The 107,751-nt window shown below is 40.1% G+C and carries 105 protein-coding genes and 2 tRNA genes; 54 read left to right on the top strand and 53 right to left on the bottom strand.

Going from position 1 to position 107,751, the window contains the following annotated elements:
* From DFQ04_RS04045 to DFQ04_RS04025, 5 genes are all read right to left on the bottom strand, one after another.
* A partial coding sequence (locus DFQ04_RS04045) for a GIY-YIG nuclease family protein (protein WP_166637279.1) occupies window positions 1-110 on the bottom strand: 110 nt, incomplete at its 3' end.
* Between the two features lie 107 nt (window positions 111-217).
* Window positions 218-511: a GIY-YIG nuclease family protein gene (locus tag DFQ04_RS04040; protein WP_133552927.1), complete on the bottom strand. Its 294-nt coding sequence runs from the start codon at window positions 509-511 to the stop codon at window positions 218-220.
* A 55-nt stretch (window positions 512-566) separates the two neighbouring features.
* Window positions 567-639: transfer RNA gene (locus DFQ04_RS04035), tRNA-Thr, on the bottom strand.
* 107 nt (window positions 640-746) lie between these two features.
* Window positions 747-2,789: a DUF349 domain-containing protein gene (locus tag DFQ04_RS04030; protein WP_133552925.1), complete on the bottom strand. Its 2,043-nt coding sequence runs from the start codon at window positions 2,787-2,789 to the stop codon at window positions 747-749.
* 48 nt (window positions 2,790-2,837) lie between these two features.
* Window positions 2,838-3,407, bottom strand: coding sequence for a YqgE/AlgH family protein (locus DFQ04_RS04025; RefSeq protein ID WP_133552923.1), 570 nt, complete (start codon window positions 3,405-3,407; stop codon window positions 2,838-2,840).
* 102 nt (window positions 3,408-3,509) lie between these two features.
* Here DFQ04_RS04025 and pdxH point away from each other — a divergent pair, with 102 nt between their 5' ends.
* Window positions 3,510-4,145, top strand: a complete 636-nt coding sequence (gene pdxH, locus DFQ04_RS04020; protein ID WP_133552921.1) for a pyridoxamine 5'-phosphate oxidase — start codon at window positions 3,510-3,512, stop codon at window positions 4,143-4,145.
* On the opposite strand, the gene bshB1 is transcribed toward pdxH, so the two are convergent.
* The 8 genes from bshB1 to DFQ04_RS03980 form a co-directional block, all read right to left on the bottom strand.
* Window positions 4,146-4,862, bottom strand: a complete 717-nt coding sequence (gene bshB1 / locus DFQ04_RS04015; RefSeq protein WP_133552919.1) for a bacillithiol biosynthesis deacetylase BshB1 — start codon at window positions 4,860-4,862, stop codon at window positions 4,146-4,148.
* A 6-nt stretch (window positions 4,863-4,868) separates the two neighbouring features.
* Complete coding sequence (locus DFQ04_RS04010; RefSeq protein ID WP_133552917.1) at window positions 4,869-5,906, bottom strand: M23 family metallopeptidase; 1,038 nt, start codon at window positions 5,904-5,906, stop codon at window positions 4,869-4,871.
* 7 nt (window positions 5,907-5,913) lie between these two features.
* Window positions 5,914-6,858, bottom strand: coding sequence for a thioredoxin-disulfide reductase (gene trxB, locus DFQ04_RS04005; protein ID WP_133552915.1), 945 nt, complete (start codon window positions 6,856-6,858; stop codon window positions 5,914-5,916).
* 157 nt (window positions 6,859-7,015) lie between these two features.
* Entirely contained in the window at window positions 7,016-7,879 is an 864-nt protein-coding gene (locus DFQ04_RS04000) for a sigma-70 family RNA polymerase sigma factor (protein ID WP_026951708.1), read from the bottom strand.
* Window positions 7,880-7,936: 57 nt separating this feature from the next.
* Window positions 7,937-10,084, bottom strand: a complete 2,148-nt coding sequence (pnp, locus tag DFQ04_RS03995) for a polyribonucleotide nucleotidyltransferase (RefSeq protein WP_133552913.1) — start codon at window positions 10,082-10,084, stop codon at window positions 7,937-7,939.
* 101 nt (window positions 10,085-10,185) lie between these two features.
* The gene (gene rpsO, locus DFQ04_RS03990; protein ID WP_133552911.1) at window positions 10,186-10,461 is read right to left on the bottom strand and encodes a 30S ribosomal protein S15; all 276 of its coding nucleotides are present in this window, start codon (window positions 10,459-10,461) and stop codon (window positions 10,186-10,188) included.
* A 73-nt stretch (window positions 10,462-10,534) separates the two neighbouring features.
* Window positions 10,535-12,283: an LptF/LptG family permease gene (locus DFQ04_RS03985; RefSeq protein WP_133552909.1), complete on the bottom strand. Its 1,749-nt coding sequence runs from the start codon at window positions 12,281-12,283 to the stop codon at window positions 10,535-10,537.
* Between the two features lie 71 nt (window positions 12,284-12,354).
* Window positions 12,355-12,750, bottom strand: a complete 396-nt coding sequence (locus tag DFQ04_RS03980) for an START-like domain-containing protein (RefSeq protein ID WP_133552908.1) — start codon at window positions 12,748-12,750, stop codon at window positions 12,355-12,357.
* 215 nt (window positions 12,751-12,965) lie between these two features.
* Here DFQ04_RS03980 and DFQ04_RS03975 point away from each other — a divergent pair.
* Both DFQ04_RS03975 and DFQ04_RS03970 read left to right on the top strand, forming a co-directional pair.
* Window positions 12,966-13,039, top strand: a tRNA-Met gene (locus DFQ04_RS03975).
* A gap of 69 nt (window positions 13,040-13,108) precedes the next feature.
* On the top strand, window positions 13,109-14,437 hold the full coding sequence (locus DFQ04_RS03970; protein ID WP_133552905.1) for an Nramp family divalent metal transporter: 1,329 nt from the start codon (window positions 13,109-13,111) through the stop codon (window positions 14,435-14,437).
* Window positions 14,438-14,490: 53 nt separating this feature from the next.
* Here DFQ04_RS03970 and rplT read toward each other — a convergent pair whose 3' ends face one another.
* From rplT to DFQ04_RS03945, 5 genes are all read right to left on the bottom strand, one after another.
* On the bottom strand, window positions 14,491-14,835 hold the full coding sequence (gene rplT / locus DFQ04_RS03965) for a 50S ribosomal protein L20 (RefSeq protein WP_133552903.1): 345 nt from the start codon (window positions 14,833-14,835) through the stop codon (window positions 14,491-14,493).
* Between the two features lie 106 nt (window positions 14,836-14,941).
* Window positions 14,942-15,136, bottom strand: a complete 195-nt coding sequence (rpmI, locus tag DFQ04_RS03960; protein ID WP_133552901.1) for a 50S ribosomal protein L35 — start codon at window positions 15,134-15,136, stop codon at window positions 14,942-14,944.
* Window positions 15,137-15,160: 24 nt separating this feature from the next.
* Entirely contained in the window at window positions 15,161-15,715 is a 555-nt protein-coding gene (gene infC, locus DFQ04_RS03955) for a translation initiation factor IF-3 (protein WP_133552899.1), read from the bottom strand.
* Window positions 15,716-15,798: 83 nt separating this feature from the next.
* On the bottom strand, window positions 15,799-17,751 hold the full coding sequence (thrS, locus tag DFQ04_RS03950) for a threonine--tRNA ligase (RefSeq protein ID WP_133552897.1): 1,953 nt from the start codon (window positions 17,749-17,751) through the stop codon (window positions 15,799-15,801).
* 109 nt (window positions 17,752-17,860) lie between these two features.
* Window positions 17,861-20,338: a DUF5686 and carboxypeptidase-like regulatory domain-containing protein gene (locus DFQ04_RS03945; protein WP_133552895.1), complete on the bottom strand. Its 2,478-nt coding sequence runs from the start codon at window positions 20,336-20,338 to the stop codon at window positions 17,861-17,863.
* Between the two features lie 168 nt (window positions 20,339-20,506).
* On the opposite strand from DFQ04_RS03945, the gene lhgO reads away from it, so the two are divergent.
* On the top strand, window positions 20,507-21,709 hold the full coding sequence (gene lhgO, locus DFQ04_RS03940; RefSeq protein ID WP_133554342.1) for an L-2-hydroxyglutarate oxidase: 1,203 nt from the start codon (window positions 20,507-20,509) through the stop codon (window positions 21,707-21,709).
* Here lhgO and DFQ04_RS03935 read toward each other — a convergent pair.
* From DFQ04_RS03935 to DFQ04_RS03910, 6 genes are all read right to left on the bottom strand, one after another.
* Window positions 21,704-23,233, bottom strand: coding sequence for an FMN-binding glutamate synthase family protein (locus DFQ04_RS03935; RefSeq protein ID WP_133552893.1), 1,530 nt, complete (start codon window positions 23,231-23,233; stop codon window positions 21,704-21,706). The genes lhgO and DFQ04_RS03935 overlap by 6 nt on opposite strands.
* Window positions 23,234-23,278: 45 nt before the next feature.
* On the bottom strand, window positions 23,279-24,241 hold the full coding sequence (locus DFQ04_RS03930) for a YheT family hydrolase (RefSeq protein WP_133552891.1): 963 nt from the start codon (window positions 24,239-24,241) through the stop codon (window positions 23,279-23,281).
* Window positions 24,242-24,336: 95 nt separating this feature from the next.
* A complete protein-coding gene (locus DFQ04_RS03925) occupies window positions 24,337-24,690 on the bottom strand; it encodes a hypothetical protein (protein ID WP_133552889.1) in 354 nt (117 codons plus the stop codon).
* Window positions 24,687-25,901, bottom strand: coding sequence for a BaiN/RdsA family NAD(P)/FAD-dependent oxidoreductase (locus DFQ04_RS03920; protein WP_133552887.1), 1,215 nt, complete (start codon window positions 25,899-25,901; stop codon window positions 24,687-24,689). Before DFQ04_RS03920 ends, DFQ04_RS03925 begins: the two co-directional genes overlap by 4 nt.
* 34 nt (window positions 25,902-25,935) lie before the next feature.
* Window positions 25,936-27,471, bottom strand: coding sequence for a helicase HerA-like domain-containing protein (locus tag DFQ04_RS03915; protein WP_133552886.1), 1,536 nt, complete (start codon window positions 27,469-27,471; stop codon window positions 25,936-25,938).
* An 84-nt stretch (window positions 27,472-27,555) separates the two neighbouring features.
* Window positions 27,556-27,963: a DUF4332 domain-containing protein gene (locus DFQ04_RS03910; RefSeq protein ID WP_133552884.1), complete on the bottom strand. Its 408-nt coding sequence runs from the start codon at window positions 27,961-27,963 to the stop codon at window positions 27,556-27,558.
* Window positions 27,964-28,153: 190 nt separating this feature from the next.
* On the opposite strand from DFQ04_RS03910, the gene DFQ04_RS03905 reads away from it, so the two are divergent.
* Complete coding sequence (locus DFQ04_RS03905; protein WP_243739627.1) at window positions 28,154-28,843, top strand: tetratricopeptide repeat protein; 690 nt, start codon at window positions 28,154-28,156, stop codon at window positions 28,841-28,843.
* 31 nt (window positions 28,844-28,874) lie between these two features.
* On the opposite strand, the gene DFQ04_RS03900 is transcribed toward DFQ04_RS03905, so the two are convergent.
* Complete coding sequence (locus DFQ04_RS03900) at window positions 28,875-29,477, bottom strand: tetratricopeptide repeat protein (protein ID WP_133552882.1); 603 nt, start codon at window positions 29,475-29,477, stop codon at window positions 28,875-28,877.
* A gap of 10 nt (window positions 29,478-29,487) precedes the next feature.
* Complete coding sequence (locus DFQ04_RS03895) at window positions 29,488-30,303, bottom strand: 2,3,4,5-tetrahydropyridine-2,6-dicarboxylate N-succinyltransferase (protein ID WP_133552879.1); 816 nt, start codon at window positions 30,301-30,303, stop codon at window positions 29,488-29,490.
* 23 nt (window positions 30,304-30,326) lie between these two features.
* Here DFQ04_RS03895 and DFQ04_RS03890 point away from each other — a divergent pair, with 23 nt between their 5' ends.
* The 8 genes from DFQ04_RS03890 to mnmE all read left to right on the top strand — a co-directional run bounded on the left by DFQ04_RS03890 (window position 30,327) and on the right by mnmE (window position 38,160).
* Window positions 30,327-31,451: a glycosyltransferase gene (locus tag DFQ04_RS03890; protein ID WP_133552877.1), complete on the top strand. Its 1,125-nt coding sequence runs from the start codon at window positions 30,327-30,329 to the stop codon at window positions 31,449-31,451.
* Window positions 31,452-31,772: 321 nt separating this feature from the next.
* Window positions 31,773-32,435 carry a metal-dependent transcriptional regulator gene (locus DFQ04_RS03885; RefSeq protein ID WP_133552875.1) on the top strand — a complete coding sequence of 221 codons (663 nt, stop codon included), beginning with the start codon at window positions 31,773-31,775 and terminating at the stop codon, window positions 32,433-32,435.
* Complete coding sequence (locus DFQ04_RS03880) at window positions 32,432-33,349, top strand: metal ABC transporter solute-binding protein, Zn/Mn family (protein WP_133552873.1); 918 nt, start codon at window positions 32,432-32,434, stop codon at window positions 33,347-33,349. Before DFQ04_RS03885 ends, DFQ04_RS03880 begins: the two co-directional genes overlap by 4 nt.
* Window positions 33,346-34,134, top strand: a complete 789-nt coding sequence (locus tag DFQ04_RS03875) for a metal ABC transporter ATP-binding protein (protein ID WP_133552871.1) — start codon at window positions 33,346-33,348, stop codon at window positions 34,132-34,134. Before DFQ04_RS03880 ends, DFQ04_RS03875 begins: the two co-directional genes overlap by 4 nt.
* Before the next feature lies 1 nt (window position 34,135).
* On the top strand, window positions 34,136-35,431 hold the full coding sequence (locus DFQ04_RS03870) for a metal ABC transporter permease (protein ID WP_133552869.1): 1,296 nt from the start codon (window positions 34,136-34,138) through the stop codon (window positions 35,429-35,431).
* On the top strand, window positions 35,418-36,314 hold the full coding sequence (locus DFQ04_RS03865; RefSeq protein WP_133552867.1) for a metal ABC transporter permease: 897 nt from the start codon (window positions 35,418-35,420) through the stop codon (window positions 36,312-36,314). The genes DFQ04_RS03870 and DFQ04_RS03865 overlap by 14 nt, the downstream gene beginning before the upstream one ends.
* 11 nt (window positions 36,315-36,325) lie before the next feature.
* Window positions 36,326-36,781, top strand: coding sequence for a thioredoxin family protein (locus DFQ04_RS03860; RefSeq protein WP_394345578.1), 456 nt, complete (start codon window positions 36,326-36,328; stop codon window positions 36,779-36,781).
* Window positions 36,778-38,160: a tRNA uridine-5-carboxymethylaminomethyl(34) synthesis GTPase MnmE gene (gene mnmE / locus DFQ04_RS03855; protein ID WP_133552863.1), complete on the top strand. Its 1,383-nt coding sequence runs from the start codon at window positions 36,778-36,780 to the stop codon at window positions 38,158-38,160. The genes DFQ04_RS03860 and mnmE overlap by 4 nt, the downstream gene beginning before the upstream one ends.
* A 42-nt stretch (window positions 38,161-38,202) precedes the next feature.
* On the opposite strand, the gene DFQ04_RS03850 is transcribed toward mnmE, so the two are convergent.
* Both DFQ04_RS03850 and DFQ04_RS03845 read right to left on the bottom strand, forming a co-directional pair.
* Window positions 38,203-39,801 carry an ATP-dependent DNA ligase gene (locus DFQ04_RS03850; protein WP_133552861.1) on the bottom strand — a complete coding sequence of 533 codons (1,599 nt, stop codon included), beginning with the start codon at window positions 39,799-39,801 and terminating at the stop codon, window positions 38,203-38,205.
* Window positions 39,798-40,814 carry a ligase-associated DNA damage response exonuclease gene (locus tag DFQ04_RS03845; RefSeq protein ID WP_133552859.1) on the bottom strand — a complete coding sequence of 339 codons (1,017 nt, stop codon included), beginning with the start codon at window positions 40,812-40,814 and terminating at the stop codon, window positions 39,798-39,800. The genes DFQ04_RS03850 and DFQ04_RS03845 overlap by 4 nt, the downstream gene beginning before the upstream one ends.
* A gap of 301 nt (window positions 40,815-41,115) precedes the next feature.
* Here DFQ04_RS03845 and DFQ04_RS03840 point away from each other — a divergent pair, with 301 nt between their 5' ends.
* The 8 genes from DFQ04_RS03840 (at window position 41,116) to DFQ04_RS03805 (ending at window position 48,927) form a co-directional block, all read left to right on the top strand.
* Window positions 41,116-41,733, top strand: coding sequence for an NADPH-dependent F420 reductase (locus DFQ04_RS03840; protein WP_133552857.1), 618 nt, complete (start codon window positions 41,116-41,118; stop codon window positions 41,731-41,733).
* 268 nt (window positions 41,734-42,001) lie between these two features.
* Window positions 42,002-42,661: an ROK family protein gene (locus tag DFQ04_RS03835; protein ID WP_133552855.1), complete on the top strand. Its 660-nt coding sequence runs from the start codon at window positions 42,002-42,004 to the stop codon at window positions 42,659-42,661.
* Window positions 42,662-42,734: 73 nt separating this feature from the next.
* Window positions 42,735-44,111: a glucose-6-phosphate dehydrogenase gene (gene zwf / locus DFQ04_RS03830; protein WP_133552853.1), complete on the top strand. Its 1,377-nt coding sequence runs from the start codon at window positions 42,735-42,737 to the stop codon at window positions 44,109-44,111.
* A 3-nt stretch (window positions 44,112-44,114) separates the two neighbouring features.
* A complete protein-coding gene (gene pgl, locus DFQ04_RS03825; protein WP_133552851.1) occupies window positions 44,115-44,807 on the top strand; it encodes a 6-phosphogluconolactonase in 693 nt (230 codons plus the stop codon).
* Between the two features lie 118 nt (window positions 44,808-44,925).
* Window positions 44,926-46,416, top strand: a complete 1,491-nt coding sequence (locus DFQ04_RS03820; protein WP_133552849.1) for an acyl-CoA synthetase — start codon at window positions 44,926-44,928, stop codon at window positions 46,414-46,416.
* A gap of 2 nt (window positions 46,417-46,418) precedes the next feature.
* Complete coding sequence (locus tag DFQ04_RS03815) at window positions 46,419-46,784, top strand: malonate transporter subunit MadL (RefSeq protein ID WP_243739626.1); 366 nt, start codon at window positions 46,419-46,421, stop codon at window positions 46,782-46,784.
* On the top strand, window positions 46,777-47,538 hold the full coding sequence (madM, locus tag DFQ04_RS03810) for a malonate transporter subunit MadM (RefSeq protein WP_133552845.1): 762 nt from the start codon (window positions 46,777-46,779) through the stop codon (window positions 47,536-47,538). Before DFQ04_RS03815 ends, madM begins: the two co-directional genes overlap by 8 nt.
* Window positions 47,539-47,577: 39 nt before the next feature.
* Window positions 47,578-48,927 carry a transglutaminase-like domain-containing protein gene (locus DFQ04_RS03805; RefSeq protein WP_133552843.1) on the top strand — a complete coding sequence of 450 codons (1,350 nt, stop codon included), beginning with the start codon at window positions 47,578-47,580 and terminating at the stop codon, window positions 48,925-48,927.
* Window positions 48,928-48,979: 52 nt separating this feature from the next.
* On the opposite strand, the gene DFQ04_RS03800 is transcribed toward DFQ04_RS03805, so the two are convergent.
* From DFQ04_RS03800 to DFQ04_RS03790, 3 genes are all read right to left on the bottom strand, one after another.
* A complete protein-coding gene (locus DFQ04_RS03800) occupies window positions 48,980-49,189 on the bottom strand; it encodes a hypothetical protein (protein ID WP_133552841.1) in 210 nt (69 codons plus the stop codon).
* A gap of 58 nt (window positions 49,190-49,247) precedes the next feature.
* The gene (locus tag DFQ04_RS03795) at window positions 49,248-50,456 is read right to left on the bottom strand and encodes an MFS transporter (RefSeq protein WP_133552839.1); all 1,209 of its coding nucleotides are present in this window, start codon (window positions 50,454-50,456) and stop codon (window positions 49,248-49,250) included.
* A gap of 65 nt (window positions 50,457-50,521) precedes the next feature.
* Complete coding sequence (locus DFQ04_RS03790) at window positions 50,522-51,100, bottom strand: Crp/Fnr family transcriptional regulator (RefSeq protein WP_133552837.1); 579 nt, start codon at window positions 51,098-51,100, stop codon at window positions 50,522-50,524.
* A 92-nt stretch (window positions 51,101-51,192) separates the two neighbouring features.
* Between DFQ04_RS03790 and DFQ04_RS03785 the strand changes: the two genes are divergently transcribed.
* The 12 genes from DFQ04_RS03785 to DFQ04_RS03730 all read left to right on the top strand — a co-directional run bounded on the left by DFQ04_RS03785 (window position 51,193) and on the right by DFQ04_RS03730 (window position 67,149).
* Window positions 51,193-53,673 (top strand): TonB-dependent receptor domain-containing protein, encoded by a 2,481-nt coding sequence (locus DFQ04_RS03785; RefSeq protein ID WP_243739625.1) that lies wholly within the window; start codon window positions 51,193-51,195, stop codon window positions 53,671-53,673.
* Window positions 53,674-53,677: 4 nt separating this feature from the next.
* Window positions 53,678-54,241: a helix-turn-helix domain-containing protein gene (locus DFQ04_RS03780; protein WP_133552835.1), complete on the top strand. Its 564-nt coding sequence runs from the start codon at window positions 53,678-53,680 to the stop codon at window positions 54,239-54,241.
* A gap of 71 nt (window positions 54,242-54,312) precedes the next feature.
* On the top strand, window positions 54,313-54,726 hold the full coding sequence (locus DFQ04_RS03775) for a hypothetical protein (RefSeq protein ID WP_208110499.1): 414 nt from the start codon (window positions 54,313-54,315) through the stop codon (window positions 54,724-54,726).
* A gap of 278 nt (window positions 54,727-55,004) precedes the next feature.
* Window positions 55,005-57,299 (top strand): heavy metal translocating P-type ATPase, encoded by a 2,295-nt coding sequence (locus tag DFQ04_RS03770; protein WP_133552834.1) that lies wholly within the window; start codon window positions 55,005-55,007, stop codon window positions 57,297-57,299.
* A 109-nt stretch (window positions 57,300-57,408) separates the two neighbouring features.
* Complete coding sequence (locus DFQ04_RS03765; protein WP_133552832.1) at window positions 57,409-57,618, top strand: heavy-metal-associated domain-containing protein; 210 nt, start codon at window positions 57,409-57,411, stop codon at window positions 57,616-57,618.
* Window positions 57,619-57,759: 141 nt separating this feature from the next.
* Window positions 57,760-58,173, top strand: coding sequence for an HYC_CC_PP family protein (locus DFQ04_RS03760; protein ID WP_133552830.1), 414 nt, complete (start codon window positions 57,760-57,762; stop codon window positions 58,171-58,173).
* Window positions 58,174-58,253: 80 nt separating this feature from the next.
* Complete coding sequence (locus DFQ04_RS03755) at window positions 58,254-62,099, top strand: efflux RND transporter permease subunit (RefSeq protein ID WP_133552828.1); 3,846 nt, start codon at window positions 58,254-58,256, stop codon at window positions 62,097-62,099.
* Window positions 62,089-63,570, top strand: coding sequence for a TolC family protein (locus DFQ04_RS03750; RefSeq protein ID WP_133552826.1), 1,482 nt, complete (start codon window positions 62,089-62,091; stop codon window positions 63,568-63,570). The genes DFQ04_RS03755 and DFQ04_RS03750 overlap by 11 nt, the downstream gene beginning before the upstream one ends.
* 8 nt (window positions 63,571-63,578) lie before the next feature.
* Window positions 63,579-65,348, top strand: a complete 1,770-nt coding sequence (locus DFQ04_RS03745) for an efflux RND transporter periplasmic adaptor subunit (protein WP_133552824.1) — start codon at window positions 63,579-63,581, stop codon at window positions 65,346-65,348.
* A 24-nt stretch (window positions 65,349-65,372) separates the two neighbouring features.
* Entirely contained in the window at window positions 65,373-65,948 is a 576-nt protein-coding gene (locus DFQ04_RS03740; protein WP_133552822.1) for a DUF3347 domain-containing protein, read from the top strand.
* A 58-nt stretch (window positions 65,949-66,006) separates the two neighbouring features.
* The gene (locus DFQ04_RS03735; protein ID WP_133552820.1) at window positions 66,007-66,438 is read left to right on the top strand and encodes a CHY zinc finger protein; all 432 of its coding nucleotides are present in this window, start codon (window positions 66,007-66,009) and stop codon (window positions 66,436-66,438) included.
* A gap of 21 nt (window positions 66,439-66,459) precedes the next feature.
* Window positions 66,460-67,149, top strand: coding sequence for a PepSY domain-containing protein (locus tag DFQ04_RS03730; RefSeq protein WP_133552818.1), 690 nt, complete (start codon window positions 66,460-66,462; stop codon window positions 67,147-67,149).
* On the opposite strand, the gene arfB is transcribed toward DFQ04_RS03730, so the two are convergent.
* Window positions 67,150-67,569: an alternative ribosome rescue aminoacyl-tRNA hydrolase ArfB gene (gene arfB / locus DFQ04_RS03725; protein ID WP_133552816.1), complete on the bottom strand. Its 420-nt coding sequence runs from the start codon at window positions 67,567-67,569 to the stop codon at window positions 67,150-67,152.
* A gap of 180 nt (window positions 67,570-67,749) precedes the next feature.
* On the opposite strand from arfB, the gene mnmA reads away from it, so the two are divergent.
* The 3 genes from mnmA (at window position 67,750) to DFQ04_RS03710 (ending at window position 71,335) form a co-directional block, all read left to right on the top strand.
* A complete protein-coding gene (gene mnmA / locus DFQ04_RS03720; RefSeq protein ID WP_133552814.1) occupies window positions 67,750-68,961 on the top strand; it encodes a tRNA 2-thiouridine(34) synthase MnmA in 1,212 nt (403 codons plus the stop codon).
* A gap of 152 nt (window positions 68,962-69,113) precedes the next feature.
* Window positions 69,114-69,824: a pseudouridine synthase gene (locus DFQ04_RS03715; protein ID WP_133552812.1), complete on the top strand. Its 711-nt coding sequence runs from the start codon at window positions 69,114-69,116 to the stop codon at window positions 69,822-69,824.
* Between the two features lie 50 nt (window positions 69,825-69,874).
* A complete protein-coding gene (locus DFQ04_RS03710) occupies window positions 69,875-71,335 on the top strand; it encodes a M28 family peptidase (RefSeq protein WP_133552810.1) in 1,461 nt (486 codons plus the stop codon).
* A gap of 144 nt (window positions 71,336-71,479) precedes the next feature.
* Here DFQ04_RS03710 and DFQ04_RS03705 read toward each other — a convergent pair whose 3' ends face one another.
* From DFQ04_RS03705 to DFQ04_RS03690, 4 genes are all read right to left on the bottom strand, one after another.
* On the bottom strand, window positions 71,480-72,763 hold the full coding sequence (locus DFQ04_RS03705) for a NupC/NupG family nucleoside CNT transporter (RefSeq protein ID WP_133552808.1): 1,284 nt from the start codon (window positions 72,761-72,763) through the stop codon (window positions 71,480-71,482).
* A gap of 85 nt (window positions 72,764-72,848) precedes the next feature.
* Complete coding sequence (locus DFQ04_RS03700; RefSeq protein ID WP_133552806.1) at window positions 72,849-73,448, bottom strand: bifunctional nuclease family protein; 600 nt, start codon at window positions 73,446-73,448, stop codon at window positions 72,849-72,851.
* A 5-nt stretch (window positions 73,449-73,453) separates the two neighbouring features.
* Window positions 73,454-74,422 (bottom strand): electron transfer flavoprotein subunit alpha/FixB family protein, encoded by a 969-nt coding sequence (locus DFQ04_RS03695; RefSeq protein ID WP_133552805.1) that lies wholly within the window; start codon window positions 74,420-74,422, stop codon window positions 73,454-73,456.
* A 35-nt stretch (window positions 74,423-74,457) separates the two neighbouring features.
* Entirely contained in the window at window positions 74,458-75,195 is a 738-nt protein-coding gene (locus DFQ04_RS03690; RefSeq protein WP_133552803.1) for an electron transfer flavoprotein subunit beta/FixA family protein, read from the bottom strand.
* A gap of 74 nt (window positions 75,196-75,269) precedes the next feature.
* Here DFQ04_RS03690 and DFQ04_RS03685 point away from each other — a divergent pair, with 74 nt between their 5' ends.
* Window positions 75,270-75,608 carry a tetratricopeptide repeat protein gene (locus DFQ04_RS03685; protein WP_133552801.1) on the top strand — a complete coding sequence of 113 codons (339 nt, stop codon included), beginning with the start codon at window positions 75,270-75,272 and terminating at the stop codon, window positions 75,606-75,608.
* On the opposite strand, the gene DFQ04_RS03680 is transcribed toward DFQ04_RS03685, so the two are convergent.
* On the bottom strand, window positions 75,605-76,777 hold the full coding sequence (locus tag DFQ04_RS03680) for a patatin-like phospholipase family protein (RefSeq protein ID WP_133552799.1): 1,173 nt from the start codon (window positions 76,775-76,777) through the stop codon (window positions 75,605-75,607). The genes DFQ04_RS03685 and DFQ04_RS03680 overlap by 4 nt on opposite strands.
* An 89-nt stretch (window positions 76,778-76,866) precedes the next feature.
* Between DFQ04_RS03680 and DFQ04_RS03675 the strand changes: the two genes are divergently transcribed.
* Complete coding sequence (locus tag DFQ04_RS03675) at window positions 76,867-77,358, top strand: hypothetical protein (protein WP_133552797.1); 492 nt, start codon at window positions 76,867-76,869, stop codon at window positions 77,356-77,358.
* On the opposite strand, the gene DFQ04_RS03670 is transcribed toward DFQ04_RS03675, so the two are convergent.
* From DFQ04_RS03670 to DFQ04_RS03660, 3 genes are all read right to left on the bottom strand, one after another.
* On the bottom strand, window positions 77,348-78,346 hold the full coding sequence (locus DFQ04_RS03670) for a zinc-binding dehydrogenase (protein ID WP_133552795.1): 999 nt from the start codon (window positions 78,344-78,346) through the stop codon (window positions 77,348-77,350). The genes DFQ04_RS03675 and DFQ04_RS03670 overlap by 11 nt on opposite strands.
* 4 nt (window positions 78,347-78,350) lie before the next feature.
* Window positions 78,351-79,937 (bottom strand): replicative DNA helicase, encoded by a 1,587-nt coding sequence (gene dnaB, locus DFQ04_RS03665; RefSeq protein ID WP_133552793.1) that lies wholly within the window; start codon window positions 79,935-79,937, stop codon window positions 78,351-78,353.
* A gap of 79 nt (window positions 79,938-80,016) precedes the next feature.
* Window positions 80,017-80,721: a lycopene cyclase domain-containing protein gene (locus tag DFQ04_RS03660; RefSeq protein WP_133552791.1), complete on the bottom strand. Its 705-nt coding sequence runs from the start codon at window positions 80,719-80,721 to the stop codon at window positions 80,017-80,019.
* A 133-nt stretch (window positions 80,722-80,854) separates the two neighbouring features.
* Between DFQ04_RS03660 and DFQ04_RS03655 the strand changes: the two genes are divergently transcribed.
* Window positions 80,855-82,210, top strand: coding sequence for a UDP-N-acetylmuramate--L-alanine ligase (locus DFQ04_RS03655; protein WP_133552789.1), 1,356 nt, complete (start codon window positions 80,855-80,857; stop codon window positions 82,208-82,210).
* 3 nt (window positions 82,211-82,213) lie between these two features.
* A complete protein-coding gene (locus DFQ04_RS03650) occupies window positions 82,214-83,020 on the top strand; it encodes a 3'-5' exonuclease (RefSeq protein ID WP_133552787.1) in 807 nt (268 codons plus the stop codon).
* A 62-nt stretch (window positions 83,021-83,082) separates the two neighbouring features.
* Here the strand turns inward: DFQ04_RS03650 and DFQ04_RS03645 are convergent, their stop codons facing one another.
* Window positions 83,083-83,877 carry a M48 family metallopeptidase gene (locus DFQ04_RS03645; RefSeq protein ID WP_133552785.1) on the bottom strand — a complete coding sequence of 265 codons (795 nt, stop codon included), beginning with the start codon at window positions 83,875-83,877 and terminating at the stop codon, window positions 83,083-83,085.
* Window positions 83,878-83,968: 91 nt separating this feature from the next.
* On the opposite strand from DFQ04_RS03645, the gene DFQ04_RS03640 reads away from it, so the two are divergent.
* Entirely contained in the window at window positions 83,969-84,475 is a 507-nt protein-coding gene (locus DFQ04_RS03640; RefSeq protein WP_133552783.1) for a DUF4442 domain-containing protein, read from the top strand.
* On the opposite strand, the gene DFQ04_RS03635 is transcribed toward DFQ04_RS03640, so the two are convergent.
* Together DFQ04_RS03635 and DFQ04_RS03630 are read right to left on the bottom strand one after the other, a co-directional pair.
* A complete protein-coding gene (locus DFQ04_RS03635; protein WP_133552781.1) occupies window positions 84,472-85,206 on the bottom strand; it encodes a peptidase associated/transthyretin-like domain-containing protein in 735 nt (244 codons plus the stop codon). The two genes, DFQ04_RS03640 and DFQ04_RS03635, sit on opposite strands and share 4 nt — an antisense overlap.
* A 66-nt stretch (window positions 85,207-85,272) precedes the next feature.
* The gene (locus DFQ04_RS03630; RefSeq protein WP_133552779.1) at window positions 85,273-85,941 is read right to left on the bottom strand and encodes a DUF6503 family protein; all 669 of its coding nucleotides are present in this window, start codon (window positions 85,939-85,941) and stop codon (window positions 85,273-85,275) included.
* A gap of 34 nt (window positions 85,942-85,975) precedes the next feature.
* Between DFQ04_RS03630 and DFQ04_RS03625 the strand changes: the two genes are divergently transcribed.
* Window positions 85,976-86,854 carry a glutamate--tRNA ligase family protein gene (locus tag DFQ04_RS03625; protein ID WP_133552777.1) on the top strand — a complete coding sequence of 293 codons (879 nt, stop codon included), beginning with the start codon at window positions 85,976-85,978 and terminating at the stop codon, window positions 86,852-86,854.
* A 54-nt stretch (window positions 86,855-86,908) separates the two neighbouring features.
* On the opposite strand, the gene DFQ04_RS03620 is transcribed toward DFQ04_RS03625, so the two are convergent.
* The 4 genes from DFQ04_RS03620 to DFQ04_RS03605 all read right to left on the bottom strand — a co-directional run bounded on the left by DFQ04_RS03620 (window position 86,909) and on the right by DFQ04_RS03605 (window position 90,512).
* On the bottom strand, window positions 86,909-88,390 hold the full coding sequence (locus DFQ04_RS03620; protein WP_133552775.1) for a S10 family peptidase: 1,482 nt from the start codon (window positions 88,388-88,390) through the stop codon (window positions 86,909-86,911).
* Window positions 88,391-88,477: 87 nt separating this feature from the next.
* The gene (locus DFQ04_RS03615) at window positions 88,478-89,200 is read right to left on the bottom strand and encodes a potassium channel family protein (RefSeq protein WP_133552773.1); all 723 of its coding nucleotides are present in this window, start codon (window positions 89,198-89,200) and stop codon (window positions 88,478-88,480) included.
* A 2-nt stretch (window positions 89,201-89,202) separates the two neighbouring features.
* Window positions 89,203-89,997 (bottom strand): PhzF family phenazine biosynthesis protein, encoded by a 795-nt coding sequence (locus tag DFQ04_RS03610; RefSeq protein ID WP_133552771.1) that lies wholly within the window; start codon window positions 89,995-89,997, stop codon window positions 89,203-89,205.
* Window positions 89,997-90,512 (bottom strand): DinB family protein, encoded by a 516-nt coding sequence (locus DFQ04_RS03605; RefSeq protein ID WP_133552769.1) that lies wholly within the window; start codon window positions 90,510-90,512, stop codon window positions 89,997-89,999. The genes DFQ04_RS03610 and DFQ04_RS03605 overlap by 1 nt, the downstream gene beginning before the upstream one ends.
* Window positions 90,513-90,579: 67 nt before the next feature.
* Between DFQ04_RS03605 and DFQ04_RS03600 the strand changes: the two genes are divergently transcribed.
* The 5 genes from DFQ04_RS03600 (at window position 90,580) to DFQ04_RS03580 (ending at window position 96,317) form a co-directional block, all read left to right on the top strand.
* Window positions 90,580-91,926 (top strand): M20/M25/M40 family metallo-hydrolase, encoded by a 1,347-nt coding sequence (locus tag DFQ04_RS03600; protein WP_133552767.1) that lies wholly within the window; start codon window positions 90,580-90,582, stop codon window positions 91,924-91,926.
* Between the two features lie 106 nt (window positions 91,927-92,032).
* Window positions 92,033-92,575, top strand: a complete 543-nt coding sequence (locus DFQ04_RS03595; RefSeq protein WP_133552765.1) for a ferritin — start codon at window positions 92,033-92,035, stop codon at window positions 92,573-92,575.
* A 295-nt stretch (window positions 92,576-92,870) separates the two neighbouring features.
* The gene (locus DFQ04_RS03590) at window positions 92,871-93,887 is read left to right on the top strand and encodes a hypothetical protein (RefSeq protein ID WP_133552763.1); all 1,017 of its coding nucleotides are present in this window, start codon (window positions 92,871-92,873) and stop codon (window positions 93,885-93,887) included.
* Between the two features lie 49 nt (window positions 93,888-93,936).
* Complete coding sequence (locus tag DFQ04_RS03585; RefSeq protein WP_133552761.1) at window positions 93,937-95,031, top strand: formylglycine-generating enzyme family protein; 1,095 nt, start codon at window positions 93,937-93,939, stop codon at window positions 95,029-95,031.
* 257 nt (window positions 95,032-95,288) lie between these two features.
* Window positions 95,289-96,317 (top strand): sugar phosphate isomerase/epimerase family protein, encoded by a 1,029-nt coding sequence (locus tag DFQ04_RS03580; RefSeq protein ID WP_133552759.1) that lies wholly within the window; start codon window positions 95,289-95,291, stop codon window positions 96,315-96,317.
* A gap of 52 nt (window positions 96,318-96,369) precedes the next feature.
* Here DFQ04_RS03580 and DFQ04_RS03575 read toward each other — a convergent pair whose 3' ends face one another.
* From DFQ04_RS03575 to DFQ04_RS03565, 3 genes are all read right to left on the bottom strand, one after another.
* Complete coding sequence (locus DFQ04_RS03575) at window positions 96,370-97,218, bottom strand: DUF1684 domain-containing protein (protein ID WP_133552757.1); 849 nt, start codon at window positions 97,216-97,218, stop codon at window positions 96,370-96,372.
* Window positions 97,219-97,220: 2 nt separating this feature from the next.
* A complete protein-coding gene (locus DFQ04_RS03570; protein WP_133552755.1) occupies window positions 97,221-98,378 on the bottom strand; it encodes a methionine aminotransferase in 1,158 nt (385 codons plus the stop codon).
* Between the two features lie 103 nt (window positions 98,379-98,481).
* Window positions 98,482-98,724, bottom strand: a complete 243-nt coding sequence (locus DFQ04_RS03565) for a hypothetical protein (RefSeq protein WP_133552753.1) — start codon at window positions 98,722-98,724, stop codon at window positions 98,482-98,484.
* 281 nt (window positions 98,725-99,005) lie between these two features.
* On the opposite strand from DFQ04_RS03565, the gene DFQ04_RS03560 reads away from it, so the two are divergent.
* Both DFQ04_RS03560 and DFQ04_RS03555 read left to right on the top strand, forming a co-directional pair.
* Complete coding sequence (locus tag DFQ04_RS03560; RefSeq protein WP_133554334.1) at window positions 99,006-99,512, top strand: YdeI/OmpD-associated family protein; 507 nt, start codon at window positions 99,006-99,008, stop codon at window positions 99,510-99,512.
* Window positions 99,513-99,576: 64 nt separating this feature from the next.
* A complete protein-coding gene (locus DFQ04_RS03555; RefSeq protein ID WP_133552751.1) occupies window positions 99,577-99,870 on the top strand; it encodes a hypothetical protein in 294 nt (97 codons plus the stop codon).
* Window positions 99,871-99,905: 35 nt separating this feature from the next.
* On the opposite strand, the gene DFQ04_RS03550 is transcribed toward DFQ04_RS03555, so the two are convergent.
* Window positions 99,906-100,031 carry a 30S ribosomal protein THX gene (locus tag DFQ04_RS03550; RefSeq protein WP_133552749.1) on the bottom strand — a complete coding sequence of 42 codons (126 nt, stop codon included), beginning with the start codon at window positions 100,029-100,031 and terminating at the stop codon, window positions 99,906-99,908.
* Window positions 100,032-100,102: 71 nt separating this feature from the next.
* On the opposite strand from DFQ04_RS03550, the gene pxpA reads away from it, so the two are divergent.
* Genes pxpA through DFQ04_RS03530 form a run of 4 tightly spaced genes read left to right on the top strand, consistent with a single transcriptional unit; the run spans window position 100,103 to window position 104,029 of the window.
* Window positions 100,103-100,873, top strand: a complete 771-nt coding sequence (gene pxpA, locus DFQ04_RS03545; protein ID WP_133552747.1) for a 5-oxoprolinase subunit PxpA — start codon at window positions 100,103-100,105, stop codon at window positions 100,871-100,873.
* Between the two features lie 16 nt (window positions 100,874-100,889).
* Entirely contained in the window at window positions 100,890-101,588 is a 699-nt protein-coding gene (gene pxpB, locus DFQ04_RS03540; protein WP_133552745.1) for a 5-oxoprolinase subunit PxpB, read from the top strand.
* Window positions 101,585-102,454, top strand: coding sequence for a 5-oxoprolinase subunit C family protein (locus DFQ04_RS03535; RefSeq protein ID WP_133552744.1), 870 nt, complete (start codon window positions 101,585-101,587; stop codon window positions 102,452-102,454). The genes pxpB and DFQ04_RS03535 overlap by 4 nt, the downstream gene beginning before the upstream one ends.
* Window positions 102,455-102,514: 60 nt before the next feature.
* Window positions 102,515-104,029, top strand: a complete 1,515-nt coding sequence (locus tag DFQ04_RS03530; protein WP_133552742.1) for a DUF4301 family protein — start codon at window positions 102,515-102,517, stop codon at window positions 104,027-104,029.
* A gap of 66 nt (window positions 104,030-104,095) precedes the next feature.
* Here the strand turns inward: DFQ04_RS03530 and DFQ04_RS03525 are convergent, their stop codons facing one another.
* Window positions 104,096-105,010 carry a helix-turn-helix transcriptional regulator gene (locus tag DFQ04_RS03525; RefSeq protein ID WP_133552740.1) on the bottom strand — a complete coding sequence of 305 codons (915 nt, stop codon included), beginning with the start codon at window positions 105,008-105,010 and terminating at the stop codon, window positions 104,096-104,098.
* A 250-nt stretch (window positions 105,011-105,260) separates the two neighbouring features.
* Here DFQ04_RS03525 and DFQ04_RS03520 point away from each other — a divergent pair, with 250 nt between their 5' ends.
* Window positions 105,261-106,844: a hypothetical protein gene (locus tag DFQ04_RS03520; protein WP_133552738.1), complete on the top strand. Its 1,584-nt coding sequence runs from the start codon at window positions 105,261-105,263 to the stop codon at window positions 106,842-106,844.
* Window positions 106,845-106,882: 38 nt separating this feature from the next.
* Here the strand turns inward: DFQ04_RS03520 and DFQ04_RS03515 are convergent, their stop codons facing one another.
* The gene (locus DFQ04_RS03515) at window positions 106,883-107,371 is read right to left on the bottom strand and encodes a QcrA and Rieske domain-containing protein (protein WP_133552736.1); all 489 of its coding nucleotides are present in this window, start codon (window positions 107,369-107,371) and stop codon (window positions 106,883-106,885) included.
* Window positions 107,372-107,751: the final 380 nt, after the last annotated feature.

Below are 107,751 nucleotides of genomic sequence, written 5' to 3'. Positions count from 1 at the left end.
AATGTGTTTTGATTGTGTTCCTCTAGTCTTTTTTCCAAATCGACCGTCTGGCCAACATAGAATCGATCTGTTGATTTTGAATAAAGGATATAAACAAAAAAATTAAGCATGAATAAATTTAAAAAGGAATAAAAAGAAAAACCACCCATTTCTGAGTGGTTTTTGAGCCCCTTGCCGGGATCGCCCACGATAGCTATCGGGGCAGCGACCCGTTGAATTATGAAGAATACTTTTGAATTAACTTTTGACTGATTTCAGGATATTTCTTCAAATTCTGATAGTATTTCCTTTTTCTTGTACTCTTAATGTGTGATTCTATTTTTATCGCTTGATTTCTTGAAGAGCATTCAATTGTGAAAAATATTTCCCAATCATTTACATTTTTTGTATGTGCTTTTGAGTATGTGTTTTGATTGTGTTCCTCTAGTCTTTTTTCCAAATCGACCGTCTGGCCAACATAGAATCGATCTGTTGATTTTGAATAAAGGATATAAACAAAAAAATTAAGCATGCATAAATTTAAAAAGGACTAAAAAGAAAAACCACTCATTTCTGAGTGGTTTTTGAGCCCCTTGCCGGGATCGAACCAGCGACCTACTGATTACAAGTCAGTTGCTCTACCAGCTGAGCTAAAGAGGCCTTCCTTTATTGTGCTGCAAATATAGGCTTATGGGCTTTTCACTCCAAACTCAACATCCAAGAAATTTAAAACCAATGGCTATCTCTCAGATTTTGAGATGGAAAAATTAAAATTCCCTCAAAATGGAAAGCTTCTTTTTCAGCTTTTCAATCTCTTCTTCTGCCTTTTGGATTTTGATGTCAAATTGGTCTTTGAGTTTATCGGCAGTTTTTGAGGCTGCGAAAAACTCCAAGTTGTTTTTCCAAAGTGTGATGCTGTTTTCCAGATCAGCTATCTGCTTTCTGATTCCATGCTCTTTCTTATTGAAAGTTTTAACAGCATTTGGATCATTCTGGATTTTATTCAAGTTGAGTCTAAACAAGAAATCATCCTTGTTTTCTCCACTTGGATTAAGCTTGTCAAGGTATTTTTCTACAGCCGCTTTGAATTCATTTTGGATGTCCTTGATATTCTTTCTAGGAACAAATCCGATTTCATTGAATTCAGAAACCAATGCAGTCAATTCATCTTCTGATGCTGAGGAACCCTTAGCCAATTCAATAATCTTGGCAATTACCTCCTGCTTCTTCTTAAGGTTTGCATCGAATTCAGAGTTAGCCTGTTTGTTAGAATTTCTTCTGTTTTCGAAGAAAGTATCGCAAGCAGTCTTGAATTTTTTGTACAAAGCGTCACGGAATTTCTCAGGAGTTGGACCTAATTTCTTCCATTCTTGCTGAAGTTTAATTAGCTGGTTAGCAGTGTTCTGCCAATCGGTATTTTCAACCAAAGCTTCAGCAAGGGAAATTAAATCTTCAGCTTTCTTCTGGTTGGTAGCTCTTACTTCATCCAGCTGCTTGAAGAATAAATTCTTATGGTGGAAGAATTGCTTGAAGGCACTCCAGAAAGCTTTATTTATTTCCTTTCCGGCCTCTCTTGGAACTGGACCAATCTTTTCCCAATCCTTTTGGATATCGAGGATTTCTTTGGTTTTGGCATTCCAGTCTTTAATTCTATCCGCTGAGAAATTTGCATACTCAGCAAGTTTAGCGATCAGCGCTTCTTTTTGAGTTTGATTTTCCTTGTAAACTTCTTTCTGTCCTTCATAATAGACTTTTCTTCTATCATAAATGGCATCAGAAGCTCCTTTAAATCTTTGCCAAAGCTCTTCCTGATCACTTCTCGGTACTGGTCCGACGTGCTTGAATTCCTCATGAAGCTCGTTGAGCTGCTTAATGGCTTCTTTTAAATCTTTAACCTCCTTTAGCGCTTCTACTTTTTCGCAGAGCTCTAATTTACTTTCTAGGTTCTTCTTACGATCAAGTTCCTTAAGCTCGAAATAGATGCTTCTATTGTCATAGTAGCGATCCATCAAAGCATTGAAGCTTGCCCAAAGGTTTCTATTTTGAGATGCAGGTACGGGTCCGATGGACTTCCATTCTTCCTGAATAGCCTTAATCGCATTCATGGAAAGAGTGGTTTCCTCTCCGTCAACCAAATCTCTAAGCTTATTCAAAAGCTCAGTTTTGGCTTCTAGATTCTTTTCTTTCTGCTTTTCGGCTTCTTTTCTTAGAGAGTAAAGTTGGTGCCTGAAGTCATTGAATACCTTATGGAATTCCCTTTCTTCTTCGTGCAAGTGGTATTCAAAATCCTCTTCAATTCCACCTTCAGCTTTGAATTTATTCAGGGCTTCTTCTTTATCCTTATTTTCAAGCTCTTCAAAGGCTTCTTTGATTTCGTGAGCCAGTTTGTCAATTTTTAGAACATTTCCGTGATGAATCTTATCCTTCAGCAATTTTAAAAGCTGAACCTTGGAAAGCACGGAAAGGTCAAGATCTTCTTCTTCGGACTCCTCCTCTTCAGCTAATTCTGAATCATGGGATTCAGATTCTGAATTTTCAACGGTCGATGATTCAGAAACTGCGGAAACCTCTTCAGTGGGAGCTTCTTCCTCTTTTGCAGGATTCTTTTCGGTTACTGTTGGAGTTTCTTCAATAATCTGACTTTCAACTTCAGATGAAACCTCCTGTATTTCTGCTGAATCTTCAACTGGATTTGCTTCCTCTGAAGAATCTACCTGATTTTCACTTACTTCTTTCTTACCTGTTACTTCTTCTGCAGAAGCTTGGGTCACCTTGTCATTTTCAGACAATTCGTTACTTTTCTCGGACATAAAAACGCTACAATTTCACGGCAATATGGGCAAAAGTAGGCATTTTGCCTAATTTAATCTTGGGTCTAAAGGATAATTTGCAAGGACCTTAAATTCTCCTCCCATGTTTTTTAAAAGTACTTTCCATAAATCCTCCTCCGTATTTTGAAGGGTCAGGTCATCGATATCTTCGCGGCAAACAATCCAGGTATTTTCATTCAATTCTTCTTCCAATTGCTTTGGTCCCCAACCACTATAACCAATAAAAAAGAAAACCTTTTCTGAAGGGATAATTCCCAATTTTAATTTTTCAACCAATTCTTCGTATTCCCCTCCGTACCACATATTTTTTCCAATGGAAACACTTCCATTTAACTGATTTTCATCGAAATAAATAAAGTGCAAGGTATTTTGCTCAACTGGCCCCCCTACATAGACTTCGTTATCTAAAAATGAGAGTTCTTCTACTAATTCGCCCAAATGGAGAATAGATGGCTTATTTAATATTAATCCAAAGCTCCCTTCCTCATTATTCTCACAAAGCAAAACCACTGACCTAACAAAATTCTCATCCTGCAAGAAGGGCTCGGAGATGAGCAAATTTCCGGCATTAGGATTTTTGTTTAGGTCTGAATTCATTTTTGAGTTGTTATTGTTTTCAGGAAAAATATAGCCCATAATTTTAAAAATCCAATGGGCATTATACTTTTAGATAAAATTTCTATCCAAACTAAACCAAAAATGAAGCTTTCTGACATTCGTAAGGATTACACGCTTAAGACCCTAGATATCAAGGATATAAATCCTAATCCTTTTCACCAATTCAAAATCTGGTTTGATGAGGCTGTTGATTCTGAGGTCTTGGAGGTGAATGCCATGTGCTTGTCTACCTTAGGTTTAGATGGATATCCATCAGGAAGAATTGTCCTTTTAAAGGGTGTGGATCACGGTTTCTTATTTTTCACCAACTACGAAAGTTCAAAAGGAAAAGAAATTGAGCAAAATCCAAAAGCTACCTTAACTTTTTTTTGGCCGGAATTAGAAAGACAAATCCGGATAACCGGAGATTTGGAAAAAGTAAGTTCAGAGGAATCTGATGAATATTTTCATTCCAGACCCAAAGGATCACAGATAGGAACTTGGACTTCTCCACAAAGCGAAAAAATCGAGGACAGAAGTATTCTTGAAAATAGGATAAAGGAGTTAGAGGAAAAGTTTTCTACTCAAGAGATCACCAGGCCACCTCATTGGGGAGGATATCGGCTATTACCAAAGAAGTTTGAATTTTGGCAAGGAAGACCAAGTAGACTTCATGATAGAATCTGCTTTGAGTCAAAAGAAGGTAGTAATTGGGAAATCTTCAGATTGGCCCCTTAATTATTTTAAGTCAAAAAGATCTTTGACTCCAATATATCGCTCCACAGTAAATCCTTCCCCGTATTTGGTCATGATCCTATGGCCAAAGTCTCTTGCTCTTGATTCAATAAAGGGCAAGAATTCAGGTGAGGATATAAAACTTGAAGGTTCCTGGCTTTTAGGATCGTAAAATTGAGATTTGAAAGCCATGATACTCTCTACTTTGGTATCCCAGAAATCAGTGATATCAACAATAAAATCCGGCTCGATGTAATTGTTTTGGATGTAATGGTAGACAAATTTAGGTCTCCAGGCTTGTTGAAATTCTCCATCCAGATACGTCTCAATTTTTCGGAGGCCGCTCATAAAACAGGCATTGGAAGCCAAGGAAGAACCTTTTCCATGATCTGGGTGTCGATCTCGGATAGCATTGGCCAAAACAATTTCCGGTTGGTATTTTCGGATTAATCGAATTAATTCAAGCTGATGCATTTCGTCATCTTTAAAAAATATATCCTTGAAGCCTAGATTTTCTCGGGCAGAAAGCTTGAGGATTTTGGCAGCATCGGCAGATTCTTGAAGTCGAGTTTCAGGTGTACCTCTGGTACCCATTTCTCCATAAGTTAAATCAACAATACCCACCTTATGGCCTTTTGCTACTTGTGCAGCAATTGTTCCTGAACAACCCAATTCCGCATCATCAGGATGGGCCGCAATTACCAAAATATCAAGTTTCATTTCTTTCTATTTAACTCTAAGATTTTGCCCAACTCGTAAAATAGATCTAGTACTGATTCCATTCAATCGAGTTATTTGGCTTATCGTTACTCCATATCTTCTTGCAATAGAGCCTAAGGTATCTCCTCTTTTCACCCGATGGTAGGCAGCAGCCCTAGCTTTTGCAACTTGGGAAAATAACTGTTTCGAAATTAAAATATCCTGTTTGGTTAATTCCCCTTTATCAAAGTCATAGACGTTTTCAGGATCAAAGGCCAGTCCCTTGTACCTCATTTCATAATGCAAATGCGATCCGGTACTCCTACCCGTACTCCCACCTTTACCAAGGATATCTCCAGCCTTTACCTCATCTCCTACTTCAGCGATTTGTTTGGAAAGGTGGCCGTACAAAGTTTCTAGGCCATTTTTATGCCTTACTAAGACAAAATATCCCCAGCCATATCGATCATATGCTCTGACCCTTACGATTCCATCAAATCCAGCATATACCGGATCACCGGTTTCCAGATCCAAGTCTACCCCATAATGCATTCTTCCCCACCTTGCGCCAAATTCAGAGGTCTTTTTGGATTCATCCAAGGGGAATTTCCAGTTCATTCCAAAACGTGGATCGTAAAGTCTCAATTGGAGACTGTCCTGAAAATTTCGAATATCAAGATTATAGATATCTACCTTCTTGCTATCCCAATTGGCAAAGTATTCAAAGGCAGTCACCCAAATACTATCAATCTGGACTTGCTCAGAAATTTTCACCAATTGATTGGTTGGAGCCCAAATAAATCCCAATGGATCTTCGCTAATGATAGATCTCATTCGGGAAAGGTTGACATCACCTTGGAAAAGAATGGAATCAGTCTGGGAAGTAAGTGTCCTCAGGTAGGTATCCTGATCAAATTGGCGAAGTTCAATATTCCTTCTTTCTGCAGGGACTCCAGTTTGTGTAGTATTTTTCTTGATAATCTTAGGAAAAACTTGAGCATTGGCCTCAAAGAAACCAATGCTCAAGCATAATCCTAATATGATTTTCAGGTAGTTAATTTTCATTAATCAGTCAGTGATTTTCCTGTTCGGCTAGGAAGCGTTCTGCATCCAAAGCCGCCATGCACCCTGTTCCAGCAGCAGTTACAGCCTGACGATAGACATTGTCTTGGGCATCGCCACAGGCAAAAACCCCTTCAATATTTGTCCTGGTCGAACCCGGAATGGTTTTGATATATCCGGATTGATCCATATGAATAAAATCTTTGAAGATTGCTGTGTTGGGTTGGTGTCCAATAGCAACAAAGAAGCCAGAAATTGAGATTTCTCGTTTTTCTCCGGTTTTATTATTCAAAATTCTCACTCCTTTTACTTCATCCTCACCCAAGATTTCATCAGTTTCTGTATTCCAAAGAATCTCGATTTTAGGATTATTCATCACTCGCTTTTGCATGATCTGAGAAGCGCGCATTTCGTCTCTCCTCACGATCATGTAAACCTTCGAGCAAATGTTAGCCAAGTAAGCAGCTTCTTCGCAAGCGGTATCACCTGCTCCTACAATTGCAACTTCTTGTCCTCTAAAGAAAAATCCGTCACATACAGCACATGCGGACACACCTTTTCCATTCAATCTGGTTTCGCTTTCTAATCCAAGCCACTTGGCAGAAGCCCCTGTGGATATAATTACGGTATCCGCATGAATGGTTTTCTGGTCGTCCACGGTAATTACGTGAGGTTGCGCAGAGAAATCCACTGCAGTCACCATTCCATAACGAACCTGTGTTCCAAATCTTTCTGCTTGCTTTCTGAAATCCTCCATCATCTCTGGCCCCATGATACCATCAGGATAGCCAGGATAATTTTCAACGTCAGTGGTAATGGTTAATTGGCCTCCAGGCTGTCCACCTGTATAAAGCACTGGACTCATTCCCGCTCTTGCGGCGTAAATAGCTGCAGTATACCCTGCAGGGCCAGATCCTATAATCAGAACTTTGACCCTTTCAATAGCTTCATTCATTAATAGCGCGTATTAATCGGTTAAATTTTGTCATTTATGAAATTGAAACAAAACTCGGGAAAGTTAAAATTCCCTAAGGTGAGAATTGTTACTAATTCTCAGCGGGAAAACTTAAGCGAGGTATAAATAAAAAAGGGGTTCATCACCCCTTTTATTGTTATCCCAGGTAGGGTTTCAATGTTTTGCTTCTGGATGTATGTCGAAGCCTTCGAATTGCTTTTTCTTTAATCTGGCGAACTCGTTCTCTAGTAAGATTGAATTTTTCTCCAATTTCTTCCAAGGTCATCGCATGTTCACCATTCAGTCCAAAGTAAAGGGTGATCACATCTGCTTCTCTTTGAGTAAGCGTAGATAGTGCTCTTTGAACTTCTTTTCTCAAAGAATCGGTCATCAAGCCATCATCTGGCTTTTCGTCCCCATCATTTTCCAAAACGTCCAAAAGGCTATTTTCTTCCCCTTGTACAAATGGAGCATCCATAGACACGTGACGACCAGAAATTTTCATGGTATCTACTACCTCTGAGGCAGTTACTTCCAATACTTCTGCTAATTCCTCAGGAGATGGCTCTCTTTCGAATTTCTGTTCCAATTCACTAAAGGTCTTGGAAATTTTATTCAAAGAACCTACTCTGTTCAAAGGAAGACGAACAATTCTAGACTGCTCTGCTAAAGCCTGAAGGATAGATTGTCTAATCCACCAAACCGCATAGGAAATGAATTTAAAGCCTCGAGTTTCATCAAATCGCTGAGCGGCTTTGATAAGACCTAAATTCCCTTCGTTGATCAAGTCACCAAGCGAAAGACCTTGGTTTTGATATTGTTTAGCCACAGAAACCACAAATCGTAGGTTGGCTTTAGTAAGCTTTTCAAGTGCAAGTTGGTCACCCTCTCTAATACGCTTTGCCAATACTACCTCTTCATCAGCTGTCAACAGGTCCACTTTACCAATCTCCTGGAGATACTTGTCCAAGGATTGAGATTCTCTGTTGGTAATCTGTTTGCTAATTTTTAGCTGCCTCATTCAGGGTTGATATTTTGAGAATTTGAAATTTAGTTTGATAAGATAAGCAAATGTTTCTTAAGCTTGATCTTTAGCCGCTGGTTTTTCAGGCTTTGGCAATAGAACTTTTCTTGAAAGTTTGAATTTGCCAGTCTTTTTATCAACGTCAATTAACTTGACCATGATTTCTTCGCCTGGTTCCAACACACCATCCATACTTTCAAGTCTTTCCCACTTGATTTCGGATATATGAAGTAAACCATCTTTGCCTGGCATAAATTCCACAAAAGCTCCGAAAGGCTGAATATTTTTTACTTTTCCAGTATAAACCTCTCCGATTTCTGGCTGAGCTACAATCGCTTTGATTCTTCGAATAGCAGCATCCATGTTTGCTTGATTTGCAGAGAATACGTTGATTTTACCTTGATTATCTACCTCCTCAATTACGATAGTGGTAGAAGTATCTTTCTGCATCTCTTGGATTACTTTACCTCCTGGTCCGATTACAGCACCAATAAGCTCCTTAGGAATCCACATCATGAATGATCTCGGAGTATGTGGCTTCAAGTCAGGTCTTGGAGCATCTAAAGTCTTAGAGATTTCATTCAAAATATGAAGTCTTCCTTCTTTAGCTTGATAGAGTGCTTCCTTCAATACTGAATAATCCAAACCTTCTACTTTAAGGTCCATTTGGCAAGCAGTGATTCCTTTGGAAGTTCCTGTCACCTTGAAATCCATGTCTCCTAGGTGGTCTTCATCACCCAAAATATCTGAAAGGATAGAGTATTTACCTGTTTTGGAATCAGAGATCATACCCATAGCAATACCCGTTACAGGTGCTTTGATTTGGATACCTGCATCCATCAATGCCAGAGTACCCGCACAAACGGTTGCCATTGAGGACGAACCATTTGATTCAAGGATATCAGAAACTACACGAATTGTGTATGGATTTTCATTTTCGGACGGAAGTACCTTTTTGAGAGCTCTCATTGCGAGGTTTCCATGTCCGACTTCTCTTCTACCAGGACCTCTGTTTGGTTTTACTTCACCAGTCGAGAATCCAGGGAAATTGTAATGCAAGAAGAACTTATTGTAACCAGATAGAACGGCTCCGTCTACCATTTGCTCGTCCATTTTGGTACCAAGCGTGCAAGTAGTAATTGATTGAGTCTCACCTCTGGTGAAAACTGCAGAACCGTGAGCAGAAGGAAGGTAGTCAACTACAGACCAAATTGGTCTGATTTCGTCTAGTTTTCTTCCATCCAATCTCTTCTTCTCATCCAAAGTAAGATTTCTAGCAGCTTCTTTGTGAAGTTTGTGGAAGTAAGGTCCGATAAGGCTTGCTTCAAAGCCATGATCTTCACCTAAACTTTGAACAAAAGCTTCTTTGATTTCCTTGATGATGGCAGATCTCTCGTTTTTATTTGGGATCTGACGGCTTACCGCTTCATACAATTTATCATAAAGCTCAGCTCTCATTTTGTCGTAAAGAGCCTTGTCAGATTTTTCGTGAGAATATTCTCTTTTTTGCTCCTTGCCTACCAGTTTGGTTAGCTCAAGTTGAGCTTGGCAATGCTTTTTAATTTCTTCATGGGCGAATTGAAGAGCTTCCACCATTTCATCTTCTGAAATTTCATTGGCTTCACCTTCAACCATCAAAATATAATCCATAGAGCCAGCTACAATGAACTCTAAGGATGCAGTCTCTAAAGCTTTCGGACTTGGATTTAATACCAAGTTTCCATCAATTTTAGCAACTCTTACTTCAGAGATTGGTCCGTTGAATGGAATATCAGAAACAGCAAGGGCTGCTGAAGCAGCTAATCCCGCTAAACAATCCGGCAATACCTCATCGTCGGATGACATTAAGGTAATAGCAACCTGAGTATCAGCATGATAATCATCCGGGAAAATCGGACGAATAGCTCTGTCAACTAATCTACTGATCAAAACCTCGTAATCGGAAAGTTTTCCTTCTCTCTTCAAAAATCCGCCTGGAATCTTTCCAGAGGCAGCAAATTTTTCCTGATAGTCAACGGAAAGTGGTAAAAAGTCAACTCCTTCTAAAGCATCTTTTTTTGCAACAACTGTGGCCAAAAGCATGGTCTTTCCCATCCGCACTACTACTGAACCGTCTGCCTGCTTGGCCAAAGCACCGGTTTCGATGATAATTTCTCTGCCATCTGCTAATTGGATGGACTTGGTGATTAAGTTTGGTAACATAAATGTTTGTTAGAATTAAAGCGATTAAGGTTTAAAAATATAGTCAACCTTAAAAAAGAAAAAAGTAAGGTTCTCAACAATAGAGAACCTTACCGAAAGGATTATTTTCTGATTCCGAGCTCAGCAATAATTGCTCTGTAACGCTCGATCTCTTTCTTATGGAGGTAGTCTAGCAAGCTTCTTCTCTTACCTACCAGCTTCATCAAACCTAGTCTTGAGGAGTGATCTTTCTTGTTTGACTTGAGGTGTTCGGTCAAGTGCTGGATTCTGTGAGTGAAGAGGGCAATCTGAGATTCAGGGGAACCTGTATCAGTAGCAGATTTTAACCGTCCATGATTTTTAAACAACTCTTGTTTTTTCTCTGATGTTAAATACATGTTTAGCTAAATTTAATAAAACAGTCACAAAGGTAGAGCTAAAAATTCAATAATAAAAAAGAACTCCAAATTTTCATTTTTGAAAGGCTCCTTTGACTTTTTTGAGGATTCCTGTGTAAAAGTCTGCCTCAAAAAGACGAGCATCTTTCCTTGCTTGTCTTAAGAAAAACAGCCCAAAAGGAACTAAGCATAGATTGGAGAAAAATGTACCCAACATTGGATCGGCTAATCCTTCTTTTGCCCATTTTTCCCCTGTGATGGATAACATATAGAACAATATGAAGAAGATAATGGAGATCAATACAGGTAACCCCAATCCTCCTTTTTTAATAATAGATCCCAAGGGAGCACCAATTAAAAACATTACAAAACAGGCAATTGCTTGGGTATATTTCTGATACCAAGCGATTTCATACCGTCGATATTCCCTTTCGTGTGCATCTACTTGTGAAGCTTTTACATTAAAGGTGTTTTTAAGATTTCTTGAATTATTTAGGGCCATGGTTACTGCATTGGTAATATAACCCTGCTTGTACATCAATGAATCAATTCTAGCCTTCTCTTCGTCTGTCAGAAGTGTTGTCCTTACCACTTTCGGCTTTTTCTCCCCTACTCCGGCAGTATCTACTGTAGAAATAATCTCTGGCTGCTTGGTAAATTGAACTGCTGTGTCAATTTTTCTTCTTTGAAGTTTTTGACTTAGTATGGAATCTGCTCTTTCACTTCTGACCGTTGTTTCTAAAGAAATCTTAGTAGGCTCTACTGCCTTTTGGTTCGAATCAATTGCCACTGAATCATCCGTATTTAGGTTAGATGAAATTGAATCATTCAACTCCCTTTCTCTAAGGATTTTCAATTTTCTCAGGGTATCGTCTTTTGCTTTTCTTTCAGCTATTTCAGCTGGAGGTGTTAATTTTCTATTTCGGGTAAAAAATGGATAAATGCCTTCTGCAGTCTGGTAATTCTGATATTTCAGATCATTGACCAAGGAATAAATGGAATCCAAACCATCTTTGATTTGAGCAATATTTTTAATAGCTCTATTGGTAGACCAAAGGTCTTCTGGAGTCCTATTTAGCTGAAAGGCAGAAAGGTCAAACACCATGATATTCTCAGCAAATTTTGTTCTTGAAAACTCCACCGGCGGCTCACTTATTCCTCTTGTCGATCGGGCTTCCTTATAATTTTGACCATTATAAAGGGTCAATTTCATATAGGAATCATTCATGAATGTTTCCATTCTTCCAGAATCCGCAAGGGTAACATTCAAGTTTCCCTGACCATCAGCATGGTTATAAATAATAATATCCCTTAGCCGAATATCATCCAGCTTTTCATTGACTTTGATGCTATAGTTTGGAATTCCAGCGTAGAAAACCCCTTCTTTTATATCAAGCGAAGGAGACTTTGTCCGGATATCATAAAGCAAACTGAAGGTCTTGAGATTGACTTTTGGAACGAGGTAATTATTGGATAAATAGGCTAGAATTGTCAAAACAGCTGCAAAAATTCCTATTGGGCGCAAAGCTCTTGTAAGGGAAATCCCGCTGCTTTTGATTGCTGTGAGCTCAAAGTGTTCACCTAAATTTCCAAAAGTCATCAGGCTAGAAAGCAAAACTGCCAAAGGCAAAGCCATCGGAGAAATACTGATCACGAAATACCCAATCAGCTCTGCATAGATTGCAAAGCCCAATCCTTTTCCGAAAATCTCATCAAAATACTTAAGCATGTTGACTATCAATAAAATGAAGTCAACAACCAAAAATGTAAGGATAAAGGGCCCGATAAAAGAGCCCAAAATAAGCTTATCTAATTTTTTCATTAGGCGGGAAATCCTCCGAGAAAATACGGCGAAGTTCTATTGCGGTTTCAAAGTTGGTAAATCCCTACCAATTACCCACCAATAATTTCCTTCAATTTGTTGACAAGTCCATCCCAGATAGCCTCCAATTCATCATCTTCATATTCATTGGAATAGTCTATCACCTTTAAAAATAGGGATTGGGTCAATTCATTTTCCTCCAGCTTGAATTCTATATAAGAATGATCATCACTTTCTGGATTAGAGGGATCAAAAAAATCGAATTTGACATGAACATTTGTTCTCAAAGCCGCTAAGCGGGCATAATGATCCTCATTGTCGAAATTGAAAATGTAATTTTTGTCTTCGTCAATTCGCACATTATCTGCAAACCACTCTTCCAACCCACTCGCAGTACTTAAATAATGGAACACAATCTTCTTAGAAGCATTTATTTGATAATCAGCTACAAATTTGTTTTTAACCATGACAGGATTGTTTAAAGGTGATTTTTTCACACTTTTTCTTAAGACTCAACTTGCATTTCAAAGTACAAGACCTCATATTTGCATTCCCTTTCAGAAAGGGGGCTAATTGTAAAATTCAAATGGAATTTTACCCGTTTTTTGGAGATCGATGGTGGTTTAATTTAGCCATTAATTTCAAAAATCAACGCTAAAAAGAAATTATTAACAAAAAATATGGCGAGGTAGCTCAGTTGGTTAGAGCGCAGGATTCATAACCCTGAGGTCACGGGTTCAACTCCCGTCCTCGCTACAAAGGCTTTCAGAAATGGAAGCCTTTTTTATTTAGCGGACTTTCTTTTTTGGGTATATTTCAAAACGAATGAACCCGAAATCAATCCAAAATCCTCCCAACAATTTTTTCCAAAAACTTAGGTTTTTAGGCCCCGGATTCATTCTCTCAGCATCAATTGTAGGTTCTGGTGAATTAATTGCCACTACTCTCCTTGGGGCTGAAGGAGGTTTTGTTACTTTTTGGGTAATTCTGGTAAGCTGCTTAATTAAAGTAGCAATCCAACTTGAATTTGGAAAAAATGCCATTATCACTGGAAATCCCTTGATGGCCGAATTCAATAATCTGTCTGGACCGAAATTAGGAAAAGGAAAATGGACTGTTTGGTTAACTTTTGGCTTGACCATTTTAAAAATTCTTCAATTAGGCGGAATGCTCGGCGGAGCAGCAATTGTTTTGTCACTGATTTTTCCAGTAGCAACAGTTTCATTTTGGGTAGTACTTCTAGGCATCACGCTTAGCCTACTTATTTTCAAAAACTATTATTATCTGATAGAGAAAGTCGCCACCCTGATGGTTTTTGGGTTTACCATCTTTACTATTGCTTCTTTGGTGGGTCTATTCTTTACTCCATTTAGCTTTTCGATTGATGAGGTATTGTCTGGATTGTCTTTCAACCTACCTAATGAGGTGATTTTTGTGGCTATTGGAGCATTTGGGATTACTGGTGTGGCTAGTGATGAAATTATTGCTTACACTTATTGGTGCCAGGAAAAGGGATATGCAAAATATACCGGGCCAAATGATGGTAGTGAAGAATGGAAAGTGAGAGCTAAGGCTTGGATCAAAATTATGTATCTCGATGCCTTTTTGGCCATGATTATTTACACTTTGGTCACAGCTTCCTTCTATTTATTGGGTGCGGCTGTATTACATGAACAGGAAGAAATTCCCGATGGAACAGAATTGATAAATTTTGTAGCCAATATCTATACAGAATCACTTGGTCAAGGGGCTAGACTGGGTTATTTAACAGGGGCTTTTTTTGCATTGTATTCTAGTGTGTTCGCTACACTTGCCTACTGGTCCAGATTGTTTCCAGATGTCTTTTCTCAATTTGGCTGGATACCCGCAAATAATGAATCAAATCGAAAAAGGTGGGTTAAGTTGTTGGCCTGGATCCTACCTATACTTTGGGTCATCACCTTTCTTTTTGTGGAATTGCCTGGCTTTATGATTCTTTCGGGTGGAGTAGTCGGTTCAGTATTGCTATTGGTTGTTGTTGTGGCTTCTGTGCAGTTTAGAAAAAAGAATCGAGGACTTCAGATCATGTCTGAATTTTGGTCTGAAATCATGTTTTGGCTTAGCGTAATTTCAATTTTAATGATTTCCCTTTATGGGATTTTTAAATTGTTTTAAATAAAAAAAGCCTTCCCGAAGGAAGGCTTTCGCAAAATAAGGTAGTGCCAACCTTATTTCACTCTTTCAACTACAGCTTTAAATGCTTCAGGATGGTTCATTGCAAGATCTGCCAATACCTTTCTGTTAAGTTCGATATCAGCTTTCTTCAACATACCCATCAATTGAGAATAGGACATTCCGAGCTCTCTAGCACCGGCATTGATACGCTGGATCCACAAAGCTCTGAATTCTCTTTTCTTAGCTTTTCTGTCTCTGTAAGCGTACTGAAGACCTTTCTCGTATTTGTTTTTGGCTACAGTCCAAACGTTGCTACCTCTTCCGAAGTAACCTCTAGTGGCCTTTAAAACCTTTTTTCTTCTTGCTCTTGACGCAACCGCGTTTACTGATCTAGGCATAGTTTTTTGTTTTTTGACACTTGGTGCTCCGATCGATCGGAATCTTTTTTACCAAAGCATCTGGTGAATAAATAAACCTTAATTGTTAAAGGGAATTTGTTGAAAATCAGATTTTCAACATATCTCTTACTCTACCTTCATCGGAAGTATGTACCAAACCAGCTTTGGTTAGGTTATGCTTTCTTTTAGTAGACTTTTTCGTCAGGATGTGGCTTTTGAAAGCGTGTTTCCTTTTGATTTTGCCGGTTCCTGTTAAAGTGAACCGCTTCTTCGCACTTGATTTGGTTTTTACTTTTGGCATTTTGCTGTATTTAGTTGGTTGAAATTATTTCTTATGAGGTTTCGGAGCGATAAAGATATTCATCCGCTTTCCTTCCAACTTTGGCATTTGTTCTACCACTCCATGGTCTTCAAGAGCTTGGGCAAACTTCAGAAGAAGCATTTCCCCTCTTTCCTTGAAAACAATCGAACGGCCGACAAAATGAACGTAAGCCTTTACCTTGGCTCCTTCTTTTAGGAAGTTGATTGCGTGCTTCAACTTAAAGTTGAAGTCGTGATCATCTGTATTAGGTCCGAAACGAATTTCTTTTAAAACGACTTTAGCTGCATTGGCCTTGATTTCCTTCTGCTTCTTTTTCTGCTCGTATTTAAACTTCGCGTAATCAATAATTTTACAAACAGGAGGAGTGGCGTTGGGAGAAATCTCTACCAGATCAAGCTCATTCTCTTCTGCTAGTTTGATGGCTCTGTCCAAAGAAAGAACCGCGTTCCCTCCCTCTACAAAATCACCTACTACCCGAACTTCACGGGCTCTGATCTTATGATTAACCTTATAGGGTTCTTCTTGTCTTCCTCTTTGTTGATGTGGTCTTTGGTTCAAGTTAGCTGTTGTCGTTTTAATTTGAAATTGCCTGCAAATATCGGAATTATTTCTGATTCAGAAAATCAGAATAAAATTTTACGTTATTCTTCCTTGTTCAGTGATTCTGAAATAATCCCTTGAAAATACTTAATAAAATCCTCAATTGAGAAACTCCCTAAGTCACCCTCTCCCCTTTTTCGGATGGAGATTTTTCTTTCCTCTTGCTCTTTTTCCCCTACAATAAGCATAAAAGGGACTTTTTTGACTTCAGCATCACGGATTTTTCTTCCGATTTTTTCATCACGGTTATCTATGTTTCCTGTGATACCGGCGTCTTCCAAAATACCTTTCAATTCCTCTGCATACCCGATGTATTTCTCAGAAATAGGCAAAATATTAATCTGCTCAGGAGCTAGCCAAAGTGGAAAATCACCTGCACAATGCTCAATTAGGACAGCTACAAACCTTTCCAAAGAGCCAAATGGAGCTCTGTGAATCATCACAGGTCTATGCTTTTGATTGTCTGATCCAATGTATTCCAGTTGGAATCTCTCAGGAAGCTGATAGTCAACTTGGATAGTTCCTAGTTGCCACTTTCTTCCCAAAGCATCCTTAACCATAAAATCAAGCTTAGGACCATAAAAGGCTGCTTCGCCTAATTCAGTTACTGTCTCAAGCCCTTTTTCAGCAGCAGCTTCAATAATCGCAGCCTCTGCTTTTTCCCAAGCTTCATCTGTACCTATATACTTCTGCTTATTTTCTGGATCTCTTAAGGAAATCTGAGCGGTATAATCCTGGAATCCCAAGGCTTTGAAAACATACAAAACCAAGTCGATTACCTTGATAAACTCCTCTTTTACCTGATCTGGACGGCAGAAAATATGGGCGTCATCCTGCGTAAATCCTCTCACTCGGGTCAAACCATGCAATTCCCCACTTTGTTCGTACCGATAGACGGTTCCAAATTCCGCATAACGAATTGGCAAATCCTTGTAAGATCTAGGCTTATGCTTGTAGATCTCGCAGTGATGAGGACAATTCATTGGTTTCAACAAAAACGCTTCGCCTTCATGAGGAGTGGTGATAGGTTGGAATGAATCCTTACCATATTTCTCGTAATGACCTGAAGTCTCATACAAAACCTTACTTCCAATATGAGGAGTAGTTACCTGTTGGTAGCCTGATTTGTCCTGAGCTTTTTTCATAAAGCTAATCAGACGCTCACGAAGCAAAGTTCCCTTAGGCAACCACAAAGGAAGCCCCATTCCTACTTTTTCGGAAAAGGTGAAAAGCTCCAACTCTCGACCGATTTTTCGGTGATCGCGCTTCTTCGCTTCCTCCAGTAAAGTCAAATAATCTTTTAATTCCTGAGCTTTTGGAAAGGTAACCCCATAGATACGGGTCAACATTTTTCGTTTTTCATCTCCCCTCCAATAGGCTCCGGCAATATTGGTCAGCTTAACAGCTTTGATAAATCCTGTGTTAGGAATATGTGGTCCACGACAAAGATCAGTGAAGTTTCCTTGCTCATAAAAGGTGATTGAACCATCTTCCAATCCTTCCAAAAGGTCGAGCTTATATTCATCTCCTTTTTCTTGGAAATAAGCCAAAGCATCGGCTTTTGACACTTCTTTTCGGATATACTCGCTTTTTTGTTTGGCGAGTTCGATCATCTTCTGCTCAATTTTCTCCAGCTCCTCTCCTTCCAGTTTGTGATCTCCGAAATCCACATCGTAGTAGAATCCAGTTTCAATAGGAGGACCGATACCAAATTTGGTTCCAGGGTAAAGCTCTTCCAGCGCCTCAGCCATCAAGTGGGCTGAAGAATGCCAAAAGGTATTTTTACCTTCTCCATCATTCCAGGTTAATAATTGCAAAGTAGAATCTTCCTGAATTGGACGAGTAGCGTCCCAAACTTGACCATTCACTTTGGCGGCAAGAACATTTCGGGCTAAACCCTCGCTGATACTGGCAGCAATCTGCAGTCCGGTTGTTCCTTTTTCATACTCCCTAACTGATCCATCAGGAAGGGTAATCTTAATTTGTTTTGACATTTTATTTTGTTTTTCTGCCCATACAAACAGGCATCATGTTTCGACTGCAAATATGCATAAGTGTATTCAAAGGAAAAATTTAGGGGAAAAGGAATCCAAAAAACATAGGTTATAAAATAAATTGAGCACTCACTTTCACATGAAAGGGTTTGGCTCCTGGATTATCCAAATAAGTCATTCGGTGAAAGAAATCCACTCGGAAAAACTTAAATATATTTTCTACCCCATAGCCTAATTCAAGATACGGCGTTCCCAAATCAAGTCTTCCAAATGTTTTTAGAGGATTTCCTTCCGGATCTACTGATGGTACATTGGCAATATTTTCGTCTCTCACTGATCCCCAAAGTGAATTTACATTCCCCACAAATCTCCACTTGAGTTTCTTCATCAAAGGAATGGAATTCAACAAAAAACCCTCAAAGGATTGGCGATAGCGAATGCTGAAATACTGATCAGAAGTGAATTCTGTGAAATTCATCGTATTGAAAGCCGCCGTGGTATAGAAGATGGTTTCGTTCCCGAGGTGGTTCTTCAAAATCGGATAAGGAACTTCCCCAAAGATCTTTCCAGCGTCTAATTCATATCGACCTACCCCAAACAAGCCCAAATTGATTCGGTGATAGAGGTAAAAACTCAGCTTTTGATAGTCCAAATCTCCACCAAGTCCATTAAAACCCTTGGCATAATTGACCTCAACAATAGGCCATTTCAAGGATCCTAAAGAGGCTCTCTCGTTGTCATTGATGATGATGATTTCATCCCTTCCGTAGCGGATTCCAGCTCTAAATTCAGTCGTCTCAAATGAATTTCTGTATTCTTTGGTGTCCTTTTCCAAATAGTAAAAAGGAAACAAAGGATCAAATTGACTGAAGTTCATTCCGGTTTTAAACAGAAATCCTTTGAAAAATTCCCTTTGGAAAGCTAAGCCGTGATTCCTGCTGAAATAGGGACTTCTTAAGGTCCCAAATCTACTTGCTGCTAGAAAAACGCTATTGGATTGTAAACTGGCAATTTCCAAACCGATTTGTTCGATCTCTTTTGATGAATAAACCTGGATAGTGGTCCATCTTTTTCGATCTAAAATTCGCGTTAGGCTAGCAGAATATTTCCACTCTAAATCTCTAAATCCAAATCCCGTGTAGCCTTGGATTACCCATTTCTTACTGAATTTGTAATTGGTTCGAAGACCAAATCCCAATCGAATTCCTTCGAGATTATTGTAATTGAAAAATGCTGGCCATGGCCCTACGTCAATTTTCCCTATGGGTTTATATCCTGTGGCAAAGAACTTTAGGCCCTCAGAATAAAAGCGAATGATGGGGATTTTCTTTAAAGTATCCACCATCTGCAAGATGGCTAACTCTTCTACCGACAAAGGGTCTGGCCTACTGTTTTGCCAAAAATCAGCCTCAAATTCACTGAAATCAGGTTTTAATTCTACTGCCTGATTGAAAAATGGTGTGGGTTGAGGGTCATTTACCACGATGCTATCCGTGGCTGTATAAAACTTCGCCAAAAGACCGGCAGTCTTATCTGTTACCTGAGAAATTTTCACCATTACCCTGGTCTTCGAAGGCATTAAGGGCCCTGCGGTAGTAGGTTTAAGTTCCTGTTGGATTTTTATCCTCTCTACAAAGTTCAGGTTAGCGGCTTTGGGAATGGTTAAATCGACTTGTTTTAAAGAATAGTCATCTTTTTTGATCCAAATCGTACCTGAAAAAGCCAAGTCCTGCTCCCTTCTTGGATAGACCTGCAGCTTGTAACAAAAGTCATTTTCCACATAAACCGAATCCAAAAGATCATAGTCATAATAGGTCTTCCATCCGTCTGCAATCGGGGATATAAAGTCTTTATTCAGGATGTTAAGCCAGTTTTTGTAAAAATTATATTCCTGAAATACTGATCCGGTGATCTGAGAAGTCGTTGAGCCATCCGTTATTCCAACCCCAGTAACTTTGGTCTTTTCAATGACCTCTTTTCTCAATTCAGGATTATTTCTGTAATAAAATTTTGAAACCGTCTCAGAGAAAAAAACAGGCAGGATCTTCTCTCCCTCGTCATTGGTCAATTGCTTGATGCTATCCAAAACAGAAGTAACCGATCGAACCGATTTTCTTTGTCGAAAATCCTCAGACAGGTTGTCTATATCGATTTCAATTTTGGTGTAGTTTTTTGATTCATAAGCCTGTAGGCTCCTCTTATCAAAGTCTCTTCTTCGCTCCGATGCCCTTCTAATGATCTCAAAAGCCGGATTTTCCCCTGATTCGAAGACAAATGCATCCAATTCAAAGGAACTTGGTCTTAATTGAAAATTTAGCGTTTGCTCAGGGAGATTTTCCAGCTTTTTACTTTGGGTAAAATATCCCAAATAGCTTACCACCAAGCTATCAGACAAGACTTTAGCTGATATGGAATAATACCCTTCAAAATCAGTGGTAATCCCTGTAGTGGTGTTTTTCAAAATCACATTGGCAAAGGCGATGGGATCCCCAGTTTCTGCATCCGTAACTCTTCCCTTGATTAGATATTGGGCAAATGAGGCTTGGCAAAAAAGAAAGAAAATCGCGAAAAAAGCGGATCTAAGCATTAATCTGAGGTCGGTAGGAAACTTTTGCACTCGCAAGTTAAAGTCAAAGTAAACCTTCTTGGTTCAATGTCTGCCTGAAAAATTCTTAAACCTTTTAAAATTTGTTCCAAACAAAACCGGGAAGGTTGATTCTTGGACCTTTATATTTGGACTCAAATTGAATTCTACATGGTTTACGATATTGTCATTGTTGGAGGAGGTATTGTTGGCTTAGCCACTGGTCTTAAAATTCAAAACGAAAGGCCTGATTTGAAAATCGCCATTCTGGAGAAAGAAGATCAACTAGCTAAGCACCAAACCGGAAATAACTCGGGAGTAATTCATTCTGGACTATACTACAAGCCAGGCTCCTTAAAAGCGACAAATTGTATCAATGGATATCATGAATTGGTGAAGTTTTGTGAGGAGGAAAAAATCCCCTTCGAAATCACCGGAAAGGTAGTTGTCGCGACTAGAGAAGAGCAAAAACCATTATTGAAGACTTTGCTGGATCGAGGACTCCAAAATGGCTTGACAGGAACCCGAAGTATTACTTTGGAAGAGCTGAAGGAATACGAGCCTCACTGTGCTGGTGTGGCCGCTATCCATGTTCCTCAAACGGGAATCGTGGATTATTTCCAGGTTGCATTAGCCTATGGAAGAAAAATCATTCAAAAAGGTGGTGAGATTTTCCTCAATCATAAAGTACTGGAAATTAATCTGAAGGAAGGCATTAACTACATTGAAACCTCAAAAGGAACTTTTGAATCTAAGCTGGTAATTAACTGCGCTGGCCTTTATTCTGATTTGGTAGCGCGAATGAATGATGCATCCATTACGGATGTCAAAATCATCCCTTTCCGAGGAGAGTATTATAAGCTTAAAAAAGAAAAAGAGTACCTAGTTAAGAATCTGATCTATCCTGTCCCAGATCCCAATTTCCCATTCTTAGGAGTTCATTTTACCCGAATGAAAAAGGGAGGTGTAGAAGCAGGTCCAAATGCTGTTTTGGCCTTTAGAAGAGAAGGCTACAAAAAATCTCAAATCAATCTGGGAGAATTGGCAGAAACATTAGCTTGGCCTGGGTTCCAAAAAGTGGCAGCAAAATATTGGAAAACGGGCTTTGGAGAACTCTATAGATCCTTCTCAAAAGCGGCCTTTACCAAGGCCTTGCAAGAATTAATTCCTGAAATTCAAGAGTCAGATCTAGTCGATGGAGGTGCCGGAGTGAGAGCACAAGCCTGTGATCGGACTGGGGGACTTTTGGATGATTTTGCGATCAGGGAATCGGCTTTCGCAATTAATGTTTTAAATGCCCCTTCCCCAGCTGCTACAAGTTCCCTTTCAATTGGTGGAACTGTTGCAGCCATGGCACTTAAACGCTTCTCATGATTTATGATGGAGATGGTTGATGACTGAATCCGGGAAAAAGTGATTGGCGAATTCAACCATCTCGTCTCCCCTGACTAAATCCCTTATTGAAAGTTCAGACGTATGAGAATACCCAGAAGCACCAAGTAGCTCTTTAACAGCATGGACGGTGTTCTTATGGAAATTATAAACCCGCTCAGCTTTATCAGTTATTACAAGCCCCTTTTTCAAGTGTTTATCCTGGGTTGCCACTCCGGTAGGGCAAGAATTGGTATTGCATCGTAAAGCCTGGATACAGCCTAAGCTAAACATGAATGCCCGTGCAGAATTGCACATATCAGCTCCCAAAGCCATATTTTTTACAATCGAAAAAGCGCTCAGCGCCTTTCCAGAAGCAATTAGCCTAATTCTATCCTTAATTCTGTGCTTATCTAAAGTAAGTCGGGCAAAAATCAATGCAGGTTCCAGTGGTAAGCCTACACTGTCCGAGAATTCCAAAGGAGCTGCTCCAGTGCCCCCTTCTGCCCCATCTATCGTGATAAAATCCGGATAGATCGAATGCTCCAGCATGGCTTTGCAGATATCTTCAAATTCTTCCGTTCTACCTATGCAAAGCTTAAATCCTATTGGTTTCCCGTCTGATAATTCTCTAAGTTTTTGGATAAATTGAACCAATTCTTTTGGATTTCCGAATGCCGTATGAGAAGGAGGAGAAACAATCGTAGTTCCTTCTTTAACTCCTCTGATTTCAGCTATCTCTTTAGTGTTTTTTACTCCGGGTAAAACACCTCCATGACCTGGTTTAGCCCCTTGGGAAAGCTTGATTTCTATCATTTTAACTTTCGTCAAAATGGCTTTTTCCCGGAATTTAACCTCATCAAATCCACCTGTTTCATTTCTACATCCAAAATAGCCCGTTCCTATTTGCCAGCATAAATCTCCACCTTCCATATGATATGGAGATATTCCGCCCTCTCCTGTATTGTGATAAAATTCACCTTTTAATGCCCCTCTATTCAAAGCAGAAATTGCATTTGAACTTAGAGATCCAAAACTCATGGCAGAAATATTCAGTATGGAAGCTGAGTAGGGTTGTTTACAATCAGGACCTCCCACCAATACTCGTAGATCCTCCTCAACAGGCTTTTTGGCATAAATCGAATGCCTTAGAGCTATGTAATCTTCCAAATGAATGTCTCTTTGTGTTCCAAAAGGATGGGTATCGTTGACATTCTTGGATCTCCTGTAGGCTAGAGCTCTTAGATTTCTGCTAAATGGTCTTCCGCTGGTATTGGATTCAATAAAGTATTGTTGGATTTCTGGACTAATCGATTCAAAAAGATACCTAAAGTTTCCAACCACGGGAAAATTCCTTCGGATTGCATGTTTTTTCTGGAGCACATCATATACACCCAAAAATGAAAGAAGAAACAAAATTCCCAAAATCACATACCCGAATCGGAATTCTGAAAATCCTGTAAGCCACATGAACAAAAGTGTCAAAGCAAAAAAAGCCAGTAAACTGAATAAAAACATTCTTCTCATGACGCAGGGGATTTTAACCAGACTAATTTGAATACTTTAAGCTATTCAAATTCCAGTCAAAAATTGTAATAAGCGGACTTCTGCCCAGGTAAATTCCTCTCCTTTTCTTAAAAAGCCTGTATGTCCTCCCCTTTTTGGCATCTCAAGAAAGAGATTTGACTTTTGTTCAGCTAATTTAATCGGATAGCATTCTGGACCTAATAATGGATCATTTATGGCATTTACGATCAAGGTGGGGATTTGAATCTGATGCATCCAATTGTCCGCACTGACACTTCGATAAAAATCAGCAGCATCCCTAAACCCATGAATTTTAGCCGTGAAATGAGTGTCAAATTGATCAAAATCGTTTACGCTTTCAAGGAGTACCAAATCAATCAGATCCGGAAATTGCTGAGCCTTGAGTCTCATTTTTTCCTTAAGTTTTCCAAGGAATCGCTTTTTGTAAAAACTATTGGAAGCAAATTTTAAGGTTGCGGCACTTGAAGGAAGATTGCAAGGTGTTGAATAAACCGCTGCCTTCGTAATCTGCTTGGGTAAATCCACTCCTTTTTCTCCCAGATACTTCAAGGTTTGAGCTCCTCCCATACTGATTCCAGTCAGAAAAATCTCCTCATAAAATCCATCATTCAAAGCGTGGTTAATGACTGAATCGAGGTCATAGCTTGCTCCATGGTGATATAAGATCGGTTGAAGGTTTAATTCTCCCCCGCAGGTTCGGTTATTCCATGCAAGAACATCGATTCCATTTTGATTAAAAAGTTTGGCCAAACCCATGGCATAATGTCTCATGGAATCCCCTTCCAAGCCGTGGGAAATGATCAGAAGCTGCTTTGATCCTACTTTAGACCAATCCAGATTTAAAAAATCATCATCAGGTGTATTAATTTTTTCCCGGGTATATTCCACCCCTTCTACTTTTCTAAGCAGACTGGGTATAATGGTTTCTAAATGTCCATTGAATAAATATTTGGGAGGTCCTCCGTAGCTAGAGGCAATAATTGGCATTCGTAATTGATTTTCTTAAAGGAGAATTTCTTCTGCTAAAGTAAAAAGTAACCTTAGGCTTGAAAATTAGATAGCGAAAAATACCAGTACCGCCATTAATTCATGCGGATTAGCATTTCCACCTCTTTGATAGCCTGCTCTACTTTTTGAGAAAAGTCTTCGAAATGAAGTTTAAACTCTTCCGAAAATCCTTTATTCTCCAAGATCTCTTTTCCTTTAGAAAGTGATTCTGTGAGCAGATTTAGGTCAAACATGGAGAGTGTAGGTTTGACTTTATGTCGGATTTGCTGGATTTTCACCACATCATGCTGAAGAAGTCCTTCGGTATACTTTTCCTTCAGCTCAATTAATCCATTGAAAATAGCATTGGTGAGTTCTAACCTGAACTCCTCATCTCCTTCAGCCATTTCCTTTATCCTAATAGGCAATTCAGTGTAAATTTGACTCATAGGCTTTTTTCTTTAGAAGATGTACCAGCCAGAAAGCCAGTTGACCAGGCAGCCTGAAAATTAAAGCCACCTGTAATTCCATCAATGTCCAACACCTCTCCGGCAAAATACAAATTTGAATGAAATTTACTTTCCATGGTATCTGGATTGACTTCATTCAAAGGAACTCCTCCTGCGGTGACAAACTCTTCCTTAAAAGTAGTCTTTCCATTTATTTCCAAAATATAGCAAAAAAGGTTCTGGACTAGTCTATTGATTTCTTTTTTTGACAAATTACCGAAAGGTCGATCTAAATTTATCTCCGCTCTTTCACAAAAATGTTCCCAAAGCCTAATCGGCATTGAAAAAAGAGCATGGCTTCTAACTTTTCTATTGGGATGGGCTAAAGAATAAGACTGAATCTGTTGGTAATAATCCTCCTCCTTCAGGTTTCCATTCCAATTGATGACGGCTTTTCCTTTGTATTGATGGTCAAATAACCACTTGGCTCCAAAAGCCGAAAGCTTAAGAACTGCAGGACCACTAATCCCCCAATGAGTGACTAATGCAGGTCCTCGGTAATTCAATTTTGTCCCCTCAATTCTTACCAAAGCATCAGGGACAGAAATCCCCATTAAACTTCGCAAAGTTTCACCAGGGGTATTAAAAGTAAATAAAGAAGGTATAGGCTCTACCAGACTGTGATTTAACGATTTAAAAAATGAATATCCCTCAGATTTTGGACTTCCTCCGCTGGCGATAATTACTCTGTCAGCTCTAAAAACTCCCTTTTCTGTAATCAATTCATAATAGCCTTTTGCAGGATTTATCTCTTTGATCCCTGTCGAAATATGAATCTTCACCCCTCTTTTTTGAGCTTCTGCAAGCAAGATATCAATTATGGTTTGAGAGGAATCCGAGGTTGGAAAAACTCTCCCGTCAGCTTCAATTTTGAGTTCTACCCCTCTAGATTCAAACCAAGAAAAGGTATCTGGAATTGAAAAATGTCGAAAAACCTTTTTGAGAAATTTCTCTCCTCGAGGATAGTTTTGAACCAATTTGGAAATCTCCATAGGACGATGAGTGACATTGCATCTTCCTCCTCCTGATACTTTTACCTTTGAAAGAAGCTTAGGAGATTTTTCAAATAATGAAACTTCCATTCCTTTTCCTGCTGCATGAATAGCGGCAAAAAAGCCAGCTGCTCCACCTCCAATAACTGCGATTTTCAATTAGTATATTCTATTAGATTTCAACTAATTAGATTTACCTTCTTTTACCGGAAAATGAACCCAAAATTCCTCGTGCCAATTCTCTGAACAAAGTTCTTCCCATTTGCCGTACCATGGTATTTTTACTGAGTTCTTCAATAAATGATTCTTCTTTTGGAGTTCTTTTTGAAGTTCTGGGAGCCGGTCCTGGAAGCTCTACTTTTTCCTGTTCCTTTTGAACCTTCATCATTTTCCGCTCCAGCATCTCAAATGCCGAATCACGATCAATATCCTGATTATACTTTGGAACCAAAGAAGACGCTCGGACTACAGCATCGATTTCTGAATCCGATAAGATATCCATTCTGGTAATTGGAGCACGAACCAGTGTTCTAGCCAATGGAGTTGGGATCCCCTTTTCATTTAAAGCTGTAATCAACGCCTCACCAATACCCATTGAAGTCAATACTTCCGCAGTATCGTAAAACGGAGAATCTGGATAATTTTCAGCGGTTTTAGTGATTGCTTTTCTATCCTTTGCGGTAAACGCTCTTAAGGCATGTTGAACCTTCAATCCCAATTGTCCTAAAACACTTTCTGGAACATCAGTTGGAGTCTGGGTGCAGAAGTAGACGCCTACTCCTTTGGATCGAATCAATTTAATAATAGCCTCGATTTTCTCCAGCAAATCTTTGGAAGCATTTGAAAAAACTAGATGCGCTTCATCAATGAATAGACAAAGCTTAGGTTGATCGGCATCCCCCTGCTCTGGAAACGTTTCGTAGATCTCAGACAATAGACTGAGCATAAAAGTGGAAAAAAGCTTGGGTTTGTTTTGGATATCTGTCAATCGAATGATGGACACCACACCTTTTCCTTCTTTAGTCCTCACAAAATCATCCACCTCAAAGGATAATTCTCCAAAAAAACGATCTGCACCTTGCTGCTCCAGCTCAATAATTTTCCGCATGATCGTATTGATCGAAGCAGAAGAGACTTGACCAAATTCCTTTTCTATTTCTTCTTTTCCCTCGTTGGTAACAAACTGCAATACACGTTTGAAATCATTTAAATCCAATAAGGGTAAATGATGCAAATCACAGTATCTAAAAACCAAAGCGACGACTCCTCTTTGGGTATCGTTCAATTCCAGAATCTGAGAAATCAAAACAGGCCCAAACTCAGAAACAGTTGCTTTTAGCTTCACCCCCTTTTCATTGGAAATAGACATCAGTTCAACTGGCAAGCCCATTGGCTCATAGTCAACTCCTATGGTTTCAGATCTTTTTAAAATGAAATCATTGGCAGTTCCTGGCATAGCAAGGCCCGAAAGATCACCTTTCAAATCCATCAATACGGAAGGAATTCCTTTAAGTGAAAGTTGTTCTGCGATCACCTGAAGTGTTTTGGTTTTACCGGTTCCTGTGGCTCCCGCAATTAAACCATGGCGGTTCAAAGTCTTTAGAGGAACTTTCACTTGAGCTCCTGTTACAGGATTTCCATCAAGGATTCCTGTTCCTAAAATGATGAAGTCTTTCTTAAAAACTTGGCCGTCAGCCAAATGCTGGATGAATTTTTCTGTATTGCTCATTTTCAAAAATTATCGGGGTTTAAACTACAAAAAAACCTTGAGTCTCCTCAAGGTTTAAATGGTTTTGGGACTCATTAAATCCGATTAATAAGTCACAACAGGGTCTAAAGCTTTTGCCTGCGCAACAAAATCTTCAACTTTCGATAAGGCAGGAACTACTCTGGTAAGGCCTTTTTCTTCCTGAGTTTTTACTAGGGCTGCATGAAGATTTTCAGGGTTTCTGTTTCTCAACTCTTTTACTGTATCAACACCAGCAGCTTTAAGCAATTCTGCAAATTGGCTGGCAATGCCATTGATTCTGAAAAGATCAGCCATGTTTACCCAATCCAAAATTTTTCCTTCATCGATTCCCGAAGCTTCTGCAATAGCTTTTCTGCCTGATTTGGTTGCTCCTTTTTCTAAAAGACCTTCTACTGTGGTCACCCCTGCATCCGCTAATTTACCCTTGTAAACCTCGCCGATACCTTCGATCATAGTGATTGTTTTACCCATTGTAAGATTGTTTAAACGATAAATTCAAAAAAGGAAATTTGAAATTCAATTTCCTGACTAGAACCTAAAATAATTACAATTTTTAAATTCCTTAATGAAAATTCAATTTTCCTCACCCGGCAATGACAAAAATTAACTTTGAGGGAATTCTTATGTTAGCTACTTTTCGAATAATTAAACTTCTCAAGTTTTGCTGTCAAAGATTTTAATCCCAACTCTATTCCTTCTAATTCTACTTCCCTTTTTTGGAAAAGCTCAAGTTAACCTAGGTCAGACAGACCGATGGATGAAAGGAGCTTTGGCCGCTATGGAAAGAAAGGATTTTGAAACTGCCAATTCCATTTTCCGGAACCTTATTGATTCAGGTTTGCCTCTTCCTGAAGAAATGCCCTACTATTTCTCCGAGACGCTTTTTGAACTAGGCCAATACGACAACAGCCAAAATTTCCTCAATAAATACCTCGAACTAACAGGCTTTAATGGTCAAAACTACCAAGGGGCTTCTGAACTGAAAAAAAAATTAGCCAAGCCAATTGCAGATATCAAAGCTTGTCAACTCTGTGATAACCGTGGATATAGATTTCAGACCTGTTTTACCTGTGAAGGAAAGAAAGAGATAGAACAAACCTGCGCTTATTGCAAAGGAAAAAACGTAGTTGGATGTAGCCGATGTGGAGCCACAGGAATGATCAAAAAAATCAATGTATTCAATATCGTAGAATTTTATGAATGTGAAAGATGCAGTGGAAAAGGAAGACTGACCTGCCCGGAATGTCAAGGTTCGGGAAAAGAAGTAAGTGATTGCAAAACTTGCGCGGGAACAGGGAAATTAGCCTCAGATCAAATCTGTACCCATCTTCCGCATACTCACGAAGATTAGGAAACAAAAAATCCCGCCTGAGCGGGATTTTTCATTTACAATACTTTTTAAAGGATTCGCTTGCTCCTGGATATTCTAAAACTGTAGCCAACTTTAAATCTTCACAGGCCTGTTTCTTTCTGTTTAAAGCTAATTTCAATAGTCCTCGGTTATAATAAGCCTGACCAAATTCATCATCCAACTGAATGGCATTTTCGTAGGCTTTTAAGGCATCTTCAGCCAAACCTAATTGGTGCAAGGCTCTACCTTTTAGGAATGAAGCCATAGCTGGTGCTCCCGGGATTTCCTCAGCTTTGGTCGCATATAAAAGCGCCGAAGCATAATTTTTTTGCTGAATTTGAACGTTAGCCAAACTCAAGAGTACTTGAAAATTATTGGGATCCTGATTCAATGCAGTTTCAAAATCTTCCTGGGCCTTTCCAAAATCACCCATTTCCTGATAGGCTCTACCTCTATTGTAAAGGGTATTGACATCAGTTGGATTGGTTCTTAAAGTTTGGGTATAAGTCTCAGCTGCCAATTCATATTGGCCTTTTTCGAAGTAAGTATCCGCTGGATTTTTCTTTTGGTCTGAACAGGAAATCAAAGTCCCGGCTAGAACCGGGACCAAGACCAAATATTTCAAGATTTTCATTTTAGTTGGTTTAGACTGCTACGTTATTTTCTCTTAGCGCATCATTTAGTGATGTCTTGAGATCGGTAGAAGCCTTTCTTTGCCCAATTATTAAGGCACATGGAACTTGATAAGTTCCAGAAGGGAAGGTTTTTGAGATTGATCCAGGGATTACAACTGATCTAGGAGGCACGTATCCTTTATATTCCTTAGGCTCTGCTCCTGTCACGTCAATGATTTTTGAACTTGCTGTCAAGGTAACACCAGCACCAACTACGGCTTCTTTCCCAATTCTTACCCCTTCTACAATTATGGCTCTGGAACCTATAAACGCTCCGTCTTCCACAATAACTGGAGCAGCTTGAACTGGTTCCAAAACTCCACCGATTCCAACACCACCACTTAAATGAACATTTTTGCCGATCTGCGCACAAGAACCGACGGTGGCCCAAGTATCAACCATCGTGCCACTGTCCACATAGGCACCGATATTAACATAACTTGGCATCATCACTACTCCAGAAGCTAAATAGGCTCCATAACGAGCTACAGCATGAGGTACAACTCGGACTCCTTGCTTCGCATAGTTGGTTTTTAAGGCCATTTTATCGTGGAATTCAAAAGGTCCAACCTCAATGGTTTGCATTTTCTGAATTGGGAAATAAAGAATTACGGCCTTTTTCACCCAATCATTTACCTGCCATTCTCCATTTTCCATGGGTTCCGCAACTCTGATCTTTCCTGCATCTAGATCTTCGATGATGGTTTTGATTGCAATCTCGGTTTCCTTTTCTTTCAATAATTCCCGGTTGTCCCAGGCCTTTTCGATGATGGTTCTTAGTTCCATTATTTTAATTAGTTTCGTTTGATATGAATTCGAAGGCAAACACCATCCCTGTTCTGATCGCCTCTACTTTGAAACCCATACAGGATGTTCGTGCCTACGAGAAGCTCGCACTTTCGCTCGGCGAAACAAATAAATACAGCCTAAACATCATAGGCTTTTCTTCCAAAAAGCCACAACAAAAAGAAGAAATCCGATTCTTTTCTTCTATGAGTCATTTTCAATCCACTTGGGACAGGCTTCTAGCCCAGTGGAGGTTTTGCAAAGTATTGTTTTCAGTCCGACCAAAGCTCGTCATTTCCTGTACCTATGAATACCTTCCGATTGCTAGTTTCTTTAAAGCGATTTTGGGTTATCGCTTAGTTTATGATGTTCAGGAGAATTACAAAAAGAACCTTGACTTAAATCCAAATCTTTCCTCTAAGAAGAAGGAAAAGCTTTCCAAAATCATTGGTTGGGCTGAGTCTACTTCCAAAGTTGATTTATTCATCCTTGCCGAAAAATGCTATAAAAAGGAAATGCCTGAAAAGAAGCCTTTCATGATTTTGGAGAATAAATTCCAAGGAGAGATTAAACGAATTGATCCTATTCAATTTCAGAAAGCTTCAGGATATGCTTTTTCGATTACCGGTACGCTAACTCCAGAGTTTGGGATTGAGGAAGGTATTACCTGGTTTATTGAAATTCAAAAGTCTTTCCCTCAAAGTAAGCTTAAAATATGTGGACATGTTCCCATCAAGGATTTCCAGGAAAGAATTGAAAAGCTGGTCCAAGACAATCCAAGAATTTACCTTTCAATAGGTCCATCTCCAGTACCTCATTCGGAGATACTAAAAACCCTCCAGAACTCAGAATTTTCTATGTTACCCTATCGAGTCATTCCAGGAATTCAAGAAAAAATGCCCACGAAACTATTCGAATGTGCAGCCCTTGGGATTCCAGTTTTGATAACGAAAAATCCGATTTGGGAACGTTTCCTCGAGCCTTTTGAAGGCGGGTTTTCAGTTGATTTTTCTAAGCCGGAATCATGGCTTTTAGATTTTAAACTTGCCTTGTGCAAAACCTATTTTTCCACACCAGCCCCAGAGTCTGTCTTGTGGAAAAGTGAAAAAGCTCATTTCCAGAGAGCTATCCAAGAGCTCCTTTCTTAATCCCCTTCAAGGCCGAAATCTATGGTGGAAAAGTCCTCTGACTTATCCACTTAGCCCCTATTTTTTACACTGGTTTTCACAAAATGGAAACTCATTGATTTCGCCCTCCCTCCTGTTTTTTCTACAGATACCCATGCCTTAAGTGCCTATAAATAAATAATATATAACATTTTACCATGATGCCTAAAATTATTTTTAGACCAACCTAATTCTCAAAACACAGTAATTTTTGACTTTTCCACAATCAATTTAGCTTTATTGAAATTATTTTTTAGATATTCCTAAATATATTTTTACATTTGTCTGATCAATAAATTTTCTATGGAATTGACTGTAGCTGAAGAGAATTATCTTAAAGCCATTTACCACCTCTCGGATGGAGGAAAGAAGAGTGTTTCTACCAATGACATTGCTTCAGAAATGAAGACAAAGCCAGCATCTGTAAGTGATATGCTCAGGAAACTTGGCGAAAAGGAAGTGATCGAATACCGGAAATATTATGGACTTCAGATCACGGATTCAGGAAAGCGCTATGCCCTTCAGACTATCCGAAAGCATAGGCTTTGGGAGGTATTTTTGGTTGACAAATTGAATTTTGCCTGGGATGAAGTCCATGAGGTTGCTGAGCAGTTGGAGCACATTCAGTCTCCCCTATTAATTCAGCGTTTAGATGCTTTTTTAAATTATCCCAAGTTTGACCCACATGGAGATCCCATCCCGGATGAATTTGGAGATGTACGGTCAAGACCTAGAGTTCAGTTGAACGAAATGGAAATAAACCAGACGGGACAGATCGTAGCTGTTGAGGATAGTTCTGCTGCTTTTTTAAGATATCTGGACAAAGTCGGGGCATACATTGGTGCCAGAATCAAGGTCTTGGATAAAGTCGAATTCGATGGTTCTATTGAGATTTTGGTAGATCAAAAGAAGACCATTTTCATGTCTAAGGATGTCGCAAGCAACATTTTGATTATCCAATCATGAGAAAGGGACTGTTCTTTTTTCTAATCTCGATTATTTCTGCGCTAGGCTGCAGACCTATTTCTGATGAGGAAAGGGAAAAACCTTTGATTGTCGCTACGACAAGTATCCTCGCAGATGGAATCCAAAATATTGTAGGTGATAATGCCGATGTGGTAGCCCTGATGCCAGCAGGAGTAGATCCTCACTTGTATAAGGCTTCTGTTAGGGATTTGGATCTTTTGACTCAGGCTGATATGGTAGTTTACCATGGTTTGTTTTTGGAGGGAAAAATGAACGAGATTTTCGAAAAACTCGCACTGACTCAAAGTCTGATAAATGTCTCCAAAGGGATTCCTGCTGAGGATTTGCTAAGGTCTGGACCACAGGTTCATGCAGTAGATCCGCACGTTTGGTTTGATGTTAAATTGTGGTCAAAGGCTTTGGCATACGGAGCCGAAGAATTAATCAAATGGAAACCTGAATGGGAGTCGAGCATTAAATCTAATTCAGAAGAATACCTGAGAAAACTTCGAGATCTGGACGCTCTTGCTCAAACCCGAGTCAATGAATTAAAGTCAAAGAATCAGGTTTTGGTGACTGCTCATGATGCCTTTGCTTATTTCGGAAAGTCTTATGGAATGCCAGTTTATTCGCTTCAAGGGCTTTCAACTTTAAGCGAACCTGGCCTTAAGGATTTAACAGAATTGGTGAAAATCATTCAGGCGCATCAGGTGAAAGCAATATTTGCTGAACAGACAATTTCTCCTAAAGCCATTCGGGCAGTTGCCAATGGAGCAGCTGAAAAAAATCAAGAAGTCAAACTCGCTGGTCCGCTTTTTACAGACAGTTTAGATGCTCCCGGAACTCCAGCAGGAACCTATCTGGGAATGTTTGAAACCAATCTTTCTATCATTTACAAAAACCTATTGCCATGATTACTCAGGTAGAAAATCCAGTTTTGGAAATACATGACTTAACGGTGAGCTATGACCAAACTCCTGTTCTTTGGAATGTGGACTTTAGCTTACCTGCAGGGAAGCTTATTGGTATCCTTGGTCCAAATGGAGCAGGAAAATCTACCCTGATCAAGGCCATCATGGGCTTGATCTCTCCTACTTCAGGGTATGTGAAAATTTTCGATAAGCCCTTGAATGACGTCAGAGCTAGAATTTCTTATGTTCCTCAGCGGGAATCTGTGGATTGGAATTTTCCTGCTTCAGTTTTGGATGTGGTGTTGATGGGGACTTATGGAAAATTGGGATTATTTAAAAGACCTGGAAAGAAAGAAAAAGACCTTGCATTGGAATGTTTAGAGCAAGTTGGGATGAGCGGATTTGTCAAAAGACAAATTTCCGAGCTCTCAGGAGGACAGCAGCAGCGGGTTTTTATTGCCCGGGCTTTGGCTCAGCAAGCTGATTTGTATTTGATGGATGAACCCTTCGCAGGAGTCGATATGGCTACTGAGACAGCGATTTTCCAACTCTTGAGAGACATGGCAGCTTCCGGAAAAACAGTTCTGGTAGTCCATCACGATATTCATTCTGCCATGAATTTCTTCGATTGGGTAATTATGCTCAATCTCCATTTGGTAGCCTCAGGACCAAAAGAACTGGTTATGACTGAAGACTTGCTTCGCAAAACCTATGGAGGAAAGCTCAACCTTTTGACCAAAGTGACGGACTTGATCAGTAAAAAAGAATTTAATCCTTTGAAAAGCTGATATGGATGATTTTATTTATTTCTTCACCTTTCAGGATCCATCTGTAGCTTGGGTGGTTATAGGGATTACCTTATTGGGCATTGGTTCTGCCTATGTGGGTACATTCTCATTTTTAGATAAAAAAGCCCTTTTGGGAGATGCCATTTCCCATGCGGTATTGCCTGGGATTTGTATGGGGTTTATTCTTGCTGGGGAGAAAAACCCAATCTATATCGTTACAGGTGCATTTTTATCCGGTGCATTTGCAACTTTTCTGAGTTCATGGTTGAAGAAAAACACAAAACTCAGCGAAGATTCGATTATTGCCACTATTCTGTCCGTATTCTTTGGAGTAGGAATTGTGATGCTAACGGCCCTTCAAAAGTCAGGAAACCCAGAAATCGCTGGGCTAAATTCCTTCATCTTTGGAAATGCCATCGGAATATCCGAATCGGATCTTTTGATCTATGGTGGTCTTTCCCTTACCATCATTTTGGTTTTGACTTTACTTTTAAAAGAGTTTCGATTGATGGTTTTTGATCCCTCTTTTGGTAAGGCCATCGGATTCCCTATCGAATCCATTCGCTTTTTATTTAATGTATTGATGATTCTTGCTGTAGTCATCGGAATCCAGGCTATTGGAGTGGTTCTTATGGCGGCCTTGTTGATTACTCCTGGAGCTGCTGCAAGATTTTGGACGGATCGACTGAATCCACTTCTGATTTTAGCTGCACTTTTTTCAGTGATTTCCGGAATCCTAGGAACCTACATTTCCTTTGTTCTTCCTCAGATGCCCACCGGTCCTTGGGTGGTAGTTTTCCTTTCCCTTATTGCCTTGATTTCTTTTTTGATTTCTCCAAAAAGCGGAATCATTTTCAGATTTCTTTCTAGGAAAAAATATCTGAGAAAAACCCATCGAGACCATCTTTTGAAAGCACTTTACAAGGCTCTCGAAGAAGGCAGGAAAAGTATGACCATAGAAGAAATCTATGAGCTCTATCCCTACCAGAAAAAGGAAATCAACCAATCAATTATTGATTTACAAAAAAGCAAGTATATAGTTCAAAGTCAAAACTCTATATCACTTCAAGAACCGGGAGTTTCGGAAGCAATGAGGATTGTCCGACTCCACAGACTTTGGGAATTATACCTCAATGAATCCCTGAAAATTGCACCTGATCACGTTCATGAATCAGCTGAGCAGATGGAGCATTTGCTTACTCCTGAACTTGAGGCCTTGCTTGAAAAGAGGCTCAACTTCCCTTCACTAGATCCACATCAAGAAACTATTCCCAGAGAGAAAAATGATCTTCGATAGCAACGCATTTCTTATCATTTTCACAGGAGCTCTGATCGCAATCTCCTGTGGTTTTCTAGGTGTATTTATGATGCTTCGGAAAATGTCCATGACCGGAGACGCCATCTCCCATGCCGTCCTTCCTGGCATTGTCATTGGGTATTTTGTGTCAGGAAGCCAGAGAAGTTTGGAGGTGATTATAGGAGCTGGATTATTAGGAATTTTAGCTACGCTGATGATTGAGGGATTGAGGAAAAAAGCAAAAGTCCAGCTCGATGCTTCAATAGGAATCACCTTTACCCTACTTTTTGCGATCGGAATTATCCTGATCAACCTATTTGCCTACAAAGTAGATTTGGATCAAGAATGTGTGCTTTATGGGGAAATAGCCTACTTGCCGATTGATCTTTGGATCACCAAAAGCGGACTTAACCTAGGCCCAAGAGTTACTTGGCTTGCCATTCTGAATTTCCTTTTTGTAGTCGGATTTATTTATCTCTTATTTAAAGAGTTAATCCTAACCAGCTTTGATGAGGGATTTAGCAGCGTGATGGGAATTCCCGCCAAAGGGATCAACTTAGCCCTGATGAGCATGGTTTCTTATACTACAGTAAGTAGTTTTGAGTCCGTTGGTGCAATTTTGGTTGTTGCTTTATTGGTTGTTCCGCCTGCCACTGCCTTTTTATGGAGCAAGAGTTTAATGCCTTTATTGAGGCTCACCGCAGCCTTAGGCATTTTAATTGCAGTACTTGGATATTATCTTGCCTATTGGCTAGATAGTTCCATTGCGGGAATGATGGTTACGGTTGCTGGTGGCTTTTTCCTAATTAGTGCTTTAATTAAGGGAAAGAAACCTTCTTGGCTAAAAGGAACTACCAAAGTGGAAAGTCCGTTAGGTATTTGAGTATGAAAAAAATGAAATATATAGGTCTCTTTTTCTTAGGATTACTTATCAGTATTTCCAGTTTCGCCCAAGGTCAAATTAAGTGGATGAAGTTTGAAGAGGCTATCGCGGCTAATTCCAGCAATCCAAAAATGATCATTGTGGATGTATACACAGATTGGTGTGGCTGGTGCAAAAAAATGGATAGTGAAACATTCACTGATTCTAAGGTTGTAGACTATATCAATAAGAATTTTTATGCGGTAAAACTGAACGCTGAGGACACTCAGCGAACTTTTGAATTCATGGGTAAAACCTACAATGAAGCACAAATGGCAGCAGCCATGCGGGTAAATTCCTATCCAAACTTTGTGATCATTGAACCCAAACTTCAAAATATAGCCCAATTGCCCGGTTACCGCCAACCTCAACAGTTTTTGGCTGGATTGGATGAATTACTAGAAAAAGCCTTTCGGATCAAACCATGAGTTTTTCCCTCGCTGATCGCGAAGACACCATCATTGCCTTAGCCACACCTCAAGGCGTCGGCGCAATTGCTGTAATCCGACTTTCAGGAAAAGATGCCATCAAGGTTACCAATGAAGTTTTTCATGGTAAAAACCTTGAAAAGCAAGCTTCCCACACCATTCATTTCGGCACTATCCGGGATGGGGAGAAAATCATTGATGAGGTTTTGGTGTCCATTTTCATAGCTCCCAAGTCCTTCACCAAGGAAAATGTGGTGGAAATCTCTACACACGGCTCTTCCTATATAATCAATCAGGTTCTTAAGCTTTTTATTAGAAAGGGAGTTCGCCCAGCAAAACCAGGAGAATTTACCCAAAGGGCATTTCTTCATGGACAATTTGACCTAGCCCAAGCAGAAGCCGTTGCAGATTTAATTCATGCAGATTCAGAAAGTAGTCATCAGGCCGCTTTAAGTCAGATGCGAGGAGGATTTTCCTCTGAAATTCAGGAACTCAGGAATCAACTGATCCATTTTGCTTCAATGATTGAGCTGGAGCTCGATTTCGTGGAAGAGGATGTTGAATTCGCAAGTAGAGATGATTTGAGAGCTTTGGTTGAGAGAATTCTCCGAATCGTTGAGGAATTAATCTTAAGCTTTGACTTAGGCAATGTGATCAAAAACGGGGTTCCAACCGTGATAGCAGGAAAACCCAATGCAGGCAAAAGCACCTTACTCAATGCTCTATTGAACGAGGAAAAAGCAATCGTCTCAGACATAGCGGGAACTACCCGTGATTTCATTGAAGACGAAATCAGTTTGGGTGGAGTAATATTTAGGTTCATCGATACCGCCGGCCTTCGCGAAACAACTGACACCATCGAAGCAATTGGAGTAAGCAGAACCCAGGAAAAAATGAAAACTGCTTCCCTTATTCTTTACCTATTTGATTTGAGTGATACGGACTTAGTTGAGATCAATCGCGACATCAATAAGCTGGAAAATTTGGGTGTGCCTTTTCTGAAAGTTGCAAATAAGATTGATAAGGCTAAAGAGAATATTATCAATCAGTTAAAAACTCAACATCCAGACACTATTTTTATTTCTGCAGGCAATAAAGAGAATCTGGAAGGACTCAAATCACGAATTTTGGAACTGGTAAACTTGGATAAATTCCGAACCGGAAACACCATAGTCACCAATGTCAGACACTACGATTCTTTAACCAAAACCCGAGAGTCTTTATTGGATGTCCTGACAGGATTGGATAATCAGGTGACCAATGATTTCCTAGCAATGGATATCCGAAGAGCTTTACATTTCTTGGGAGAAATTACAGGTCAAGTGACTACTGATGACCTTTTGGCGAATATCTTTTCGAAGTTTTGTATCGGGAAGTAAGCCAATAATTTTTTCAAGCTTGACTTAAAATTTTACTAAATATCACTTTGGAATCAAGGCTTTTAAGTCCTCCAGCGTATTTGCATCTTCGATCTTTTTATCCTTTCTCCATCGGACAATTCTCGGGAATCGAACTGCTATTCCACTTTTATGCCGACTCGAGTACGAAATACCCTCAAAGGCCAATTCAAAAACTAAGGTTGGTTCCACACTGCGAACTGGGCCAAATCGTTCCAAAGTTGTCTGCTTGATTATCGCATCAACCTGGGCAAATTCCTGATCAGTTAATCCGGAATAGGCTTTAGCAAAAGTGACAAGCTCTTTACTTCCATTGTCTTTTTCTTGCCAAAGACCAAAAGTATAATCTGTAAATAAATTGGTTCTACGTCCATGACCTCTCATGGCATAGGTCAAAACAGCATCTATGGTCAATGGATCAATTTTCCATTTCCACCAATCCCCCTTTTTCCTTCCAACTTGATAAGTGGAAGCCTTTCTTTTCAGCATAAGGCCCTCACTTCTTTTTTCTCTCGCCAATTCCCGTTCGGCAATTACTTCATCCCAACTACTAAATTCAAAGCGCTCAGAAATGTGCAAAGCTGGATGTGGAGTTTCTTCTATCAGTTTTTCTAAATGCTTTCTTCTATCCAAATAAGGAAGCTTTCGGTAATCTTTGCCTTGAAATTCCAAAAGATCATAAGCCTTAAAAATGACCGGAACCTTGCTCAAAATGCTTTTGCTGAGTGTTTTTCTTCCAATTCGAGTTTGGAGCTCACTGAACAATCCGATTTCTCCATTGGTAAAGGCAAGGAGTTCTCCATCTATAACAATACCGTCCGGAAGAAAATCTTTTAAAGTAGCTAGTTCGGGATACTTTTCAGTGACCAATTCATCTCCTCGAGTCCAGATAAAAACTTCCCCTTTTCTACAAATTACTTGCCCCCTGATTCCATCCCATTTATGCTCAACAGACCAATCCTTTACTTCTCCAAGTTGCTCCAAGGAATCTTCCAAAGCATAGGCTAGGTAAAATGGATAGGGTTTGGAAACATAGGCTTGTTCGTTTCTGCCAAAAAGCAATTCTTCATAGCTGGTAGAACTTGGAGACCAATCCCCCATCAGCCTGTAGGCTAATTCATCTTCAGCAATACCTGAAACTTGGGAAAGTGCCTTGGTCATCAGTTTTTGACTTATCCCAATTCGAAATCCTCCGGTGATAAGTTTAGTAAAGACGAATCTTGAATAATAGTCAAGCCCCATCCAGCGGTCCTGAACATATTCTTTCTTCTCTGGCTCCGTTTTGAACTTTAGCTCAATCAATTCCTCCAAGATTTCCCACAATTCCTTTTTTGAATCATGTTGATCGTTTGGTACAATCAAGGCAATTGATTCCGCTAGATCACCAACGATATGGTAACTCTCCTCAAAAAGCCAAAGTGGAATTGATGCCAATTCTGCTGCATATTCTCTTAAAAGTGTGGTATTTACTGGGCGAGAAGGTCTTCGATGTGAGAGAATTGCGATTGTCCAAAGCTTATCCTTCTCACTGGCTTCCTTAAAATACTCTGCCAAAGCAGCGACTTTTTGATTCGTTTTGGTAGTCGTGTCCAGTCTCTCAATAAGATTGGCAAAGTCCTTCATGCAGATTCCTTGGTTTCTGTTTCTTCCTTTTCCCCGGCATATTGGGTGTTTTCTACACTAGCCTGGTAGCCGATTTCCCTGAGATATCTACTGAAAATATCGGTATAACCATGGGTACAAATAACTCTTTCGGCTCCAGACTCCCGAATACTTGACAATAAACCTTGCCAGTCGCAATGATCGGAAAGAACGAAGCCACGATCGGTTGCTCTTCTGGCTCTCGCACCCCGGAATGCCATCCAACCAGAGCATGTTCCAGTTTCATAGGGTACAAGTTTTCGCATCCAGGGAGACCCATGGGCAGATGGAGGGGCAATTACTAGTGCACCTCGAAGATCTTTGTTTATTGTTTCGCGGGTAATCTGAGTAGTGGAAGGCAAAGCCAATTGTGGTCTAAGAACATCAGTCATGTTTTCTACTGCTCCATGGGTATAAATTGGTCCAATGGATGAATCCACATGCTTCAATATTCTTTGGGCTTTTCCCAGCGTATAGGCAAATAAAACAGAGGTTTTCCCATCTTTCTTATTTTTATCCCACCACAAATTGATCTCATCAAAAACCTTTTCCTGAGGCTTCCATTTAAAAGCCGGAATCCCAAAGGTGCATTCAGTAATTAAAGTATGGCAGGCAACCGATTCATAGGGTGTGCAAATTCCATCTGGCTCGGTTTTATAGTCTCCGGTAAAAACCCAAATCTCTCCATTATACTCAACTCGCACCTGGGAAGATCCTAAAATATGTCCTGCCGGATGTAGAGAAAATGTTACTCCATTGATTTGAAATTTTTCACCCCACTCCACGCCCTCTACATTAATCTGCCCAAGTCGATGTCGGATAATGGGTATGTTGGAATGATGAGTGAGGTAATGCTTATGCCCAAATCGTGCATGATCGGAATGCCCGTGAGTAATAATGGCTCGGTTGACTGGTTTCCAAGGATCTATATAGACTTGGGCTATTGGGCAATAGATTCCTTTTGCATTAAAAACCAAAAGATCAGGGCGATTCATTATTTTTTTTAAGGACTGTTTTTGATGAAAAACACAGGAATCTAAACACTTGTTCGTGAGGTTAGATCTTGATTTTTAGTGAAATAACGTCTAAGTCATTTCGAACTAGGAGTATTTCAAAGTAAAATATTTGGATTTCAAAATACTTTATTTGAATAATATATTGTTTTTATCTTTTTTTCAAAATATTATTTTGATAAATGATATATTTATCCTAGTTTTCAGAGGTTTATGTTGGCAAGATGAAATTTCAAACAGGCGTCTCCAACTTAAAACTATCACCTAAACTAGTTCAGAATCTATGAAGCTGGGTATTCTAGGCGGGACATCTCTCGCAAAAACTTTAGGAAAAAAATACATCCACGCTGGACTCAACGTGGTGTTTGGTGTCAGACATGATTTTGATACGGAAGAGATCGAATGGAAAATGCTCAACCGACTTCATAATCGAATCTGTCCCTTTGAATCAGCCATCATTCAATCAGAGATAATCCTGATTTGCTGCGATAATCAATATTTAAAGGATATCTACACCGCTTTAAAAAATGTAGATACGGAAGGAAAATTGATTATTGATTGTACAAATGCGACGTACGACCAAAAATTAGCTTCCTCCAATACTAGACTAATTAAAAAAGCAGCACCAAAAGCTTTCTTATTCAAAGCCTTCAATAACCTTGGAATTGACTATCCAATTTCGGACAATTTTGGAATCATCAAAGAAACCTACTATTGCGGAGATGAGGTTCCTGAAAAGATCAGAGTAAAAAGGCTAATTGAATTAATCGGTTTTAAAGCTGTGGATGCGGGAAAAATAAACAATGCCCCACTACTAGAAGCTTTCTATCACCTTAGTAAAGAGATTACCTGGAACAAAAAAGACACCTCAAATTTTCATTTTAAACTGGTATCTGTTTAATGGATTTATTTTTAGACATCACCCAATGGCGGAGAGTTTTCTCCGCCATTTTTATTTTATTCAAGTCAGACTGAAAATAAATTTTCTTGAAATGAACTTAATTCCCTCTTTTTAGAATTTTATTTTTCAAATAGGATTTCAAAAAGTAGTTAATATCGGAATTGAAACTCTTTTCCTATCAAGCAATAAAAAATTCTGAATTATTAAAAAAAATGGGGGATTGGTTCTAATTTTGAGTGTTTACCAATCCTAACAGAAAGCTTTGCAAATGAAAGTACTTGTCATTGACATTGGAGGATCCAATATTAAAATTTTGGCTACTGACCAGCCTGAACGAATTAAAATTCCATCAGGAGCTGATTTTAAGCCAGAAGAGTTGGTTCCTTTAGTCAAAGATGCAGCGAAGGATTGGGTTTACGATGTGATTTCCATTGGTTTTCCTGGCGTAGTAAAACACGGAAAAATATTCGCTGATCCAGTGAATATGGGTACTGGCTGGAAAGGTTTTGACTTTGCAAAAGCTTTTGGGAAACCCGTTAAAATCATCAACGATGCCGCAATGCAAGCTCTGGGAAGCTATGAAGGCGGAAAATTACTCTTCATGGGTTTTGGGACTGGCCTAGGTACAGCTATGGTTTTTGAAGATCTAATCCTTCCTTTGGAAGGAGGTCACCTACCCTTCAAAATGGGAACATTCGAGACTCACGTAGGCAACGCAGCCATGAAAAAACTGGGAAAGAATAAATGGAAAGAGATGGTTGCCAAAACAATCGAGCACTTTACCCATTGCTTTCAGCCTGACGAAATTGTGCTTGGTGGTGGAAATTCAAAGCTTTTGGATGAAATCCCGGAAAATTGCAGGCTTGGCTCAAACAAAAATGCCTTTACTGGTGGTTTCCGCCTTTGGGAACGGGAATACAAAGTTTAATTCCTCCCAATAAATCAATCTAAGGATGTTTTTAAAAACGTTCCTTAACCTATCCTGATATTTAAACAGCTTTATGGCTCAAGTCAAATCGGACGCCTTGGTCTTTTATGGTGCTACAGGTGATCTAGCTTACAAAAAAATATTCCCCGCTCTTCACATGATGGTTAAAAGAGGAAACCTCGATGTTCCCATCATCGGTGTTGCCCGTGGAGATTATGATTTGGAAAAATTAAGAGCCAGAGCTAAGGAAAGTATTGAAAAGCATGGCAATTACGAGGAAGAATCTTTCCAGAAGTTTTGTAGCAAGCTTGAGTTTGTTGGAGGTGACTATACAGATCCAGAGACCTTTAAAAGGATACGTAAAGGACTAGGAAGTGCCAAAAATCCAACCCACTATTTAGCTATTCCCCCTGTCCTATTTCCAAAAATCATCGAACAGCTTTCCCTTTCTGGCTGTGCCGATGGAGCTAGGATTATTGTAGAAAAGCCATTTGGAAGTAACTATGAAACTGCGAGAGAACTGAATAAAATTCTTCTTTCCAGATTTTCCGAGAATTCCATTTACAGGATTGATCACTATTTGGGAAAAAGACCAGTCAATAACTTGGTATTTTTCAGATTTGTAAATTCACTTTTCGAACCAGTTTGGAATAAAGACCATATCGAATCTATACAAATCACCATGGCCGAGGATTTCGGAATTCTTGGACGTGGGGCTTTTTATGATGTCACTGGTGCTATCCGAGACGTAATCCAAAACCATCTCTTTCAGATCTTGTGCAACTTGACCATGGAGCCACCGAAGGCTTTGGACAGTGAATCGATAAGAGATGAGAAAGTAAAAGTATTGCAGGCTATTGTCCCACTTCGAGGTCAGGATGTAGTCAAAGGACAATACACAGGATATTTAGGAGAAAAGGCGGTAAAGCCTGATTCCAAAACGGAAACCTTTGCAGCCATGAGATTACACATCGAATCTCCAAGATGGGAAGGGGTACCTTTTTATATCCGTGCCGGGAAAAATCTACCTGTCACTTCCACTGAAATTTTGGTGAGATTCAAGCATTTGCCTACTGCCTATTCAAGCATTGCCAAACAACCTAATCACATTCGCTTTAGAATCAGCCCAGATGTGACGATTGCCTTTGGAATGCTGATCATGGCCCCACAGGAAGATATGCAATCTGTCTTGACAGAAGTACAAGGTAATCCTACTCCTTTCCCAAATGAAAAGGATGCTTATGAGCGGGTATTGACCGATGCCATGGCCGGTGATCCTACTCAATTCGCTAGGCAGGATTATGTGGAAGATGCCTGGAAAATAGTAGACGATTACCTTCAGATGGATTGCCCGGTGTATGAATACGAACCTGGAACTTGGGGTCCAGAAAAAGTCGATGAATTGATTATGCCTCTTGGAGGCTGGAATAATCCTGTTGTAAATAAATAAGCCGTGAAAACTGAAATCTATTCCACTGCGGATGAGGTAGCACAGAAGGCTGCCGAATATCTAGAAGCAAAGATTCGAGAAACAATCAATACTAAAGGTAGCTTCTCCATGGCAATCAGCGGAGGACGTACACCTTGGGAAATGCTTAAAATTCTTTCCAAGGCTCATTTGCGATGGACGAAAGTCAATATTTTTCAAGTAGATGAAAGAATTGCTCCTGATGGGCATCTTGATCGAAACCTAACCCAACTTTTCAAATCAATTGAAGGATCTGGAATTGTCACCAAAGTGAATATTTTTCCTATGCATGTCATCTCCGAAGATCCAGAAGAGGCATGTTTAGACTATGCAAAAACCATTCTGGAAATTACCGGAGACGGAATTCTTGACTTGGTGCACTTAGGTATGGGGGCTGATGGTCATACAGCCTCTTTGGTTCCTGGAGATAAGGTTTGCGAGATCAAAGACCAAAATGTGGCCATTACCTTTGATCCTTATCAAGGAAGAAAACGAATGACGCTTACTTACCCTCTAATCAATCAAGCAAGAGAAATACTTTGGGTGATTACAGGAGAGGAAAAGGCAGAAATGGTTGAACGACTTCTAAATGAAGATTACAGCATTCCGGCTGGAAAGGTAAATCAAGAAAATGCCCTAGCTCTTTTGGATCAGCCTGCGGCTAAATTAATCGGGTAAAAATTTTAAAATCAAAAAAGCCAACTTACACTTATGTAGGTTGGCTTTTTTGTTTAGAACTCGTTTAGAAATTTCCCTTATATCTGAAATTGGGTATCTTTCCTGAAATACTTGCCTAATGAATCACCTATTTGAACAAGTAAATCGGACTCCTCACAAAACAGCGATTGTTGACCACGGCAATCATTTTAGCTATCAAGAACTTAAAGATCAAAGTGAGCAAATTGCTTCTCACCTTTTGGTAGGAAAGCATGATTTGAATGAAGCCAGAGTGGCATTTATGGTCAGTCCTGGATTCGATTATGTTGCGACACAGTGGGCAATTTGGAAATCTGGAGGTATTGCTGTTCCGCTTTGTATTACTTATCCCCTGCCTTCTTTGACTTATGTTTTGGAAGATACCGGGGCCGAAATTCTGATAGTAGGCCAAGAATATATGGGAATCTTGGAAGACTATGCACAGGAAAAAGGGATCAAGCTGCTTACTTGGAAAGAACTATCAGTGAGGTATGGGCATCCTTATTTGCCTGAAATTTCTCCTGAAAGAGGGGCGATGATTTTATATACTTCAGGAACTACTAGTCTTCCCAAAGGAGTATTGACGACCCATGCCAATATAGAGTCTCAAATATCTACCTTGGTCGATGCATGGAAATGGAGCTCCGAAGATTATACCATTTGCTTACTTCCTCTTCACCACGTACATGGAATAATCAATGTAGTTTCCTGCACGCTTTGGGCAGGAGCAACTGTAGAATTCCTTCACCCATTTGATGCTAAACAGGTTTTTGAGACTTTTCTCCAAGGCAGGGTAAATGTATTTATGGCTGTTCCAACCATTTATTTCAAGCTTATTTCCGAATTTGAATCCTATTCAGAAACTGAAAGAGAGGCCCTTGCCGACTGTATGAAAAACTTTCGATTAATGGTTTCTGGATCTGCAGCCTTACCAGTCTCGGTAATGGAAAAATGGAAAGACATCTCGGGCCATTATCTCCTGGAACGCTATGGAATGACTGAAATAGGAATGGCTATAAGCAACCCTTATGACGGAGAACGAAGGGCAGGTCATATTGGAAGGCCTCTTCCCGGTGTTGAAGTAAGGTTGGTTGATGAACAAAATAATCCAATTGTTCCTGGAAGCCCGGGAGAGATTCAGATTAAAGGCCCTTCAGTATTCAAGGAATATTGGAAAAAGCCAGAAGCAACTAGTAAATCATTTACCGAAGATGGATGGTTCAAAACCGGCGATATTGCGGTAATTGATGAAGGGTATTACCGAATCTTAGGTAGAGATTCAGTGGATATTATCAAATCAGGAGGCTATAAAATTTCCGCCCTTGAAATTGAAGAAATCTTAAGAAGGCATCCGGATGTAAAAGACTGTGGTGTGGTAGGAATCCCGGATGAAGAATGGGGGGAGTTAGTTTCTGCGGGCGTTGTGGCTGAAAATACCCTTGACTTAAAAGCTTTAAAAGATTGGATGAGAGCCCAAATGCCAGCTTATAAAACCCCTCGTAATTACCTTATTCTTAAAGAGCTTCCGAGAAATGCCATGGGAAAAGTCGTGAAAAATGACTTAAAGAAAATGTTCTCAACCCAAAACTGATTATGATCAAAGGATTGGCATTACTCTCGTTTGCATTTTTGACCGGCATGTGGTGTGGTGAACTTTTAGGTTCTTGGCTGGGAATTCAAGCCAATGTGGGAGGAGTTGGTTTTGCTATGCTTTTCCTATTGGGAATCAAGGAATACGGAACTAAAAAAGGTTGCTGGAAAAGCGAGCTAGAGTTTGGAATTGAATTTTGGAATAAGTTATACATCCCGGTTGTGATTGCCATGGCGGCAAGTTTGAATGTGAAGTCAGCCCTTTCTTCTGGAACATTAGCCATTCTTGAAGGCATTATTCCTGTATTGCTTGCTTTTTGGGTTTTTAAGCTTTTGATCAAATCCTTTAAATCCACTTCAAATGGATGAATTGATCAAGGTTATTGATAAAAACGGCTTGATCGTAGCCTTCCTTTTGGTTGGCTTATTGACCTGGCTCACAGATATTTTTTCCAAAAGAGTCCTTAACTCCAGAATTCCGGGCTCGGCAATAGCAATTTTCATGGCCTTATTCTTTGGTTATTTAGGAGGCGTATTAGCCAATGGAGAGAAAGGTTTGGCTGATTTGAAGCTTTTCCAAGGACTTTCTTTATTGGGCGGATCGATGTTCAGGGATTTTGCCATTGTCGCCACAGCCTTAGGCGCGAGCTATATTTTAATTAAAAGAAGCGGTCTATTGGGACTGGTTTCCTTGGTTTTAGGTATTGCAGTTTTCTTTGTTTCAGGGGTTGTTTTAGCATGGATTTTAGGATACAGAGATGCGGTTAGTCTGTGTACCATAGGAGCAGGAGCATGCACTTACATTGTCGGGCCAGTCACAGGGGGAGCATTAGGAGCAAGTTCGGAAGTTATAGCTTTGAGTATTGGAACTGGTGTGATAAAGACAATTGCAGTGACTATTTTGACTCCCATGTTTGCCAAAAAGACTGGATTGGATAATCCTGGTGCAGCTATGGCCTTCGGAGGAATCATGGGCACCTCCAGCGGAGTAGCCGCAGGCTTGGCTGCAACTGATCCTAAACTTGTCCCTTATGGAGCTGTAACCGCAACATTTTATACTGGGCTTGGCTGTTTACTTTCCCCTTCCCTGTTTTACCTTTTATTAAACGCTTGGCTTGGGTAACTTAGCCATTGAATTAATTTGAAAATATCCTTTTCCAACATGAAGAATTTTACCTCATTCCTTTATTCATACAGGATTGTCATACTTGTTTTCATTCTTGCCTCCTGCTCCAAACCTGAGGAAAAAATCACGACAAGTCCCAAGCCTCCAAGGATCGCTATCACTGAAATTGAAGCTGGAATCAAAGCCTATATTGATGCTAAAACTTTGGAGAATGGAGGAATTTTTCCCGTGAAGGATGAAAATCATGACTTGAAAATGAAACTCGTCCGAGTCCATACAGAATACCTCTCCAACCTTGGACCTGAAAGTCATTTTGCGTGTGTGGATTTGGTAGATGAATCCGGGGATGTATATGATGTGGATTTTTTCATGAATGGAAAACCTGGAGAGATGGATGTAACCCAAACTACCGTGCACAAACTTAACGGCAAGCCTTTCTACAGCTGGAAACAAAAAACTGATAAAACTTGGTATAGAGTACCTATGGAACAGACCGACAACTCCCTTCTTGGCGTCATAGAGGGCAAAGACAGCTTTGAATTTTACTATACCGTGACGGTTCCCCCTTTGGATGAAAAGGCCAAAATTTGGATTCCCTTAGCTGAATCGGATCCATTTCAGGAAGTTACTCTTCTTGATATCAGCTCTCCAAAAGAACCCAAAAAACTGGCTGATCCGGTAAATAAAAACACCATTTTGTATTGGGAGCTAAGTCCAGAAGACAGCGGAAAGGAAATCAATATTTCTTATGCTGTAGACCGGAAAGAAAAGGGTCCTTACGAAGCTCCTTCTCCAAATCCTGAAGTGGATCTTGCCTCCAATATTTTGATGCCCAAAGGGGGAAGATTTGAGGAAATAGCAATTGAAGCAATTGGAGATAAAATCAATGATTCTCATCTAGTTCAAGCCAGAGCGCTCTACGATTATATCATTGACAATATGCGATATATGAAATTTGGAAACTTTGGACGAGGAGATTCCAATTACGCCTGTGACTCAAAAACTGGTAACTGCTCTGAGTTTCATTCTTTCTTTATTTCATTGGCAAGATCAGTTGGGATACCCGCTCGATTTGCCATTGGTGCTTCCATTCCTTCAGATCGCAATGAAGGCGGAATTGATGGTTATCACTGCTGGGCGGAATTTTACGCAGATGGAAAATGGTGGCCTGTAGACATTAGTGAAGCTAATAAATACACGGCTTTGGCTACCTATTATTTTGGAAGGCATCCGGCAAATAGGATTGAATTCACCAGGGGAAGAGATTTGAAGGTCAACCCCTCTCCTGCTGCTGGACCTATCAATTTCCTGGCTTATCCTTATTTGGAAGTGAAGGGAGAAGAAATCAAAGCACCTACCCGATTTACTTTTATGCGAAAGTCATAAAATGAAAAAAGGTTGCCAATTGGCAACCTTTTGTTTTCTAAATACCCGAGGATTATCCTGCAGCAGTGGTGTCTGTTGCAGTAGTATCTGAAGCTGGATGCTCTGCAGGATGTTCTCCTCCTTCAGCAGGATGCTCGCCTTCCATTTGCTCAGTAGTCTCCTCTGTAGCTTCCTCTTTTTTACCTCCGCAAGAAGTAAACAATGTAGCTGACGTAAAACCAGCTATCAAGGAAAGGGCAATAAATGACTTTAACTTTTTCATTTTTAATAAAGATTGATTGGTGTAAGGTAAATTTAGTAAATATTTTTTTTAAGTAATTTCAGTTATCCAGTCGTATTCTTGGCATTCTAAACTCAATTATTAGGCCAGAAATTACGGTAAGGATTCCGATGAAGATTATGGAAAAAACAATCCCAAATTGGTCGGCTACAATTCCAGAAATCAAAGCCCCAACCGCGTAGCCTAAATCCCTCCAAAATCTAAATACACCAAGCACCTCCGCTCTATCCTGAGGATGAGTAGCAGAGGCCACGGTTGCCAAAAATGTGGGATAAACTATTGCTGTTCCTATTCCCAAAAAGGTCAACAGCACAATAAATTCCATTTTAGAAAAAACGAATCCAAGAGCAATTATGGCAAATCCCTGCAACAACATACCTATAAATAACATTTTCTTTTTTGAAAAGTGATCAGACATTTTTCCGGTAAATAATTGCCCAAATCCCCAAACGACAGGATAAACTGCTGCCAAACTCCCAATCTCTTCAAGATTGAATCCCTTTTCTACCAATAGCACAGGAAGCAAACCCCATATCATTCCATCATTTAAGTTGTTTACCAAACCAGCCTGAGTCACTGAACTCAAAGTTTTATCACTCACTGTGGTGTTCCAAAAAGCTTTAGAAACTTTCGGAGAGGAAGTATTAGATGATTCTACTTTAACATGTTCTTTGGTTTCTTTAGCCCAGAACGAGAGCAAGAGTCCCATCAATGCAATACCTCCCATTGTCCAAAAGGGAATTGGTCTTAATCCATAATTTGAAGTTAAATAAGCACTAATTACAGCCGATATACCTAAGGCTAAGTACCCTGCAAATTCATTTAATCCCATGGCCAGTCCTCGGTTTTTCTCACCAACCAAGTCTATTTTCATGACCACCGTGCTACTCCATGTCAAACCCTGGCTGATACCTAAAAGGCTATTGGCAAAAATTACCCAAGACCAACTTCCGGTTAAATTCAGGATAAAGGGAACCGGCAGCACCAATAGCCATCCAAAAATTAAAAGGTTTTTTCTCCCGTACCGATTGGAAAATTTCCCTGAGAAATAATTGGTTATGGCTTTACTGACGCCAAAAGCAACAATAAAGGTCAGCATAGCCATATGAGACTCCAGACCAAATATTTCTAAGGCAAAATCTGGAAAAATTGATCTTTCCATACCGACCGTTGCTCCCACAAAAGCATTGATCAATACCAATAATGAAAATTGCTTCCAGTTTTGTTTTAAGCCAAGGACAGGTTGCATGGGAGAATTTTTGACGACAAAGGTCAGGCTCTCTCCTGCCAATTCCTTTTACATATGTTAAAAATTCAGCGTATACTAGCCCTGATCCTGCTCAAGCTGACCTGGGTTATTCCCAAAAATGAGGCAACATACTTTAATGGAATTTTCTGAACTATCTCTGGATGCTCTTCCAAAAGCTTTTGATATCGCTCTTCTGCAGTCAAAAACTGGATATTTTCCAATCTTCGAAGAGTTTCCACATAAGAATTTTGAACTAACCTATTAAAAAGCCTTTCCAAATCATGTTGTTTTTCAAATAATCCATATAAGGCTTCTGAGGAAATTGACACCAAAACGGAATCTTCTAGTGCCTGAATTGCTTTTTTACTTGGAGTATTGGTAAATAAACTTTCAGCCCTGACAATCAGGTCGTTTTCAAATGCAAAATATTCGGTCACCTCAGTCCCATCCTTCAAATAATAAATTCTTGCGACTCCAGACAGTACAAAATAAATTGTCCTACAAGTGGCCCCTATTCCCTGTATTTCTCCATTTTTGGAATAGGACTTTACTTCACAAAGTCTTTCAAGCTCACCAATAGAATCTAGGGATATAGATTGGATTTTTTTAAAAGCTTCAAAAAGAGGAAAAAGAATGGATTTCATAAATTTTATTAGGATGAAAATTTAGAAGCAGTCCAACTTTCGAAAAAAGAAAAATTCCCCTTTCATGGATTTCTTCAAAATCTGATTAAGGTTTGAGTTATTTTAATATGATGAAAAAATTGGGATTTTTAATATCCTTTCTCTTAGGAGTTTTACCTGCTATTGCGCAAATCCAGATTAAAGGAAAGGTCTTTTCCAAAAGCGATGGAATTCCTTTAGAATTTGCTTCTGTAGCTTTGTATAATTTTCAAGATAGCTCTTTAGTAGATGGAGGCATTACTGATTTGGAAGGAATCTTTTTGATTGATAAAATCCCAGCAGGCAACTACTATCTAGTCGCTAGTTTCTTGGGATTTAATTCCCAAACAATTCCCAATCTTCAAGTAGACCGAAATCAGAAGATAGATTTGGGCATAATTTTCCTTGATCAGGATTCACAAAATCTTCAAGCGGTAGAGGTTGAGGGGCAGCGGATCTCCACCGATTTCAGACCTGAAAAGCAAAGTTTTTCCGCGGAAAATTTCGAAGCGGCTCAAGGAGGAACAGCCACTGATGTTTTGAAAAACCTTCCTGGGGTAAGCATAAATGGAGAAGGGACACTTTCCATTCGAGGAAGTTCCGGTTTTGTAGTCATGATTAATGGTCGTCCGACACAGGGTGATCCTATGATGCTTTTAGGGCAATTACCTGCCAATAGCATTGAAAAGGTAGAATGGCTTTCTGCTCCTTCCGCACAATACGATTCTGAAGGAAAGGCTGGAATCATCAATATTACCACTAAGAAGGGAGCAACAGATGGTCTTTACCTCCAGTTTAATGGGAAATTGGGATTCCCATCTATTGAGAATTATGACAATAAAGCCCCTCAGCAGCGCTATGGCGGTGATTTTAACCTGAATTACCTGAAAGGAAAATGGGATATTTCTTTTGGGGCTAGCTATCAAAGAAACGACCAAAGTGGAAGGCGTGTGGGAAATGTCTATACTATCAGTGGAGACACAACTACCTATTTCCCATCAGAAGGTGAGCGAAGTATTGATGAGCAAAATTACTCAGGTCGCTTTACTGTGGGTTATACACCTAATCCCTCCAATTCCTTAAGTCTTGGGTTTTATGCCGGAGTTCGGGACAGAATCCGAACTGCCGATATTTTATATTATGACAATCACAAAGAATTCCCCGGCGGAGAAACTCTCCCATTTCAATACTTTAATGCCAATGACCAAAACCGCCGGGGTGACTTTGCATTAGGAAGTTTGGATTATGTTCATTCCTTTTCCAATGGGAGTAAACTAAGCACCTCTCTACTCTATGAATACAGCATGTTGGGAGGGCCTACAATCAACCGAAATTTGGGCTATCCAGATCTTTCTATTGTTTATCAAGACGAATACAATACCAATGACAACCCATTAAATGGGGTGCGGTACAATCTGGATTATACGTTTAAACCGAGTTCAATTGGAAATTTCCAAGTAGGGTATCAATATCGTTTCCTGGATCATTTTGGGGACTTTTTGTACGAAAGAAAAAATAACGAAAGTGGAATTTGGGAAATTGTACCTGAGTTTTCTTCAGAAGTAGACCTGAAAAGAATCATCCATACAGGCTATATCCAATGGGATAAAAAGCGAGAAAAATGGTCTTACAGCGCTGGCGTGCGAACTGAAATCATGGAGCGAAAATTCCAGTTACAAGACAAGTCAGGCAGCTTGGATACCACCTATTTGTATGATTATATCCGACCTTTTTTCAGTGGGAATATCACTTACCAAGCTAACAAAGAGCTCACTTGGAAGCTGAATTTTACCCAACGGGTAGAACGGGAAACCACCTTTAAAATGAATCCTTTTCCGGAAAGAGAGCACAGTGAAACACTTGAACAGGGTGACCCCAATGTCCTTCCTGAGTTTATCAATACGCTGGAAGTGGGAATGGTTAAAACCTGGAAAGACAATAGTTTCTACGCAACTGCCTATTTCACCCAAGTAGAAAACTTGGTGAATAGGGTAAATACGGTCTACAACGACAGCATTCTAAACAGGATTTATTCCAATGTCGGGACGGCAAAATCAATTGGGCTAGAATTGGGAACAGAACTCTTTTTTACAGAAAAGTGGAAAGGCTATGTGGGAGGAAATGTCTACCACTACTCTATACAGGGCGAGTTTGATAATAGACCAGTTGACCAAGCTGCGTGGGTTTATTCCTATAATTTTAACACGACTTACAATTTCACCAAAAGCCTGAGTTCTCAGTTTAGCTTAAATTATCTCTCCAAGCGAGTTACCGCACAGGGTGAAGACAGTCGCTTTTATCAGCCTTCCTTGAATATTCGAAAAACCTTCCTTGATGGACAATTAGCTTTAAACCTGGTTTGGCAAAATATTGATCTGGGAGTCCTAAAGACCAATGAGCAGAGAATCACAACTTGTAGAGAAGGGGAATTCTTCACCACCACCAACTACATCTATGAGGTGGATATGATTCTTCTGAACTTATCCTACACAATTAATCGTTCTAAAAACCGAGCGAAGTTTGTGAAGAGTGAGTTTGGAGAAAAAGAGTTTTAAGAAAATGGAAACCCAACTTTTGATTAAAAACATGGTTTGCCTCCGGTGCATAGAAGCAGTGGAGGAGATTTTTTCTCATGAAAATATCAAAGCCAAAGTAGAGTTGGGAAAGGTTAACTTAAGTCAACCCATTTCAGAAACTGAAAAGGAGAAGCTTTCCGTTTTACTTGAGAAAAGAGGGTTTGAATTGTTAGAGCCAGGAAAATCTGCCTTGATTTCTCAAATAAAAACCCTGATCATTCAATTCGTTCATCACAGGGAGACTTCCCAAAATGAGAACTTATCTGTTTTACTTTCAGAACAGCTCAACCATGAATATACCGGTTTGAGCAAGTTGTTTTCTTCTGTGGAAGGCATAACGATCGAGCGATTTTACACCTTGCAAAAAATCGAGAAGGTCAAGGAATACCTTTTTTATGACGAGCTCAGTCTTTCTGAAATAGCCTTTCAGATGGGCTATAGCTCTGTGGCCTATCTCAGCTCCCAATTCAAAAAAGAAACCGGAATGACCCCAAGTGAATTCAAGAAAAATGGGCAAACTTCAAGAAGGCCTTTAGACTTGATTTAATTCTTTATTCCATTTGAAGGGCATTTTCCAATTTAAATTATCTTTAGTCATTAACTAAATACCTTATCTATATGAATGGAAATTATAAAGGTGCTTTGCTAGGCACAATGATTTCATGGTTCCTATTTGCACTAATCGGTTTTGGGCTTTGGGGTTGCCCAACCTACAATGTATGGCAGCAAGAAATGTCAGGCCGGGCAGAATTTGCAAAAGCAGAACAAAACCGAAGAATTCTAATCGAGGAAGCTGCAGCCAATTTGGAAGCAGAAAAACTCAATGCCCAAGCAGAAGTGGAAAGAGCTCGAGGTGCAGCTGAAGCCATTGCTATCGAAAATGGAGCTCTTTCAGAAAAATACATCCAGTACTTATGGGTTAGACAGCAGAGAAACTTGAACGACAAAACAGTCATTTACATTCCTACCGAAGCTAATCTCCCAATTCTAGAATCCACTCGGGGCCTAAAGTTACCTTCGGGAGAAAATTAATTTCAGAATCTTTCAAGAGACTGTCTCCTAAATCGCTTCGTGGTCAGCCTGAGCGGAGTCGAAGGCCAATTCCAGTTATTTGGAACACATTTCGACTTCGCTCAATGTGACAAATTCTACTTTTGAGACAGCCTCTTTTTTTCATTCTCAGTGCCTTTGCGGTGAAAAAAACAGAATAAGAAAGCGTACCGAACAACAAAATCTTATAAATCTTACCCAAAATCCTGTAAAACTTTTCAAGCTAAGAATGAGCAATTTTGTATCATCCGCAATTAGCTATGGATACAGAAAGCACGACTTCCAAAAAACCCACAGGGAAAATCCATAAGGAAACCTTTCCAGTCATTGGCATGACCTGCGCAGCTTGTGCCTCCAGCGTGGAGACTATTTTGCAATACACCGACGGAGTCAAATCTGCGGCGGTGAATTTTGCAACCAATACTGTACAGGTCGAATACGACGACAGTACCTCTCCCGATAAATTGAATGAGGCCCTGACCGACATTGGTTACGGTTTGGTCATCGATTCCAAAGACGTACAGAAAACGGTTCAGGAAGAACAGGAGAAGAAATACAAAGCTGTCAAAAAACAAACAATCGGTGCTGCTTTGCTGACTTTGCCTGTTTTCATTTTGGGAATGTTCTTTATGGAATGGGAACCCGGAAAGTGGATCAGTATGGTGCTTTCCATTCCTGTTCTGTTCTTTTTTGGGAGACATTTTTATAGTAATGCTTGGAAGCAAGCCCGACATGGCAAAGCCAATATGGACACGCTCGTTGCCTTGAGTACCGGGATTGCCTTTATCTTCTCGGTGTTTAACACGGTATTTCCGGAGTTTTGGCATCAGCGGGGCATTCATCCACACGTGTATTATGAAGCTGCGACCGTGATTATCGTCTTTATTTCCTTCGGAAAAATGCTGGAGGAAAAAGCCAAATCTCAAACTGGATCCGCTTTGAAGAAACTAATGGGCCTTCAACCCAAAACCTTGACCCGAATCCAAGATGGTAAGCCTCAGGAAATCAAAATCGAGGAAGTACAAGTTGGCGATCAAATCCTGATCAAACCCGGAGAAAAAATCCCTGTTGACGGAAAAGTCTTGGAAGGAAGTTCATACCTGGACGAAAGTATGATCAGCGGTGAACCTGTTCCGGTGGAAAAGAAAACAGGAGATGCGGTATTTGCAGGTACCATTAATCAGAAAGGAAGTTTGGAGATAGAAGCGGAAAAAGTCGGAGCATCTACCCTACTTTCTCAAATCATCAAACGCGTCCAAGAGGCTCAAGGAAGTAAAGCTCCTGTTCAAAAACTGGTAGATAAAATCGCTGGAATCTTTGTTCCTGTGGTCATGGGAATTGCCATTTTGACTTTTGGAATTTGGATGATTTATGGAGGAGAAAATGCGGTTTCCCATGCCCTTTTGGCTGCAGTTTCGGTCTTAGTCATTGCCTGTCCTTGTGCTTTGGGCTTGGCCACGCCTACCGCTATCATGGTTGGTGTAGGCAAAGGAGCTGAAAACAATATTTTGATTCGGGATGCGGAAAGTCTGGAATTGGGGCATCAGGTCAATGCGATTATTCTGGATAAGACGGGGACTATTACTGAAGGAAAACCTACGGTTACAAATTATTTGTCCACTGTCGACTGTCGACAGTCAACCGAATTGGATTCCGAAACAGCTGTCGACAGAGGTCTGTTGACTGTTGACCTTAAATCAATTTTACTTTCTCTGGAATCTAAATCCGAACATCCATTGGCGGAGGCTGTGATGAAGTATTTAAAAGAAGAAAATGTAAAGGCAACTTCCTTGGAGCATTTCGAAAGCATTACCGCTCGGGGCGTGAAAGGCAGCAAAGACGGAAAAACCTATTTCGCAGGAAACCTCAAACTCCTTCAGGAAAACAAAATTTCAGTTCCTGCCGATTTAAAAGAGACAGCAAAAACCTGGAGTGAACAAGCTCAAACGGTAATTTGGTTTGCTGATCAAGATCAAGCTTTGGCTATCTTGGGCATTCAGGATCAGATTAAACCGAGTTCAAAGTCAGCAATTACCAAACTAAAGGAATCTGGAGTGGACGTCTATATGCTGACCGGAGACAATCAACAAACAGCGGCTGCTGTTTCCAAGGAAGTTGGGATTACAGATTTCAGAGCGGAAGTAATGCCTTCAGATAAATCTCAATTTGTCAAAAACCTTCAGGAAAAAGGTAAAGTCGTAGCTATGGTTGGAGACGGAATTAACGATTCAGAAGCTTTGGCACAGTCCGATGTCAGTATTGCCATGGGACATGGATCAGACATTGCCATGGATGTGGCTAAAATCACTCTGATCACTTCCGATTTGGAGAAAATTCCTCAGGCCTTCCATTTGTCACATTTGACCGTAAATGGAATCAAGCAAAATCTCTTTTGGGCTTTTATCTACAATTTGATTGGAATTCCCATAGCAGCTGGAATATTGTATCCTTTCAATGGATTCCTTTTGGATCCAATGATCGCAGGAGGAGCCATGGCCTTTAGTTCGGTATCTGTGGTAATGAATAGCCTAAGGCTGAAAAGAAGAAAACTCTAAGCCGAAATTGAAAATTGAAAAATTGAAATATTTAAAAATTACCTAACTCTGAATTCTTAATACAATTCTCTTGTCTTATTTCTAGTGTCTTATATCTAATGTCTGAAAAATGAAAATTCTAAAATTTAAAACCAACATTAACTGTGGTAACTGCTTAGCCAAAGTAACTCCTAAACTCAATGAGCAAACTGGAATTGAATCATGGAATGTCGATTTGACTGATCCGGAAAGAACCCTAACAGTAAATACAGAAAATCTAGAACCTGAGGAAATCAAGAAAGCAGTGCTTAAAGCCGGGTTTATTGCTACGCCTAAATAACCTCTGCATAGCCCACGGTTTAAACCGTGGGCTAAAGGATCAAGATCCTTCCCATAAAACCATTTTAATGATTTACTCTATTGATCAATCAGTCATCCAAATATTTGAACTTCCGAAATTTTATTCCGTATTTTTGAGTCAATGAAAGCAACTCTTTCCATACTATTAGCCCTGCTGGTTTTCTTCTCATCCGTTGGGATGGCGAAGACAACTCATTTTTGCATGGGTATGGAAATGAAATCGGAAATAGGTTTTGGAGAAAAACATGTGGACTGTGGTATGAATATGCCAATGGACCACAGTGAAAATGATTCGGATAATCATCAAGACCCCAAATCCTGCTGCGAAAATGTGACCACACATTTACAGGTGGACGATGAAGTGCAATTGAAAAAAGTTGATATCGACTTTTCACTGAACTTCGCTGTTGCCCTAGTGCAAGTTCTTGTTTTTGGAATTGAATTCTCTTCTTCCGAAGAAAAGCAATTTCCTTCTTATTCCCCTCCCCCTATTGAACAGGACCTTCAGGTGCTGTATCAATCCTTCTTGATTTAAATCACAGGTTGCAGGAATTCCTGCATGCATTCCTTTTGCCAAAACCCTTGGTATTAATTCTTGCATTTAACCTTTGATTTATGCTCAATCGAATCATCAAGTATTTCTTAGAAAACAAACTGGTTACAGTTCTATTCCTGTTGCTGATCATCGGCTGGGGAATAGTTACTGCTCCCTTCAACTGGCAAGTTGACTTTCTGCCTAGAGACCCTGTTCCAGTAGATGCCATCCCGGACATCGGAGAAAACCAACAAATCGTCTTTACCGAGTGGATGGGACGCTCGCCACAGGATGTCGAGGATCAAATCACCTATCCGCTCACCACTTCCCTTTTGGGTCTTCCGGGAGTAAAAAGTGTACGTTCAAGTTCTGCATTTGGCTTTTCCAGTATCTATATCATATTCGAAGAGGACATCGAGTTTTATTGGAGTAGGTCACGTGTATTAGAAAAACTGAATAGTCTTCCATCAGATCTATTGCCTGATGGAGTACAACCCAAACTTGGCCCAGATGCCACTGCATTGGGTCAGGTTTTTTGGTACAACCTTGAAGGAAGAGATCAAGATGGCAATCCAACCGGAGGTTGGGACTTGCATGAGCTTAGAACCATTCAGGATTACTATGTGCGTTATGCTCTGACTGCTGTTGAAGGCGTTGCTGAAGTGGCGTCCGTTGGAGGTTATGTCAAAGAATATCAGGTTGATGTTGATCCTGCTGCTTTGAAAGCAAATGGGGTGAGTCTAATGGACGTGATGGAGGCTGTTAGAAAATCTAATCTAGACGTCTCTGCCAACACTATTGAAGTCAATCGGGTAGACTATTTCATTAGAGGTTTGGGCTATGTAGAGGAATTGGAAGACCTAGACAAGGCTGTCGTAAAAGTCACCAACAATGTCCCTATCCGAATCCAGGATGTGGCCCGGGTGAATATTGGACCACAGCCAAGAAATATGTCTGGAATCTTAGACAAAAGTGGTGCGGAAGCTGTAGGCGGAGTTGTTATCGCCCGATATGGAGACAATCCTTTAAAAGTCATCGAAGGAGTCAAAGCTGAAATCGAAAAGCTTTCCCAAGGCCTCCCAACCAAAACCTTAGCGGACGGAACAGTTTCCAAAGTTACCCTAGTTCCTTTCTATGATCGTACCGGATTGATTTACGAGACTTTGGGGACGCTTTACGAAGCGATCAATCTCCAGATTTTGGTCACCATTTTGGTCATCATCGTGATGGTGTACAACCTTAGGGCTTCCTTACTCATTTCGGCCTTACTCCCCATGGCGGTGTTGATGTGTTTCATTTTTATGAAATACTTCGGGGTAGATGCCAATATCGTTGCCCTTTCGGGAATCGCAATTGCCATCGGGACCATGGTAGACTTGGGGATTATTCTAAATGAAAATATCCTCAGACATCTGGAAACGGCTCCTTCGGGTCAGTCCAAGCTAAAAACTGTTTACCTAGCTACTGCTGAAGTTTCTGGTGCAATTATCACAGCTGTAAGTACAACCATTATCAGTTTTCTTCCGGTATTTACCCTCCAAGCAGCAGAAGGAAAGCTCTTCGGGCCTTTGGCCTATACCAAGACTTTTGCCTTGGTTTCAGCTTTGATTTTCACCTTGCTGATTATGCCTGCATTTTCTCATTGGGCCTTTTCAATGAAGGAAATCAAAGGAAAGTTGGGTAGAGTTCTAAATTTCTCACTTCTGGTTTTAGGGCCTGTAATTGCCTTTACTATTTGGTCATGGGGTGGTTGGTTACTGTTTGCATTTGGCTTACTCAATGTTTTGGCTTATCAATTTCCTGAGAAAGTCGAACCAAAAAGAAATCTGGCTACCATTGGAATCACCCTCCTATTTGTCACTTGGCTTTTAACAGGGCTATGGATGCCATTGGGCGTGTCTGTGAGTAAACTGGTGAATTTTGGATTTATAGCTTTTCTATTGGCTTTGGTTTTGGGTGGTTTTGCTGGATTTATCAAAATCTATCCAAAAATTCTCGTGTGGTGCCTAGCCAACAAGGGCAAGTTTATTTTTTTTCCACTTATTGTAATACTCTTTGGAACAAGCGTTTGGCTAGGATTCAATACCGTTTTTGGAATTATTCCAAGGACATTCGATCTCATTGGAGTAAATATTAGAACCACAGGACTTTGGTCTGGAATGAGCCATTCTTTTCCTGGAATGGGTAAAGAGTTTATGCCTTCCTTGAATGAAGGTTCTTTTCTTCTGATGCCGACTACAATGCCACATGCAGGAATTCAGGAAAATAAAGAGGTCCTCCAACAATTGGATATGCTAGTGACTGCCATTCCTGAAGTGGAATTGGTAGTGGGAAAAGCTGGACGTGCTGAAACAGCAATTGATCCTGCTCCCATCAACATGTTTGAAAATACCATCAATTACAAAAGCGAATACGCCACTGATTTGGACGGCAATAGACTTCGCTTTAAAGTAAAAGATGGAAAATATGAGTTGAAAGACGGTTCTTTATTCGATCCGGAAACTATGACTCCTAATCAAATCAGGGTTGTCGATCTGATACATGATGAAGATGGCGAGTACTTCCGTCAATGGAGGAAACATATTCAGTCTCCGGATGATATTTGGGAAGAAATTGTATCTGTGATTCAAATTCCTGGAGTGACCTCCTCTCCTAAGCTCCAGCCTATTGAAACCCGATTGGTAATGCTCCAAACCGGCATGAGGGCTCCTATGGGAATAAAAGTATATGGACCTGATCTTCAAACTATTGAAAGCTTTGGCTTAGAGTTGGAAAAATACTTGAAGGAAGTTCCTTCTGTAAAAAAGGAAGCAGTTTTCGCAGATCGAATTGTAGGGAAACCTTACCTAGAATTGGACATCAACAGAGATGAAATATCCAGATATGGAATGAATGTGTTGGATGTACAGGATTTTATTGAAACAGCAATCGGAGGAATGAAGCTCAGCACCACAGTTGAAGGCCGAGAACGTTTCCCAATCCGTGTTCGCTATGCAAGGGAGTTCCGTGATGATCCCTATGCCATTGAAAATCTTCAAATCCCAACTCCATTAGGCAATTATATCCCATTGAGCCAAGTCGCTGAAATCTCATACAGGCCAGGTCCAGATATGATTCGGGGAGAAAACAGCTTCTTGGTAGGCTATGTCTTGCTTGACAAAATGGATGGTTTTGCAGAAGTGACTGTCGTAGAACAAGCCCAAAAATACTTACAGGCAAAGATTGATTCCGGTGAATTGAAAGTGCCAAATGGAGTACGATATGTGTTTTCTGGATCTTATGAAAACCAGGTAAGAGCTGAAAAGAGACTGGGAATTGTAGTTCCACTCTGCTTAATCCTGATTTTCTTGATTCTCTATTTCCAATTCAGAGCAGTTTCCACTTCCCTCTTTGTATTTGTGGGGATAGGGATGGCATTCTCTGGAGCCTTCCTTATGCTTTGGCTCTATGGACAGGATTGGTTTATGAACTTTTCCTTCTTTGGAACCAATCTCCGAGATCTATTCCAAATGAAAATCTACAATCTCAGTGTTGCTGTTTGGGTTGGGTTTATTGCGCTATTCGGTATTGCAACAGATGATGGAGTAGTCGTAGCTTCTTACCTAGATCAAAGTTTCAAAGAAAACCAACCCAAATCTGTCAAGGAAATTCGTGAGGCTGTTTTGGAAGCAGGAAAGCGAAGAGTTCTTCCTTGCATGATGACTACTGCCACTACCTTACTTGCTTTGGTACCGGTCCTAACTTCTACAGGACGCGGTTCTGACATCATGATCCCTATGGCCATACCGTCTCTCGGCGGTATGGTTTTGGAAATCACTACGGTATTTATTGTACCTACCCTGTACTGCTGGTGGGCAGAAAGAAAATTGAAAAACAATTCCGAGGTATTTGCTGAGGAGTTTAAATCATCTGAAAATGGAAACTAAATCATTGAATTTCCGAAGCTCAATTTCCCCTACCCGATTTCTATCGGTAGTAAGGGGGCTAGGGGGATTATTGATCCTCCTATTCAGTCTTTCTTTACAGGCTCAAACTCTCGACGATTATATCATCCAAGCTGCGGAAAATAACCCAGGGCTGAAGGCTTCCTATGCTCGATATGAAGCAGCTATGGAAAGAATAAACCAGCCTGGTTTACCTGATCCTGAGCTTCAGGCAGGCTTCTTCTTTCGTCCAATGGAACGATTTATGGGAAATCAGCAGGCTGATATTCGATTGATGCAAATGTTTCCATGGTTTGGGATGATCTCAACCCAAAAAGAAGAAGCCAACTACATGGCGCAGGCTCAATATCAGCTCTTTTTGGAAGAAAAAAATCAGCTATTGTATCAAGTGAAATCAACCTGGTACGAGATGATAAGGCTTAATGAAGAGGTGAGAATCTCCCAAGAAAATCTGGAATTTCTAAAGAAATATGAGCGCCTAGCCTTGATCAAGTATCAGGCTGCCGCCGGTGGTTCCTCTTCCAGTTCCTCAAGTCCGATGTCAAGCAGCAGCAATTCATCGATGTCTTCGACCTCTTCAGGCGGCTCTGGTATGGCTTCCATGAGTGGTGGAAATACTTCCAGCTCGGCAATGTCTCAGACTACCTCTCCAAGTACTTCTATGAGTTCTGGTGGGATGTCTACTTCAGGTTCTTCCATGAGTGATATTCTTCAGATTCGGATCTCTATTAAGGAACTGGAAAATACGATTGCCCAGCAAATAGCTGATTTGGAACCGCTTCAGATCAAATTTAACCAACTACTCAATCGCGAGATAAGTGAAGAAATCATGCTTCCAACTGGCTTTGTTCCAATCCAATTAGATGCAGAAAAACTAACTGTTTTAGATAGTATTCAAGCAAATAACCCTATGCTGGCCATGTATGACTCAGAGTTTTCAGCTTACGAACAGCAGGCAAAAATGGCCAAATTGGATGGAAGACCAATGCTAGGAGCTGGAGTTAATTACATGCCATTTACTTCTCGAGAGGAAAACGGAATGATGATGGGAGGCCGAGATATGGTCATGCCAATGGTCAGCCTTTCCCTTCCGATTTACCGCAAAAAAATCAATTCCAGAGTCAAGGAAGCAGAATTACTTCAAGAAGCTACGGTTTTAGAAAAGGAAAAAATCAAAAATCTATTGGCCATGGAATGGGCCAATGCTTATCGGGATTGGGAAAATGCCGAGCGAAAAATCCAACTCTACGGAGAACAGCGGGATTTGACCAATCAAAATCTGAATCTCTTAATTACTGCTTATTCAGCTGATGGTAGAGATTTTGAAGAAATTCTCAGGGCTCAGCAACAGCTGCTGAATTATCAATTATTAGAGATCAGCGCGATCAACATGCAGCATCAAAGTTTGGCTAAGCTGGAAATGCTTTCTTCCTCCTCCATTCCTCTTAACTAATGAATTCCATGAAAAAGATATTTGAAAATAAAACGATACTTATCCTGAGTACCTTGATTTTGGGGGCTTTCATAGGATGGATACTAAAACCTTCAAATTCACAAAAAGAAGAAGGGCATGATCACTCAGAAGTGGTGGCTGAAAAGACCCTTTGGACCTGTTCCATGCATCCCCAAATCAAATTGGGTGAGCCTGGTTCCTGTCCTATTTGTGGGATGGATTTGATTCCTGCTTCACAAATGACTTCAGGATCTGGTAACCCCATGGTTTATGAAATGACTCCAGAAGCGGTTGCTTTGGCACAAATTCATACGACCAAAGTTGGAGGAAGCAATGCCGCAGGAGAGCTTTTCTTGACAGGAAAAATACAGGCCGACGAGCGGGAAAATGCTTCTGTCACTGCAAAATTTCCTGGGAGGATTGATAAACTTTACGTCACTTTCACAGGCGAAAAAGTCCAAACTGGGCAAAAATTAGCAACTATTTATTCTCCAGAATTGCTTTCTGCACAAAGAGAATTAATAGAAGCCAGCAAAAGCAAAGCGGACTTTCCTGAACTCTATCAAGCAGCAAAGGAAAAACTAAGACTCTGGAAACTAACAGAAAGTCAAATCCAAGCGATCGAACAAAGCGGAACAGTTAAGGATCAAATCGATATTCTTGCTGATCAAAGCGGAGTCGTAACTCAACGGAATATTTCTGTAGGTGACTATGTAAGTACTGGGCAAGTGCTATTCAATGTTGTCAACCTCAACAAGCTTTGGGTGCTTTTGGACGCCTACGAATCTGACTTGAATTCCATTAAGATGGGAGATCCGATAAATTTCACGGTTGCTGGTCTTCAGGGCGAAGTTTTTCAAGCTAAAGTTTCATTTATCGATCCACTTTTGGATCCAAACACACGAGCTGCATCAATTCGGGCTGAAATAAACAACTCAGGACAAAAACTTAAACCTGAAATGTTTGTCACAGCAAAAATCAAAACTCAGGCAAAAGGCTCTGGAACTGGCCTAAGTGTACCCAGAACTTCCGTCCTTTGGTCTGGAAAGAGATCGGTGGTTTATGTGAAAGTGGCCGGAGAAATGCCTTCCTTCGAAATGAGAGAGGTTACTTTGGGAAGTAGAATGGGTGAAAATTATCAGATTGAATCTGGACTTCAACCCGGTGATGAGATCGTCACAAACGGAGTCTTTGCGATTGATGCGGCTGCCCAACTTTCGGGCCAATACAGCATGATGAGCCGGCCTGAAACCAAATCAATTGAGGTTTCTTCAGAATTTAGATCTCAAATCACAAAAGTTGCAGATGCTTATTTCGCAGTGAAAAATGCTTTGGTGAAAGATGATTTGGAAGGAACTAAAAAAGGCGTAAACCTTCTAAATCAGAGCCTTTCTCAAGTAAATATGTCATTGCTAACTGATAAAGCACATGATTCTTGGATGTCTCAATTGGCAGGTTTAAAAGAAGCCGCCCAGAAGATTTCTTCTTCTCCAAACCTTGAAGAATCCAGAAAGCATTTTTCAATGCTCTCCTACCATATCCTTGAAATGACAGAAACTTTTGGAATCAACAAGGATGCGGTGTATAAAGACTATTGCCCTATGGCATTTGGTGACCAGGGAGCGTATTGGTTGAGTGAGCAAAAAGACATCACCAACCCCTATTTTGGCGCTTCCATGCTAACCTGCGGAGAGGTAAAGCAGACTTATCTCAAAGGCCAGCCTGTCATGAATCTTAGTGGTTCAACATCCAATTCATCCACTTCCCATCAGCATTAAATAAACAATCTCTAATTTTACCAAATGAAAAAGTCTATTCTATTTTCCTTATCTCTTTCTCTATTGATCTTCTCCTGCGGAGAAAAATCAGGCTCTCAGGAAGCCGAAAGTTTGGGTCATACTTCTGGAGATGCCTCAACTGCAATTACAACTGCCGTTTCTGAATCAAAAACAACCTCATCCATAATTGATTCCTATTTGGCTGTCAAAGATGCCTTGGTAGCTGATGATCAAGCCACCGCGGCCGCAAAAAGTCAAGACTTAGTAGCTGCGCTAAAATCCTATGATATTGCAAGTGCCAAAGGTGAAGACTTGGAAGAGCTTGAAAGATTGCAAGTAGAGGCTACTGATTTTGCTGAGAAACTTAGCAGTGGTGATATTGCTGCGCAAAGAGAAAGTTTTCAAGCCCTTAGCGTAGTGATGAAGGATCTTCTAAAAATCGCCGGAACTGACAGAACGCTTTACCAACAATATTGCCCTATGTACAAGAACAACACGGGGGGAATTTGGCTAAGCGCTTCTGAGGATATCAAAAATCCACTTTTCGGAAGTTCCATGTTGACTTGCGGAAAAGTCGAAGAAACCATCGCAATGAATTAATTTCGATTGGAAAGCGAACTTTATTATTGAGTTCGCTTTCTGAATTTATATCCTCATCATGCCTAGAATCACCTTTCTTTTCGGTTTATTATTCTTGCTTTCTTGGTCTTCTTTAGCTCAAGAAAAAGTATTGGAACCACTCAAAGTCTCCCAAATCCGTGGAATTAATGTCTTTGGTAAACCCGTCGACAACCAGACTCGCTGCGTTCATTGGCATTCAGAATTGGATATCATTGCCATCAAATTCAAATGCTGTGATAAGTATTACCCATGCTTTTCCTGCCATGAAGAAGAAGCTGACCATGAACATCAAGTTTGGCCAAAGACTGAGTTTAACCAAAAGGCAATTCTTTGTGGAGTTTGTGGAAATGAATTAGGTATCCAGGAATACATGGATTCCAACAATACCTGCCCTCATTGCAAATCCAGCTTCAATCCTGGATGCAGCAAACATTATCATTTGTATTTCGAAACTGAGCCCAAAAAGTAAGTTTCTCTTTCCCCACCCAGCATGAGAAAAAACAAGCAATACTATACCAGAAGAATTCACCGATTTCTCGGAGTATTTATCGGGATTCAGTTTTTCTTTTGGACGCTTTCTGGACTTTATTTTTCCTGGACTGATATCGATGAAATTCACGGAGATCATTTCCATCAGGATCATATGATGCATATGACTGCATCTAATCTTGTTGATCCAGCTTCACTCGATTCTACTTTAGAAATTTTGACTCTGGAATTGAGATTTGTCCGTCACCAACCTCACTATTGGGTGAATGAGGAAAAACTATTCAATGCCCAGACTGGGGAACTTAAAGGTGAAATCACCGAAGAGGAAGCCAAAGAAATTGCAAAAATCTATATCAAAGGAGATTTTGGGATTAAAGAGGCTGAATATCTCACCGAAACGGGAGCACATCACGAATATCGAGGAAGACCCCTACCCGCTTGGGCGATTCACTTTGATCACCCAGAAAATTTAGTTGCATATATCGATGCCAAAAGTGGAAATTTCGAGCGAGTGAGACATAGTAGTTGGAGATGGTTTGACTTTTTATGGATGTTTCACACCATGGATTATGCAGGCCGAGACAATTTTAACAATCTCCTATTAAGAGCCTTTTCATTATTTGGGATGGCTACCATCGTTTCGGGCTTTACCCTGTTCTTTATGACTATGAAGAAAAAGAAAAAAGCCTGATTAAGGCTTCCATTTTCTATTGGCCTTCTTTTCAGAGAGGGCCTTTTTTTTCTTTAATCGGTCTTCGATTGCTCCTTTACTGGGTTTGGTGGCTTTCCGGATTTTTTTCTTTGCAAAAACTGTTTTCAGAAGATCATAAAATTTCTTGATCACCAATTCCTTGTTTTGGATTTGGGAACGCTTTTCCTGAGACATCAATTGTAGAAAACCCTCTTGATCAATCTTATTTTTTGCTTTTTGAAGCAAAGTCAACTTTTCTTCCTCATTTAAAACAACAGAATTATTGACATCAAACCTCAATTGAACCTTAGTTTCCACCTTGTTGACATTTTGTCCTCCAGGCCCCCCACTTCTGGAAGTCTGGAACTGAAGTTCAGGTAAAAAAGCCCCGGAAGTAATTCGTTGGAAGAGGGAATTCATTCGATTGGAATATTGGAATATTTCAAAATTGGAAAATAATCCATAAGAATCCTTCCCAATCAATTTTTCAATGTTACAATTTTTCAATCTTTCAATTCCATACCTTCGTGAACTTATTCTAAGGAAATTATCGTTTCCATCACGTAACCTAATGGACCTTTAATCCATTAATTATTACCTATGAAGACAAAACCTCGAGTAGTTGTCGGTCTCTCAGGAGGCGTAGACAGCAGTGTTGCAGCCAAATTACTTTTAGATCGGGGATACGAAGTCATCGGCATGTTTATGAAAAACTGGCACGATGAATCCGTCACCATCTCCAATGAATGTCCTTGGATGGAAGACTCCACTGACGCCATGCTAGTGGCAGAAAAACTGGGAATCCCCTTCCAAGCTATAGACCTAAGTGAAGAATATCGTGAAAGAATCGTGGATTACATGTTTTCGGAATACGAAGCCGGACGGACTCCTAATCCAGATATCCTTTGTAACCGGGAAATCAAATTTGATATTTTCCTGAAAGCAGCTCAAAAGCTCAAAGCAGATTTTGTAGCCACGGGTCATTATTGCCAAAAAAGAGAGATTTCGGTTGATGGAAAACCTGTTTATCAATTGATTGCCGGAGCGGATCCTAACAAAGATCAGAGCTATTTTCTTTGCCAACTCTCACAGGAGCAGTTGTCCAAGGCACTTTTCCCAATTGGTCATTTGCAAAAGCCAGAAGTGAGAAAAATCGCCAAAGAGGCAGATTTGATCACAGCAGAAAAGAAAGATTCTCAAGGTCTTTGCTTTATTGGCAAGGTCCGATTGCCTGATTTTCTTCAACAACAACTCAAGCCTAAAAAAGGTCGAATCATTCAAATCCCTGAAAATTTACCAGTTTTTGAGACGCTAAAAGTTCCTGCAGGAATTGAACCCCAGGATTGGGATCAGGAGACTTTGGATTTGATTTGTCTGCCGATTCATTATACTCCAAACCAAGGAAAAGTTTTGGGTGAGCACAATGGTGCCCATTATTTTACAGTAGGCCAAAGAAAAGGGCTTCAAGTGGGAGGAACAGGTAAGCCCCTTTTCGTGGTTGCTACGGATACCCGGGAAAACGTAATCTATACCGGTTTAGGAGAAGATCATCCAGGCCTGAATCGTTTTGGTTTATTTGTCAAAAAAGATCAGGTTCATTGGATAAGAGAAGACTTGAAACTTCAAGCTGGAGAATCGGCTGTATATGAAGCCAGAATCCGATACCGCCAACCTCTTTCCAAAGCAACTTTATTGATGCGAGAAAACGGGCTTTATGTGCTTTTCGAAAATGCTCAAAAAGGCGTAGCCTCTGGTCAGTTTGTAGCTTGGTATCAAGGCGAAGAATGCATTGGCTCAGGTACGATATTCTAAAAGATTACAAACAATTGAAAAGCACCAATTTTTCTAACCAATTAGCCACATAGAAAAACTAATTTATCCCCAAATAGGATCTATGTACCTATGTGGTTTCAAACAAAATAGATTTCGGTGTCTCGCCTTAGTATTTCCCATATTTACTGTTTATGCTTGAAATCCTCTTTGAAGACGAAAATCTGGTAATTATCGATAAGCCAGCTGGGCTTTTGGTTCACCGGACTAGACAGGCTTATGGAGAGGATGAAAACGCCCTTATTCAACTCAGGGATCAGATAGGATCATGGGTTTCTCCGGTACATCGATTGGATCGAGCAACCAGCGGTATTCTTCTTTTTGCAAAAAATGAGGACATTTTACCTGCACTCAAAGCTAAATTCATGGAAAGGGAGGTACAGAAAAATTACCTGACAATAGCCAGAGGAATTCCAAAGGAAAAAGAAGGATTAATCGATCATCCCCTGCAAAGCGAACGATCCAAAAAGCTTCAAGAAGCTCAAACCAAGTATAGGGTTTTGGCTGAATCGGAAATTTCCTTCAATTCAACAGGACGCTATCCTACGAGTCGGTATAGCTTGCTAGAGATTGAATTATTGACTGGGAGAACTCATCAGATTCGTAGGCATTTGGCTCATATTCGGCATTACATTATTGGAGATAAAAAGCACGGAGATAATAAGCAGAACATTTTTTTCGAGAAGCAATTCGGCCTTCAAAACCTGCTTCTCCACGCCTGGAAGTTAAGTTTTGAGCATCCTTTGACCGGAAAAAAAATCTCACTTTCCTGCCCTCCTCCCCTTCATTTTCAAAAAATTATAAAGGATTTGACCTGGAATCCATCTGAAATCCTGAATGGCTAAAACCAAAACGAGGAAATTGACTTACTTTAGACCCATACAATAATTACCCTATGAATAAAACCACCTTGACACTAAGCCTATTCATGGCTGCAAGTTCCCTTACTTTTGCCCAAAAACAGGATATTGAAAAGAAATTTGATGGAAAAGAAGCCATCAGTCATTTGACTTATTTGTCTTCTGATGAGCTAATGGGTAGAGACCCCGCTCGACCAGAAATGAAATTGGCGTATTCCTATATCGCCAAACAACTCGAAGCCTATGGAACCAAGAATGTTCCGGGAGCTGAAGGTTACTATCAGAATATCCCATTTCGCCTTTCCTCCCCTCCAAAGACCGGAAAAGTAAGCATTGGAGATAAAGAATTTGACCTAGGAACTTCCCTCTTGGTAATCGATGGTAAATCCCTTTCTGGTACCTATGATTTGGTCGATGTCGGATTTGGATCGGCTGAGGATTTTCAGGGAAAAGATTTGAAAGGAAAGATTGCTGTAGCCAATGTAGGTGCTCCGGGTAGACTAAGTCCATCCGATCTATTTGCCCTCGGTAGAGAAAAGACCATGAGAGCTAAAGAAGCTGGAGCTGTGGCTATCATCGAAAAATTTAATGCCCCATCAGTTCCTTGGCAATTGGTTTCTAATTTTTTAAACCGGACTCAACTAACATTGGATCAGGGAGCAGCAAGTGACTTGACCTACATGTGGGTTGAAGATCAGAAAAACACCTTAACTCCTGATAAATTGAAAACCGCTTCCATTCAAGTAGAAGGAAAGAAAAATACTTCTGTAGAAGGCAAAAACATCTTAGCATGGATCGAGGGAACAGATCCGGTTCTTAAGAATGAATTTATTCTTCTTTCTGCGCACTATGACCATGTGGGAGTAGGAACTCCTGATGCAAAAGGCGATTCGATTTACAACGGTACCAGAGACAATGCTATTGGAACTGTGGCAGTTCTAAATGCTGCAAAGTATTTCGCTCAAAACCCTCCAAAGCGTTCAATTCTATTGGCACTTTGGACTGCAGAAGAAAAAGGCCTATTGGGCAGTGCTTATTTTGCCAATAATCCTCTGATTCCTTTAAATCAGATTGTTTATAATCTAAATATTGACGGAGCAGGTTATAACGATACTTCAATCATCACCGTGATTGGCTTGGGAAGAACAAGCGCTGATTTTATGATGGAAGAAGCAGCCCAGGAATTTGGCGTCAAAGCCGTTTCAGATCCGGCACCAGAGCAGGGATTATATGACCGCTCTGACAATGTAAACTTTGCAAGAAAAGGAATTCCAGCTCCTACTTTCTCCCTAGGCTTTACCGCCTTTGATGATGAGATTCAGAAATACTACCACAAAGCAGCAGACCAGGTAGAAAGTTTCGACTTGGATTACGCTCAAGTCTATTGGAAGGCCTATATATTAGCTGCTCAAAAGATTGCCAATTGGGATCAAAAGCCAGTTTGGAAAGCAGGAGATAAATATGAGGAGGCTAGTAAGCAGTTGTATGGAAAGTAGGAATTAGTATCTAGATGCTGGTATCAAGTATCAAGAAAAAAACTCCCTTTGATAAAGAAAAAGCTCGATTTCAGATTGAAATCGAGCTTTTTCAATTTATACAAATCTAGAATGATCCTACTAGATACTTTGTACTTAGAATCCTTAAAACAACATTCCCGCAATAGTAGCCGTCATCAAACAAGCCAGAGAAGCGGCCATTAGAGACTTTAGGCCCAAGCGACTTAAGTTTCCTTGCTGGTTTGGAGCAATGATGGAAATTCCTCCCAATTGAATAGCAATGGAACTGAAATTGGAAAACCCACAAAGCGCATAGGTGGCGATAACTATAGATTTTTCGCTAAGGGTACCAGCAATTTTCATTTCGGAAAGACTTAGATATGCAACAAACTCATTGATTACAGTTTTCTGTCCAAGCAAGCTTCCAACCTGCAAAGTATCAACCCAATCCACTCCAATCACCCAGGCAAAAACTCTAAAAATCTGACCGAAAATATATTCCAATGAAAAACCTGTGAATTGCCCTCCAGTGCTTGAATTTACCCAAGCATTGAGTCCGGTAAATTCTCCGATTAAGCCGCTCAATCCGTAATTGATCGCTGCGATAACCGCAATAAACGCCAACAACATCCCACCCACATTCAAGGCTAATTTCAAACCTTCAGCTGCACCAATAGACATGGCATCGATTAGGTTTACCCCCATCGCTTCAGCATTTACCTCGAGCTTATCTTGTTTGATTTCCTTTTCTGTTTCAGGTATGAAAATCTTTGAAAGGACGATGGCCGCAGGAGCATTCATAATACTTGCACCCAATAAATACGCTGCAAACTTACTTTGCTCCTCCAAACTGTCACCTCCCAAAAAAGCCACATATCCAGCCAAAACACCCCCAGCAATCGTAGCCATTCCTCCTGTCATCAAACACATCAATTCTGACTTACTCATTTGAGGAATGAAGGGACGAACGAGCAATGGAGCCTCAGTTTGACCTAAAAAGATATTCCCTGCAGCAGATAGAGATTCTGGTCCTGAAAGCCTCATGGTACGAGCCATCACCCAAGCGATTCCGTATACGATCTTTTGCAAAATACCTAAATAATAAAGTCCTGCTGAAACCGTAGAGAAGAAGATAATGGTAGGTAGAACCTTAAAGGCAAAAATAAACCCGAAGCTATCCCCTGCTAAATCCCCAAAAATAAATCTTGCACCAGCCTCACTGAAGCTAAGGAACTTAACAAAGCCTTCTGAAAGCAATTGAAACCCATTTTTTACGATTTCAACCTGGGTGATCAAAAAGCCAAAAACCAATTGAAGAGAGATTCCTATAATGACTAGTCTCCAGTCTATCCTTTTCCTGTTGTTTGAAAAAATGAATGCAATGAAAATAATTACGGCTAGCCCTAAAGCACCTCTGATATAATCCATGAAGTTCAACTTGAAACGAAGCGCTAAAAATACTCCAAAGCCAAACAAGAAAAAAGCCCTGAAAAAATCAGGGCTTTATTTAAGATCAATTTCGCTTATTTATTTCATCCCTTATCCGGGCTGCTTTTTCGTAATCCTCATTGTTAATTGCCTTTTCTAAAAGCTGGTTAAGCTTGTCAAGGCTGTAATCTTTAAGTGATCCTTCCTTTTTGGATGAAACTTTTTGAACTGGAGTCTTGGTCTCGCTTTTCTCTTCTGCTTTGCTTTCTTCCTCAGTAAATTCAATTGCAGCTTCTGCCATAACTTTTTCAGCACAGAAAATAGGAGCACTGAATCTTACCGCAATAGCAATAGCATCAGACGGACGGCTGTCAATTTCTACCTCTGACTTTCCGCTTTTACAGATTATTTTGGCGTAAAAAACACCTTCCTTCATATCGGAAATGAAGATTCTTTCAATTTCGAATTTGAAGCTTTCAGCAAAAGATTTGAAAAGATCATGGGTCATAGGTCTATTCGGAATTATTTTTTCTATCTCGATGGCAATTGCCTGAGCTTCAAACATTCCGATTACAATAGGCAACCTTCGGGTTCCACCTACTTCTCCCATGACCAGGGTAAAAGATCCTGACTGCGAATGGTTGGATGATAATCCTAGAATTTCCAGTTCTACCAAATTTTCCACAAAAATTAAAGTTCAGCTTTTAATGCTTCTGTTAGTTTAGGTACTACTTCGAATGCATCTCCAACAATTCCATAATCCGCTGCTTTGAAAAATGGAGCTTCAGGATCTTTGTTGACAACTACAATGCACTTTGAAGAATTAACACCTGCAAGATGTTGAATAGCGCCTGAAATTCCTACAGCGATATATAAACTAGGTGCAACTTTTACACCTGTTTGTCCAACGTGTTCGTGGTGTGGTCTCCAACCAATGTCAGAAACAGGCTTTGAACAACCAGTGGCAGCACCGAGAACCTTTGCCATTTCCTCCAGCATTCCCCAGTTTTCAGGACCTTTCATTCCTCGACCACCGGATACTACAATGTCTGCCTCTGGAAGCAAAATCTCTCCAGTAGCTCTTTCAGTTGAAGTGATTTTTGAAGCAAAATCTGCATCAGCAAGTGTAACTGAGAAATTTTCTACAACTGCATCTGCTCCATCGGTTTTCAGGTCTACCGCATTTTTCTTAATAGCGAGAATTTTATTTTCCGTGGTAACGGAGGTTTCTGCAAAAGCTTTTCCGGTATAAATACTTCTCTTTACCAAATAGCCAGAAGTTGTGTTTGGTAATTCAACCACATTAGATACCAAACCTGCATTCAGCTTTACCGCCAATCGAGCTGCAACTGCATCGCCCAATGAGGATTTGGCTAATACCAAGGTTTTAGCACCAGTTGAAGAAAATGCCTGAGCAACTGCTTCGGCATGGGCTAAAATTACTCCATCGTTAAGTCGTGCATCAGAAGCATGTAAAACTTTAGCAGCTCCTGCTTTTCCTACAGAGGCCAATTCAGATGCATCAATAGAGCCTAAAGCCACAGCCACTACATCACCTTCACCGGTTTTTGCTGAAAGTGCATTAGCAAAAGAAACCGCCTCCAAGCTGGTCTTTTTTACTTTTCCTTCAGCATGTTCTATATATACTAAGATTGACATATTATCTTGATTTAATGTATGTTAAGAAAAATAGATTAAAGTACTTTTGCCTCGTTTTTCAGAAGTTTCACCAATTCGGAGACATTATCCTTATCGATTAATTTGACAGCTCCTTTTGCTGGTGGCAACTGGTAGCTGGTAGCTTCTGCCTGAGTCTCTTGTGAAACTGGTTCAACCACGTTCAAAGGCTTGGTGCGAGCCGACATAATTCCACGCATATTTGGGATTTTCCATTCTGCGATAGGTTCCTGACAACCTGCAATCAAAGGCAATTGAGCTTCTAAGTACTCCTTTCCTCCTTCAATTTCTCTTGCCATTTTAACAGTGGTTCCCTCTATATCCAATTTCATCACTGGAGAAAATGAAGGCATTCCCAACAATTCTCCAACCATTCCATGAACCATTCCTCCATTGAAATCGATAGATTCTCTACCCATCAAAATCAAATCGTAACCACCTTCTTTGGCATAATGAGCTATTTGCTTGGCTACAAAAATGGAATCTTTTGGAAAAGTATTTACCCGAATTGCATCATCTGCACCTATGGCCAGAGCCTTTCTCAAGGTCGGCTCGGTTTCTGCCTCTCCTACGTTCAATACGGTTAATTTCCCACCTGTTTGATCTCTAAGCTCCACAGCTCTCGCCAAAGCATAATCATCGTAAGGGCCAATAATGAACTGGACACCTGTCGAATCAAATTTGGTATTATTGGCAGTAAACTGAATCTTGGAGGTCGTATCCGGCACGTGGGTGATACATACAAGAATCTTCATTGGTTTAGAGTTAGATTATTTTAGATTTATTTTGCGTGAAAATAACAGGCAATGCTTAATTAAAAAAACTATTAATGAGCAATTTGGATCGTGTAGCAATACTTCGTGAGTACATAAAAGAAGAACCCAACAACCCTTTTAATTACTATGCTTTAGCACTGGAAATAAGCAGTTTAGATAAGGTAGAATCAGGGAAACTTTTTGATTTTTTATTAGAAAATCACCCCAATTATCTACCTGTTTATTTCCCTTCAGCCCATTTCTTTTTTGAACTAGATCAAATCGAAAAAGCGAAATCAATTTTTCAAAAGGGAATTCAATTGGCTTTGGAGCTAAAAGAAGAGAAGACACTGAAAGAACTTCGGAATGCCTTCCAGAATTTTCTCTTTGAAACAGATCTAGAAGAGGATTAAACCATAAATCCGGCTGGAAAGTGGACTGCCCTCACCTCCTGCTCTCCTGCCTTGAATCCCAAATCGTACAATTGCTGGCAATTTTCAGCATTATCCATTGCAGACAGACTTTCCACATCTGCCTCGGTAAAAGGTTTGGAAGGCTTGAAACGCTCATTCAAGTCTTTGGTATCAATGAATAAATTGTATCTCAAATAAGAAATCAAGCCTTTTTTCCGACCTGGTTCATCGCTCAGAATATCATCTCCTAAAGCAGTCACTTCGGCATCAATTTCAAAGGCCGTTGGTGAATTGGACATCCACTGTAAAACCTGCTGGTTTTGCCAACTGGCATCCTGCATAAACATATCAGGGAGATTTGCCGCCCAGTTCAATAAATGCGATTTGGTAATTTGCTTGGGCATTTTTTTCCATCGAGTCATCCCTGTCCCAATAGAAACTAAAAGGATATTATCCTCACCCATTGGCCAATGATATGGAAACCCCTTTAAGGTAGCTACCATCAACATCTGCAAGGCTGGATTATTTGCCATGCTTACTCCGCCATCCACAAATGCTGCAAAGCCATTTTCTCCCCCTACTTCAATCGACTGCGGTAAAAAATAAGTAGGTGCCGCAGCACTTGCTCGTACACATTGCCAAAGCGGAATATCCTTATTATTTCCATGCCCAGAATCGTAGAATTTCCCTTTTGGATGATTATTTAATGGCCAAACAGAATTGGTATCAGCACGTTTTGCCACAATAACTAAGGCAGTTCTGATCTTTTCTTGATCTCCCAGTTTGGTGTCTCCAAGAATGTTTTGGAGCTGCTCTACCAAAGCAGCGTGATCGTATTTAGCCTTAAAGGCATCATCGATTTCAAAAATCTTCCACCATTTATATTTCTTCCCAAATATCTTTTTGCCCAACTTGAAATACATGTCTTTTATGTCATCTACTTCCCAGCCAAGAGCTAACAAGGTGGCAATAATTGAACCTGTGGACGTTCCCCCGATCATGTCAAAATAATCAGAGAGCAGCAGTTTAGGATTATTGTGCTGTTTTCTTAGAATATCTTCGACGTGCTTAAGATATCCTAAACTGAGCGCCCCGCGAATTCCTCCTCCATCCAGAGCTAAAATCTTCTTGGGACCATTCGGAGCTAGTTTTTGAGATAAGGTTTTCATAAAAATCAAGGATTAAAAGTTGTCACAAAAGAATTGACAATCAATTTACTAAATTGATCTGGTCAATTAAATCGAAACAGGTTTTTCTTATGCTCACTCAAAAAGAAATGTTGAATTATTTTTTGCCCAAGCTGGACTCGAAAGGGAAACGATATAAAAAGAAAAGTCTAATTAAGGCGAAAAAAGCTGAGGCAGGTCTTGTAGTAATCACCAAGACAAGTGACGGAATTGAGACAAAAAATACTGCTTCTAAAGGGGATTGGTTGGTAGAAAATCAAACCTCTGCCCAAGAACGGTACCTCATCAAACCTGATATTTTTGCCAAAAAATATGAATTAATGCATTCTTTGGCCGGTGGATGGGGATGCTACAGACCTTTGGGAGAAATATACGCTATTCAGGTTTCTTCCTCAGATCTGCAAAATTTGGGGAATTCCGATCAACTGGAATTCCAAGCCCCATGGAAGGAATCCATTGTCGTTAAACCTGGAGATTTTCTGGTTATTTCTTTGGAAAAAAGCGAGATCTACAGAATCGCTTTGAAAGAATTCACCCAGACCTATGAGTTAATCAAGGAGTAAGGACAATTTTCCCCAACTGCTTACCTGCTTTCATCCGGTCAAAAGCCTTGACTGCATCTTCTAAGGCGAAAACTTGATCTACCACCGGCTTAATTTTTTTGGAAGAAACTAAATTCAGCATATGGAGAAAATCCGCGTCAGAACCCATAGTTGATCCCATGATTTTCAACTGATTCCAAAATATCCGCCTAGCTTCTAATTTTCCAGGATTTCCTCTAGTTGCTCCATAAAAAACAATTCTCCCTCCTGGCTTACAAACTTGGATCAATTGATTTAAAGTATCACCAGCCGCTCCATCTATGATTAAGTCAAATCCATCAGTAAGTTCTTTGGCCTGGTCGGTCCAAGTGGAATCGGTATAATTAAATCCATGACTAGCTCCTAGTGCTTTGGCCTTTTCAATCTTTTCAGGATCGCTACTGCTTACTGAAACTTCTGCTCCATGTACTAAAGCAAACTGAGCAGCGAATTGCGCAACTCCTCCCCCAATTCCTGTAACCAAAACCTTCTGTCCAGCTTCGATCTGTCCTTGATAAACCACAGCACGATAGGCTGTCAATCCGGCTAAGGGTAATGCAGCAGCTTCTTCCCAGGTAAGATGCGAAGGTTTTTCATGCAAGCGATCTGCAGGAACTGCTACATATTCAGCAAGAGTTCCATTTCGTGGCATTCCCAATATTTCAAAATCCTTTCCCTGAGCCAGTTGACTTGTACCCCAGTTAATAGCTGGATTGATGATCACTTCCTTACCAATCCATTTTGAATCAGATTCAGAATCTACGGCTTCGACAATTCCAGCCCCATCGGATCCCAAAACTATCCCATCTTTCAGATTAGGATACAGCCCTTTCCTGCTCCACTCGTCGCGATGATTTAAGGCTGAAGCTTTGATTTTCACCAAAACCTCTCCGGGTTTAGGATTAGGCTTTGGAATATCACAAACCTGTATTTTTTCCTCAATCCCCTGCTTTAATACTACTGCTCTCATCATTTTAGAATCCTACTGGTCCACCATCTCCTTTGATGATATCATCGATTGAATCATCATTTGCCTTGCTAGAAAGCTTCATTACATTGCCAGAGTCAAATGAGCTAACTCCAGATGCTCCAGAGGTGAATTTGTGAGAATAGCCGATTTCTCCAGCTTGGTTTGAAGGATAGTTAATTCCGGAATCCAAGTCCGTAAACTTGGTGTATCTACCGATAAATCTAAGCTTGACATTTTCCAAAGAACCATTTCTATGCTTAGCGATAATCACTTCCCCAACGCCCATAAGTGAGGCTCCTCCCTCATCTTCTGTGAATCCATAGTATTCAGGACGATAGAGAAACATTACCATATCGGCATCCTGTTCGATTGAACCTGATTCTCTCAAATCGGAAAGCTGAGGCCTTTTATCTCCTCCTCTTGTTTCCACTGCTCTGGAAAGCTGGGAAAGTGCGATAACGGGAATATTTAACTCCTTGGCAATCTTTTTCAAAGCCCTGGAAATACTGGCAATTTCCTGTTCACGATTTCCACCATTCCCCCCAGATTTTGAATCCCCTGACATCAACTGCAGGTAGTCAATTACTATCATCTGGATGTCATGCTGAGCTTTTAGCTTTCTTGCTTTGGCTCTCAATTCCAAAATGGAAAGTGCTGGGGTATCATCCACGAAAAGTGGAGCCTTGGAAAGTTTGGCGGTTTTATGGACCAATTGAGCCCATTCATGATCCTGGAGCGATCCTTTTTTGATTTTCTCAGAATCCAATTCAGCTTCAGAAGAAATCAGACGATTGACCAACTGAACCGCTGACATTTCCAGTGAAAAGATAGCAACCGGCTTATTGTGATCAACTGCTGCATTTCTTAAAACAGAAAGCACAAAAGCAGTTTTACCCATTGCAGGTCTGGCAGCGATAATTACCAAATCAGATTTTTGCCAACCTGAGGTAACCCGATCCAAGGCAGTAAAACCAGAAGGAACCCCAGTCAAGCCATCTTTTTGGTTCTTTCTTTCTTCTAATTCCAAGATGGCGTCACGCATAATGGACCGCATATCCGCATAATTTTTACGGATATTTTTCTCTGAGATTTCGAAAAGATTTTGCTCCATTTTATCCAAGAGCTCAAATACATCGGTGGTTTCTTCGAAGGCATCACGCTGAACTTCAGAAGAAATCCGGATCAAATCTCTTTTGATCGCCTGCTCAGTTATAATTCTGGCGTGATATTCAATATTCGCAGCAGAAGCAACTTTTGAAGTCAATTCCGTGATATAGAAAGCTCCTCCGGCAACTTCCAAAGCCCCACTTTTTCTTAGCTGAGAAGTAACGGTAAGCAAATCAATCGGCTGGCTGTCAGTAAACAGATCTAGGATAGCTTGAAAAATAACTTTGTGAGATTCCTTGTAAAAACTCTCAACTTTCAGAATATCAATCACATTGGTCAAGGCATCCTTTTCCAGCATTAGCGCTCCCAAAACCGCCATTTCTAGGTCTACGGCTTGTGGGGGGACTTTTCCTAAAAGATTGCTTGGGTTTTCAAAAGTGGGCTTCTTTCGTGTAATTCTGGGTTGGTTGGTATTCTCGCTCATGTAACAAATGTATCTGCTGGAAGGGAAGAGTTTTAAACAAGTTTTCCAAAACTTATCAACACTCTACTCTAAGCAAAAATCAAGCCTCGGCAGGTTTCTTCTCTTTATAATAAACCCCATTTCTATATCCCCTAAACATGGAGCACAAGATCGCCCAGCTAAAATGCCATAGGATTTCGGAGAAAGGGATTCCTATGATTTTTTGTCCCAAAATAGGCTGATCCAGCATGCCATAAGTATCCCAAAAATGGGGAAAGAGAATCTGGAAATTGATGTAATAGATAATCAGGGTGATCCCCAAAGTTGCAAATCCAGAAATCAGGGAAAGGCCAATTAAATCGGGCCTTTGACTCCAGATGTAAACCGCCAAAGCCATGAAAGTCAAGAAGGTAACATAACCTGAATGAATTTTAAAAATCAGACTGAAAACAGTTAGACTTAGACAACCAATTAGCCAGAGAAAAAAGAAATCCTTGTTTTTTGCTGGGGTTTGTCGATCGTAATCGATCTCTCTTTTTGTGAATGAAGAATGGATATATCCTCCTACCCCAAAAAGCGCAAAACCTATGATATAATCCTCAATCCCGACTATCCCAACTCCAAAAAGTGTGGGTGGCCTCCAGTAATCCTGAAAATACCAGACCTCCGCTAATACCCCCATTATTCCACCGACAGCCCCAACTTTAATCATTCCGCTTTTCCAGGGACTTTTGATAAAAACAACCAACCATGCCAGCATATATAGCAAGGAGAGCGTCAAATAGGCATACTTATCGTCAAGCATTTTCGAAAAATTATGCTGCGAAAATAGGCAAAATGGCATAGCCACAAAAAATCCAAGTTTGAATAAGGAAAGCACTTCACAGCGCCTGATTTTATTCCTATGTTTGAATCGCAAAAAACCAGATTCCTTTTTTATGAAAAAATATCATTTCATCGCTATTGGAGGGGCCGTCATGCACAATTTGGCCCTGGCACTTGTGAAAAAAGGCTATCAAGTCAGTGGAAGCGATGATGAAATTTATGAACCTTCAAGAACCAGATTAGAGAAGGCAGGTATTCTTCCTCCTGAATTTGGCTGGTTTCCTGAGAAAATTACCTCGGATATTGATGGGATAATTTTGGGCATGCATGCACGAATTGATAATCCTGAATTGATAAAAGCTCAGGAATTAGGCATTCCGGTTTATTCTTTTCCTGAGTTTATTTTTAACCAAAGTCAGGACAAAAAACGGGTAGTGATTGCAGGTTCGCATGGAAAAACCTCGATCACCTCAATGATTCTGCATGTACTGAAAGATCAGAAAGTAGATTTTGATTATTTGGTTGGAGCACAGATCGATGGATTTGAATTAATGGTGGGTTTATCCGATGCACCTGTTATTATCATCGAGGGAGACGAGTATCTCACTTCTCCGATTGATCGCACACCAAAGTTTTTTCATTATCACCACGATATTGTCTTGGTCAGCGGAATCGCCTGGGATCATTTCAATGTATTCCCAGATTTTGAGGACTACAAGGCTCAATTTTCAAAACTCATGGATCGAACACCAGCATCAGGTCAATTGATTTATTGTGAGGTAGATCCCTTAGTTAAAGTTGCAGCCGAATCCAGCTCGACTTCAGGTCAAAAAACAGCTTACCAAGCCCATCCGGCTGAAATAAAAGATGGAAAAACGTATCTGAAAACAGATTCTGGCTTGGTAGAGATTTCAGTTTTCGGCAACCATAATCTTCAAAATCTCCAAGGTGCCTTGGAAGTTTGCCTTTCTCTTGGAGTTTCTAAAGAACAATTTTACCAATCCATACCAAGCTTTAAAGGAGCTGCAAAGCGACAGGAAATATTGGCTAAAGGAGAAACTGGAATTCTCTTTCGGGATTTTGCCCATGCACCTTCCAAGCTCAAGGCCACGGTCAATGCAGTTAAAAATCAATTTCCAGAAAGACGGCTGATTGCTGTTCAGGAACTACATACTTTCTCTTCCCTGAATAAGGCTTTCCTTCCAAATTATGCGAATTCTATGGATGAAGCGGATGATGCAATTATTTACCTCAACCCGCATGCTGTAGCCATGAAAAAGCTGGAATTGATGGATGAGCCAACCTTGAGAGAGGGATTTAAAAGACCGGATTTGAAACTTTTTACCTCAAGTGAGGCATTAAAAGAGTACCTTTTGGACCAAAATTATAATCACACCAACTTGCTTTTGATGAGTTCAGGGAATTATGACAATCTGGATTTGGAACCGATCAAAGCAAAATTCAAGTAAAAAATGAAGTTAAACTTAAAGAATCCCATTGCATTTTTTGACCTGGAAGCTACCGGGACTAATGTATCTACTGACCGAATTGTAGAAATCTCCATCGTAAAACTCACTCCAGATGGAGGGCAGCAAATCTTTACCAGAAGAGTCAATCCTGGTATTCCAATTCCTCTGGAAGCTTCCCTGATTCACGGGATTTATGACAAGGACATCAAGAATGAACCCTTTTTTAGGGATATAGCAAAGGACGTCTTCCAGTTTCTGGGTCAGGCAGATTTGGCTGGTTTCAATGTATTGAAATATGACATTCCTCTTTTAGTCGAGGAGTTCCTCAGATCAGGGATTGATTTTGATCTGGAAAGAAGAAATCTTCTGGATGCTCAAAAGATTTTTCATTTAATGGAGAAAAGAAATCTGACTGCAGCTTACAAGTTTTATTGCGGTAGAAAACTGGAAAATGCTCACAGCGCAGAAGCCGATACTTTAGCAACGGTAGATGTTTTTAGAGCCCAAGTAGAAAGGTATTTAGGAGAAGAAGTTGAGGATCTTCAGGGAAATCGATTGGGTGTTTTTGAGAACGACATGAAGAAAATCCATGATCTGGTAAATGAAAAAATGGTAGATCTTGCCGGTCGATTTATTTTCAACTCTCAAGGAGAGGAAATTTTCAACTTTGGCAAGCATAAGGGCAAAACCATCGAACAGGCACTGAAGGAAGAACCTGGCTACTACGATTGGATGATGAAGGGAGATTTTCCTTTGGACACCAAAAGAAAATTGACACAGGTAAAGCTTAGAGGATTTGGTACCAAATAAAAAGTAGGCAATAAACAGTTGGCAGTATTTACTTGCCAACTGTTTATTGATAAAGAAAACTCCTATTTAGCGGCATTATAGTATTCCATGGCTTTTGCCATATTGGCGTTTAATTTTTCGATTCTTCTATCCGGACCTGGGTGAGTAGATAGAAATTCAGGTGGGGCTTCTCCTCCAACCTTTGCCATTCTCTCCCAAAATGCCGGAGCAGTTCTAGGATCATAACCTGCCATCGCCATAAAAATCAATCCTAGTTCATCGGCTTCCAATTCATGTTTTCTGGAAAAGCTCAGCATCCCCAGTTCGGATCCAATACCTACGGATTGAAGGAAAATCTGCTGTGTTAAAGTTGGATTTTGACCAATAGCCACCGAAACCGCAGAAATCCCCAAATTAGCCAACATTCCGTTAGACATTCTTTCTCTGGCATGAGAAGCTACAGCATGAGCCACCTCATGGCCCATAACTACTGCAATCCCATTTTCATCCTGGCACACCGGCATGATCGCTGTATAAAATGCGACCTTTCCTCCAGGCATACACCAAGCGTTGACTTGATCGGATTCGGCTAGATTAAACTCCCATTTGAAAGATTTCACCAAATCTTGATATCCCTCTTTTACCAAAAACTCTTCCACTGCCTTAGAAATTCTTTCTCCAACCCGGACAACTTTCTGGCCATCAGGAGTGTTGGAAAGGAGTTTTGAATCCTTTTTAAATGTTTGGTATTGTTCATTCACCAAGGGCATAATTTCTTCATTGGGAACAGCCGCAAGCTGCATTCTTCCAGTAAGGGGAACCTTTGCACAGGCATACACTACTAGTCCTAAGAATAAAAAAGAGAGTATTTTTTTCATGGTTTCGATATTTTCTAATCAATTTTCAAAAAAAGTACCAAGCCGCTTTTCAAGGATAAATTTTCTTATTTTAGGTCAAATTCCTCCTTCAATGAATGTACAAAATCAAGTGAGCTCCTTAAGTCCAGCCGCCAAAGATTATCAAAAGAAAATGACTAATTCATTTATTTTTTGGTGGGCGATGTTATTCAAGCTGCCTTCCGCAGTTTTTTGGAGGCTAAGAGTCAAGCATTTAGATCAGGAAAAATGCGAGATCACAATCCCCTACTTTTGGAGGTCTCAGAACCCATTTAAATCCATTTACTTCGCTGCCATGGCTGGTGCTGCCGAATTGAGCACCGGGGCACTTTGTCAGCTTGCCTTGGCAGGAAAAGGTCAATTCAGCATGCTGGTAGTAGATTTTAGGGCAGAATATTATAAAAAAGCGAATTCCAAAATTACTTTTACCTGTACCCAAGGAGAAGAATTGTTTTCTTTGATTGAAAGCTTAAATCCCGGTGATACTGCCCAACTCACCCTAATTTCAGAAGGCAAAAATCCGGAGGGAGCAACTGTTGCAAAATTCTTTGTTACCTGGTCCTTTAAAAGGAAAAGTTAATCCATAAGATAGGATTCCAATCGAATGAATTCCTTTAAGGAGGCGAGAACACGATCCGATGGCCAGTCCAAAAATTCATGGCTCTGATGAAATTCATTGAATCGTATTACGAGTTCATCCCATTTTGGCCTATCCAGTGAATAAGTTTTCATCAATTCAGTTCGGATAGAATCTGAGTCAATGATTTCAAGATATCCCGTTCTCCTCCTTTCCCAATCTAATTTCTTCTCGTAGGCTCTAAGCTGCCTATTTCGTCGGGTAAACTGAGAAATGACTCCATATACTGCAAAACCTCCCTGCAAAGAAGTCGGATCGGATAAGGTGGTAACACCCATAGATTTCGAAAGGCTTTTGGTGCCTTCGGGTTCATCCTCTGCCAGATATAATTTTCCGTCTTTAAATCTAAAACGATAAGGCTCTGCCTCTACCTGAAAAGTGGGCAATAGCCTTGCCTGATCATAAATTTCCAACAACAAAAATCGCTCTTGAGTCAAGGGAACTCTTTTTTCAAAAAACCCTGGAAATCTTACTAACAGGGTATCTCCCATAGAAGCTGAAATATTGAAATACCCCCTAGAATTGGTTTTGACAGATTCTTTTCCCGAAACAGAAACCTCTACTCCTTCCAAATATTTTTTATCAATCGCGTCTAATACATTCCCTGAATAGACGGATTGAGAGTGCGCAGAAACGCAGATGAAGACCAGAAAAAGTAAAAGAGGGAATTTCATTTCCTCAAAAGTATTTCAAATCCAACCCTACAAAAAATCAAGGAAGTTAAAGATGCTTAATCCAGCCTATTGAGGTTTGATTTCCAGTAGCAAATCCGTCCCAAGAAACTCGGGAGTCTCGGTTCTATACCAAGTCCTATTTTGGGGAATTTTCATTCCCTGAAAATCCACTTCATTTTCGAGATAAATGATCTCTCCTTTTGAATTGGGCTCATCTTGATAAAATTTATAAGCCTCCATCCGGTAAGTTTGGGGGTCTAAATAAAAGTACCAAATGTCCTTTTCGTAAGGCACTCTCACCACAGAATACGTTTTACCATTCAAATTCTCAGTTCTTACTTCATCTTCTATTTGGGTTTCCTGATCCATTAATTTCATGGGTAATCCCCAGAGATACGAATAGTAATTCCTCATGCGCAAAGCCCTTTCCTTTTCAATCTCTCCTTCAAAAACCTGAACAGAATCTCCCCAAACCAAGTAATGGAGGCCGGCTATTCTATAGACAAATTTCCCCTGAGAATTGTCCAATGAAAACTCATAAAACCTTGAATCTCTTCCAGGAGGCAAACTATCCTGAATAACAAAACTTGCCTTGAGTTTAGTCCATGCATTTTCCGGATCGTGGTAGGAAATTGATTTTTCAATCCATTCCCGTCCAGTCTGTGGAATTTGCTCAGATTTTTTGCAGGAGCATAAAATGGCAAGGAATGCCAGAAGCGGGTTTATTTTTCTCATCCTTAGTTTGCGTCAATCTGTCTAATTTAGCCAAATGAATTTCAATTACACCCGAATTGCTCCTACTCCAAGCGGATTTCTTCATCTGGGAAATGCATATTCCTTTTTGCTTACCAAAGCCTTGGCTGAAAAGCATGGCATAAAAATTTTACTTCGAATAGACGATTTGGATAGGGAAAGGTATCGAACTGAATTTGTGGAAGACATTTTCGAAACCCTGGATTTCCTTGAAATCCCTATTGATAAAGGACCAAAGTCTGTTCAGGAATTTGAATCAGAATGGTCTCAAATCCATAGAATGGGGCTATATAAGTCTGCCTTAGAAAAAGTCAGAGATTCCAAATTGGCTTTTGCCTGTGATTGCTCCAGAAAGAAAATCACTCAAATGAATCCAACTGGACACTATTTAGGGCAATGTCTGGATAGAAGAATTCCTTTGGATAGATTGGACACTTCCTGGAGAATCAATACTCTGGACTCTGATTTTTTGACATTCACTGAGTATCCTGATAAAAAAGTAACTGACATAATCCCTGAGGAAACGGCCTTTTATATTGTTAGGAAAAAGGACAGATTGCCTGCATATCATCTAACTTCTGTAGTAGATGATGTTCATTTTGGTGTTGATTTGATAGTTCGGGGAAAAGACCTTTACCCTTCTACCCTGGCCCAATTGGATTTGGCGAGAATTTTAAAAGAGCCTCAATTTTTAGCTTGCACATTTTTCCACAACGAGTTGATCAAAGGACCGTCAAATGAAAAGCTTTCCAAATCTGCCGGTTCAACTTCTATTCAAAATCTCAGAAAAGAAGGGAAAAAACTAAGCGACTTATTCCTGACCCTTGGGCAAATAATTGGAGCAAAGGAAGAACTTAGAACCTTTGAAGATTTTAAAAATCATGTGATAAAATAAAAAACAAAAAGCTCTGAAATTCAGAGCTTTTTAATTTTCTATTCAAAGTATGAATTAATATTTGGCAGGTTGATTTGGGGCCACAGAAGACTTCAAAATAAACTGTCGAATATCCTCATTTGAAGTAGCCAAATCCTCAGTTCTCAGATACATCATATGTCCTGAGCGATAGCCTTTGAAATCAATTCTGTCCTTCATTTTTCCGTTTGGATCAATATGCCAGGTACTGTATTTCGCATTGAAGTAATCTGTACCACCATCAAAATATCCAGACTGAACCATCAAATGTAAATATGGATTTTGTCTCATGGCAGTCCCTAAATCATAACCTGTCGTCTCATTGCTTCTATCCCAAGGGTTGACCGGACCAAAAAGATTGTAAGTCAAATCGGTGTTATACTTCAAAACATTCTTTGCATAGTAATTGAACGCCGGCGCAAAAGCGTGATTCCAGCTGGTCAAGGCCGGATCAAAGTCATAGCGCTCTCCAGCTTCCATGCGATCAAAGCCCTTGTATCGGCTATCCAAACGACCGATAGTCATTCCATCCCGCTCTCTTAGAAGCTCTTTCCAGAAAAAGCTGGTAGGCACCATCAAATTGTGCTGAAGAATTACTTCTTTTTTCAATCCAGAATAATATGCCATTTTGGTTGCAATAGCATCTTTTTCAGTTTCAGAAAGCATTCCACCTTTTGCCATTGCTGGAAGAATTTCATTCACCGCCATTGGCTCCACGATAGCTAGAATTTCATCAAGATCTTTGGCCTGAAGTTCTGCAGGTAAGGCTTTATGATACCAAGCAGTCGCTGCATAATACGGCCAATAATTAGCCATTTTTACTGGGCCTCCCCGATCAATTCCCATATCGGTAGGTGAAACCAAAATCACCCCATTGAAATACATCCAATGCGAGTTTTGAAGTTGGGAAACCAAACCCGCAACTCGGGTTGTACCATAACTTTCTCCAATCAAATACTTTGGAGAACTCCATCTATTTTGGCGGGTAACAAAGGTATTAACCCAATCAGCCAAATATTTGATGTCTGAATTAATTCCGAAGAAAGTCCCTCTTGGCGTATCTTCTTTAACAATTCTTGAATATCCGGTATTTACAGGATCAACATAGACGATATCCGCCACATCCAAAATTGAGTTTGGATTGGATTTTACACCATAAGGTTGTACTGGATATCCCTCATCGTCAATGTTAAGAATAACAGGACCAGTGTAGGCCAAATGCATCCAAATGGAAGCAGAACCTGGACCTCCATTAAAACTGATGATCAAAGGCCTTTTGGTCTTGTCTGTTATATCAGTTCTTTCATAGTAGGTATAAAACAAAGAAGCAATGGGCTCTCCTTTGTCATCCCAAACCGGCTGAGTTCCAGCCGTAGCTTTATAAGGCATTCTTTTGCCTTTTATGGTCACTTCTGCAGTGGTTTCCACCTTAGACTCTACCTCAATTTTTCTTTCAGTTTGAGCGAAAGAGAGATTGACGCAAAGCAAAATCAGAACACTTAAGTAAATTTTTCTCATAGGTCTATTCTTTATTTACGCAGTTAAATAAGGACATTTTAGCGTTTCACTTTAGCGAAATTACAGGAACGGAAGAATCAAAAAGTCTTATTTACCAATACTGCTTCCCACCAATTTGGCGATCACCACTGCAGGATATAATATCCCTACAGTGGATAAGAATCCAGCAAGCATTTTAGAAATGATATTGATTGGAATCATATCTCCAAAACCTACTGTCGTAAGGGAAACTAAGCTGAAATAAATGTAGGATGGGAAATCAGAATCCATACCTGTAGGATCAATAGTAGAAACATGTTGACCAACCCCTGAAATTGAGCTTCCGATCAGCAAATGGATAATTTCAAATCCGAAGGCCCCCAAAATAGCCAGCAATAAATAGACATTGATAGCTCCAATTACGCGGTAGAAATTCACCTCATAATTTCTAAATAAGAGCCTAAAGTTCAGGAATATGAAAACAAGCATATTAACCAAACCTACAAGCCTTTCCATCAAATAAAACTCGACGGGCAAGCTGCTAAATCTTAAAATTCTTAAAGCCAACTGCGCCATAAATAAGGCCGTGGTCAAGAAAATCAGAAACTTGTTATCTGAAGACCAGATTCCAGTAAAAAACAGGAAGATAAAAACCAAGTTTACAAAGAGCATATTGATATGCCCGTACTCTATCAAAACCGGAAGGACAAAAACTGTAAAAACCAACAAAATCAAAAGGATCAAAAAACTCGCGTCATTCAGCCAATAATTACTGAAATGCCTGACTAATCGCCTGAATTTTGAACCTTTATAGACTTGAGTGGGGGTCATTTTTAAATCACTATAGTTCCTACTAATACTTCTACTGCTCTGCCTTTTAGTAAGACTCGATCGTCATGTTTTTCAAGGCCTAATTTTCCACCTCTTTTACTTGCTTGATAGGCATTAAACTGAGTTTTTCCAGTTTTCTGATTCCAATAATCTACCAAAGCACAATGAGCAAAACCCGTAACCGGATCCTCGGGTACTCCTACATTTGGCCCAAAAAACCTACTTACCATGTCATATTCATCCCCTTGTGCAGTAATAATAAAGCCTTCTTGACTATGAGCAGCAATCAACCCAAAATCAGGAACCAGCTCCCTTACAGCCTGTTCATTCTCTAATTCAAAGATCCAATTCTTCTTCAGTTGGGCTGCATGAATAATCTTTTTCCCAAACAGACTTTCCTTGAAAAAGGAATGGGTATCGGTATAGGTTGGAATCAAAGGAAAATCCATTACCAGCTCCTCCCCCTCACTTTTCACTTTAAGTTCTCCACTTTTGGTATGGAAATGAATCATTTCTCCCGGATTAGCCCAGCCTGATTGAAGCATCCAAAATGAAGAAGCCAAAGTTGCATGTCCACAAAGGTCGATTTCCAAAGTTGGAGTAAACCACCTGAGGGAAAAGTGACCCTCTTCTGGTAATCTTTGCACAAATGCCGTTTCACTAAGGTTCATTTCCATAGCTATGGACTGCATTTGCTCTTTGGTCAAAGAATCCTCCAAAAGGCAAATACCGGCTGGATTGCCAGAAAAAGGGCGATCAGTGAAAGCATCAACTACAGCGATTGGAATTCTTTTCATTAGTATCTTTCTTTAAAAATATTCAAATGATGGATAAAATGTCCTGGAATGATCCAAAATAGCGCTCTGGGAGTGATGGGATTGCCATTTGCATTACCCACCAAATCCAAAACTCCATCAGGTAAGGTCCTAATCAAGGTCAATAAAGCCTTTCTCTGGGCTTCAAAATCCTCCAACAAATTGGAAATTGGAACCTGTCCAAATCTCGCATTGAGTACATAAGGATCCTGATCAAATCCTGGCAAGGCTTTTTTCTCTCCTCTTGCAAAGCATAAGGCACGGAAGGTCATTATTCTCTCCGTATCAATGACATGTCCTAGAACTTCCTTTGGCGTCCATTTTCCCTCCTCATAGGCGATTGAATCCCAGCCTTCTGGCTTGGAGGAAAATAAGTCTTTCAATTCTTTGATCTGACTTTTTATCAAATCCGGATAATTGTCATATTGGATTTTTGAAATGTAGCTTTCATAAAACCCGGGGTAATCACCCTTCTTTGGAAGTTCGAATGTGTTCATGTAAAAGTTGCTTTGGGATTTAATCTTACCAAATAAATTTAGGCTTACATAAAAAACCCTACCAAACATGCGTAAAATTTTATTCACCCTGGGAGTCGGATTGATTTCAATGGCCGGATTTGCCCAAGAAAGTATTCACCGAAATCTCGAAATCGAAAAACTGGTACAGGAAGTTTCTTCCGATTCTTTGAAAAAATACATCTACGATTTAGCTGCTTTCAATTCCCGCCATACGCTGAATACAGATGCAAGCAATGGAATGCCTGCCGCTCAAAATTATGTCCTAAAGAAATTCAAGCAATTTGCTGCGGCTTCCAATGGACGATTGACTGCAGAAATTGAGGAGTTCGTTACCCCCGGTGATGGAAGAAGAATTTTGGAAGATTCCAAAGTAGCCAATGTAGTGGCAACGCTAAAAGGAACCAATCCCAATGACCCAAGAATCATTGTTGTTTCAGGTCATTTGGATTCCAGAAACAAGGACGTCATGGACAAGGATGGTGCTGCACCTGGAGCAAATGATGATGGAAGCGGCGTGGCGGTAGTTATGGAATTAGCCAGAATTCTTGCAAAAAAGGAGTTTTCAGCAACCATCCTTTTTGTCGCCTTTACCGGTGAAGAGCAAGGACTAAAAGGAGCAACTTATTTGGCTGATAAAGCAAAAGAAGCTTCTTGGCAAATCGAGGCGGTTTTGAACAATGATATTGTCGGAAACAGCAATTCCTCCGAAACGCTGATCAGCAACAATACCCAAATGAGAGTTTTCTCAGAAACAATCCCTTTGGCTGAAGATGAAAGAGCTGGAAATATCAGAAGATCAACCAATGCCGATAATGACAGTAAATCCAGACAATTAGCCAGATACATAAAGGAAACTGGTGAAAAGTATGTGGATCATATGGAGGTGAAATTGATCTACAGAAGCGATCGATTTTTAAGAGGTGGAGACCAAACTCCATTTATGAGAAATGGATTTACAGCTGTTAGAATGTCCGAGATGAATGAAAATTTCATCCATCAACATGAGAATGTGCGAGTTGAAGATGGAATCCAATATGGTGATTTACCGGAATTCATGGATTTTGAGTACTTGAGAAAAGTTTCTGCTGTAAACCTTGCCTCAGCAGCTTCCCTTGCAAATTCCTCGGGAGTTCCTCAGGATGTGAGAATAGACGTACGTGGACTAACCAACAAGTCTACCTTGGTTTGGAAAGCTCCAGAAATCAAGAAAGTGAAAGGCTATTATGTATTGATGCGCGAAACTTCCTCACCTATGTGGGAAAAGAAATTCTTTACCACTGACACCACCTTGACTCTTCCATATAGCAAGGATAATTATTTCTTCGCTGTACAATCTGTGGCCGAAAATGGTGAGGAAAGCTTGGCTGTTTGGCCAACTCCTTTATCCCGATAAAAAGCTAAAAAACTTTAAATCCATTCTAAATTGGCAGTTTTTGCCATAGAAAGGGAATCATAAGTACCGCAATTTTGGTTATGTTTATGTAAATAAAACTTTGGATATGAAACAGAAAGAAATAGTAACGCTTCAGCGTTCGTTGTTGCCAGATACAGAAGCTTTGTTGAATAAACAAATCGAAATGGAGGGAAAATCCTCTGCTTATTACCTTTCCATGGCATCATGGTGTCATATGATGGGTTATGCTAATGCAGCTCAATATCTCTATACCCATGCGGATGAGGAAAGAATGCACATGATGAAAATTTTCCATTATGTGAATGAAGCTGGAGGCCATGCGATCCAACCTGAAATCACAGGTATCCGACACAATTTCCATTCTTTACGGGAGATTTTTGAATTGATTCTTGAACACGAAATCAAAGTCACCAAGTCAATCAACAACATCGTTGATCATGCCTTTGGTGTCAAAGACTTTGCTACTTTCAGCTTTATGCAATGGTACGTTACAGAACAGCGGGAAGAGGAAACTATGTCAAGAAGAGCTCTTGAGTTGTTCGACATCATTGGGGAAGAAGGCATTGGACTATGGACCATCGATCAGGAACTCGGCAAACTACACAGTGCTGCTAATGCAGGTGAGTAATAGATAAATAGTTTAAACTGAAATGCCTTGGGATTCCTCAAGGCATTTTTTTATTTATAAAATTTAGACTTTAATCTTCTTCGATTCTGAATTTTATTCGAATCTACTCTAAAGTCAATTCTGAATTTTAATTCAAAGAAAATTGAAAAAATATATGACTTAAATGCAAAATTAAAATTTTAAGTATTTAATTCTAAAAAACCTCATATACCCCAAATAAAATTTTAAATAATTGTTAATTAAATATTTTATATATTATATCTGACCAAAATAGCTTACAAGTAATAAGGAATCTATGCAGGAACCATTAGCTAATGCCCAATCTCAATTTTTCTCGGCAATCAAAGGATCAATTCCACCCTATGCCTCCTTGGTAGATGAAATTTCAGAAGTCCTCAATTTGAGTATGGATAGCGCATACAGAAGGATTCGTGGAGAGAAACTTTTGGACTTCGATGAAATCCTGACTCTTTGCCAAAAATTCAATATTTCCCTAGACAAATTTTTTAGCCAAGACTCCAAATCAATTGTATTTCAAGGAACAGTAAATACCTATCAAGAGGATGCCTTTAAGATTTGGATGGAAGATGTACTTGCCCAATTGAATTTGGTCAATAGCTTCTCCAAAAGACATGTTTTTTTCCTAGTAAAAGACATGCCTCCTTTTCATCATTATTATCATCCCCTCCTTGCTGGTTTTAAGTTCTTCTTTTGGATGAAATCTATCCTTTACTACGAAAGCCTGAAGAATGAGAAATTTACTCTAGACAAAAATTACTTTGCTCCTTATCAAGAAATCACCAATAAAATCATCAAGGTCTACAATAAGGTCCCTACATCTGAAATCTGGAATGAAGAAGGCTTAACCACCACGCTTCGGCAGATAGAAGTTTATCATGAAATGGGACTTATACCTGAACCCAATGTCACGCTAAAGCTTTATCAATGTGTTTTGGAAGTAATTGATCACTTGGAGAAAATGGCTGAATTGGGAAAAAAATGTGCTTTTGGACAGCCTCCAACAGAGGATAGCGGAGATTATCAACTTTATCTGAATGAAATCGTGTTGGGTGACAACACCTTTATGGCAGAAATCGGAGACACTAAAATCACCTACCTCAACCATAGCGTTTTGTATTTTGTGGGTACACAAGATCAAAAGTTCAATGAGGCTATTTTTAAGAATTTGGACAACCTCATGAAGAAATCTACACTGATCAGTGGAACTGGGGAGAAAGAAAGAAAGCAATTTTTCAATAAACTTCGCAAGAAAGTCCATTCAAAAATCGCTTTGTTGGAGGATCGGGATTAATTAGCAGGATTGTTATCTTGCATATCCATAATCCTCAATAGTAGAAGTAATGAAATTCCCAAGTATCCTTTTAGTTAGTTGCTTTCTCTTTTTCGTCTCTTGTAATCAATCAAGCAAAAATGAATCGGAAAGCCCCTCCAATTCATCCACTGAGGTGGTCTTTTCTGATCCAGAGCCACCAATCAAAGAAGAGGGCATGGTTTGGATTCCGGGTGGAGAATTTATCATGGGAACTAATGAAGCCGATGCCTACGATGCCGAAAAACCTGCAGTAAATGTCAAGGTTTCTGGATTTTGGATGGATCTCCACGAAGTCACCAATGCAGAATTTGCAAAATTTGTTGAGGAAACAGGCTACGTGACTATTGCCGAAAGAGAAATTGATTGGGAGGAATTGAAGAAGCAATTGCCTCCGGGTACACCAAAACCTGATGCTTCAGTTCTAGTTCCAGGTTCCATGGTTTTCACCCCTCCTCCCTACCCTGTTCCTACACAGGATATCTCACTTTGGTGGAGTTGGGTAAATGGAGCAAATTGGAAACATCCAGAAGGCCCTGAGAGCAATTTGGAAGGAAGAGAAAATCATCCTGTAGTTCATATCGCTTTTGAAGATGCTGAAGCCTATGCAGCATGGGCTGGAAAAAGACTTCCAACCGAGTTTGAATGGGAATTTGCTGCTAGAGGCGGTGTAAATGGAAGAAGATTCGCTTGGGGGGATGAGTTAACCCCGTCAGGTCAGCATTTGGCCAATACATTCCAAGGAAATTTCCCAAATGAAAATTTAGGAAATGATGGCTATTTAGGCACTTCCCCTGTCAAGTCTTTTGCTCCTAATGGGTTTGGACTTTACGACATGATTGGAAATGTTTGGGAACTAACTTCCGATTGGTATGATGCCTTGAAATTTGCCAGAATCGCTGGCCAAGCACCTAAATTGGATGAAGGAATGAACCCATGCTATAACCCCGATAATCCTTACGCTCAAGAAAGAGTGATTAAGGGAGGCTCTTTCCTTTGCTCTCCAAACTACTGTGTGAATTATAGACCTTCAGCGCGTCAAGGTCAAGCTTTTGATTCGGGAACATCCAATGTCGGATTTAGATTGGTCAAGGATCCAGAAAACAAATCTTTGGGTTTGAAGTAATAGCTTGATTAATTTCTAGTTTCGAGTTAAAAAAGACAGATTCAATTCTCCAGTTATATCTTTTCTTTTTGGAGAAATAATTCCCTGATCCTATCTTTTCCCAAAGACCTTAAAGTGGCAATTGAATTTTAGATTTTTCCCTTTCTCAAAATCATTTTTAGCCAATAAACCCCGCTCTGATCTCTTTTACCAAAAAAGAGAAAATTACCTGTGATTTATTTTTAATTTGATTGAAATACCAATCAAACCCATTAACCATGAAAAATCGTCGAGAATTTCTCCAAAAGTCTGCTTTAGGAATTGCAGGTCTTGTCACTGCTCCATCTTGGATTCATGGGGCTCCAGCCCTGATTAAATCCTTCAACAAACCTGATTCAGAAATCAATGGAGTGAAAATTGGATGCATCACCTATTCCTTCCGAACCATGCCCGACCAAAGTGCTGAGGCCACTTTGAAGTATGTTGTGGATTCAAGTCTTTCCTCAATAGAACTAATGGGAGACCCTGCGGAAAGTTTTGCAGGTATGCCTGCTCCTACTTTCAATAGAATGAGAGCTTTTCAACTGGGAGGAAAACAAAGAAGAGGCGAGACGCTAACAGAAGACGAAACCAAGGAATTGGCCGATATCCGAGCTCAAAGTGATGCCTACTCCAAAACAGTGGCAGAATGGAGAGCTAAGGTGGATATGAAGAAATTCGAGGAGCTGAGAAAAATGTACAAAGATGCCGGAGTTAGCATTTATGCTTTCAAACCTTCCGCCTTTGGGACGAATAATTCAGATCTGGAGGTAGCCTATGGAATGAAAGCTGCTAAAGCACTGGGAGCGACCCACGTGACTCTTGAGCATCCTTCCAATGATGAGCAGACTATGCGCTTAGGAAAACTAGGTGAACAATACGGAATGTCAGTTGGCTATCATGGACATGAGCAAGAAACCTTCACTTTCTGGGATACAGCATTGGCTCAAAGTCCAAAAAACGGACTTAACCTGGATGCAGGACATTACATTGCCGCAGGCCATACCGATTTACTTCAGTTGATTGAAAAGCAACATAGCCGAATCCTGAGCATGCATACCAAAGACAGGCAAACACCCGCCAACGGCAAAGGAAATTTGGCTTGGGGAACAGGGGACACTCCTATCGGAGACATGCTAAAATTGATGCAAAAGAATAAATACAAATTCCCCGCAACCATTGAATTGGAATACCAGGTTCCTGCCGATTCAGATGCAGTGAAGGAAGTTCAGAAATGCGTGGAGTTTTGTAGAAAAGCTTTGGCTTAAACCGAACCATATTCAAAATAAGAAAGGCTGTTTTTTATCGAAACAGCCTTTCTTAATAACTATTAGGCATTTTCTCTCCAGCCTCTATTCTTACCTCCATTCTATTTTCCTTTGGGGGAATTGGACAAGTGGCAAAAGCGGTAAAAGCACAGGGAGGATTGTAGGAAAAATTAAAATCAATGACTGTATTCCCTGTTCGATCAGGATAGTCAATGTACATGTATCGACCTGTTGGATAAGTTTCCTGTTCATTGGTTAAGTCAGAGAAAATCAAAAAAAACTTCCCTAATTCATCCAAAACCGTCAATTCCATAGGTTTTCCATCCAGTTCGAATTTCAAAATCCCCATTACTTTCCATTCAATCACCTGACCCAAAACATTGGGAACATTCATGGTTTGATTGAATTTAGGTTCAAAAAATGCCTTGACTCTAAACTTTGGATTGTAGTCAAAGTATGGGAGAGGTTCAAAATTTTTAACGGCCGGATGCTCCAAATCTCTCAGGCGAAGAGAATATTGCCCTCCTCTATGGATCACAAGCCACTTCCAATGCTTGTAATAAACTCCCCCTCCTTTACCATATTCCAAGGGATATACCAGACTTTTTTGTTTGGAAATTTTAGGATTAAAAAGGAACCAAACCGAATCGTTGAGAAACTGGAAAGTGCCGATGGTTCTTTTATTGGATTGGTCTGAAATGACCAAGCTATCATTTGGAAGTTCATTCAAATAGGCTTTCTGCTCATCGATAGCCAAAAGCCCGACTAAATTTAGCCAGCCGTCTTCTTTGGTGATTTCCAGCTCCCTTTCCTTTTTCCAATTCTCAAACTTGTTCTCCTGAGCCAAGCAAATACTTGACAAGGAGAAAAAGAAAAGTATCAACAGAAGTCTAAATTTCATAATCAGGAAAGGATTGAAGATAGGTTTTTGAGTCGGTTTAAAGCTTCTTCTAATTCTGCTTCCTCTTTTGCAAAACAAAACCGGATGATTTTGTCATCCTTTTTATCGGAGTAGAAAACGGAAATAGGAATACAAGCCACCCTTAGCTCTTTGGTCATTTTTTCAGCGAGCTCCCTATCTGAAATTTTAGATAAATGCCCATAACTGGCTAATTGAAAAAAACTTCCACTGCTAGGAATAAATTCAAGCTCAGTTTCTGCTAAACCTTTGGCAAACAAGTCCCGCTTCTTTTGGTAAAATTCAGGAATACTCAAATACCTATCCGGAACTTCCAAATATTCGGCAAGGGCAAATTGAATGGGAGTCACAGTACTAAAAGTGACGTATTGATGGATTTTTCTAAATTCTGAGGTCAGGGCAGCTGGAGCAAGACAATAGCCAATTTTCCATCCTGTCACATGGAAGGATTTTCCAAAAGAACCGCATACAAAGGTCTTTTCCCGCAATTCCGGATGCGCACCAAGGGAACAATGGGTTTTCCCGTCAAAAGTGATATGCTCATACACCTCGTCACTAATCACATAAATGTTTTTTTCCCGGATCAATTCTGCCAGTTGATTGACATCAGAAAGGGTCCAAACATAGCCACTGGGATTATGAGGTGAATTGACCATAATAGCTCGTGTCTTGGGCGAAATGGCATCCTTTACTTTTTCCCAATCCACAGAAAAGTTACCAGAATTTAGGGGAACATAAATTGGAACTCCCTTATTCAAAGAAATGGCAGGTTCGTAGCTATCGTAGGCAGGTTCCAAAACAATCACTTCATCCCCTTCTCTTACCACGGCAGTTACTGCACAGAAAATAGCTTCCGTCGCACCAGAAACAATGGTAACCTCTGTTTCCTGATCAGGAAGATAACCTTGGGTGAGTTTAGTCTTTTCTGCCAAAATGCTTCTCAAAGCAGGAATTCCAGACATTGGCGAATACTGATTGAATCCTCCTTTGGTATACTTTGCAACCAAATCCAGAAGAATAGGATCTGCTCCAAATCCCGGGAAACCTTGGGAAAGGTTGATGGCCTCGGCATCAGTGGCCATTTTGGACATTACCGTGAAAATGGTCGTCCCGATATGTGGTAGTTTAGAAATTAATGACATCCTTAAGCTAATTCTTAAAGAAATTAAGATAGAATAAATTTCCCTTAGAAATAAAAAAAGCCATGGTTTTGCCATGGCTTTTTCGATTCTGGGTTTATAAATATCAATTCATGCTTTCAACGGCAGCATTACTTAATTTTTTTCCGCGTTCAATACTTTCTTTAGAAGCTTCAACCAATTTGTTTTTTAGCTTCTCTCCGGATTTCTGCCAATCGGATAGCAGTTTATTGAACTTGTTTTTATTGGGCTCGAGCTTTTCTCTATTTTGATAGATTAAAGTGCCAGCAATAATTCCTGTTGCCAATCCACCGAGCCAAAGAGCGAGTTTTTTATTTGAAGTAGTCATAAAATAAATGTTTATATAGTGAATAAAATATATAATAAATAAATCTCCAGTAAAGAGATAAACAATTTATACTAATGATTAGTATTTTTCTTTAATGTATTTGCAATATACACTTTATTTTTGATATAATCATTATAATTATTGATTTTATTCACTGATTTTAAACATATAATTTCTACCTCTAAATAAAAATATATGCCGATTTTAAGAAGATAAAATTGAATTAATAAGGAGTAATTTTAAATGGAATTATTTTTATTTGTAAAAATCACAAAATGACCATGGAATATTTGGGAAAGGTAGCGGAATTCGGCTTCAATCATTGGAGTACCCATATTCCTGTTCCTGAGCAGATCGCAGTCGAACTCATGCAAAATCATAATCGCAGGGTTTTGGTTTGGATCAAAAATGAAGGCCCTCTTCATATGGCCTTGATGAAAGGTAAAGATTATTGGTACCTCATTTTAAATAAGGAATTGGTCAAAAAGCTTAATCTGGATGAAAATACCCAAGTTTCTATTCGGCTAGAAAAAGACTTAAGTGAATATGGACATGAGGTACCAGAGGAGTTTCAGGTTCTCATGGATCAGGATGAGGAGGGAATGGAATACTTCTCCAGCCTAACCAAAGGAAAGCAAAGGAGTTTAATATACTTAGTAACCAAAGTGAAAAATCCAGAATCCAGAATGCGAAAGTCCCTTGCAATTTTACATCATTTGAAAAGTGCAAAGGGAAAGCTTGATTTCAGACAATTGAATGAATGGATCAAGCATTACAATAATCTTTGAGGTACATTTGAAGTAGCAAATCCAAACAAACCAACGTTTAATCCTAAAGAAAACTAATCTGAATATGAAGACCTCTATAAAACTATTCACCCTCATATTATTTACCTTTTTGATGGCCTGTTCTTCTACAGATGCAGAAGATCCGCTTGATGTATTTAGAGAAATCGCCTACAATTCATTAACCGCCACCGAAAAATCTTCTTTGATTGGAGATTGGAAAGAAGCTGAAGTCGGTTCATGGGTTGATGGGTATTATTTGGTCAGCTTTGCCACAAAAGATGATTCAACTCTTGGACCAATTCGGGTAGTGGTAGATCCTGTAAGAGGAGTAGTTATCGAAAAATTACCAAGGTTTTAAAAACAAAGAGGGCCAAAATTTTGGCCCTCTTTGCTTTAGGAATTAGAAACCGAGGCTTTGGCTTTTTTCGAAGCCTTATTCTGCTTTTTCTTAGGTCTGCTGGCTCCAAATGTTCCTCGGCTAATTTTGCCTTTTTTAGATTTAATGTCTCCTTTTCCCATAGTAATTTCAGATTTAAGTTTCCAAAGCTCTAAATTACAAAAGCCAAAAAAATGAGTCAAATCTCTGGGAAATGGATTTTCAAAAAAAATCTAACTCGCTTTCTTCTGCAATTCTGATGAACAAAAAACCTCAACTTGAAATCAACTGCGATCTGGGTGAAGGTATCCCACACGAGGATTCTATTTATCCTTGGATCGATGCTGCAAGTATTGCATGCGGGGGACATTATGGAGACGAAAATAGCATCAGAAACTCCCTTCTTTTGGCAAAAAAGCATCAGGTAAAAGTTGGAATTCACCCCTCCTATCCTGATCGTCAAAACTTTGGAAGACATTCCATGGATATCTCATTTCAGGACTTAGAAAAGTCCTTAAAAGAGCAAATTCAACTCTTCAAAAACATTGCGCAGGAACTTCAGATCGAAATTGACCATGTAAAATTTCATGGGGCACTTTACAATGACGCAGCAAAAAATACAGGCCTCGCCGAGTGTCTTGCTAAATTTCTAAAAACAGAGCTTCCCAATTGTGTCCTTTTTGTCCCCCCTTTTTCTGAAATGGAAAAAGCAGCAAAAGCAAATGGACTCAAAACAAGACTGGAAATTTTTGGGGATCGTACCTACCAAGACAATTATTTGCTTTTGGGAAGAAATCAACCTAAAGCCTTACTCACAGAAATGGAAGAGGTGGAAAAACAAATTCAGGGTATTTTGGAAGAAGGGGTTTTAATTTCCTCTTCAGGAAAAAAATTACCGATCCAAGCAGAGACACTTTGTATTCATGGTGACAATCCCGGAATTTTGGATTTTCTCCCTACCTTAAGAAAGAAATTTTGGACCTAAAATCCCTAGAGGTACGATGAAGATTTCCTCCCCTGTTTATTCACAGATTACACCCTTCATGGGAGAATTAAATTGGGATTTTTCCCCTTGTGACGAACTGCTAGAACTTCAAGTGGCATGGATTCATTTATTAAAAACCCAGTATGCGAAAGAAATTTCTGAAATCCGACAGGGTTTTACTGCGATTGGTATCACCTGGAAAGAGTTTGATTTTCAGCAAAAGTTTATTTCCCAATTCAAAAGCTTAAGCCCAAAACGTCAGGAATTATCAAATAGAATTTGGGAAATCCCGGTTTGCTACGAAGCCCCCTATGGATCAGATCTTGGCAATTTGGCACTAGCTAAGCATATGCGGGTGAATGAACTGATAGAACTTCATTCCCAACCCTTGTACAGAATACATTTCTTCGGCTTTCTTCCTGGGTTTATGTACCTCAACGGACTCCCGGAAATACTCCATATGCCCAGAAAAGCTGTTCCTGATCGTTCTGTTTTTCCGGGTTCAGTTGCCATTGGAGGGGCACAGACAGGTATTTATCCCATGGAAAGTCCGGGTGGATGGCATGTGGTAGGGCGCACCCCCCTCACCTTATTTGATCCGCACCACGATCCTCCTGTTTGGGCTTCAATTGGTGATCGGATTCAATTTGTACCCATTTCTTCTGATGAAATGACCGAATTATTGGAAAACCCTATCCCGCCTACCCACCGATGAATTCAAGTAAAGGCATTCTAACCATCCTCAAATCAGGTCCTGGAATAACGATTCAGGATAGAGGAAGAAAACTTTGGACCCGCTTTGGAGTACCCACTTCTGGACCTTTGGATAAAATATCTTTCGAATGGGTAAACCATATCCTAAGGAATGAGCCCAACTCAGCTGTCTTAGAAATAGGTCAACCAGGTTTGAAATTGGAGTTTTCCGCACCCTGCGAAATTTCTCTTGCTGGAGCCAATGCCCATGTCCACTTGAATCAAGAACCCGTTGATACCTTGAAAAAGATTCCGATTCCCGCTCATGGAATTTTGGAAATAGGACATTTAGACCAGGGATCCAGGCTTTATATGGGAATTAGAGGTGGGTTTCAGACTCCAGTAGTGATGGATTCCAGAAGCTTTTACAAACAAATTACCACCACAGATTTCCTTTATCGAGGAGATCAAGTTCCTTATATTTCTACAACTCCTTCCTCCGAACCCGGCTTTTCCAATCCAAAATGGAATCCTGCCTGGTTCCAAATTGAAAAGTTAGAATTTTATCCAGGACCTGATTTTCATAGACTTACTTCTGAAAACCTAGAGCATATTCTTGAAAAGGAATTCACCGTTTCTCCTGTTTCGTCCCGAATGGGAATTCATCTACTGGAATCGGTCCCCAATGAAATTCCTGAGCTTCCCACCAATCCTGTTTACCCGGGTACCGTCCAATTGACCTCAGGAGGAAAATTAATCGTTTTGGGTCCGGATGCTCAGGTCACGGGTGGCTATCCCAGGATCATGCAGTTGACTGAATTTTCCCAAAGTGTCTTGGCTCAAAAAAAGACGGGCCAGAAGGTTCAATTCATCAAAAAAGAACTTTGAGATTTGAGCAAAGTCTAATAGTCTATTATCTTGAGCTAAATCTTTTCAACCCAAACAATCATGGACTCTGTTTTAATAGAAAAAATCCTTGATCAGGGAATGAACCCTGATACTGTCGCCCAGCAAATTGAAAATTTTAAAAACGGCTTTCCATTCCTTAACATAAAAGGTCCCGCAGTTCCGGGAAATGGCATCAAAGTTCTCAGTGAACAAGAATTGGAACATTATGTAGAAACCTATCCTGAAAAAGCTTCAAAAAAAGAAGTGGTCAAGTTTGTGCCTGCATCTGGTGCTGCATCCCGAATGTTCAAAGATCTATTTGCCTTCCTTGAAGGTGATGGAGATTTGGAGAAATCTGCCTTTACCAAAAAATTTATCCAAAACATTCAAAAGTTCGCTTTCTATGATGATTTGGAGAAAACCTTAAAAAACGAAGGAAGTAGCATTGAGACCTGCATCAATTCAGGGAATTACAAAAGAATTGTAAATGCTCTATTGATGGATGATGGTTTGGGCTATGGAAGCCTTCCTAAAGGACTTTTGAGATTTCATCGCTATGTCTCCGAAAACCGAACTCCTGCTCAAGAGCACCTGGTCGAAGGGGTTCAATATGCTGTAGGCCGAGGAAATAAGGTGAAAATTCATTTTACAGTTTCCCCGGAACATGAGGAAAAATTCAAAGCTGAAATCGCCGCTGTCCTTCCTGCCATCAAGGCTGTATCAGGTTTGGAGTTTGAGGTTTCTTACTCCCAACAGAAAAAGTCTACCGATACCATTGCCGTAAATACGGACAACACTCCTTTTATGGAGGATGATGGAAGTTTACTCTTCAGGCCAGCTGGTCATGGGGCTTTATTGGAAAACCTAAATGACATTGACGCTGACCTGATTTTCATCAAGAACATTGATAATGTAGTTCCTGACCGATTAAAAGAGCCTACAAAAAACTATAAAATGGCAATCGCCGGATTATTGTTGGAGGTTCAGGAAAGGATATTTGATGCCTTGAGAGCATTGGATAAGGAAGTCAACAATGAGTCTATCGGCTTAGCAGTTCAGGTTTACAATGATGATCTAGGCGGAAAAATTCCTCCTACGGTTTCCGCAGAATTCCTTCCTGATTTGGCTAAATACTTACGAGACAAACTGAATAGACCTATCCGAGTTTGTGGAATGGTGAAAAATACCGGGGAACCCGGAGGTGGACCTTTCTGGATTGAAGAGCCAGATGGATCTTATTCTCTTCAAATTTTGGAAACAGCCCAGATCGATCTCAATGATCTTACTTCCAAAGCCCATATGAATGCATCTACCCACTTTAATCCTGTGGATTTGGTTTGCGGAACCAGAAATTACAAAGGACATTCTTTCGATCTTCTGGAGTATAGAGATATGCAGACTGGATTTATTACCGAGAAATCAAAGAGCGGTAGAGATCTAAAAGCCTTGGAACTCCCAGGCTTATGGAATGGATCCATGGCCGGATGGAACACCCTATTTGTAGAGGTTCCATTGATCACGTTCAATCCAGTGAAAACGGTTAACGATTTGTTACGGGACGAACACCAAGCTTAATTAATTCAAGATTTGAAATTTGAGATTTGAGACAAATGGATCAAATCTCAAATTTTGAATATCAAATCAAAAGATCCCCCTCTCCAGCTGCTCTTTCAAATAAGCCTTCATTTCCTCCCCTTCTTCTACTTTTACTTCTCCAGGCAAGCCAAGGATAAATCTGCCTAATCCGGGCAACTGAGAAATCTCCCCATCGAAATAGTATTGATTTCTATTTTTCACCTGCATAAAAGGAATTGCATTAGGATGCTCTTCCTGCATCAATTGATAGGCTTTCTTGCTTAATTTAAGTTTGACGTGAAAGTTTCTTTTGCCTGAAAAACCAAATAAAGCCTGCTCAGGTAGTTCATGCTTGGTCTCAAATTTCCATCCTTCTGAACTGCCCACTACATCTCCTATTCGCTCAATTTTAAAGACCTTCATGCTTTTGCTTTCCACTTCAAATGCATGAATGCTTTCGTAATCAGTTGAAAAGCCGACCGGCTCCACCAATCGATCAGAAACCGTATCACTGCTCAAAGAGTAATATTCCTTCAACCAAATCCTTTTCTTCCCAGCTATTGCCTGAGCGATCGTATCTACAAACCTTCCCAGATTCGCCTTGAAAAGTTGTTCCGTACCCTGCTTAACTTCAGATTTTAGCTGCAGCTTTTGCAGCAGGGAATCTTTAAGCAGATTCCCCTTCCCTTGAGATTCAATCAATCCTTTTAGCCAAAGATTTTCCTCCTGGGAAAAAGTGCTGTAGGTGGAGCTAGAAGGCAAATAATCCGGCCTCTCCTGAATTTTATATTTGCTAAATTCCTTGACCACCACGAAGCCTAGGGCTTCCAGAAGTTTGAAATAGCGATAAATAGTGCGCTCATCTGTTTCCAGCAACTCGGCCAATCGATGAACCGGCTTGCCGATTGTGCTTTGCAATAAGTTGATGAGTTTGAATACCCGTAAAATCTTCTGCTGTTCGATTTGTCCTGCCTTGCTCATAGTATTGACGATTTGTGACTAAAAGTAATTTCTTATTCAGGATTCATCCTAGTCAATGACATATATTGTCGGAAGAGAAAAAGGAAATACAATTGAAATACTTAGAAACACGCTCCCTCCGGTCGCGAAATACTATTTTGACTTATGCCCAAAAATATTTCTCCGACCAAAGGGAGGTTTATTTCCATTGTATTTCAACAGTATTTCGAGCTTTATCTTTATTCGCCATCAATCCTACTTATTTTTACATATGCCCTTAGAAGTACCTTCTCTCTATTCAACTAAAGCAAAGGCATTTATTGCAGGAGCCATATTTCTTATAGGATACTGGCTTTTGAGTTATGACGGAATCACTTTCTCCGATGATGTCTACTATTTATTAGCTGGAAAAAACTTCTGGGAAGGCACCATGGAAGTCAACTCCTATCACTTTTCCAGCAGATGGGGAGCTTATGTGCCTTCTGGCTTAATTGGCTTCCTGTTAGGCTTCGATCCTCACCTAATCTCTTTGATTTCCTTGATTAGCTATTTGGGAGCTTTGGGACTTCTTTTCAAAATCCTTCCCCAAAGGAACAATCCTTGGATCTTGACCCTCTGGTTTTGCACTCAAGTCTATTTTCTCCACTTTTTGACCAAGGTTTATCCTGATTCCCTTCTGGTTTTCTGGACCACCTTAGTTCCGGTTTCTGCTTATTTCCGAAACCAAAAACCATTCTTAGCAGCGTTAGGACTTGTCGGAGGCTTATTCTTTGGATTCTTGACCAAGGAAACCATCGTCTTTTTGGCTCCTTTTCCAATCCTGCTTTTTGTCTGGGATTGGAAAAACAGAGTTATTTCCAAGGCTTTCTACTTTACCTTGATTTCTATCGGCTTGCTATTGGGCAGCCTTTACCTGGGATATTTCTGGATCAAATTCGGTGATCCTTTTTATCGGGTGAGTTCGATCAATGCAGGTCATTACATCTCGGAATATACCTATGCAGACAAAGGGCTTTGGGCCATGTTTCGCAGATTAACCTACCTTCCTATCCTGACTTTTGTAGAAAGAGGCTATTGGCTATGGCTGGTCATGGCCATCCCAGGAATTCAATTGAAAAAGACGATTGTCAACTCCCCAGCTTTGGAAATGAGTTTGGCATTCTGCTGCTTGATACTGGGTTTTTGGCTGATGACTTCCACCTTGGAACTCTACAATCCCATTTACCTAAATCCCAGACACCTGATCATTTTGGTTCCTGTTTTGGCTTTTCTGATTGCTTCGGGATGGGGAAAATGGAATGAGAATCAATTCCTATTTCGATGGATTCTTGGTTTGATTTTGTTGGGAATTGGGATCAGTCTTGTCCAGATGGATTGGAAAATGGCTGGTTTCCAAGCGGTATTTTTGGGAATTATTTTCCCTCCCAAATTCCCCAAAAGAATTGAAGGGCTTGCCGTATTATTTATTCTTCCTGCATTTGCTGCCGTTTTCTATCAGCAAAAAGTAAAGGCCTATCCAGAATTTATCAAAGCCTTGGATCAGGAGGTAAAAAACGCCACCGAATCTACACCTATACTCACGAATAACTTTATCCACTTTAGCAGGGAAGTCCTTTTTCCTGATGACTCAAAAAGTCAGGAATTACTTTATCCCATAGAAGAATTGGATTCCCTGAAAAAATCTCCTCCTCAGGAGCTTCGAATTTTGATTTACGAGTATTACCAACACGCCTATCCAAAGGAACAGGAAGACCTGGATTTATTAGAACCTTGGCTGGCAAATCACTACCAACTAACCCGAGAGGAACACTCAGATTTGGTTTGGATTCGGGAATTTGAAAGGACAAAAAAATAGCTTCCTGAGTACAGGAAGCTAAATCTAAAATTTCAATCTTATTTGGTGATGGTAAGTTTCGTACCGGAAAGGCTGGTTCGGTAAGAGGTCAATGGATCCCGAGCAGGTCCCACTAACACACTTCCTCCTGGATCAAATACTGAACCATGACAGGTGCAGGTAAAGCGTTGATTGCTGAATGTCCAACTATCAGAGCAACCTGAGTGAGTACAAACCGAGGTCAAAGCCACATAGGAATTGTTGATGTTGGCAACCAAGACCTTCGCATTATCGATCAACAGCCAGTTTCCTGAAGTGGCCAAGCGAGTTTGTATAGTCAGATCTATGCTAATCGTATTTCCTGAAATGGCAATCCCAGAACCTGAATTGGAAGGAGGAGGACTTGGATTGGTGTCCTCGGAGTTAGCACAGGAAGTGAAAAATGAAACTCCCAAAGTTCCCAGAAGCAAGCTGGCTCCTGCTTTTTCAATGAATTTTCTTCTGGATTCTGAGAGTGTACCGGTAGTAACAGTTAGTTTGGTTTCCATAGTCGATTGATAATTTGGTTGTAAAACTCAACTACGAATTATAATCTTCTTTGGATCAAATTGTTTTGGAGTTTTCTCAAATCTTCTCCAGAATTCTAACCAAAAAGAAAACAATCATCGGGCTAGCGACATCCAAACATCCTTACTTCCAAACTTCCCAACATCCTACTTTAAAACCACATAGAAACATAGATTTATTCCAGTACGCTAAAAACACCGGTCACCGGTCATCCCTCATCGGTCTTGAAACATCCAAACTTCCTAACTTCCCTACCTCCCACTCAAAAACCACATAGGAACATAGATTTTCTCGCAGAGGCGCTAAGACGCAGAGAAAAAGGTTCAAGTGTCAATTGTCCCATAGGGACTAAAGCTCGGTA

Origin of the sequence: Algoriphagus boseongensis (genome assembly GCF_004362805.1) — a bacterium.
GTDB lineage: Bacteria > Bacteroidota > Bacteroidia > Cytophagales > Cyclobacteriaceae > Algoriphagus > Algoriphagus boseongensis.
This window is presented reverse-complemented; position numbering and strand designations above follow the sequence as displayed.

Bases quoted from the DNA above. Each gene is read 5' to 3' on its own strand.
- DFQ04_RS03765 (WP_133552832.1), top strand. From the start codon at position 57,409: ATGAAAATTCTAAAATTTAAAACCAACATTAACTGTGGTAACTGCTTA.
- DFQ04_RS03680 (WP_133552799.1), bottom strand. From the start codon at position 76,777: ATGAAAACCTTATCTCAAAAACTAGCTCCGAATGGTCCCAAGAAGATT.
- DFQ04_RS03650 (WP_133552787.1), top strand. From the start codon at position 82,214: ATGAAGTTAAACTTAAAGAATCCCATTGCATTTTTTGACCTGGAAGCT.
- DFQ04_RS03900 (WP_133552882.1), bottom strand. From the start codon at position 29,477: ATGAAAATCTTGAAATATTTGGTCTTGGTCCCGGTTCTAGCCGGGACT.
- dnaB (WP_133552793.1), bottom strand. From the start codon at position 79,937: ATGAGCGAGAATACCAACCAACCCAGAATTACACGAAAGAAGCCCACT.
- DFQ04_RS03985 (WP_133552909.1), bottom strand. From the start codon at position 12,283: ATGAAAAAATTAGATAAGCTTATTTTGGGCTCTTTTATCGGGCCCTTT.
- DFQ04_RS03595 (WP_133552765.1), top strand. From the start codon at position 92,033: ATGAAACAGAAAGAAATAGTAACGCTTCAGCGTTCGTTGTTGCCAGAT.
- DFQ04_RS03755 (WP_133552828.1), top strand. From the start codon at position 58,254: ATGCTCAATCGAATCATCAAGTATTTCTTAGAAAACAAACTGGTTACA.
- DFQ04_RS03675 (WP_133552797.1), top strand. From the start codon at position 76,867: ATGCTCACTCAAAAAGAAATGTTGAATTATTTTTTGCCCAAGCTGGAC.
- DFQ04_RS03525 (WP_133552740.1), bottom strand. From the start codon at position 105,010: ATGAGCAAGGCAGGACAAATCGAACAGCAGAAGATTTTACGGGTATTC.
- DFQ04_RS03945 (WP_133552895.1), bottom strand. From the start codon at position 20,338: ATGCTTAGATCCGCTTTTTTCGCGATTTTCTTTCTTTTTTGCCAAGCC.
- DFQ04_RS03625 (WP_133552777.1), top strand. From the start codon at position 85,976: ATGAATTTCAATTACACCCGAATTGCTCCTACTCCAAGCGGATTTCTT.
- DFQ04_RS03895 (WP_133552879.1), bottom strand. From the start codon at position 30,303: ATGGAACTAAGAACCATCATCGAAAAGGCCTGGGACAACCGGGAATTA.
- DFQ04_RS03565 (WP_133552753.1), bottom strand. From the start codon at position 98,724: ATGACTACTTCAAATAAAAAACTCGCTCTTTGGCTCGGTGGATTGGCA.
- DFQ04_RS03790 (WP_133552837.1), bottom strand. From the start codon at position 51,100: ATGAAATCCATTCTTTTTCCTCTTTTTGAAGCTTTTAAAAAAATCCAA.
- DFQ04_RS03835 (WP_133552855.1), top strand. From the start codon at position 42,002: ATGAAAGTACTTGTCATTGACATTGGAGGATCCAATATTAAAATTTTG.
- thrS (WP_133552897.1), bottom strand. From the start codon at position 17,751: ATGTCAAAACAAATTAAGATTACCCTTCCTGATGGATCAGTTAGGGAG.
- rpsO (WP_133552911.1), bottom strand. From the start codon at position 10,461: ATGTATTTAACATCAGAGAAAAAACAAGAGTTGTTTAAAAATCATGGA.
- DFQ04_RS04000 (WP_026951708.1), bottom strand. From the start codon at position 7,879: ATGAGGCAGCTAAAAATTAGCAAACAGATTACCAACAGAGAATCTCAA.
- mnmE (WP_133552863.1), top strand. From the start codon at position 36,778: ATGAGTTTTTCCCTCGCTGATCGCGAAGACACCATCATTGCCTTAGCC.
- DFQ04_RS03840 (WP_133552857.1), top strand. From the start codon at position 41,116: ATGAAGCTGGGTATTCTAGGCGGGACATCTCTCGCAAAAACTTTAGGA.
- DFQ04_RS03520 (WP_133552738.1), top strand. From the start codon at position 105,261: ATGCCCTTAGAAGTACCTTCTCTCTATTCAACTAAAGCAAAGGCATTT.
- DFQ04_RS03745 (WP_133552824.1), top strand. From the start codon at position 63,579: ATGAAAAAGATATTTGAAAATAAAACGATACTTATCCTGAGTACCTTG.
- DFQ04_RS04010 (WP_133552917.1), bottom strand. From the start codon at position 5,906: ATGAAAATTAACTACCTGAAAATCATATTAGGATTATGCTTGAGCATT.
- DFQ04_RS03815 (WP_243739626.1), top strand. From the start codon at position 46,419: ATGATCAAAGGATTGGCATTACTCTCGTTTGCATTTTTGACCGGCATG.
- DFQ04_RS03770 (WP_133552834.1), top strand. From the start codon at position 55,005: ATGGATACAGAAAGCACGACTTCCAAAAAACCCACAGGGAAAATCCAT.
- DFQ04_RS03635 (WP_133552781.1), bottom strand. From the start codon at position 85,206: ATGAAATTCCCTCTTTTACTTTTTCTGGTCTTCATCTGCGTTTCTGCG.
- DFQ04_RS03925 (WP_133552889.1), bottom strand. From the start codon at position 24,690: ATGAGTCAAATTTACACTGAATTGCCTATTAGGATAAAGGAAATGGCT.
- DFQ04_RS03530 (WP_133552742.1), top strand. From the start codon at position 102,515: ATGGACTCTGTTTTAATAGAAAAAATCCTTGATCAGGGAATGAACCCT.
- zwf (WP_133552853.1), top strand. From the start codon at position 42,735: ATGGCTCAAGTCAAATCGGACGCCTTGGTCTTTTATGGTGCTACAGGT.
- DFQ04_RS03685 (WP_133552801.1), top strand. From the start codon at position 75,270: ATGAGCAATTTGGATCGTGTAGCAATACTTCGTGAGTACATAAAAGAA.
- DFQ04_RS04030 (WP_133552925.1), bottom strand. From the start codon at position 2,789: ATGTCCGAGAAAAGTAACGAATTGTCTGAAAATGACAAGGTGACCCAA.
- DFQ04_RS03860 (WP_394345578.1), top strand. From the start codon at position 36,326: ATGAAATATATAGGTCTCTTTTTCTTAGGATTACTTATCAGTATTTCC.
- DFQ04_RS03585 (WP_133552761.1), top strand. From the start codon at position 93,937: ATGAAATTCCCAAGTATCCTTTTAGTTAGTTGCTTTCTCTTTTTCGTC.
- bshB1 (WP_133552919.1), bottom strand. From the start codon at position 4,862: ATGAAACTTGATATTTTGGTAATTGCGGCCCATCCTGATGATGCGGAA.
- DFQ04_RS03845 (WP_133552859.1), bottom strand. From the start codon at position 40,814: ATGAATCGCCCTGATCTTTTGGTTTTTAATGCAAAAGGAATCTATTGC.
- DFQ04_RS03715 (WP_133552812.1), top strand. From the start codon at position 69,114: ATGCTTGAAATCCTCTTTGAAGACGAAAATCTGGTAATTATCGATAAG.
- DFQ04_RS03655 (WP_133552789.1), top strand. From the start codon at position 80,855: ATGAAAAAATATCATTTCATCGCTATTGGAGGGGCCGTCATGCACAAT.
- DFQ04_RS03890 (WP_133552877.1), top strand. From the start codon at position 30,327: ATGAATTCGAAGGCAAACACCATCCCTGTTCTGATCGCCTCTACTTTG.
- DFQ04_RS03875 (WP_133552871.1), top strand. From the start codon at position 33,346: ATGATTACTCAGGTAGAAAATCCAGTTTTGGAAATACATGACTTAACG.
- DFQ04_RS03605 (WP_133552769.1), bottom strand. From the start codon at position 90,512: ATGAACACATTCGAACTTCCAAAGAAGGGTGATTACCCCGGGTTTTAT.
- DFQ04_RS03885 (WP_133552875.1), top strand. From the start codon at position 31,773: ATGGAATTGACTGTAGCTGAAGAGAATTATCTTAAAGCCATTTACCAC.
- DFQ04_RS03750 (WP_133552826.1), top strand. From the start codon at position 62,089: ATGGAAACTAAATCATTGAATTTCCGAAGCTCAATTTCCCCTACCCGA.
- DFQ04_RS03610 (WP_133552771.1), bottom strand. From the start codon at position 89,997: ATGAAAAGAATTCCAATCGCTGTAGTTGATGCTTTCACTGATCGCCCT.
- DFQ04_RS03910 (WP_133552884.1), bottom strand. From the start codon at position 27,963: ATGGGTAAAACAATCACTATGATCGAAGGTATCGGCGAGGTTTACAAG.
- DFQ04_RS03865 (WP_133552867.1), top strand. From the start codon at position 35,418: ATGATCTTCGATAGCAACGCATTTCTTATCATTTTCACAGGAGCTCTG.
- DFQ04_RS03880 (WP_133552873.1), top strand. From the start codon at position 32,432: ATGAGAAAGGGACTGTTCTTTTTTCTAATCTCGATTATTTCTGCGCTA.
- DFQ04_RS03660 (WP_133552791.1), bottom strand. From the start codon at position 80,721: ATGCTTGACGATAAGTATGCCTATTTGACGCTCTCCTTGCTATATATG.
- DFQ04_RS03795 (WP_133552839.1), bottom strand. From the start codon at position 50,456: ATGCAACCTGTCCTTGGCTTAAAACAAAACTGGAAGCAATTTTCATTA.
- DFQ04_RS03730 (WP_133552818.1), top strand. From the start codon at position 66,460: ATGAGAAAAAACAAGCAATACTATACCAGAAGAATTCACCGATTTCTC.
- DFQ04_RS03820 (WP_133552849.1), top strand. From the start codon at position 44,926: ATGAATCACCTATTTGAACAAGTAAATCGGACTCCTCACAAAACAGCG.
- DFQ04_RS03580 (WP_133552759.1), top strand. From the start codon at position 95,289: ATGAAAAATCGTCGAGAATTTCTCCAAAAGTCTGCTTTAGGAATTGCA.
- rplT (WP_133552903.1), bottom strand. From the start codon at position 14,835: ATGCCTAGATCAGTAAACGCGGTTGCGTCAAGAGCAAGAAGAAAAAAG.
- pxpA (WP_133552747.1), top strand. From the start codon at position 100,103: ATGGATTTTCAAAAAAAATCTAACTCGCTTTCTTCTGCAATTCTGATG.
- arfB (WP_133552816.1), bottom strand. From the start codon at position 67,569: ATGAATTCCCTCTTCCAACGAATTACTTCCGGGGCTTTTTTACCTGAA.
- DFQ04_RS03570 (WP_133552755.1), bottom strand. From the start codon at position 98,378: ATGTCATTAATTTCTAAACTACCACATATCGGGACGACCATTTTCACG.
- pxpB (WP_133552745.1), top strand. From the start codon at position 100,890: ATGAAGATTTCCTCCCCTGTTTATTCACAGATTACACCCTTCATGGGA.
- DFQ04_RS04040 (WP_133552927.1), bottom strand. From the start codon at position 511: ATGCTTAATTTTTTTGTTTATATCCTTTATTCAAAATCAACAGATCGA.
- pnp (WP_133552913.1), bottom strand. From the start codon at position 10,084: ATGTTACCAAACTTAATCACCAAGTCCATCCAATTAGCAGATGGCAGA.
- DFQ04_RS03935 (WP_133552893.1), bottom strand. From the start codon at position 23,233: ATGAGAAGAATGTTTTTATTCAGTTTACTGGCTTTTTTTGCTTTGACA.
- mnmA (WP_133552814.1), top strand. From the start codon at position 67,750: ATGAAGACAAAACCTCGAGTAGTTGTCGGTCTCTCAGGAGGCGTAGAC.
- pdxH (WP_133552921.1), top strand. From the start codon at position 3,510: ATGAAGCTTTCTGACATTCGTAAGGATTACACGCTTAAGACCCTAGAT.
- DFQ04_RS03735 (WP_133552820.1), top strand. From the start codon at position 66,007: ATGCCTAGAATCACCTTTCTTTTCGGTTTATTATTCTTGCTTTCTTGG.
- DFQ04_RS03550 (WP_133552749.1), bottom strand. From the start codon at position 100,031: ATGGGAAAAGGAGACATTAAATCTAAAAAAGGCAAAATTAGCCGAGGA.
- DFQ04_RS03805 (WP_133552843.1), top strand. From the start codon at position 47,578: ATGAAGAATTTTACCTCATTCCTTTATTCATACAGGATTGTCATACTT.
- DFQ04_RS03710 (WP_133552810.1), top strand. From the start codon at position 69,875: ATGAATAAAACCACCTTGACACTAAGCCTATTCATGGCTGCAAGTTCC.
- trxB (WP_133552915.1), bottom strand. From the start codon at position 6,858: ATGAATGAAGCTATTGAAAGGGTCAAAGTTCTGATTATAGGATCTGGC.
- DFQ04_RS03575 (WP_133552757.1), bottom strand. From the start codon at position 97,218: ATGAAATTTAGACTTCTGTTGATACTTTTCTTTTTCTCCTTGTCAAGT.
- DFQ04_RS03980 (WP_133552908.1), bottom strand. From the start codon at position 12,750: ATGGTTAAAAACAAATTTGTAGCTGATTATCAAATAAATGCTTCTAAG.
- DFQ04_RS03915 (WP_133552886.1), bottom strand. From the start codon at position 27,471: ATGAGCAATACAGAAAAATTCATCCAGCATTTGGCTGACGGCCAAGTT.
- DFQ04_RS03775 (WP_208110499.1), top strand. From the start codon at position 54,313: ATGAATGGAAATTATAAAGGTGCTTTGCTAGGCACAATGATTTCATGG.
- DFQ04_RS03535 (WP_133552744.1), top strand. From the start codon at position 101,585: ATGAATTCAAGTAAAGGCATTCTAACCATCCTCAAATCAGGTCCTGGA.
- DFQ04_RS03760 (WP_133552830.1), top strand. From the start codon at position 57,760: ATGAAAGCAACTCTTTCCATACTATTAGCCCTGCTGGTTTTCTTCTCA.
- lhgO (WP_133554342.1), top strand. From the start codon at position 20,507: ATGGTTTACGATATTGTCATTGTTGGAGGAGGTATTGTTGGCTTAGCC.
- rpmI (WP_133552901.1), bottom strand. From the start codon at position 15,136: ATGCCAAAAGTAAAAACCAAATCAAGTGCGAAGAAGCGGTTCACTTTA.
- madM (WP_133552845.1), top strand. From the start codon at position 46,777: ATGGATGAATTGATCAAGGTTATTGATAAAAACGGCTTGATCGTAGCC.
- DFQ04_RS03970 (WP_133552905.1), top strand. From the start codon at position 13,109: ATGAACCCGAAATCAATCCAAAATCCTCCCAACAATTTTTTCCAAAAA.
- DFQ04_RS03620 (WP_133552775.1), bottom strand. From the start codon at position 88,390: ATGAGAAAAATTTACTTAAGTGTTCTGATTTTGCTTTGCGTCAATCTC.
- DFQ04_RS03780 (WP_133552835.1), top strand. From the start codon at position 53,678: ATGGAAACCCAACTTTTGATTAAAAACATGGTTTGCCTCCGGTGCATA.
- DFQ04_RS03640 (WP_133552783.1), top strand. From the start codon at position 83,969: ATGAATGTACAAAATCAAGTGAGCTCCTTAAGTCCAGCCGCCAAAGAT.
- DFQ04_RS03705 (WP_133552808.1), bottom strand. From the start codon at position 72,763: ATGGATTATATCAGAGGTGCTTTAGGGCTAGCCGTAATTATTTTCATT.
- DFQ04_RS03615 (WP_133552773.1), bottom strand. From the start codon at position 89,200: ATGACCCCCACTCAAGTCTATAAAGGTTCAAAATTCAGGCGATTAGTC.
- DFQ04_RS03695 (WP_133552805.1), bottom strand. From the start codon at position 74,422: ATGTCAATCTTAGTATATATAGAACATGCTGAAGGAAAAGTAAAAAAG.
- DFQ04_RS03555 (WP_133552751.1), top strand. From the start codon at position 99,577: ATGAAGACCTCTATAAAACTATTCACCCTCATATTATTTACCTTTTTG.
- DFQ04_RS03690 (WP_133552803.1), bottom strand. From the start codon at position 75,195: ATGAAGATTCTTGTATGTATCACCCACGTGCCGGATACGACCTCCAAG.
- DFQ04_RS03870 (WP_133552869.1), top strand. From the start codon at position 34,136: ATGGATGATTTTATTTATTTCTTCACCTTTCAGGATCCATCTGTAGCT.
- DFQ04_RS03515 (WP_133552736.1), bottom strand. From the start codon at position 107,371: ATGGAAACCAAACTAACTGTTACTACCGGTACACTCTCAGAATCCAGA.
- DFQ04_RS03740 (WP_133552822.1), top strand. From the start codon at position 65,373: ATGAAAAAGTCTATTCTATTTTCCTTATCTCTTTCTCTATTGATCTTC.
- DFQ04_RS03670 (WP_133552795.1), bottom strand. From the start codon at position 78,346: ATGAGAGCAGTAGTATTAAAGCAGGGGATTGAGGAAAAAATACAGGTT.
- DFQ04_RS03630 (WP_133552779.1), bottom strand. From the start codon at position 85,941: ATGAGAAAAATAAACCCGCTTCTGGCATTCCTTGCCATTTTATGCTCC.
- DFQ04_RS03645 (WP_133552785.1), bottom strand. From the start codon at position 83,877: ATGAAAAAAATACTCTCTTTTTTATTCTTAGGACTAGTAGTGTATGCC.
- DFQ04_RS03850 (WP_133552861.1), bottom strand. From the start codon at position 39,801: ATGAAGGACTTTGCCAATCTTATTGAGAGACTGGACACGACTACCAAA.
- DFQ04_RS03590 (WP_133552763.1), top strand. From the start codon at position 92,871: ATGCAGGAACCATTAGCTAATGCCCAATCTCAATTTTTCTCGGCAATC.
- DFQ04_RS03560 (WP_133554334.1), top strand. From the start codon at position 99,006: ATGGAATATTTGGGAAAGGTAGCGGAATTCGGCTTCAATCATTGGAGT.
- DFQ04_RS03600 (WP_133552767.1), top strand. From the start codon at position 90,580: ATGCGTAAAATTTTATTCACCCTGGGAGTCGGATTGATTTCAATGGCC.
- DFQ04_RS03930 (WP_133552891.1), bottom strand. From the start codon at position 24,241: ATGCCAATTATTGCCTCTAGCTACGGAGGACCTCCCAAATATTTATTC.
- DFQ04_RS04025 (WP_133552923.1), bottom strand. From the start codon at position 3,407: ATGAATTCAGACCTAAACAAAAATCCTAATGCCGGAAATTTGCTCATC.
- DFQ04_RS03800 (WP_133552841.1), bottom strand. From the start codon at position 49,189: ATGAAAAAGTTAAAGTCATTTATTGCCCTTTCCTTGATAGCTGGTTTT.